At 73.9% G+C, this 92,755-nt stretch carries 78 protein-coding genes; 35 read left to right on the forward strand and 43 right to left on the reverse strand.

The annotated features are described in order from the left end of the window. Positions 1 to 129 precede the first annotated feature (129 nt). Positions 130 to 3,684, reverse strand: coding sequence for a discoidin domain-containing protein (locus ACFWP2_RS29300; RefSeq protein WP_380456889.1), 3,555 nt, complete (start codon positions 3,682 to 3,684; stop codon positions 130 to 132). A 1,309-nt stretch (positions 3,685 to 4,993) separates the two neighbouring features. Here ACFWP2_RS29300 and ACFWP2_RS29305 point away from each other — a divergent pair. Beyond that, entirely contained in the window at positions 4,994 to 5,383 is a 390-nt protein-coding gene (locus ACFWP2_RS29305; RefSeq protein WP_380456891.1) for an SCO5389 family protein, read from the forward strand. 240 nt (positions 5,384 to 5,623) lie between these two features. After that, positions 5,624 to 6,691: an LLM class flavin-dependent oxidoreductase gene (locus ACFWP2_RS29310; protein ID WP_380456893.1), complete on the forward strand. Its 1,068-nt coding sequence runs from the start codon at positions 5,624 to 5,626 to the stop codon at positions 6,689 to 6,691. Positions 6,692 to 6,695: 4 nt separating this feature from the next. Here ACFWP2_RS29310 and ACFWP2_RS29315 read toward each other — a convergent pair whose 3' ends face one another. Continuing rightward, the gene (locus ACFWP2_RS29315) at positions 6,696 to 7,187 is read right to left on the reverse strand and encodes a Uma2 family endonuclease (protein WP_380456895.1); all 492 of its coding nucleotides are present in this window, start codon (positions 7,185 to 7,187) and stop codon (positions 6,696 to 6,698) included. Between the two features lie 113 nt (positions 7,188 to 7,300). Between ACFWP2_RS29315 and ACFWP2_RS29320 the strand changes: the two genes are divergently transcribed. After that, on the forward strand, positions 7,301 to 8,317 hold the full coding sequence (locus ACFWP2_RS29320) for an NADP-dependent oxidoreductase (protein WP_380456897.1): 1,017 nt from the start codon (positions 7,301 to 7,303) through the stop codon (positions 8,315 to 8,317). 56 nt (positions 8,318 to 8,373) lie between these two features. On the opposite strand, the gene ACFWP2_RS29325 is transcribed toward ACFWP2_RS29320, so the two are convergent. The 3 genes from ACFWP2_RS29325 to ACFWP2_RS29335 form a co-directional block, all read right to left on the reverse strand. Continuing rightward, positions 8,374 to 9,822 (reverse strand): WGR domain-containing protein, encoded by a 1,449-nt coding sequence (locus ACFWP2_RS29325; protein ID WP_380456899.1) that lies wholly within the window; start codon positions 9,820 to 9,822, stop codon positions 8,374 to 8,376. A 143-nt stretch (positions 9,823 to 9,965) separates the two neighbouring features. Further along, positions 9,966 to 12,047 (reverse strand): hypothetical protein, encoded by a 2,082-nt coding sequence (locus tag ACFWP2_RS29330; RefSeq protein ID WP_380456901.1) that lies wholly within the window; start codon positions 12,045 to 12,047, stop codon positions 9,966 to 9,968. Positions 12,048 to 12,204: 157 nt separating this feature from the next. Continuing rightward, positions 12,205 to 13,275, reverse strand: coding sequence for a helix-turn-helix transcriptional regulator (locus ACFWP2_RS29335; protein WP_380456903.1), 1,071 nt, complete (start codon positions 13,273 to 13,275; stop codon positions 12,205 to 12,207). 181 nt (positions 13,276 to 13,456) lie between these two features. Here ACFWP2_RS29335 and ACFWP2_RS29340 point away from each other — a divergent pair, with 181 nt between their 5' ends. Both ACFWP2_RS29340 and ACFWP2_RS29345 read left to right on the forward strand, forming a co-directional pair. Then, the gene (locus tag ACFWP2_RS29340; RefSeq protein ID WP_380456905.1) at positions 13,457 to 13,855 is read left to right on the forward strand and encodes a VOC family protein; all 399 of its coding nucleotides are present in this window, start codon (positions 13,457 to 13,459) and stop codon (positions 13,853 to 13,855) included. Positions 13,856 to 13,986: 131 nt separating this feature from the next. After that, a complete protein-coding gene (locus tag ACFWP2_RS29345) occupies positions 13,987 to 14,979 on the forward strand; it encodes an alpha/beta hydrolase (RefSeq protein WP_380456907.1) in 993 nt (330 codons plus the stop codon). Between the two features lie 44 nt (positions 14,980 to 15,023). Here the strand turns inward: ACFWP2_RS29345 and ACFWP2_RS29350 are convergent, their stop codons facing one another. From ACFWP2_RS29350 to ACFWP2_RS29395, 10 genes are all read right to left on the reverse strand, one after another. Beyond that, positions 15,024 to 15,632: a response regulator gene (locus ACFWP2_RS29350; RefSeq protein ID WP_380456909.1), complete on the reverse strand. Its 609-nt coding sequence runs from the start codon at positions 15,630 to 15,632 to the stop codon at positions 15,024 to 15,026. Beyond that, entirely contained in the window at positions 15,629 to 17,008 is a 1,380-nt protein-coding gene (locus ACFWP2_RS29355; protein ID WP_380456911.1) for a histidine kinase, read from the reverse strand. Before ACFWP2_RS29355 ends, ACFWP2_RS29350 begins: the two co-directional genes overlap by 4 nt. Positions 17,009 to 17,024: 16 nt before the next feature. After that, complete coding sequence (locus ACFWP2_RS29360) at positions 17,025 to 17,438, reverse strand: hypothetical protein (RefSeq protein ID WP_380456913.1); 414 nt, start codon at positions 17,436 to 17,438, stop codon at positions 17,025 to 17,027. Between the two features lie 70 nt (positions 17,439 to 17,508). Further along, positions 17,509 to 18,096, reverse strand: coding sequence for a GNAT family N-acetyltransferase (locus ACFWP2_RS29365; protein ID WP_380456915.1), 588 nt, complete (start codon positions 18,094 to 18,096; stop codon positions 17,509 to 17,511). 16 nt (positions 18,097 to 18,112) lie between these two features. Then, positions 18,113 to 19,048: a class I SAM-dependent methyltransferase gene (locus ACFWP2_RS29370; protein WP_380456917.1), complete on the reverse strand. Its 936-nt coding sequence runs from the start codon at positions 19,046 to 19,048 to the stop codon at positions 18,113 to 18,115. 132 nt (positions 19,049 to 19,180) lie between these two features. Next, entirely contained in the window at positions 19,181 to 19,636 is a 456-nt protein-coding gene (locus ACFWP2_RS29375; protein ID WP_380456919.1) for a Pycsar system effector family protein, read from the reverse strand. A 155-nt stretch (positions 19,637 to 19,791) separates the two neighbouring features. Beyond that, on the reverse strand, positions 19,792 to 20,745 hold the full coding sequence (locus tag ACFWP2_RS29380; RefSeq protein ID WP_380456921.1) for a hypothetical protein: 954 nt from the start codon (positions 20,743 to 20,745) through the stop codon (positions 19,792 to 19,794). Continuing rightward, positions 20,729 to 22,894, reverse strand: coding sequence for a hypothetical protein (locus ACFWP2_RS29385; protein WP_380456923.1), 2,166 nt, complete (start codon positions 22,892 to 22,894; stop codon positions 20,729 to 20,731). The genes ACFWP2_RS29380 and ACFWP2_RS29385 overlap by 17 nt, the downstream gene beginning before the upstream one ends. Next, on the reverse strand, positions 22,891 to 23,826 hold the full coding sequence (locus tag ACFWP2_RS29390) for a hypothetical protein (protein ID WP_380456925.1): 936 nt from the start codon (positions 23,824 to 23,826) through the stop codon (positions 22,891 to 22,893). Before ACFWP2_RS29390 ends, ACFWP2_RS29385 begins: the two co-directional genes overlap by 4 nt. A 134-nt stretch (positions 23,827 to 23,960) precedes the next feature. Next, entirely contained in the window at positions 23,961 to 24,653 is a 693-nt protein-coding gene (locus ACFWP2_RS29395) for a Crp/Fnr family transcriptional regulator (RefSeq protein ID WP_380456927.1), read from the reverse strand. A 493-nt stretch (positions 24,654 to 25,146) separates the two neighbouring features. Here ACFWP2_RS29395 and ACFWP2_RS29400 point away from each other — a divergent pair, with 493 nt between their 5' ends. The 5 genes from ACFWP2_RS29400 to ACFWP2_RS29420 all read left to right on the forward strand — a co-directional run bounded on the left by ACFWP2_RS29400 (position 25,147) and on the right by ACFWP2_RS29420 (position 29,947). Continuing rightward, complete coding sequence (locus ACFWP2_RS29400) at positions 25,147 to 26,877, forward strand: ATP-binding protein (RefSeq protein WP_380456930.1); 1,731 nt, start codon at positions 25,147 to 25,149, stop codon at positions 26,875 to 26,877. Next, positions 26,874 to 27,281 carry a roadblock/LC7 domain-containing protein gene (locus ACFWP2_RS29405; protein WP_380456932.1) on the forward strand — a complete coding sequence of 136 codons (408 nt, stop codon included), beginning with the start codon at positions 26,874 to 26,876 and terminating at the stop codon, positions 27,279 to 27,281. Before ACFWP2_RS29400 ends, ACFWP2_RS29405 begins: the two co-directional genes overlap by 4 nt. Positions 27,282 to 27,359: 78 nt before the next feature. Then, a complete protein-coding gene (locus ACFWP2_RS29410; protein ID WP_380456934.1) occupies positions 27,360 to 27,722 on the forward strand; it encodes a DUF742 domain-containing protein in 363 nt (120 codons plus the stop codon). After that, positions 27,703 to 28,320, forward strand: a complete 618-nt coding sequence (locus ACFWP2_RS29415; RefSeq protein WP_380456936.1) for an ATP/GTP-binding protein — start codon at positions 27,703 to 27,705, stop codon at positions 28,318 to 28,320. The genes ACFWP2_RS29410 and ACFWP2_RS29415 overlap by 20 nt, the downstream gene beginning before the upstream one ends. Before the next feature lie 79 nt (positions 28,321 to 28,399). Beyond that, entirely contained in the window at positions 28,400 to 29,947 is a 1,548-nt protein-coding gene (locus tag ACFWP2_RS29420) for a cytochrome P450 (RefSeq protein WP_380456938.1), read from the forward strand. Positions 29,948 to 30,021: 74 nt separating this feature from the next. Here ACFWP2_RS29420 and ACFWP2_RS29425 read toward each other — a convergent pair whose 3' ends face one another. The 3 genes from ACFWP2_RS29425 to ACFWP2_RS29435 form a co-directional block, all read right to left on the reverse strand. Further along, positions 30,022 to 31,653: a purple acid phosphatase family protein gene (locus ACFWP2_RS29425; RefSeq protein ID WP_380456940.1), complete on the reverse strand. Its 1,632-nt coding sequence runs from the start codon at positions 31,651 to 31,653 to the stop codon at positions 30,022 to 30,024. A gap of 93 nt (positions 31,654 to 31,746) precedes the next feature. Continuing rightward, positions 31,747 to 32,685, reverse strand: a complete 939-nt coding sequence (locus tag ACFWP2_RS29430) for an SAM-dependent methyltransferase (protein WP_380456943.1) — start codon at positions 32,683 to 32,685, stop codon at positions 31,747 to 31,749. A gap of 60 nt (positions 32,686 to 32,745) precedes the next feature. Continuing rightward, the gene (locus tag ACFWP2_RS29435; protein WP_380456945.1) at positions 32,746 to 34,098 is read right to left on the reverse strand and encodes an MFS transporter; all 1,353 of its coding nucleotides are present in this window, start codon (positions 34,096 to 34,098) and stop codon (positions 32,746 to 32,748) included. A 157-nt stretch (positions 34,099 to 34,255) separates the two neighbouring features. On the opposite strand from ACFWP2_RS29435, the gene ACFWP2_RS29440 reads away from it, so the two are divergent. After that, entirely contained in the window at positions 34,256 to 35,863 is a 1,608-nt protein-coding gene (locus ACFWP2_RS29440; protein ID WP_380456947.1) for an alpha/beta hydrolase, read from the forward strand. A gap of 73 nt (positions 35,864 to 35,936) precedes the next feature. Here ACFWP2_RS29440 and ACFWP2_RS29445 read toward each other — a convergent pair whose 3' ends face one another. The 3 genes from ACFWP2_RS29445 to ACFWP2_RS29455 form a co-directional block, all read right to left on the reverse strand. Next, positions 35,937 to 36,287 carry a 5-carboxymethyl-2-hydroxymuconate Delta-isomerase gene (locus tag ACFWP2_RS29445; protein WP_380456949.1) on the reverse strand — a complete coding sequence of 117 codons (351 nt, stop codon included), beginning with the start codon at positions 36,285 to 36,287 and terminating at the stop codon, positions 35,937 to 35,939. A 114-nt stretch (positions 36,288 to 36,401) separates the two neighbouring features. Beyond that, the gene (locus ACFWP2_RS29450) at positions 36,402 to 36,794 is read right to left on the reverse strand and encodes a ribonuclease (RefSeq protein ID WP_380456951.1); all 393 of its coding nucleotides are present in this window, start codon (positions 36,792 to 36,794) and stop codon (positions 36,402 to 36,404) included. A gap of 114 nt (positions 36,795 to 36,908) precedes the next feature. Beyond that, the gene (locus ACFWP2_RS29455; protein WP_380456953.1) at positions 36,909 to 37,979 is read right to left on the reverse strand and encodes a phosphatidylinositol-specific phospholipase C domain-containing protein; all 1,071 of its coding nucleotides are present in this window, start codon (positions 37,977 to 37,979) and stop codon (positions 36,909 to 36,911) included. A 384-nt stretch (positions 37,980 to 38,363) separates the two neighbouring features. Here ACFWP2_RS29455 and ACFWP2_RS29460 point away from each other — a divergent pair, with 384 nt between their 5' ends. Further along, complete coding sequence (locus ACFWP2_RS29460; protein WP_380456955.1) at positions 38,364 to 39,008, forward strand: dihydrofolate reductase family protein; 645 nt, start codon at positions 38,364 to 38,366, stop codon at positions 39,006 to 39,008. Between the two features lie 89 nt (positions 39,009 to 39,097). Here the strand turns inward: ACFWP2_RS29460 and ACFWP2_RS29465 are convergent, their stop codons facing one another. Both ACFWP2_RS29465 and ACFWP2_RS29470 read right to left on the reverse strand, forming a co-directional pair. Next, positions 39,098 to 39,976 carry a geranyl diphosphate 2-C-methyltransferase gene (locus tag ACFWP2_RS29465; RefSeq protein WP_380456957.1) on the reverse strand — a complete coding sequence of 293 codons (879 nt, stop codon included), beginning with the start codon at positions 39,974 to 39,976 and terminating at the stop codon, positions 39,098 to 39,100. Between the two features lie 88 nt (positions 39,977 to 40,064). Next, entirely contained in the window at positions 40,065 to 41,366 is a 1,302-nt protein-coding gene (locus ACFWP2_RS29470; RefSeq protein WP_380456959.1) for a family 2 encapsulin nanocompartment cargo protein terpene cyclase, read from the reverse strand. A gap of 613 nt (positions 41,367 to 41,979) precedes the next feature. On the opposite strand from ACFWP2_RS29470, the gene ACFWP2_RS29475 reads away from it, so the two are divergent. Both ACFWP2_RS29475 and ACFWP2_RS29480 read left to right on the forward strand, forming a co-directional pair. Further along, positions 41,980 to 42,750, forward strand: a complete 771-nt coding sequence (locus tag ACFWP2_RS29475) for a uracil-DNA glycosylase family protein (RefSeq protein ID WP_380456961.1) — start codon at positions 41,980 to 41,982, stop codon at positions 42,748 to 42,750. Further along, complete coding sequence (locus tag ACFWP2_RS29480) at positions 42,750 to 44,387, forward strand: hypothetical protein (RefSeq protein WP_380456963.1); 1,638 nt, start codon at positions 42,750 to 42,752, stop codon at positions 44,385 to 44,387. Before ACFWP2_RS29475 ends, ACFWP2_RS29480 begins: the two co-directional genes overlap by 1 nt. Before the next feature lie 121 nt (positions 44,388 to 44,508). On the opposite strand, the gene ACFWP2_RS29485 is transcribed toward ACFWP2_RS29480, so the two are convergent. Further along, complete coding sequence (locus ACFWP2_RS29485; protein ID WP_380456965.1) at positions 44,509 to 44,796, reverse strand: antibiotic biosynthesis monooxygenase; 288 nt, start codon at positions 44,794 to 44,796, stop codon at positions 44,509 to 44,511. 98 nt (positions 44,797 to 44,894) lie between these two features. Here ACFWP2_RS29485 and ACFWP2_RS29490 point away from each other — a divergent pair, with 98 nt between their 5' ends. After that, entirely contained in the window at positions 44,895 to 45,479 is a 585-nt protein-coding gene (locus ACFWP2_RS29490) for a TetR/AcrR family transcriptional regulator (protein WP_380456967.1), read from the forward strand. A 204-nt stretch (positions 45,480 to 45,683) separates the two neighbouring features. Next, complete coding sequence (locus tag ACFWP2_RS29495; protein ID WP_380456969.1) at positions 45,684 to 47,003, forward strand: radical SAM protein; 1,320 nt, start codon at positions 45,684 to 45,686, stop codon at positions 47,001 to 47,003. A gap of 84 nt (positions 47,004 to 47,087) precedes the next feature. Here ACFWP2_RS29495 and ACFWP2_RS29500 read toward each other — a convergent pair whose 3' ends face one another. Both ACFWP2_RS29500 and sph read right to left on the reverse strand, forming a co-directional pair. Next, on the reverse strand, positions 47,088 to 47,906 hold the full coding sequence (locus ACFWP2_RS29500; RefSeq protein ID WP_380456971.1) for a thioesterase family protein: 819 nt from the start codon (positions 47,904 to 47,906) through the stop codon (positions 47,088 to 47,090). A 152-nt stretch (positions 47,907 to 48,058) separates the two neighbouring features. After that, positions 48,059 to 49,036: a sphingomyelin phosphodiesterase gene (gene sph, locus ACFWP2_RS29505; RefSeq protein ID WP_380456973.1), complete on the reverse strand. Its 978-nt coding sequence runs from the start codon at positions 49,034 to 49,036 to the stop codon at positions 48,059 to 48,061. A gap of 316 nt (positions 49,037 to 49,352) precedes the next feature. On the opposite strand from sph, the gene ACFWP2_RS29510 reads away from it, so the two are divergent. Together ACFWP2_RS29510 and ACFWP2_RS29515 are read left to right on the forward strand one after the other, a co-directional pair. After that, positions 49,353 to 50,915 (forward strand): Na+/H+ antiporter, encoded by a 1,563-nt coding sequence (locus tag ACFWP2_RS29510; RefSeq protein WP_380456975.1) that lies wholly within the window; start codon positions 49,353 to 49,355, stop codon positions 50,913 to 50,915. A gap of 96 nt (positions 50,916 to 51,011) precedes the next feature. Continuing rightward, positions 51,012 to 51,722 carry a hypothetical protein gene (locus tag ACFWP2_RS29515; RefSeq protein WP_380456977.1) on the forward strand — a complete coding sequence of 237 codons (711 nt, stop codon included), beginning with the start codon at positions 51,012 to 51,014 and terminating at the stop codon, positions 51,720 to 51,722. Here ACFWP2_RS29515 and ACFWP2_RS29520 read toward each other — a convergent pair. Further along, positions 51,704 to 53,047, reverse strand: coding sequence for a hypothetical protein (locus ACFWP2_RS29520; RefSeq protein WP_380456979.1), 1,344 nt, complete (start codon positions 53,045 to 53,047; stop codon positions 51,704 to 51,706). The two genes, ACFWP2_RS29515 and ACFWP2_RS29520, sit on opposite strands and share 19 nt — an antisense overlap. 459 nt (positions 53,048 to 53,506) lie before the next feature. On the opposite strand from ACFWP2_RS29520, the gene ACFWP2_RS29525 reads away from it, so the two are divergent. After that, entirely contained in the window at positions 53,507 to 53,809 is a 303-nt protein-coding gene (locus ACFWP2_RS29525) for a hypothetical protein (protein ID WP_380456981.1), read from the forward strand. Positions 53,810 to 54,064: 255 nt separating this feature from the next. Here ACFWP2_RS29525 and ACFWP2_RS29530 read toward each other — a convergent pair whose 3' ends face one another. Both ACFWP2_RS29530 and ACFWP2_RS29535 read right to left on the reverse strand, forming a co-directional pair. Further along, positions 54,065 to 54,790 carry a dienelactone hydrolase family protein gene (locus ACFWP2_RS29530; protein ID WP_380456983.1) on the reverse strand — a complete coding sequence of 242 codons (726 nt, stop codon included), beginning with the start codon at positions 54,788 to 54,790 and terminating at the stop codon, positions 54,065 to 54,067. 103 nt (positions 54,791 to 54,893) lie between these two features. Further along, positions 54,894 to 55,649 carry a hypothetical protein gene (locus tag ACFWP2_RS29535; RefSeq protein WP_380456985.1) on the reverse strand — a complete coding sequence of 252 codons (756 nt, stop codon included), beginning with the start codon at positions 55,647 to 55,649 and terminating at the stop codon, positions 54,894 to 54,896. Between the two features lie 437 nt (positions 55,650 to 56,086). Here ACFWP2_RS29535 and ACFWP2_RS29540 point away from each other — a divergent pair, with 437 nt between their 5' ends. Then, positions 56,087 to 57,394: a hypothetical protein gene (locus tag ACFWP2_RS29540; RefSeq protein WP_380456987.1), complete on the forward strand. Its 1,308-nt coding sequence runs from the start codon at positions 56,087 to 56,089 to the stop codon at positions 57,392 to 57,394. A gap of 211 nt (positions 57,395 to 57,605) precedes the next feature. On the opposite strand, the gene ACFWP2_RS29545 is transcribed toward ACFWP2_RS29540, so the two are convergent. From ACFWP2_RS29545 to ACFWP2_RS29570, 6 genes are read right to left on the reverse strand one after another with little or no spacing between them, the layout of a single operon-like run. Continuing rightward, a complete protein-coding gene (locus ACFWP2_RS29545) occupies positions 57,606 to 58,319 on the reverse strand; it encodes a ribonuclease H (RefSeq protein WP_380456989.1) in 714 nt (237 codons plus the stop codon). Positions 58,320 to 58,361: 42 nt separating this feature from the next. Next, the gene (locus ACFWP2_RS29550) at positions 58,362 to 60,554 is read right to left on the reverse strand and encodes a trehalase family glycosidase (protein ID WP_380456991.1); all 2,193 of its coding nucleotides are present in this window, start codon (positions 60,552 to 60,554) and stop codon (positions 58,362 to 58,364) included. Then, positions 60,551 to 62,584, reverse strand: a complete 2,034-nt coding sequence (locus tag ACFWP2_RS29555) for a beta-galactosidase (RefSeq protein WP_380456994.1) — start codon at positions 62,582 to 62,584, stop codon at positions 60,551 to 60,553. The genes ACFWP2_RS29550 and ACFWP2_RS29555 overlap by 4 nt, the downstream gene beginning before the upstream one ends. Then, positions 62,581 to 63,465 (reverse strand): carbohydrate ABC transporter permease, encoded by an 885-nt coding sequence (locus ACFWP2_RS29560; protein WP_380456996.1) that lies wholly within the window; start codon positions 63,463 to 63,465, stop codon positions 62,581 to 62,583. Before ACFWP2_RS29560 ends, ACFWP2_RS29555 begins: the two co-directional genes overlap by 4 nt. After that, complete coding sequence (locus tag ACFWP2_RS29565; RefSeq protein WP_380456999.1) at positions 63,462 to 64,391, reverse strand: carbohydrate ABC transporter permease; 930 nt, start codon at positions 64,389 to 64,391, stop codon at positions 63,462 to 63,464. Before ACFWP2_RS29565 ends, ACFWP2_RS29560 begins: the two co-directional genes overlap by 4 nt. A gap of 11 nt (positions 64,392 to 64,402) precedes the next feature. Continuing rightward, positions 64,403 to 65,782, reverse strand: a complete 1,380-nt coding sequence (locus tag ACFWP2_RS29570; RefSeq protein WP_380457002.1) for an ABC transporter substrate-binding protein — start codon at positions 65,780 to 65,782, stop codon at positions 64,403 to 64,405. A gap of 96 nt (positions 65,783 to 65,878) precedes the next feature. Between ACFWP2_RS29570 and gcvPA the strand changes: the two genes are divergently transcribed. From gcvPA to ACFWP2_RS29600, 6 genes are all read left to right on the forward strand, one after another. Continuing rightward, positions 65,879 to 67,237: an aminomethyl-transferring glycine dehydrogenase subunit GcvPA gene (gene gcvPA / locus ACFWP2_RS29575; protein ID WP_380457004.1), complete on the forward strand. Its 1,359-nt coding sequence runs from the start codon at positions 65,879 to 65,881 to the stop codon at positions 67,235 to 67,237. After that, the gene (gene gcvPB, locus ACFWP2_RS29580; protein WP_380457006.1) at positions 67,234 to 68,832 is read left to right on the forward strand and encodes an aminomethyl-transferring glycine dehydrogenase subunit GcvPB; all 1,599 of its coding nucleotides are present in this window, start codon (positions 67,234 to 67,236) and stop codon (positions 68,830 to 68,832) included. The genes gcvPA and gcvPB overlap by 4 nt, the downstream gene beginning before the upstream one ends. Continuing rightward, the gene (locus ACFWP2_RS29585; protein WP_380457008.1) at positions 68,829 to 70,016 is read left to right on the forward strand and encodes an ATP-NAD kinase family protein; all 1,188 of its coding nucleotides are present in this window, start codon (positions 68,829 to 68,831) and stop codon (positions 70,014 to 70,016) included. The genes gcvPB and ACFWP2_RS29585 overlap by 4 nt, the downstream gene beginning before the upstream one ends. 20 nt (positions 70,017 to 70,036) lie before the next feature. After that, positions 70,037 to 70,783 carry an SDR family NAD(P)-dependent oxidoreductase gene (locus ACFWP2_RS29590; protein ID WP_380457010.1) on the forward strand — a complete coding sequence of 249 codons (747 nt, stop codon included), beginning with the start codon at positions 70,037 to 70,039 and terminating at the stop codon, positions 70,781 to 70,783. Between the two features lie 100 nt (positions 70,784 to 70,883). Further along, positions 70,884 to 71,537: a GntR family transcriptional regulator gene (locus ACFWP2_RS29595; RefSeq protein WP_380457012.1), complete on the forward strand. Its 654-nt coding sequence runs from the start codon at positions 70,884 to 70,886 to the stop codon at positions 71,535 to 71,537. A gap of 163 nt (positions 71,538 to 71,700) precedes the next feature. Next, a complete protein-coding gene (locus ACFWP2_RS29600; protein ID WP_380457014.1) occupies positions 71,701 to 72,432 on the forward strand; it encodes a DUF4937 domain-containing protein in 732 nt (243 codons plus the stop codon). Positions 72,433 to 72,491: 59 nt separating this feature from the next. Here ACFWP2_RS29600 and ACFWP2_RS29605 read toward each other — a convergent pair whose 3' ends face one another. The 3 genes from ACFWP2_RS29605 to ACFWP2_RS29615 form a co-directional block, all read right to left on the reverse strand. Next, on the reverse strand, positions 72,492 to 74,090 hold the full coding sequence (locus ACFWP2_RS29605; protein WP_380457016.1) for a M4 family metallopeptidase: 1,599 nt from the start codon (positions 74,088 to 74,090) through the stop codon (positions 72,492 to 72,494). Positions 74,091 to 74,313: 223 nt separating this feature from the next. Next, positions 74,314 to 75,855: an FAD-dependent monooxygenase gene (locus ACFWP2_RS29610; protein WP_380457018.1), complete on the reverse strand. Its 1,542-nt coding sequence runs from the start codon at positions 75,853 to 75,855 to the stop codon at positions 74,314 to 74,316. Positions 75,856 to 75,920: 65 nt separating this feature from the next. Then, complete coding sequence (locus ACFWP2_RS29615) at positions 75,921 to 76,568, reverse strand: TetR/AcrR family transcriptional regulator (protein WP_380457020.1); 648 nt, start codon at positions 76,566 to 76,568, stop codon at positions 75,921 to 75,923. A 235-nt stretch (positions 76,569 to 76,803) separates the two neighbouring features. Between ACFWP2_RS29615 and ACFWP2_RS29620 the strand changes: the two genes are divergently transcribed. Both ACFWP2_RS29620 and ACFWP2_RS29625 read left to right on the forward strand, forming a co-directional pair. Continuing rightward, positions 76,804 to 77,460, forward strand: a complete 657-nt coding sequence (locus tag ACFWP2_RS29620; protein WP_380457022.1) for a hypothetical protein — start codon at positions 76,804 to 76,806, stop codon at positions 77,458 to 77,460. A gap of 27 nt (positions 77,461 to 77,487) precedes the next feature. Further along, on the forward strand, positions 77,488 to 77,694 hold the full coding sequence (locus tag ACFWP2_RS29625) for a hypothetical protein (protein ID WP_380457024.1): 207 nt from the start codon (positions 77,488 to 77,490) through the stop codon (positions 77,692 to 77,694). A 29-nt stretch (positions 77,695 to 77,723) separates the two neighbouring features. Here the strand turns inward: ACFWP2_RS29625 and ACFWP2_RS29630 are convergent, their stop codons facing one another. The 5 genes from ACFWP2_RS29630 to ACFWP2_RS29650 form a co-directional block, all read right to left on the reverse strand. After that, positions 77,724 to 80,090: a PP2C family protein-serine/threonine phosphatase gene (locus ACFWP2_RS29630; protein WP_380457026.1), complete on the reverse strand. Its 2,367-nt coding sequence runs from the start codon at positions 80,088 to 80,090 to the stop codon at positions 77,724 to 77,726. A 46-nt stretch (positions 80,091 to 80,136) separates the two neighbouring features. Continuing rightward, complete coding sequence (locus tag ACFWP2_RS29635; protein WP_380457028.1) at positions 80,137 to 84,330, reverse strand: HAMP domain-containing protein; 4,194 nt, start codon at positions 84,328 to 84,330, stop codon at positions 80,137 to 80,139. A gap of 191 nt (positions 84,331 to 84,521) precedes the next feature. Then, entirely contained in the window at positions 84,522 to 84,893 is a 372-nt protein-coding gene (locus tag ACFWP2_RS29640; RefSeq protein WP_380457030.1) for an STAS domain-containing protein, read from the reverse strand. Between the two features lie 168 nt (positions 84,894 to 85,061). After that, on the reverse strand, positions 85,062 to 85,580 hold the full coding sequence (locus tag ACFWP2_RS29645) for an ATP-binding protein (RefSeq protein WP_380457032.1): 519 nt from the start codon (positions 85,578 to 85,580) through the stop codon (positions 85,062 to 85,064). Positions 85,581 to 85,591: 11 nt separating this feature from the next. Beyond that, on the reverse strand, positions 85,592 to 86,041 hold the full coding sequence (locus ACFWP2_RS29650) for an STAS domain-containing protein (protein WP_380457034.1): 450 nt from the start codon (positions 86,039 to 86,041) through the stop codon (positions 85,592 to 85,594). A 383-nt stretch (positions 86,042 to 86,424) separates the two neighbouring features. Between ACFWP2_RS29650 and ACFWP2_RS29655 the strand changes: the two genes are divergently transcribed. The 7 genes from ACFWP2_RS29655 (at position 86,425) to ACFWP2_RS29685 (ending at position 92,602) form a co-directional block, all read left to right on the forward strand. After that, entirely contained in the window at positions 86,425 to 87,117 is a 693-nt protein-coding gene (locus tag ACFWP2_RS29655) for a phosphoribosyltransferase (RefSeq protein WP_380457036.1), read from the forward strand. Between the two features lie 132 nt (positions 87,118 to 87,249). Next, positions 87,250 to 87,807, forward strand: a complete 558-nt coding sequence (locus ACFWP2_RS29660; protein ID WP_380457038.1) for a GNAT family N-acetyltransferase — start codon at positions 87,250 to 87,252, stop codon at positions 87,805 to 87,807. 317 nt (positions 87,808 to 88,124) lie between these two features. Continuing rightward, positions 88,125 to 88,553, forward strand: a complete 429-nt coding sequence (locus ACFWP2_RS29665) for a hypothetical protein (protein ID WP_380457040.1) — start codon at positions 88,125 to 88,127, stop codon at positions 88,551 to 88,553. A gap of 122 nt (positions 88,554 to 88,675) precedes the next feature. Then, the gene (locus tag ACFWP2_RS29670) at positions 88,676 to 89,041 is read left to right on the forward strand and encodes a hypothetical protein (RefSeq protein ID WP_380457042.1); all 366 of its coding nucleotides are present in this window, start codon (positions 88,676 to 88,678) and stop codon (positions 89,039 to 89,041) included. Between the two features lie 60 nt (positions 89,042 to 89,101). Continuing rightward, positions 89,102 to 90,193 (forward strand): PLP-dependent cysteine synthase family protein, encoded by a 1,092-nt coding sequence (locus ACFWP2_RS29675; protein WP_380457044.1) that lies wholly within the window; start codon positions 89,102 to 89,104, stop codon positions 90,191 to 90,193. A 50-nt stretch (positions 90,194 to 90,243) separates the two neighbouring features. After that, positions 90,244 to 91,473, forward strand: coding sequence for an MFS transporter (locus ACFWP2_RS29680; protein ID WP_380457048.1), 1,230 nt, complete (start codon positions 90,244 to 90,246; stop codon positions 91,471 to 91,473). Positions 91,474 to 91,702: 229 nt separating this feature from the next. Continuing rightward, positions 91,703 to 92,602 (forward strand): S1 family peptidase, encoded by a 900-nt coding sequence (locus ACFWP2_RS29685; RefSeq protein ID WP_380457046.1) that lies wholly within the window; start codon positions 91,703 to 91,705, stop codon positions 92,600 to 92,602. The last annotated feature ends 153 nt before the right edge of the window (positions 92,603 to 92,755 follow it).

Raw genomic sequence — 92,755 nt, forward strand, 5'->3', positions numbered from 1 at the left:
GGTTGGGGGGGGGGGGGGGGCTGTGAAAATGGGGGGGGGGGGGGCGCGGGGGGGGGGGGGCATGGCCCCCCCCCCCCGCTTCGGTGGCCCGCTCGTCGGCGAGTCCGACCGGTCGGCGGTTACCGCCGGCTACGAGGCACCGGCCGCCGGTGCACCGTAGAGGATCACCTCGGCGATTCCGGCGATGGTCTGCGCGCCGCCACCGCTGGCCTGGGTGACGGCGAAACGGACGTACCGCACGTTCGTGGCTCTGAAGACCTCGGGCAGGACGTACTGGCCGCTGCGGGTCAGGCCGGCGATCGCCGTGGTCCAGGCGGCTCCGTCGGGGGAGGTCTGCAGGTCGTAGGTGTACCAGGTGCTGTCCTTGCCCCAGTGGACCCGTGCGCCGTCCAGGTCGTGGGCCGTGGTCAGCTCCACCGTCAGCGTCTGGGGGAGCGTCGGTGAGGCGGCGCTCCAGCCGGTGCCGAAGGTGGTGTCCCCGTCGAAGGCCTTGTCGGGTTCGAAGCCGGCGGCGTAACTCGACGCCGTGACCGCCCGGATGCGGTCACGGGTGATCTTCGGGCCCGGGTCGGCCGGCGGGACGCCGCCGCTGCCGCCCGGCGGCACGACGCGGAACTCGCGGATGGACGGCCACCAGCTGCCGGCGGAGAGGATGTCGACGCGTATGTAGCGCGCCGTGGCCCGGACGTGGTGGACGACGGAGGCCACCATGGCGGTGTTGTCCGACGCGTCGACGGCGGTGGTCCAGGCGGCGGCGTCGTCCGAGGTCAGGACCCGGTACCGGTAGCTGGTCCGGTCGGTCTCCCAGACGATCTGGAACTGCTCGATGTCGGCCGGCGTCTCGAGGTCGACCTGCCACCAGGCCGGATCCGGGCCGTTGCCGACCCACTTGGTCTCGCCCGCACCGTCCACGGCACCGTCCGGACCGTTGCCGTTCTCCGAGCTGGAGGCGATCGCCGGTCTGAACAGGGCCAGGTTCTGGGCACCCTGGCTCTCCAGGGTCGAGACGTCCTTCCACACGGGGTGGGTGCCGGGCAGCACGTGCGTGCCGGTGTACGGCGCGGTCCGCACGGTGTACTGGCCGCTCTCGAGGCCGGTCGCGGTCGCGGTGAGGGTGACGGAGCCGCTCTCGGTGCCGGCGGCGACGAAGGCGTAGCCGATCCCGCCCTGGACCTTCTGAGTCTGTGCGGCGATCCTCGGGATGCCGGCACCCACCAGGCTCCCGGCGCCGGTCACCCGGAGGGTGATGGTGGTGGAGGAGTCGGCGACCAGGGTGCCGTGCTCGTCGACGACCTTGATGTACACCGGGACGAGGTCGGAACCGTCGGCGACGGGCTGGATGCGGTCGAGCAGCCGTGCGTAGCCGAGCACCGCCTCGGCCTCCCCGGCGGTCAGCGGGCGACCGCGGACCTCGCCCACCCGGTCGACGAGGGAGTCCGCCCGGCCCGGATTCCAGGCGTCCAGCAGCCTCCGCGCGGCCTTCCGGCCCTCCTCCGTGGCATCGCCGAGCAGGGCGGCCAGGAGGCCGGTGAGCGCGTCCGTTCCGCCCGCGTCGTCGACGACGACCTCCAGGTGGTGGGCGGCGCCGGGGGTCCTGACCACGTGCGTCGCGGCGATCGCGCCGTTCACGTGGCCCTCGGCCCGGAGCTCTCCGGCGGCGAACGCCGGCAGCGTGAAGGTGTAGTAGGGGCTGCCGCCCTTGGCCGCCACGTGGGGCGCGGTCGTGGCGTTCTCGGCCCGGGTCCGCTCCCCTACGAGCCGGCCGTTCTGGTACAGCCGGATGCTGTCGGTGTTGCCGAACACCATCACCTCCAGGCTGGAGGAGGCCGTGTAGGAGCTCGCGACGAAGACCGTCGGGCCGCCGTGGCGGGGGTTTCCGGCCGGCTGCATGGCCTTCAGCCACTGGTAGGAGTACTTGGGGTACCGGTCGATGTCGACCACCCCGGACTTCTGGTAGGCGTCGTTGGTTCCGTAGTCCTCGAAGACCCAGAGGAAGTAGCCGCCGATCCGGGGGTGGGCGTCGAGCCCGCCCCAGTCCCAGTAGCCGGTGCCGTCGAGGTAGCGCTGGCGGGTGACCACCTGGCCGACCATCGCGCGCTCGCCGTCGTCCCGGGCCGTCCGGCTGGGGTTCTCCCAGTCGCCCCACTCGCGGGTGAGGAAGGGCACGGCCGGGGCCGGGTCCGAGCCGTCGGTGTTGACGACCTTGTAGTTGACGCCGTACTCGGCGCCCCACGTGCCGTAGTCCGCCGAGGTGAACATCTGGTCGCCCGGCATCTCCGCGTGGGCGACCCTGTTGGCCTCCTTCGCCCACCACTGCGGGGGGTGGGTCTCGTTCAGCGAGGTCTCCCAGAGGACCACCGAGGGCCGGTTGCGGTCCCGCCGGATCATCGTGGCGATGTCGCGGTAGGTCCGGCTGACGAACGTCTGGTCGCCGTTCCAGTACTGCCAGCCGGGCTGACAGGCGACGACGAGCAGGCCGAGTTCGTCGCAGGCGTCGAGGAAGGCCGGGTCGTGGGGGTAGTGCGCGGCGCGTACGGCGTTGAATCCGCCGAGCTTCAGCCGTTGCGCCTCGCGGTACTTCATCGACGCCGGCGCGGCGTCACCGATGTAGGCGTAGTTCTGATGGCAGTTGGCGCCCCGCAGGTACAGGCGCTCGCCGTTGAGGTAGAAGCCGTCCGGTTTGTAGTCGATCCGTCGGATGCCGGTCTGCGTCGTCACCGTGTCGACCGGTCTGGCGTCCACGAAGACCCGGCTGACCAGCCTGTACAGGTGAGGGGAGTCGGGATGCCACAGGTTCGGCCGCGTCACGTTCAGGGTCTGGGTGAAGGTGTTGCCCCCGTTGCCCGGGATTGAGGCGGTGTCGGTGGCATGGGCGACCGCCGTGCCCCGGGCGTCGTAGAGGACCGTGGTGAGCCTGGTCCGGGCGGTGGCGGCCGTCCGGTTCACCACGTGGGTCCTGACCTCGGCCGTCGCTTTCGCCGCGGTGGCCTTCGGGTAGGAGACGAACACTCCGCCCCCGGCGACCAGGTCCTCCTGCAGCGGATCGGAGATGTGGACGGGGTCCGTCACCCGGAGTGTGACGCCGCGGTAGATGCCGCCGTACGTGAGGAATCCCAGCTCGTTGCGTGGCTTGCCGGGCGGGGTGACCGGGTCGTCGAGGTTCGACACCCGGACCGCCAGGACGTTGTCGGCGTCGAGACGGACCTTGTCGGTGATGTCGACGACGAAGCCCATGTAGCCGCCGGCGTGTTCGGCGAGCTTCTCCCCGTTCAGGTAGACGGTGCAGTCGGTCTGCACGCCGTCGAACACCACGTTCAGCCGGCGCCCCCGGTCCTGCGGATCGATCCGGAAGTACCGCCGGTACCAGCCGATGCCCGCGAACACGTCGTAGACCGAGGGCCGCTTGCGCTCCAGCCGCATGGAGTGCGGAAGCGACACCGCGGCCCATTGCGAGTCGTCGAATCCCGGCGCCCCGGCACCCGGGGCGTCCTCACGCCAGAAAGCCCAGTCGGTGTTGAGGTTCAGCACCCGGCGGCCGCCCCCGGCTGACTCGGCGCCGGCGGGACCCGTCACTCCGGCCTGCAAGGCGGTGGCCGGGCCAGCAGGCACCAGGGCAGCGCCCACACCGGCCAGGCCCGCGGCGAGCACGCCGCGTCGTCTCACGCCGCCCGTGTCTTCGATCACGTTCTTCCGCTCCTTCTATTTCCATGCACTGATGCCGGTGGGCGGGACTCTTAGGGGCCCGCCCACCGGGCTCCACGTGGTGCAGGCGACCCTGACGGGCAGCCCATGGCTTGTTCACGGGTGTGGCGCTGGTGGATCACCACAGCGGCGACCGACGGGGTGCCCCGGCGACGCTCCGCCGGGGCGCCGTTGAGCCGTGGACGGTCGAGCCGTTCTGCGGGAGGCACTCCGGTCAAGGCGAGAGCGAGCAGGGTGGCGATGGGACCGCGCCGGCCTGACTGCGAGCCATGGACCCGGCTCGGTGGCGCAGACCCGGCCGTCCGAAGTGAGCGGCGCCACCCATGACCATCAGGCCATTGCTCTCCGCGGCCACCGCGACCCGCACCCAGCAACCATCCTGTCGACCTCGCTGTCGAGGTCGTCAGCCCGGCGGCCTCGGCCAAGTTCGTCAACCTTGTCCTTCGCCACAGCAGCCTCGCCGACGAAGTGCTCCTGGTCGCCCTGCTTCTGCGGGTGGGTCAGCAAGACCTTTTCACTGGCGGGTGCCGCCCGGGTGTCTGCGCCGCCTACGGTCCGGCCGGCGGAGCGGGCGGTAGACCGAGGAGGGGCGGGAGAACCGGCACAGCGGTGGGCAGCAGACAGGCGACGAGGGGGCATGGGCGACTCCAGGGTGGGCGAGCAAGACGGCAAAAGTAAACACAAACAACCACATGCCATCATTTTCAAACGGGGGCGACACAACAAAAGCGCCGGTCCCACCCCGCCGTCAAGAGCCCCAACCCATCGCCCTCAGAAAGATTCATCGATTGAACATCCGGCGCCGGTGAGGTAGCGGACGGACTCCCAGCAGCTCCGCGGCCGACTCGGCCGCCCACCCGAACGCCGCTCCGAGCCACACACACGCCGAACCGCCACACCCGCGCAGGAATTCCGGAGCGGCGTCGAACCACCGCGGCCCGTCGGAACATGTCTGACTCTGTTGACTTATGGTCGACTTTCCTCCATCGCCACCCGCATGGCGGGGCACCCCCCAGGCGCTCGATGCGCTGCCGCGGCGCCGGCCGTGACGATCGCGCTGTTCGTCATCAAGGTCGACCGCCTGCCGGCGCCGCCCGCCGTCAGCCCTTCGGGGAGTGGTGCTTGACAGGGCGTCAGGGTGACCGGGAGAGTCTTTCCTGCAATGGTTTTCATCTTCGATAACCGGTGCGGGTGAGTGCCGCCCGTTCCGCGGGTCACCGCTGCCCCCGTTCACGGGTCACCGCTGGCCGCCACCGGTCGAAGCCCGACGCATCCCCGAAAGAGGACCTCCATGTCGCTCGACGTCTCCCCCGCCCTCCTCGCCCAGGCCCAGCAGGGCCGCGTCGACGAGGCCGACTTCCTCGAGACCGTCCGCGTCTCGCTCCCGTACGCCTACCAGGTCGTGGCCGGGCTCAGCACCGAACTCGCCGCCGGCCAGCAGGAGTTCACCACCGACAACACCACGCCCAGCGACGAGCAGCGCGCCCAGCTGCTGCGCGCGCTCGCCAGCAACGCGATCCGGGGCAGCCTGGAGAGCCACTTCGGGGTGAAGCTCGCCTTCGTCAACTGCCACCGGGTCGGCGCCTTCCGCCCCGGCACCGAGGACGGCGCGGCGTACCGCGAGTTCACCTCGCTGCACAACCAGATCCGCAACCAGAGCCCGGAGCTGCGCAGCTGCTGACGGCTCCCGCGGGCGGGCCGGGCGGGTACCGGTCACGGCCCGGACGCCGGTGGCTCCCACCCTGCGTGTCGGGGTGGGAGCCACCGCACGTGGCGCCGCATTGCCCCGCGTTGCGCCGCGTTGCGGGCCGGTGTCCGGATCCCGCGTCGATCTTGTCGGACGGCGTGGCGGCTGCTTACGTTCGGAACACACCCCCCGACCGGCCCTTCCCGGGCCACCCCTCACCCCGCGGAGCCCACCATGTCGCCGACCCCTCGCCCGCTGCGGAAACTCGGCTTCCTGACCATCGGGCTCTTCGACGAGGCGGACCCCCGCCGGGGCCACGAATCCACCCTCGACCTCATCACCCTCGGCGAGCGGCTCGGCTTCGACAGCGCCTGGCTGCGCCAGCGGCACCTCCAGTACGGCATCTCCTCCCCGCTCGCCGTGCTCGCCGCCGCCACCCAGCGCACCAGCCGCATCCAGCTCGGCACCGCCGTCACCCCGCTCGGCTGGGAGAACCCGCTGCGGCTCGCCGAGGACCTGGCCACCGTGGACGTGCTCTCCGGCGGCCGGCTCAACCCCGGCTTCAGCATCGGCACGCCCACCCACTACGAGCACGTGCGCGGCGCGCTCTACCCGGACACCGGCGAGCAGGAGGACTTCAGCCCCCGCCGCGCCGAACGGCTGCTCGCCCTGGTCCGCGGCGAGGACGCCTCCGACTTCTCCGGCACCGAGGGCATCGAGGTGTACTCCCGCCGCGTCCAGCCGCACTCCCCCGGCCTGGCCTCCCGGCTCTGGTACGGCGCCGGCAGCCTGCGCTCGGCCCGCTGGGCCGGCGAGCAGGGGATCAACCTGCTCACCAGCAGCGTGGTGAAACCGGAGGACGGGGAGGGGCCGTTCGACTTCGCCGCCCTCCAGGCCGCCCAGATCCGCGCCTTCCGCGAGCGCCACCCCGACGGCGAACGCGCCCGGGTCTCCCAGGGGCTGGTGGTCATCCCCACCGACAGCGCCACCCCCGAGCAGCGCGCCAAGTACCAGGCCTACGCCCTCGCCCGCACCCCGCGCACCCTCGCCCCGCAGGGCCCGGCCCGGCTGCTGTTCGCCCCCGACCTGGTCGGCACGACCGAGGAACTCGTCGAACGGCTGCACGCCCACGCCGGCTTCCGCGAGGTGGACGAGGTCGCCTTCGCCCTGCCGTTCACCTTCGAGCACGAGGACTACGTGCAGATCCTCACCGACCTGGCGACCCGCCTCGGCCCCGCCCTCGGCTGGCGCCCGGCCCCGGCCCTGGCCCCCGGCGAGGCCGGCCATCTAGCCGACCGGTAATGATTCAGAACTCGCCGGTGTCCAGGTCGAGTTCGAACGGCTCGGGCAGCCGCACCGGCACCCCGAACGGGTGCGGCCCCTCGACCCGGGTGTACCCGAGCGCACCCGGCTGGGAGAACAACGTGCAGGCCCGCTCCTGCCGGTCGACCAGCAGGTAGAGCGGCGCACCGAACCGGGCGTAGCGGCGGCGCTTCACCGTCCGGTCGGTGTCGGCACTCGAAGGCTCGGTCGCCTCGACGACCAGGAGTGTCCGGTCGGGCGGCAACGCTCCCTCGCCCCGGGCGAGTTCGGCCGGCACGACGGCGAGGTCGGGCAGGTAGCGATCCGTCGTGCCCGGCAGGGCCAGGTCGCCGGAACCGGCGCACAGGCCGTTCGGCCGAAGGGCCGGGGCGAGCTGCTGCCGGAGCAGGTCCATCGTGTTCTGGTGCGCCCAGGAGTGCGCCACCGGAACGGCGACCCCCTCGATGATCTCGGTCTCCACGGTCTCGAACTCCACGGGACGAAGCCTATGCCGCTGCGCAGGGATGTCCCGCTCTGGCCAATTGAACAAGCGCTTGCTTAGAATCGGGCGCGTTCACCGTCGAGCCCGAGCGCCCCGCAGGAGACGTCATGGCCGGAGCCACCGGAGTCAACCGTCAGATCCGCCTTGCCAGTCGGCCGGTCGGGGAGGTGCGCCCGGAGGACTGGGCGCACGGGGAGGAGGCCGTCCCGGAGCCGGGTGACGGGGAGTTCCTCGGGCGGACGCGGTACGTGTCGCTGGATCCGGCGATGCGGGGGTGGCTGGACGACCGGCCGTCGTACCTGCCGCCGGTGGGGCTGGGCGAGGTGATGCGGGCCGGCTCGGTGGTGGAGGTCATCGCGTCGAACCACCCGAAGTTCCGGGTCGGGGACCACGTGGTCGGCGCCTTCGGGGTGCAGGAGTACGCGGTGTCGGACGGGAAGGGCGCGCTCGCGGTCGACCCCGCGCTCGCGCCGCTGTCGACGTACCTGGGCGCCCTCGGGATGCCCGGGATGACGGCGTACTTCGGGCTGCTGGACGTCGGGGCGCTCAAGGAGGGCGAGACCGTCGTCGTCTCCGGCGCCGCCGGGGCGGTCGGCAGCCTGGTGGGCCAGATCGCCAAGGTGAAGGGCTGCCGGGTGGTCGGCATCGCCGGCGGCCCCGAGAAGTGCGCGCTGCTCACCGGGGAGCTGGGCTTCGACGCCGCGATCGACTACCGCGCCGAGGACGTCCGCAAGGCCCTGCGCACCCATGCCCCGGACGGCATCGACGTCTACTTCGACAACGTCGGCGGCCCGGTCCTGGACGCCGCGCTGACCCGACTGGCGATGCACGCCCGGGTGGTGGTCTGCGGCGCCATCAGCCAGTACAACAACGAGGGCGACGTGCAGGGCCCGTCCAACTACCTGTCCCTGCTGGTGCGGCGGGCCCGGATGGAGGGCTTCGTGGTGTTCGACTACGCCCGCCGGTACCCGGAGGCGGCCGCCGAGCTCGCCGGCTGGATCGCGCAGGGCCGGATCAAGGTCAAGGAGCAGGTGGTGGAAGGCACCGTGGACGACTTCCCGGAGACCTTCGGGATGCTCTTCCGGGGCGGGAACACCGGCAAGCTGGTGCTGCGCCTGGCCTGAGCCTCCCGGGGCGGCCGCCACCCCCGTGCGGCCGCCCCGGGACCAGGGCCACCGGGTCAGAGCAGGCGCTTGATCTCACCGCGCGCCCGGTAGAAGCCTCCCGAGGCGGACTCCCGCACCTCGGCGACCAGGTAGCGGGCCCCGGCGATCCGGACGTCCTTGGGGAACTGCACCCGCCACGACGGGTCGTAGCCCTGCGAGACCACCCGCACCCGCAGCCGGGCGCCGTCCTGGACGCACTCGACCTCGATCTCGCCGCCGGTCCGGGCCGTGGCCACCGCGACCGTCTCCAGCGCGGCGCCGGCCAGCACCGGCGCCCGGTCCGCGCCCTTGATCTCGGCGGTCTTCGGCAGCGTGCCCTCCTCGGCCGCCCGCACCGCCTGCTCGCCGGCGTCCAGGCAGGCCAGCGAACCGTCGGTGGTCACCAGGTAGAGCCGGCCGTCGCGGTACTGCATGCTGTACGCCGAGCCGCAGCCGGTGGCGAGCTTCCACAGCCGGGTGCCGTCGGCGGCGAAGCAGTACACCGAGGAGTGGTTGTCCCCGGCGAAGACGTACTCGCCGTCCGGGGAGGCCGCGCAGGAGAAGACGGCGGCGTCGCAGCGGTAGGCGGCCACCTCGGCGCCGTCCGACTTGCGCAGCCGGTGCACCCAGCCGCGCCCGGTGCCGGCGAACACCTCGTCGGCCTCCTGCCAGCCGAACAGCACCTCGCCCTTGGTCGGGGTGTACCACCGCTGGTCGCCGCTGCGGTTGTCGTAGCGGGCGACGCCGCGCGAGTGGCCGTGGTAGACGCCGTCGGCGTCGCAACGCACCATCCAGCCGGCCCGGCCGTCGGCCTGGCGGCGCCACTGGAACTCGTCCTCGTGGTCCACCGTGGTGAGCCCGCCGCGCTCGTCGGCGACGCCGAGCACGCCGTCGTGGATGTCGAGCCAGAAGATGTCCACGTCCTGGGCGATCTCGTACGCCACCCGCGGGACCTTGCCGCCCAGGTCGTACACCTTGCCGTCGTCGCAGCCGGCGTAGATCCACCAGTCGTCCGCGACGATGCACTTGACGCCGTCCGGCAGGCCGTAGCGGGCCGTCACCTCGCCGTCGTGGGTGAGGGTGTAGACGTCGCCGCGCTCGTTGCCGACCCAAGCGTGCTCCTCGCCGACGAAGATCCCGAAGGCGGGCGAGCCGGAGCGGAAGCGCCACAGCAGCGGCGCCTGCCGGGCGGTGGAGCGGCTGCTGACGATCTGCCGCCTGGTCACCGCCCGGCGCTGGCGCACGCCCTGGACGGCCGGGGCGTAGCCCTTGCGGACCTTCTCGCCGATCTTCTTGGCCGCCGACGCGGCCGCCTTCTCCGGGCTCGGGTAGGTCGTCGACTTGCTCTGCCCGGACTCGCCTATCCGCCCGTACCGTACGGTCACCACCTGGCCGGCGAGCCGCACTTCGTAGAACTTGTGCGCGCTCCCCTCGTCCTCGGACAGTTCGAGGTAGGTGACCTGGTCTTCCACGGCGACGGACACGGCGGAGTCCCCTTTCGGGCAACGGAGATGGGGGGTCGGTTCGGGACCGGCCCGCCGACACCTCCAAAGCTACGGCCTGACACTGACAGTCGGCCTGGGTCTTCGGTCCCGTGAGGGGACCTCGGCCGCCAGGGGCGTCCGGCTCAGCGCAGCTCGGCCAGGAGGGCGCGCAGCCGCTCGTCCTCGCGGATGATCTCGTACGCCAGACCGGAGGTGACGATCCGGCCGTCGCGCTCGACCAGGTCGCCGACGTACCGGGCCAGGTCGGTGTCCCTGGCGGCGGCGCCCAGCGCGTGCAGGGCCTCGCAGCCGCCCGTGACGTCGGCGCCCGTCTCCACCGCGTGGAGCGCGGCCCGGGCGAGGCGGCCGAGGTCGACGGTGTCGGGGTCGGCGATGTCGAGCAGGGCGCGGGCGGCGCCGGCGGCGTTCCCGGGATCGCCGAGCAGCGCTTCCAGCCGGGGTATCAGGTCCTGGCCGGCGCCTCCGAGGGAGGCGGCGGCCCGCAGCGCGGCGGTCACCGGCCAGTGGCACCACTGCCGGCTCCCGGCGGTGCGGTCGAGGACGGATGCCAGGATCCGGACGGCCTCCTCGGCGTCGCCGTCGATCTGCCAGACGGCGCGGGCCGTCGCGATGTCGGCGTCCAGCTGCGGGGCGGTCGCCTTCGGGTCCACGCTGACCGCCGCGAGCAGGGCCGGGAGCAGCCCGGCGGCGGCCGGGCCCAGGTCGGCGGCCGCCCGGGCCGCTTCGGCCCGCTCGCGCGGGTCCGCCAGCCGTTCGGTGGTGGCGGCGAGCAGGAGGTCGGGTTCGCCGGTGACGTCGTGGTGGGCGCGGGCCACCTGGAGCGGGCCGGCCGCCGCCCGCAGCGCCTCGGCGGCCCGCCGGCGCACCTCGGGCGGGCCGCCCGCGACGACGGCCGCCACGGCGGACGCGGCGTACGGGAAGCGGGGCAGCACCGCGCACAGCTCGGGCAGGCCGGCGACGGCCCGCGGGCCCCACCGGCGCAGCAGGTGGACCAGGTCGGCGGTCTCGTCGGTGCCGAGCCCGTCGACGGCCAGCCGGGCGCGGACGGCGGCGAGCAACTCCCGGTCGAAGGGGAAGGCCAGGGCCCGCGAGTCACCCGCGGCGTCGCGGGCGCGCGGGCGCCGCTCCAGGGCGCGGGCCAGCAGCGGGGCGGCCTGCCGGGGATCGATCCGGACCAGCGCGGCGAGGGCCTGGTCGGCCGCCGTGTCGTCCGGCCGGCCCGCGAGGTCGAGCAGCACGGGCGCGGCCTCGGCGGCGAGCGGGCCGAGCTTGGCCAGCAGGCTCGCCGCCGTGTCCTGGGCGGCGAGCGGGGCGACGGACGGGATCAGCCGGGCCGGGGCGCAGCGCGAGACCTGGCAGGCGTGGTCGGCCGCCCACAGGGCCTCGGCCCGCACCTCGGGTCGCGGGTCGCGCAGGGCGGCCTCCAGCAGGTCGAGGGCCACCTCGCGGTCGGCCTCGGTGTCGCGTTCCAGCAGGGTGTCGACGGCCGTGTGCAGCAGTTCCTCGTGGTGGATGCTGTAGCGGTCGACGGTGAGTTCGCGGGCGGGCAGCAGACCGAGCACGGCCGCGTGGTGGACGGGCTCCCAGCGCTCCTCGGTCCTCAGGCAGACCAGGACGGCGGCCAGCCGCAGCGGCACCGGGGTCTCCTCGCCGAGCAGCGTCCGGGCTTCCTCGGCGGCCGTGCCCGGGTCCACCCGGCCGAGGGCGACGAGCAGTTCGGCGGCCACGTCCGGATCCTCCTCGGCCGCCCGGCGCTCTCGCAGGGCGCCCGGCGCGGCCGCGCCGTCCCGGGTGTGGCCGACGGCCCAGGCGGCGGCCAGCCGGACGGTCGCGTCCGGGTCGCCCAACAGTGGGAGCAGCAGCGGTAGTTGGGCGGCCACGGCGGTCCGCACCGCGCCCTCCGGGACCTGCCACTCGTCCTCGCTCTCGGCCAGCCCGCCCAGCAGGCACAGCACGTCCGCCGTCCGTCTCCCGGCGGCGGCGATCCGGGCCAGGTAGGGCACGGCGTCCACGCCGGCCGAGTACACGGTGCCCTGGTGGAGGATGCTCCCGTACAGCTCGGAGAGCGCCTCCCCGGCGGCCTCCTCGTCGCCCTCGGCGAGCGCGCGCAGCAGGTCGGGCAGGTCCTCGGCGCTGCCGTAGGCGTGCGAGACGGTGACCCAGGGGTGGTCGTCGAGCCCGGTGAGGGCTGTGGTGAGGTCCATGGCCGCGATCCTGGCAGCCGGGACCGACACCGTGGCGGCGCGCGGGGAGACTCAATGTCAGTGGCCCGCGCTACGCTCCCGGCACCCTGAGGAAACACCTGGGCCCGCTCCCCCGAATTCGCCTACGGGGAGCGGGCCCAGGCCCCGGGACCTGCCCTCAGGCCCGGCGGGCGTGCGAGGCGAGGCGGTCGGCGAGGGCGGTCACCAGGGTGCGCAGTTCCTCGGGGCGTTCGATGACGAAGGGCCGATCGATCGCGGCGAGCACCGGCGGCAGCCAGTCGAGGCGCTCCGCCCGGAGTTCGACGCGTAGCCAGCGCCCGGCGGCCCGGTCGGCGTCCGTCTCGGTCTCTGTCTCCGTCGCGGTCGCCGTCTCCGACTCCGTCTCCGTTGCCCTCCCGGGCCCCGGTCCGGTTTCCTCCAGGGTCGCGACGCTCTCGGGGAGATGACGGCGGATCCCTTCCGGTGTCCCGTGGATCCGCAGCGTCACCTCGTGCCGGTAGTCGGCCGCGGCCAGGGTCGACAGGACGCGCTCGGCCGGGTCGGGCCCGGCCGGTGCGTCGAAGGAGCCGGGCAGGGCCCGCGCGTCCGTGACGCGGTCGAGCCGGAGGGTGCGGTCCTCGCCGATCCCCGCGTCCGCGCCGGTGACGTACCACCGGCCCGCGTGGGCGACGATCCCGTACGGGTGCAGGGTGCGTTCGCTGGGGCGGCCGTTGCGGTCGGTGTACCTGAGCGAGACCGGCCGCCGGTGGCGGACCGCGTCGGCGAGGGTGAGCAGTGCCCCGGTGTCCGGCGGGGCGGCCCCGCCGGGCCGATCCGTGGCGGCACTGGGCCGGCCGGTGAAGGAGAGCGCGTCCAGGAGCGTGTCGAGCCGGCCGGCCAGGTGCCGGGGCAGGACCCGACGGATCTTGGCCGCCGCGGTCTCGCCCGCCGTGCGTTCGGCCGGCGCCAGTCCGGCCCGGGGGCCGGCGAGCAGGCCGAGCAGCACGGCCAGCGCCTCGTCCTCGCCGAGCATCAGCGGGGGCAGGCGGTGCCCGGGGGCGAGCCGGTAGCCGCCGTACCGGCCGCGCACCGACTCCACGGGCACGTCGAGGTCGATGAGGTGGTCGACGTAGCGCCGCACGGTGCGGCCCTCGACGCCGAGCCGGTCGGCGAGTTCGGCCACCGTGCGGGTGCCGCCGGACTGCAGCAGTTCCAGCAGGGTCAGGACGCGGCCGGTGGGTCGGGACATGTCGACAAGCCTAGGGGAAAATAGAGGACCGATTCTGTCCAGTATCCCGCCTAGTCTCCCCGACGTACGAGCGAACGAACGCTTGAGCGCACGGACGCTTGAACGCACGGACGCTTGAACGCACGGACGCTTGAACGCACGGACGCTTGAGCACCCACCCGCACGACAGAGGAGATCTCCCATGGACTTCGTTTCGATCCGCATCATCACCGCCGACGTCGCCCGCCTGGTCGGCTTCTACGAACGGGCCCTGGCCGTCCGGGCGCAGTGGGCCACCGAGGACTTCGCCGAACTCCGGACCCCAGGCGCCACCCTCGCGATCGCCGGCACCCGCACCGTCCCGCTGTTCGCCCCCGGCTCCGCCCGGCCGGCGGCCAATCAGAGCGTGATCACCGAGTTCCTCGTCGACGACGTGGACCGGGTCGCCCACGACCTGGCCGAGTTCGTCACGGACTTCGTCACCGAGCCCACCACGATGCCCTGGGGCAACCGCTCACTGCTGTTCCGCGACCCCGACGGCAACCTCGTCAACTTCTTCACCCCCGTCACCCCGGCGGCCCTCGCGAGGCTCGCCCGCTGACCGGGCACCCGCACGCGGCGTCGGGCACCCGGCACGCATCGTCGGGCGGGGGTCCCGCGCAGCGGCACGGACGGGGGTGGCAGGCTGTGCCGGGAGGGCGCCGACGGGCGCCCCGTGGCAAGGGGGTGCCGATGGTGGGTGGATCCGAGGCTCCGCGGGTGCCGCCGCTGGACCCGCAGGTGCGGGCGGCGGTGGCGGCGGCCGGCAGCGGGGCGCGGCAGGTGCTCCTCCCGGAGCGCCTGGCGGCCTGGCAGGAAGCCGACGCCGCCGCCCGGCCCCGCCCGACGCTGGACCGGTTGCGGGACGGCGGCCGGTTCGAGGTGACGGAGCTGCGCGTGCCGCGGCCCGGCGGCGGGGGCGAGGTCACCCTCGTCAGCGCGAGGCCCGCCGGGGTCCGCGAGGAACTGCCGTTGCTGTACTACCTGCACGGCGGCGGGATGGTGACGGGCAACGCGTGGTCCGTCCTGCCCCGGCTGCTGGACGGCTGGGCGCTGCCGCTCGGGCTGGCGGTCGTGTCCGTCGAGTACCGGCTGGCGCCGCGCACCCGCTTCCCCGGAGCCGTCGAGGACTGCTACGCCGGACTCGTCTGGGCGGCCGGGCACGCGAGCTCGCTGGGTGTGGACGCGCGGCGCGTGGTCATCGGCGGCAAGAGCGCCGGCGGCGGGCTCGCCGCGGCCCTGGCCCTGCTGGCCCGCGACCGCGGCGGTCCGGCCCCGGCCGGTCAACTGCTGCTGAGCCCGATGCTCGACGACCGCGGCGACACCTTCTCCAGCCACCAGATGGCCGGCCACGACACCTGGGACCGCACCTCCAACGCCACCGCCTGGCAGGCCCTGCTCGGCGACCGGTACGGTGCCGCCGACCTCTCGCCGTACGCCGCCCCGGCACGCGCCACCGACCTGTCCGGCCTGCCCGCGGCCTACCTCGACGTGGGCTCCGCCGAGACGTTCCGGGACGAGGCCGTCGCCTACACCGACGCGATCTGGCGGGCGGGCGGACAGGCCGAACTGCACGTCTGGCCCGGCGCGTGCCACGGGTTCGACACCCTCGCCCCGCGGGCCGCCGTCAGCAGGGACGCCCAGGACGCCCGCACCCGCTGGCTGCGGCGCATCCTCCAGGGGTGAAGCCGGTCCACCCGAAGACCGGGAGGACCGGGCGTCCTGTCAGGTCAGAGCCAGCCGCGCTCGTCGGCGGCCCGCAGGGCCTCGGTACGGTTGCGGGTGCCGGTCTTGGCGATGGCCGAGGAGGAGTAGTTGCGGACCGTCCCCTCGGACAGGTAGAGCTTGGCGGCGATCTCGGCCACCCCCGCGCCCGAGCGGGAGGCGTTCAGCACGTCGCGCTCCCGCGCGGTGAGCGGGGAGGCGCCCGCCGCGAGGGTGGCGGCGGCCAGTTCCGGGTCCACCACCCGCTCCCCCGCCGCGACCCGGCGGATCGCGTCGGCCAGCACCTCCGCCGGGGCGTCCTTGACCACGAAGCCGAGCGCGCCCGCCTCCATGGCCCGGCGCAGGTAGCCGGCGCGGCCGAAGGTCGTGAGGATGACGACCCGGCACCACGGCGCCTGCTGGGACAGCACGGCGGCGGCCGCCAGGCCGTCCAGCCCGGGCATCTCGATGTCCAGCAGGGCGACGTCCGGCCGGTGCTCCCTCGCCGCCTCCGCGACCTCGTCCCCACGGCCGACGGCGGCGACCACGGCGAAGTCGTCCTCCAGGTCGAGCAGGGTGCGCAGCGCGGTGCGGACCAGTTCCTGGTCCTCGGCGAGCAGCAGGCGGATCGTCATGTCGTCCCTTCGTGGCCGGAGTCGGGCCGACCGGAGTCGGGACGGCTGCCGGAGTGGTGCCGACCGGAGTCAGGCCGGCTGCCGGACTCAGGTCTGCCGTGGCCCGGACCCCGCGGCGGGACGGTGACCAGCAGCCGCCACCCGCGCGGGTCGAGCGGGCCCGCCTCGACCGTACCGCCCGCTGCGGCGACGCGTTCCCGCAGCCCGGTCAGGCCCTTGCCCGAACCACCGGGTTCGCCGAGAGCACCGGCCCCGTCGTCGCGGATCTCCACCGAGGTCGCGGTGAGCAGCACCGAGCAGCGCTCGGCCCGGGCGTGCCGGACCACGTTGGTGATCCCCTCGCGCAGCACCCAGCCGAACAGCTCCCGTTCCCCCGGCGCGACCGCGTCCGTCGTCGTCGGCAGGTCGGCCACCACCCTGGCGGCGCGCAGCAGTTCGCGGCCGCGGGCGAGTTCGCCGGCCGGCGTCACCTCGCGGTAGCCGCTGACGGCGGCGCGGACGTCGGTCAGCGCCTGCCGGGACAGCGACTCCACCGCGGCCATCTCGGCCACCGCCAGGTCCAGGTCCTTGCCCGCGAGCCGCTGGGCGAGGCGGGACTTGACGGTGATCGCGGTGAGCGAGTGCCCCAGCAGGTCGTGCAGGTCCCGGGCGATCCGGTTGCGCTCGGCCTCCGAGGCGAGCCGCGCCACCTCGGCCCGGGCCGCGACCAGGGCGTCGTTGGTGGCGGCGATCTCGGCGAAGGCGCCGCAGGTGAGCGAGGTGAACAGCAGGGCCAGGGCCTGGAACGCGCCGGGACCGGTGTGCCAGGGACGCACCGCCCAGGGCACCACCAGCGCGGCCAGCGTGCCGGCCGCCACCGCCCGGGCGGCGTGCTCGCGCCACTGGATCGCCACCGCGGAGACGACCACGGTGGCGAGGAAGAAGGCGTCCCCGTGGGCGAACGGCAGCACGGCCAGGAACAGCGCCGTCATCACCGCCAGCAGCGGCGCCGTCCACTGCCGTCGGCCCGCCCCGGGGGCGAGGGCCAGCAGCGCGCAGCAGAGGCAGAAGGCGACGACCACGGCGTATCCGGCGGCCGCGGCGGCCCCGGAGACGGTGTTGCCCACGGCGACGGCGGTGAGCGCGGGGAAGACCATCATCCCGCTGCCCAGCAGGAGGCGCCGCCAGCCGCGGCCCCAGCCCTGGACGGGGCCCGGTGCGCCCGCCGGGCCCGGGGAGGTGGCCGCGCGGTCCACCGCTGCGGGGGCGTGGTCGCGGTCGTGGTCCCGCCCGCGGTCGGGGTCGCGCTCGTTCCCGCGGTCGCGGTCGCGCTCGCGGTCCTGCTCGCCCGTAAGGTCGCGCTCGCGGTCTTCGCTTGTGCGATCGAGGCCGGTCACCCTTGCGTCCCCCTCCTCAGAGCCTGGCGAACAGGCTACGCAGGTGCCGTCCGTTGACCACCGCTGCCACCCCCAGCAGTGCGAGCCCGCAGACGCCCTGCTCCACCTTCATCCACACCGGGAAGGTCCCCGGCAGGGCGATGATCGTGGCGATGGCGACGAGCATGACGGCCGACAGGATCCGCAGCCGCCGGAACGCGCCCCGGGAGCCGTTGGCGGCCCGGACGGTCAGCAGGAGCGTGAGGGCGGCGCTGGCCACGACGATGGTGCCGCGGACCAGCACCGGCGCGTTGACCATCGTGTGGTGGTCACGGAGGGCGACGGCGGCCGCCAGCGTGACGACGCTGAGGCCGAGGTAGGCGAGCACGAGCCGCCGTACGGTGCGGAAGGCCCGACGGGTGTCGGGGTGCTGAAGGTCGGTGGAGGTCATGGCATCCATGCTGGTCGCGGACCTGCGGCAGGGGGCAGTGAGTTCGCGCACCGGCCCACCATGACAATTGTCAGCGCCCCGCCGCCTCCGCCCGGTCCCCGTCCAGCAGGCGCACCATGTGCAGCTTCGCGACCGCCCGTCCGTCGACCACGACGGCCCTCGGCTCCCGCCCCCACACCTCGAAGCCGCAGGCGGTGTAGAGGCGCAGGGCGGGCTCGTTGCCCTCCGAGACGGTCAGCAGCACCTGCCGCAGCCGCCCGTCCTGCCGCGCCATGCGCAGCACCTCCCGCACCAGGGCGCGGCCGATCCCCCGGCCCGCAGCGCTGGGGGCCACCGCCATGCCGTACAGCGTGCCCTTGTGCCGCTCCTGACCGCGCTGCGAGACCTTCAACCCGGCGGTGCCGACCAGCGCGCCGGTGGCGTCGAAGGCACCGATCAGCGTGCCGGGCCCGCGCTCGGCCCCGGCCAGCCGGTGCAGCGTCGCGGACAGCGGCTTGCCGGCCTCCTCGGCGTGGCTGGAGGTGAAGGCGCTCGGCGTCTCGCGCAGCGCCGCCAGCCGGAAGGCCCGGTACGGTTCGGCGTCCGCGACACCCAGGCGGCGCAGCACCGCGGGCCGGGCCGCAGACCGGGCCGCGGACCGGGCTGCGGAAGGCGCCACGGGAGGCCGGCCGTGCTCAGCCGAGGCGGACACGGGTGCACCTCGTCACGTACGGCAGGGCGATCTCCTCACGACCGGCCAGGTCCGGGTGGGTGGCCAGCAGTTGCTCGACGTCGGCCAGCAGGCGCACCCGCTCCTGCTCCGGCAGCGCGATGACATAGCTGCGCGAGGCGACCATGTCGACGATCCCGGCCCGGGTGGTGACGTGCTCCCAGCCGATCTCCAGCCGCTCGGGCGCTCCGAACGGCGCCGGGAGGACCGGCCTGGTGTCGATCCGCGGCGGCTTCGCACGGTGCATCAGCACGCCGAGGGCGGCCGCCCACGGTTCGGACTCGTCCCGGACGTTCCACACCAGTGCGAGGGTGCCGCCGGGGACGAGCACCCGGGCGATCTCCGGCACCGCGACCACCGGGTCGAACCAGTGCCAGGCCTGCGCCACCACCACGGCGTCCACACTGGCGTCCGGCAGCGGGATGCGCTCGGCCGAACCCGCTCGGACGGCCGCCTTCGGCACCGTCGCGGCCAACCGCGCCCGCATCCCCTCGTCGGGCTCGACCGCGACCACGTCCAGGCCCGCGTCGACCAGCAGAGCGGTCGACTTGCCCGTCCCGGCGCCCAGATCGAGCACCCTGCGGGCCTCCCGGGGCACCGCCGAGCCGATCAGCGCCCGCGGATAGCCCGGCCGGCCGTGCTGGTACGCGTCCGCCGCCACCCCGAACGACCGCGCCCGCAGCCGCCCCGCCCATCGCCTGGTCGCGCCCTGCCGCGTCATCCCGCAGGCCCGCCCGATCTCCTCCCAGGTCGCCTCCCGCCCGCGCCGCAGCTCCTCCACCAGCTCCGTCCGCCGCTCCTCCAGCGCCTCGATCACCCCCGACAGCCGCCGCAGGCCCTCCAGCCCGCCCCCACCGGCCACATCCTCCGCCACCCGCTGACCAAGATCGTCCGTGTCCATGGCCCGGCACTGTACGGACCCGCGCCGCAGCCCGTCAACCATCATTGCCCCATTACGCAACACCTGTTGCCCCCGACCGCGCCACCGGCCCCGGCCGTGGTGGTGCGGCCGGGGCCCGTCAGCGGCCCCCCGTCACAGCGGCCCGAGGGTGAGCGCGAACTGGGGCAGCGCCAGCAGGAGCAGGGCCGTACCGGCCTCGATCCAGCGGTACTTCACGCGGATGATCGTGCTGGTGCCGGCCAGCGCCGAGAGCAGCGGGCCCGCCGGGTCGTGCCCGGCCCGCTCGAAGGCTCGACGCAGCCGCTCCGGCCCCGCCCCCGGCGCGATGTGCTCGAAGTACCCCGGCCCGGCCGCACCACCCCGCCGCCCCTTCCGGTGCCGCGGCACCAGCGCGGAGACGAAGCAGCCCACCGCCAACAGGGCACTGGCCACGGCCCCCCACCGCAGGAACGGCACCGTCCAGCCCAGGGAACCGGACCCGGCACCGCCGTCCAGCGGGATGAAGGTGGCCAGCACCGCCCCGGTGAAGGCCAGGAACACGGCGGCCTTGGTGTCGGCCCGGACGAGCTCCGCACTGTTGGCCGCCATCAGCCGCTCCATCGCCGCCAGCGAGGACGGGCTGGACACCGCTGTCGGCGCGGCGGGCCGACGGGACCGTCGGAGGGCCGTCCGACGAGGGCTTCTGGCCACGGAACGCCTGTGCGGCCCACGCCGGACGGGCTCGCCGCGCACGCCTGCCCGGGTCATCGCGGCACCCCGTTCGGCACGGCTCCGGACCAGCCGTTGACGTGGGAGTGGAGCTTGGTGAAGCCCTGCCCCGGGGGCTGCGGCGGAGGCCCGGGGACCTGCCGCCCCAGGGCCACCAAGCGGTCGCGCAGCACCTTGGAGAGCTCCTCCTGTTCCTGCGTCGTCAACTTGCCCAGCATCAGCGCCATCTGGTCCTGCCAGGTGGTCTCGCCCCGGAGCAGCTCGGCGTGGTCGACCACCCAGTCCAGGACGTCGCGCACCTCGTCGGGCTTCCTGGCGAGCCAGAGGGCGGCGAGGGCGACCGGGCCGTCCTGCACCTGGCGCCGGCAGAACGCGTACTCCTCCTTGCTCTTCGCCGTCCAGTCGAAGGGCACGTCCGTCGCGTCGGGCGCTCCGAGACGCAGTTCGCCGCCGCGCTCACGGGCGAGGACGTCCGTGACGCGGTAGCCGAGGCCGAAGTGGGGCAGCACGTACGGCGCCGCGAGGTATTGCACCAGTTCTTCCGGGCCCAGCCTCGCCTGCGCGGCGGCGAACTGGTCGTTGAGTTGGCGCAGGCGGCCCTCCAGGTCCTTGCGCACCGGCAGCCACCCCTGGCCGGTCCGGGTGCGGACGACCTGCGCGGCATCCTGGACCCACCACAGGACGTGGATCTCCACCGATTCCGTGCCGTACGGGGTGCGGAGGCCCACCGCCCGGACACCCGGCCGCTCGTCCAGCTCCACCAGGTACGCCCGGTCGAACCCGCGCAGCCCCAGCCGGGGGACAGCGCCGATCGCCGCCCCCACGCCAGCGGATTCCGGACGGCGCTCACCCAGCTGGTGGTGCATCCCGGCCCGGTCCACCAGGACCAGGGCCCGGTCACGCCGTCCGGACCAACGGTGCCGGAGGATCTCCCGCCAGGGCGCGCGGGTGGCCTGGGTGTAGACGGGCGGGTCAGCGTCGAGGGTCATCGGGTCCTCCGGACACGGGGTCGGTACGGTACGGGTGCGGCTCGCCGTGCCGCCAGGCCTCCAGGGCGCGGTGGGCGATGTCGCGGCCGACCAAGTCGGGGTCGTCGCTGCGATCGATCTCGACCATCAGCCGCAGCTCGCCGGGACGCATGTCCTGAGCGAGCCTCGTGACCAGCGTCTCCACGGCCGCGCGGAGCGGCTCATCCCAGACCGCCCGACGACACCATCCGAGCAGCCTCGTGCACGACCGCTGGAAGAGGCCCTCGTCATTGAGGCAGCGCCGCACGAAGGCCATCAGCGGTTCACCGAACTCGCCTTCACCGAGCAGATGTTGCTGGAACCACGAAGGTTCTCGGAGCAGGTCGAGGAAGGCCGTGTGCGCGAGCTCGGCGTCACGCTTCGACTGGTCCGCCCACTCAACGAGCTTGCGGAACACGGCCGTCTGGTGTCCGCCCGCGAAGAGGCTCCCCAGGGCCCAGCGCACCGTCGCGGCGACGGTGCGCTCGTCCCCGTCCTCCCCGCGGTAGCAGCGGCTCAACAGTGAGAGCGCGAACTCCGGCCGGGCCGCTCCGAAGTCTCCGCCGCAGGCGGCGGCCGCGGTCGACCGAAGTTGCCAGCCGCCCTTGTAACTCCAGCTGTCGAGGCGGTGCTTCACCTCGCCGACGAGGATCGGGTCCTGGGCCGCGATCCCCAGCGCGTACGCGGCGATGCTCTGGCTCTGGGTGTGCTCGGACCTGGCCAACTTGCGGATGTGCAGCAAGGCCTGGCGGCCCCCGCTCCACCCCGTGGCGAGCCCCACCGCGCGGCCCATGGGCTCGGCCAGGTCGGATGCGCTGCCGGGGACCTTGTCGATCCACTCGGTCAGCAGTACCGACACGTCCCCGTACTGCCGCCACACGTGCCGCAGCACCGTCTCCGCCTGCCGGTGTCGTTTGAAGCGGACCGGCTCCACCGTGTAGGTGTAGCTCGACGTCCTCTGTGTCCCGCCGGGTGCGCACTCGGCCCGGACGGCCGCCAGCAGTTCGTCGAGGGAGCGCCGGAGGACGAACCTCGGGTTCGGCCGGGGCGCCTGAGCGTCGCTGTCCCCGTTCGGCCGCAGCACCGCGTCCAGCCGGCCGTCGGCCAGCTTGAGCAACCGGTCGGTCTCATCCCGGATGATCCGGTGGTCGAGGCCCTCCAGGACACTCGTCACCAGCAGGAACGCCAGCGTGTCCGGGTCCTCGCGGAGCTCCTTCAGGAGGTCGGGGACCTCCGTCTCCGCGAGGAAGCTGAGCCGCTGGCCGAGGTCGGCCGGGTCGGGCCCGTCGTCACCGGACCGGCTCACCTCCTCCACGAGTTCGGCGACCTGGGCGGGCATCAGCTCGGGGGCCAGCAGGTCGTCCAGATCGGCTGCCAGCCGGTTCAGAAGCTCCCGACGCCGCCCTTCGTTCGGCACTGCGGCCGCCAGCCGTGCTTCGAAGACAGCGCGCGGCGACGGAGGCGCGTAACGCATCGGGCTGATGTCCAGGTCACGGGCCAGCTGGCGGAGCATTTCCGCGTCGTACGGCAGCATCACCACCATGCGAGCGTCGGCCTTCTCCAGCCGATCACGCAGCTTGGCGATCGCCGTCGGCCCCAGCCTGACCACGGGCGACAGGCCGTGCACCAGGTACCCGCGCGCCTCGCGGTGGGTGGGACGCCAGGACGACAGGTCCGAGTCGCTGTCAAGGGCGCGCAGGGCCATGGTGTTCCCGCTGCTCTCGGACAACAGGTTGAGGGCCGTGGTGCGGCGTCCGGTGCCGGGTTCGCCGGCGAGGAAGAGCAGGCGGGTGTTGAGTGTCCGCAATGCCTCGGGGAAGCAGTCCGGCTTCGCGAACCCGGTCTGAGCGGCCAGGATCTCCATCGCGGAGATGGGTCCGTCCTGCGCCTCCACCCGCTCGCCGCCGCCCGGCGCGGCTCCGCCCGCGCCGTTCTCGACACGCTGGCCCCCGTGCACGGACCCGGTGTTGACGTTGCTGCCCGGTGCGAAGATGAAGTTCGGTCGACCCGCCCCCCAGGCGGCGATCCGGTCCGCCAGATCGCCGTCGAGGTCATCGAGGTCGAAGTCAGGGTCGAAGCCGGCCGAGACGCCGGACGGCCCTTCGATGGCCGGGCGCTCGTCGGGGCTCACCGGTGGTGCCCGTGCTTGTCGCCGTGGATGGTGTCACCGCTCTTGTTGCCCCGGACGAAGTCGCCACCGAAGTCTCCGTAGGAGTCGCCTCCCGCGTTGTTGACGCTCTGACCGCCGTACACCGTTCCGCTGTTCAGGTTGCTGCCGTCCCCTCGCTGCGTCACGACCGTCCTGGGCGCCCCGCGCCCCTCCCTCGGCCGCTCCGCCTTCCGGTCGTCCCGCCCCTCCTGCTCCGCGACGACGGCGTCGCCGAGGATGCGGCGGTCGTACAGGTTCCCGGAGGGCGTGGGCACGTACAGCCACGCCTGCTGGTCGAAGCGCTTGCCCTCGACGGTCGCCGGCACCTCGATGAAGTGGTCGGGGTGGCGCCCGGTGTAGCCGCTCGCCACCGCGTCCTGGTAGCACCGGTCGGACAGGATGGCGGCGACGTGGGTGATGCTCTCGCTGGAGGCGGCCAGCATGGCCTTCACCGGGCGGGAGTCGAGCAGCCGGTGGGTGTCGTTGCGCGGGGTGCCGTTGCCGTCGAACTCGCCGCCCGCGTCGGGGAGCGGGCCGATGTTGAGGCTGACCCGCAGCCGGACGCGCACCGTCCCGGCCGAGTGCACGTTGAGATCCGTGAGCCGCCCCTGGAGGATGTTCAGCCAGGGGTGGATCAGGAAGGGCATCCAGGCCGGGTCGAAGCCGAACACGTACCCGTCACCGGTCGAGTTGGGGAACCGCCGGTCCTGCCAGACCTCGCCCAGCCCGGCCCGCTCGAAGGACTGCTGGAGCACCTGCGCCACGGACCTGCTGATCATGCCGTGCTCGATCGCCGGGTACCCGGTGAAGTCCTTGGCGTCCACGGCGACGATGCCCCGGTACGGCGGGAGGCGCCGGCTGCGACTGTACGGCAGGGCGCTGGCCTCGGGCATCGGCTGGTCGAACTCCGTCATCTCTGCTCCTCGTCGGTTCGGTGCTGACCTTGCGCCATCAAGCTTCGCGACACAGCGTCGCGCCGTGTGCTCACTCAGTGCAGAAGGAGAGTGACGGAGGTCACATCGATGGGCGGGCAGGGGCCGACAGAGCGTCAGCCGTGCAGGGAGGCGACGGCGCGGCGGAGGGCGGGGAGGTCGTCGAGGGCGATGGACTTGCGGCCGGCTTCGACGTGGTGGGCGGCCAGGGCGACCAGGGCCGCGGTGACGGTGTTGCGGGAGACGCCGAGGTGCTGGGCCAGTTCGTCCCGGGTGAGGGCGAGTTCGATCCGGCGGCCGGCGGTCGGTGCGGGGCCCGTGGAGAGGTCGGCCAGGGCGACCAGGGCGGCCGCCAGCCGGGGTACGACGTCGCCGCCGGTGCGGGCCAGGTCGGACTCCCGCAGCCGGCCCATGGCGTAGCGGACCATCACGGGGAACAGCTGGCGCTCGGCGACGAAGCGCAGGAAGGCCGCCTTGGCGACCACCGCGACCGTGCAGTCCGAGATCGCCTGGACACTGGCCGAGCGGACGCCGTCGTCCAGGACGGCGACTTCCCCGAGGAGTTCGCCCGGGCCGCGGAACGCCAGCAGCCGGACGTCCCCGTTGCGTTCCCGGCGGCTGACCTTGGCCACTCCGGCGAGCAGGGCGAGGACGTGGGTGCCCGGCTCGCCCTGGCGCAGCAGGGTGGCGCCGATGGGGTGCCGGCGCTCGAACGCCTCCGCCAGCATGCCCGTCCAGACCGCGTCGCCCATGAGGTGGCGCAGGGTCCGGCCGAGCGGGCCCGGCGCTCGGCTGTCGTGATCGCTCATGCGAGGAGCCTAAGAGCGGTGGCGCTCCGCGCGGCGAGGAATCGGGACCGCACGGTGCGGCTCGCCGGACCCGGCCGCGGATCCCCGTCCGAGTGATTGTCGCGTCCCTGATTGACGGGTTCCACCGCACGTAGCACGAACTCGCCGTGAGGTGGCGGGACTTGGCGCGGAAACCCTTCGCATGAGCGAATCCAGGGCTGGTCGGCGGCGCGCGGGCGGCGGGGCGAGAAGCCTGGTGGGAGGGCGGCCGCCGCTCCGGGTTGCGACTGGTGTGCGAGATGTCGGTGTTGCCCGGATGATTGCGGCAAGTCGGCTGCGGGACGGTATTTTTGACTTTCGGTCAGGATGTCCTGAACTTGGCTATGCTGCACCACCACGCCCGCGGAGCCGGTCCCCTGTCTGTCCCCTTGCTGTTCCGATCGTTTGAGGATGCTGAATGCTTCGAGCTGGATCGTCACTCGCCAGACGGCGCCGAGCGCCCCTGCTCGGCTGGTTGTTGCCGACGGCCGTGATGGCGGCGGCCGTGGCGGTCGCCGCGGCGATGGTGTCCGCGGAGGCCCGGGCCGGGGTGCTGTGGTGCGGGGCGACGGGCACCGTGCTGGTGGCCGTGGTGGCCGCCGAGTCGGCACGCCGCGGGCGGGTGCTCAACGAGTCGCGCGACCGGCACGCCCGGCAGGTCGAGGAGTTCCAACGCCGGCTGGCCGGGCAGGAGGACGAACTGGACCGGCTCGCCCGGGGCGAGATGCGCCGGGTGGTCGCCGGGGCCCGGTACGGGTACTCCTTCGACGTCCTGACCCGCCCGCTGGAGGAGAGCGACGCGCCCGTCTCGCCGAGGTTCCGCCGGTCCCTGATCGCCGTCGCCGAGGCCGTCGCCAAGGCCGTCGACGACGAGGTCAGCCGGCGCGACTCGGCCGAGCGGGCCTTCGTCAACATCGCCCGCCGGGTGCAGGCCATCATCCACCGGCAGGCCAAGGACCTGCGGGAGATGGAGGACCGGCACGGCAACGACCCGGCGGTCTTCGACGACCTGCTGCGCCTGGACCACGGCAACGCCCTGACCGGCCGACTGGCCGACAGCATCGCGGTCCTGTCCGGCGCCCGCCCCGGCCGCCAGTGGACCCGGCCGATCGCGCTCTACAGCGTGCTGCGCGGCGGCATGTCCCGGATCCTGGAGTACCAGCGGGTGGACCTGCACCCGGTGGCGCAGATCTCGGTCACCGGACCGGCCGTCGAACCGCTGATCCACGCCGTCTCCGAACTGCTCGACAACGCCACCCGCTACTCCCCGCCGCACACCCACGTGCACCTGAGCGCCTCCGAGGTGCAGAGCGGGATGGCGATCGAGATCGAGGACGGCGGCCTCGGGCTCACCGACGAGGCCCGGATCCGCGCCGAGCGCTCGATCCGCGAGGCGATGGTCTCCAAGGACTTCGACGACCTCACCGAGTCCCCCCGGCTGGGCTTCGCCATCGTCGGCCGGCTCTGCCAGGCGTACGGCTTCCAGATCTCCCTGCGCCGCTCCGCGTACGGCGGCGTGCGCGCGGTGCTGGTCGTGCCGCAGGAGCTGCTGACCACCGCGCCGCCGACCGGGCGGGCGCACGGCATCGGCGCCTTCGGCGGCCCCCGCCCGCTCCCCGCGAACCCGCCCCGGCACGCGGCCCCGGGCCGCCCCTGGGGCACCCGGACGACCTCGGCCGGCGTCGGGCCGTCCTACGGTTCGACCAACCCGTGGGGGCCTTCCGGCCCGGGCGCCGGGGACGACGAGGTGATCGTGACCGAGTGGACGCCCAACGGCCTGCCGCAGCGCCGGCGGAGCCGGCCGATGATGCCGCGGGGCGGCTTCGGCGGGGCCTCGCGCGCCGCCGCGAAGCCCGCCGGGCCGATGACGCAGCCGGCCGGGCCACTGGCCGGACCGCCGGCCCAGGCGACCCGCCCGGCCAAGGAGCCGAAGCAGCCGGGCCTGTGGCTGGAGGCGTTCATGGAGGGCATCAAGGGAGCCGGGCCGAGCCCGTCCGCTCCGGCGGCTGCCGGGCCCGCCACCGACGGCGGACACACCACGTCCGGCGGCCTCGACACGGACAGCGGACACACCACGTCCGGCGGCCTCACCACGGACCACGGACGCGTCACGGACCACGGATGGACGGGCTCCGGACAGGCGGGTGCCGGACACACCAGCGCCGCAGACACCAGTGAAGAGACGGCAGGGAAAGGCGAGCAGTGACTCCGCACCGCAACAACTTGGACTGGATCCTCAACGACCTCGCGCACAGCGTCCCGTGCGTGCGCCACGTCATCGTGCTGTCCGCCGACGGCCTGCGGATCGCCCAGTACGGCACCGATCCGGACACCGCCGACCGCCTCGCCGCCGCCTGCGCCGGGCTGCAGAGCCTGGCCGGCGCGATCGGCCACGAGTTCCCGCACGGCGACGGCTCGATGCGGCTGGTGGTGATCGAGGTGGACGGCGGCTACTTCTACCTGATGGCGGCCGGCGACCGCGCCTACCTCGCGGTGCTCGCCGACGAGGGCGTGGACGCCGGGCTGGTGAGCCACCAGATGCGCGACCTGGTCGCCCGGATCGGCGAGCACCTGTCCACTCCACCGCGCAACCCCGAGGTGGTGGCGTGAACCGGCCCCCGGCCCGGCCTGCCGCGGCGGGTTCCGGCGGTGGGACGGGCACATGAACGAGCACAGTGAGGCGGTGGCATGACGGCCGAGAAGGGTGGCTGGGACGGCCCCGAGCCCGACCGGCTGTACGTCATCACCCGGGGCCGCAGCGGCCCCTCCGGGCCGGGGGTCTTCGACCTGGTCACCCTGATCGTCTCGCGCGCCGAGGCGACCCCGGCCCACCAGCCGGAGCAAGCCGCCATCCTGCGGCTGTGCCGCTCCCCGCTCTCGGTCGCGGAGGTCTCCGCCTACCTGGAGCTCCCCGTCAGCGTGGTCACCGTCCTGCTGGCGGACCTGCTCGACGACGGGCTGATCGAGGCCCGCAGCTCCGCCGTGCCCGCGGCGGAGCTCCCCGACCGTGCCCTGTTGGAGGCGGTGATCCATGGACTTCAGCGGCTCTGACACGGTGGTCGGGCCGGCCGGCGAGGACCTGCTGCCGGACACCGTCACCACGGCGGTCAAGGTGGTGGTGGTCGGCGGCTTCGGCGTCGGCAAGACGACGCTGGTCGGCGCGGTCAGCGAGATCCGCCCGCTGACCACCGAGGAGACCATGACCCAGGCCGGGGTCGGGGTGGACGACCCGACCGGGGTCGAACAGAAGACCTCCACCACCGTGGCCATGGACTTCGGCCGGATCAGCATCAGCGACCGGCTCGTGCTCTACGTCTTCGGCACCCCCGGCCAGGAGCGGTTCTGGTTCCTCTGGAACGGCCTGTTCGAGGGCGCCCTGGGCGCGGTGGTGCTGGTGGACACCCGCCGGCTGGAGGTCAGCTTCGAGGTGATCGGACGGCTGGAGGAGCGCGGCGTGCCCTTCGTGGTGGCCGTCAACGGCTTTCCGGAGGCGCCGTCCGTCCCGCTCGACGAGCTCCGGGGCGCGCTGGACCTGCCGCCCGAGGTGCCGATCGTCAGCTGCGACGCGCGCAGCCGGGAGTCCAGCCGGGACACCCTGATGACCCTGATGCACTACCTGTACGAGCTGGCCGCACCGTCCACCGGCTGAGCCCGCGGTCCGCCCCCTCCCCCTGGTGGACCGCCCCCGACCGCCCGTCACCGAACCCACCCGCGACCGGAGACCCCTCGTGACCACCCCGTTCCCCGAACCCGCCACCCCCGCAGGCCTCGTGCCGCCCAGCGCCCCGCCGCCCGGCTGCCCGGCCCACGCGGGTGGCGGCATCGCCCCGACCGGCCCCGAGGGCCTGCGCCGCCTGTACGGGCCGGAGGCCGAGAGCGACCCGGCGGGCCTGTACGACAAGCTGCGCGCCGAGCACGGCGAGGTGGCCCCGGTGCTGCTGCACGGCGACCACCGGGCCTGGCTGGTGCTCGGCCACGGCGCCAACATCGCCGCGATGCGCACCCCGTCGCTGTTCTCCCGGGACTCGCGCCGGTGGAACGCCTTCCGCAACAACGAGGTCCCGCCGGACTCCCCGCTGCTGCCGGTGGTCGCCTGGCAGCCGATCTGCGTGTTCGCGGACGGCGACGAGCACCGCCGGCTGCGCGGCGCTCTGCTGGACGGCCTGAACGGCTTCGACCGGCGCGGCATCCGCCGCCACGTCCGCCGCTTCACCACCGACCTGGTCCAGGTGGTCGGGCCGACCGGCCGGGCCGAACTGATCTCCCAGTTCGCCGAGCACCTGCCGATGCTGGTGATGACCAAGCTGCTCGGCATGCCGGACGAGTACGGGCCGCAGCTGGTGACCGCCGCGCGGGACCTGATGAAGGGCACCGAGACGGCGATCGCCAGCAACGAGTACGTGGTCGCCGGTCTGCGCCGGACCATCGCCATCAAGCGCGAGAGCCCCGGCGACGACCTGACCAGCCGCCTGCTGGCGCACCCGGCCGGGCTGACCGAGGACGAGGTGATGGAGCACCTGCGGGTGGTGCTGCTGGCCGCGAACGAGACCACCGTCAACCTAATCGCCGACTCGCTGAAGATGGTGCTCACCGACCCGCGGTTCCGCGCCCACCTCTCCGGTGGCCAGATGACCCTGGGCGAGGCGCTGGACCAGGTGCTCTGGGACTCCCCGCCGATGTCCCTGGTGGCCGGCCGCTGGGCGACCACCGACACCGAGCTCGGCGGTCAGCGGATCTCCGCCGGGGACCTGCTGCTGCTCGGGCTCGCGGCGGGCAACGTCGACCCGGTGGTCCGGCCCGACCTGGCGGCCCCGCTGTACGGCAACCGCTCCCACCTGTCCTTCGGCGCCGGCCCGCACGAGTGCCCCGGACAGGACATCGGGCGGCACGTCGCCGAGGCCGGGATCGACATCCTGCTCACCCTGCTGCCGGACGTCCGGCTCGCGGTGCCCGAGGAGGAGCTGACCTGGAGCTCGGCCTGGATCTCCCGTCATCTGACGGCGCTGCCGGTGGAGTTCACCGCCCGCGACATCGAGCCGGACCCGGTCTCGGTGGCGGAGGCGGAACAGGCGGAGGCCGACCTGGCGAAGGCCGGGGCGCAGCAGGCCCGACAGGACCAGCAGCCCCCACAGGGTGGGGCCGCGAAGCCGGCCCTCCCGGCACCCCGGGGCGCCGAGCGGGCCGAGCAGGCCGGGACCGCCGGGACGGTGGCCCCGGCGGTCCCGGCCCAGCGCCGCGGCTGGTGGGACGTGCTCACCGGCCTGTTCCGCCGCTGAGCCACCCGGCGCTCGGCCACCCGACCGGCTGGGCCACCCGATACCGGGCAGCCCAGCCGTCGATCAGCCGTCGATCAGCTGTCGCGCCCGTCGGTCCGGCGCCGGTACAGGGTGAAGGTGTCCACCGGGGTGAGGTCGCCGTGCGGCCCGTCGAAGGTGTAGTAGGTGACCTTCATGGTGGTCGTGCCGCCGCGCCGGTCGCCCGGGTCGACGTCGAAGGCCGCGAAGCCGTGGGCGTGGGTGCGGTCCTGGACGGCGGCCCAGGGCGCGTCCTCGGTGACCCAGATCGACTCCCGGTACGGCGCGCCCGGCTTCGGGTCCTCCAGTCCGACGACCACCCGGCCCTTGGGCTTCTCGAAGAGGTCGTCCTGGGTGGTGGCGGCGTTGCCGCCGGCGCCGATGATCATGTGGACGGTGCCCCGCCCGGTGTCGACCAGGTCGGTGCGGGTGTCGGTCGGCACCGGGGTGCGGGTGTCGTTGGGCAGGGTGCCGCGGACCGGGTGGGAGCGCTCGTAGTAGTGCTCGTGGCCGCACACCACCAGGTCGACCCCGTAGGCGTCGAACAGCGGGCCCCAGGTCTCCCGGAGGCCGAGGTCGCTGCCGGAGCCGTGCATCGAGCTGGAGATCATCGGGTGGTGCATGCAGACCACGATCCAGTCGATCGCCCGGCTGCTCCGCGCCGCGCGCAACTCCCGCTCCAGCCAGCGCCGTTGGGCGCCACCGGAGTAGCCGCGCAGGTAGACGTCGCCGGAGTTCTGGATGGCCTCGTCGTCGTTGGCGAGGCTGATGAAGCGCACCGAGCCGACGGTGAAGGCGTACCACATGCCCCGGGTCTCCTCGTCGGAGGAGGCCGAGGAGTCGGGGAGCGTGAAGTAGGCCTGGTAGCCGGTCGCGCCGATCGGGCCGTTGCCGCCCTCGTTCTCGTGGTTGCCGACGCAGGGCATCCAGGGCCGCAGCCGGGTGGAGCGGCTGTTGCTGATGAACCAGTCGGCCCAGGTGGCGGTGCGGCTCTGGCCGTGGCGGCCGGCGTAGGAGGAGTAGCAGAGGTCGCCGTTGATGAGGTTGAACAGCGGTCCGACGCGTTCGACGGCGGCGACGATGTCGGCGGAGGCCGCGGTGCCGACCTGGCTGCTCATGAACACCGGGTACTTGCCGAGCGGGGAGGGCATGCCGTCGGGGAAGGTGATCCGGCGGCGGAGGTTGGGCGCGGCCTGGTCGCCGAAGCTGGTGAAGGTGAAGGGGCTGCGGCCGCGCGGGGCGGTGGTGAAGGTGCCGGTCTCGGGGTTGGCCCCGTCGTGGCCGGCGCTGTAGAGGTAGGTGGTGCCCGGGCGCAGGCCGGTGAGCCGCGCGTGGTGGACGTACACCTCGACCTTGTCGATCGAGTCCCGGTACGTGCGGGTCTCGGCCTGGACGACCCGGCCGAGACCGCCGTCCGGTGAGCCGTAGCGCACCTGTGGTCGGCGCACCGACTGCGGGGTGAGCCAGGAGACGGTCATCTCCGTACTGGCGTCGGTGCCGAACTGCAGGTGCAGCCCGGTCACCGAGGCCGCTCCGGTGCGGTGCGGGGTGGCCTGCAGGAGCGGGCCGGCGGGCGCGTCGTCGGCCGGCTGGGCGGCCGCGGGTTGCGCGGCCGCCGTCGAGCCTGCCACGAGGGCGGCACCGGCCGCCGAGGTGCCCTTGAGGATGGACCTGCGTGCAATGGTCATGAAAACTCCGCCTGTCGAGTGGGGGGTTCGACGGGCAGTCACTTTAATGACATGAGCACGTAAAGACGATCGTTTCGACAGAAAGGATTTCGGCTACGCCTTCCGGCCGACTCCCCCGTACACCGCGACCTTGCCCTCACCAGGGGCCGGGACCTCGGCGGGCTCCGGGTGCCATTCGTTGATCAGGACCACGCCCGGGTCGTCCGGTTCCAGCCCGGCGAAGAAGCGTTCGACGCGCTCGCGCGAGCGGAGGTGGAGCGTGATCCCGGCCTCCTCGTACCGGCGGACGGCGGCCGCGCTGCGCTCCGGCGAGACCTCGTCCGTCCCCGCCGAGAGCGCGAGGAAGCTGCCGGCGGGCAGGGCGTCCAGGATCTTGCGGACGGGCGGGTGCGCGGCCTCGTCGGAGAGGAAGTGCACGATGTTGATGAGCGTCAGGGCGACCGGCTCGCGCAGGTCCAGGGTGGCGGCCACCGCCGGGTCGCCCAGGAACCGCTCCGGTTCGCGCAGGTCGCCCTGGACGTAGGCGGTGCGGCCCTCGGGGGCGCTGGTGAGCAGGGCGCGCGAGTGGGCGAGCACGATCGGGTCGTTGTCGACGTAGACCACGCGGCAGGCCGGGTCGACGGCCTGCACGACCTCGTGGAGGTTGGGCGCGGTGGGGATGCCGGTGCCGACGTCCAGGAACTGGCGGACGCCGTGCACCGCGGCGAGCCGGCGGACCATCCGGTGCATCACGGCGCGGGCCGCGGCGGCGTCCGCGCGCACGCCGGGCAGGTCGGCCAGGACGCGGTCGCCGACCTCGCGGTCGGCCGGGAAGTTGGTCTTGCCGCCGAGCAGGTAGTCGTAGACCCGGGCGGAGTGCGCCCGGTCGGTGCGCAGGTCCACCTGCGGCGGCTCCTCGTACCCGGCTTCGGTCAGCCAGCTCTCCGACAGGCGGGCCCCCGACCGGTAGTCGTCGAAGCCCCAGTCGTCCGATGTTCCGGTGTCCCGCCCATTGGTGTCCGGTATGTCCGCACCCGATGCGTCGGTGCCCATGCGTCGCCCTCCCCGTTCAGCGCTGGTCCGGACCACTCAACCACAGCGGATGACTGTCCGTCAGGCGGTTCCCGGTGTCCGCTCGACCGCACCGTCCGCCTGCCGGACGGCCGCGGCGAAGGACGGCACCTTCATCGCCGTCAGCAGCGCGAGGGCCGGCCCGGCCGTGCAGACGGTGACGTATCCGGGGATCAGGCCCAGCATGTGACGGCCGTTCAGCCACTCGGCGAGCAACGGGAAGGTGCCGCCGAAGGCGGCGATGGTGGTGGCGTTGACCACGCCGAGGCCGACCGCCCGCACCTCGGTCGGGAACAGCAGTCCGGTGAAGACGTTGAGCGTGCCGAGCACCGTGGCCACCAGCATCCCCAGCAGCACGGCGACGACCTGGAACGGCAACCATCCCTGGCGCAGCCCGGCGAGCAGGATGCCGACCAGCGGGATCGGCAGGCCGAAGCCGAGCCTGGCGACCGGCATCAGGCCGAAGCGGTCGGCGGCGGCACCGGTGAGCAGCATGGTGACCAGCACCACGCCGAGCACCACGGTCATGAAGGAGGCCGCCTCCTCCTTGCTGATCACATGGTAGGCCGCGGCATACTGCGGCAGGTACGCCAGCGCGAAGTAGTAACCGACCGTCCCGCCAAGGGTGTTGAGGAAGACGGTGAGCACCGCCCAGCGGTGCTCGCGCAGCGTCCGCAGGAACGGGGGGCGGGCGGTGCGCCGCACGCGCTCCCGGGTGCGGCGGAACTCCGCACTCTCCGGCGCCCACCGCCGCACCCAGACGGCGGCCAGTCCGAGCAGCGCGGCGACCACGAAGCCCAGGCGCCAACCACCGTTCTCCAGGCCGGACTTGCCGATGGTGTTGATCAGCAGGGTGAGCACCCCGAAGGAGAGCAGCGAGCCGAGGACGATTCCGCCGTAGGAGATCGAGCTGAACGCGAAGCGGTGCCGGGGCGGGGCCGTCTCGGTCACGTAGGCGGCCACGCTCGGCGCCTCCCCGCCGAAGGCGAGCCCCTGCACCACCCGGGCGACCACGGCCAGCACCGCCGCCCAGACCCCGATGGCCTGCTGACCGGGCACGGCCGCGATGCCCAGGCTGGCGGCGGCGATCACCGCCATGCCGAGGCTCAGCGCGAAGCGCCGCCCCCGGGTGTCGCTGAGCCGCCCGATCAGGTAGGAGCCGACCGGCCGGGCGACGAAGCCGACGGCGAAGGTGACGTAGGCGCCGAGCACTCCGCTGACGCCGTGCTTGCCGTGTCCGAAGAGGTCGGCCGCGAAGTAGGGCGCGAGGACGGCGTAGATGCTCCAGTCGAAGGACTCGACCACCGACCCGACCGTCGCCGCGGCCAACTCCCGTCGCCGGCTCCCGGTTTCCGCCTGCTCACGGAGCGGTGCCACCGCGCTGCTTTCTGTCATGACCTCAGCATGGCACCGTTCGGCGCCCGGCGGAATCACACCTCACCCGGCGCACGACATCACCCCCGACACCCCGCCGAGAGCCCCCGCCACAGAAGTCTGAGAATCCCATGTGACTGATGTGACAGGCAGGTGATATTCCTGTGCCGTGCATTTCATGATCACTCGGAACCCGCGGCGCGCCCTGCCCGCCGCCGTCGCAGCCGTCGCCACCGCCGCCCTGCTGGCCGGTTGCACCAGCGGGAGCGGCACCGCCGCCGCGCCCGCGGCCACCACTGCCGCCGCCGGCACGACGCCGACGGCCACCCCGACGCCCACGCCCACGGTCAAGCCCACCGGCGCCAACGACCCCGCGCTGAAGGCCTTCTACGGTCAGCAGCTCGCCTGGGGCCCCTGCCCGAAGGACCCGCAGAACGAGGAGGACACCTCCGCCCTCCAGTGCGCCACCCTCAAGGTCCCGCTGGACTACAGCGCCCCGGCCACCGGCACCCTGGACGTCGCCGTGGTCCGCAACCCGGCCACCAAGCCCGACCAGCGGATCGGCTCGCTGCTGCTCAACCCCGGCGGCCCGGGCGGCTCCGGCGTCCAGATGGTCACCTACGGCCCCAAGCGCTTCGACGGCCCGCTGCACGACCGCTACGACATCGTCGGCTTCGACCCGCGCGGCACCGACGGCACCAGCCCGCTCAACTGCCTGGACGACCGGGCCCGCGACGGCTGGCTGAGCACCGACCAGCCCGGCGACGACCACGGCAAGCAGCTGGCCGACGCCTGCCAGGCCAAGTACGCCCAGGTCCTGCCGTTCGTCGGCACCCGCAACAGCGCCCGGGACATGGACGTGCTGCGCGCCGCCCTCGGCGACCAGAAGCTCAGCTACCTCGGCATGTCCTACGGCACCTACCTCGGCTCGCTCTACGCCGAGGAGTTCCCGGACCGGGTCGGCCGGCTCGTCCTGGACGGCGCCACCTCCGCCTCCACCTCGCTGATCCAGCACAACATCGAGCAGCAGGCCGGCTTCGAGCGGGCCCTGAAGGCCTTCGCCGCGGACTGCGTCACCAAGGACGCGTGCCCGCTCGGCAAGGACCCCGACCAGGCGATACAGAAGCTCTCGGCGTTCCTCGACGGCCTCAAGGACAAGCCGCTCAAGACGGAGCAGGGCCGCACCCTGACCTCCGCCACGGCCTGGACCGCCGTCCTCAGCCGGCTCTACGGCGGCGAGAAGGCCTGGACCGGCCTGCGCAACTCGCTCGGCTGGGCGATGGTGCGCGGCAAGGGCGACTACCTGCTCGACCTCGCCGACGGCTACACCGGCCGCGACAAGGACGGCCGTTACAGCCCCTCCGCGGACGCCTACACCGCCATCCACTGCGCCGACGGCGCCACCGACGCCCCGGCCGGCGAGCAGCTCCAGGCCGCGCTGGCCGACCTCACCGCCAAGGCCCCGCTGGTCAGCAAGCACGACCCGATGGCCGCGCTGTTCGACCCGGACTGCCGGATCTGGCCGTTCCGCGCCACCGAGAAGCCGCACGTGATCAAGTCCGCCGCCACCACGCCGATCGTGGTCGTCGGCAGCACCGGCGATCCGGCCACCCCGTACGCCTGGGCCGAGAAGCTCACCGCCGAGCTCGGCAACGCCGTCCTGCTCACCCGCGACGGCGAGGGCCACACCGGGTACGGCGCGAGCAAGTGCGTCCGCGCCTCGGTGGACGCGTTCCTGCTGGACGGCACCGTGCCGGCCGCGGGCATCCACTGCCCGACGGACTGACCGCGGGCGTGCCGCCATCGCGGGCGGCGCCGGGCTCACGGGCCCGGCGCCGCCCGCTGCTTTCGGGCCCCGCTCAGCGGCCGGGGTGGTGGACGAACCGGTAGGTGTCCCGGTCGAGTTCGGTGACCTGGACGCCGATGGCGGCGGGCCGGTCGATCCGGGCGCGCAGGGCCGCCAGCACCCGGGCGGTCAGTTCGGCGCGCTGCTCGGCGCTGCGGCCGGCCAGGATCTTCACCTCGACCAGCACCACGGCCGCGCCGCTCGTCCCGTCACCCACGTGGTGGCCGCCGGCGGAGCGGAAGAGGGTCTTGCAGTCCTCCACGGTGGTGTCGATCACCTCGGTGATCGCCTGGTGGACCTCGGCGGCCAGGGCCGCCCGGTCGAAGTCGAGTTCGGCCGAGTGGTCGACCAGGATCTGCGGCACGGGCCCTCCAGGAGTCGTCGCGGGACGCCTCCGACGCTATCGGACACGCTCCGGGGCCCCGGCGCAGGGTGCGGCGCCGGGGCCCCGGAGGTGTCCGGTGGAGCGGTGGCCGGGTCAGCAGCCGAAGTTGATCTTGCGGAAGGTCGCGTAGTGGTCGGCGGTGTAGTAGTCCTCGTGGTACTGCTTGCCGGTGACGATGCGGCGGGCGCCGCGGGTCGGCGAGCCCGGGGTGACCACGGTGTACTCGTGGTAGTAGCCGGTGGACTGCGCGGGCAGCACGCGCTCCCGGTTCTGGAAGACGACGCCGTCCTGGCTGTACGGGAAGGGGCCGCCGGAGGCGATCAGGTCGAGGGTGGTGTGGGCCTGGGAGGGCAGGGCGGACAGGCACACCGAGCCGCTCACCGCGGCCTGCGCCTCGGTGGCGACGGCGATCGGCGCGAGGGTCACCAGGGCGACGGCGGCGGTGGCGGCGACGCGGGTCTTCCACGCGCGTAGAGTTCGGGTCATGACAACCAGGATGGCGACGGCCGGAAGCCATCGGAAGCCCCGTTCCAACTCTTCACCTCCGGTCAACTCGCTGTATCCGCCCACGCCTTGGCCCGGTCAGCCGCCGCCCTCGCCTCAGCCGCGCGGCAGCACCAGCGACTGCACCGCCGGGAGCCTGCGCCAGTCGCTGGAGACGATGCTCGCGTGCGCCTTCGCCAGCTGCTCGGTGCGGGCCCGCGCCTGGTCGGCGGTCGGGTCCGTGCCGCTGATCTCCGGGGCGACCAGGTGGGAGTCCGTCATCACCAGCAGGTAGTGGGCGTTGTCGTACCAGGCGGTGTCGATGGTCCTGACGTAGGTGGAGGCGTCACCGTCGAAGACCACGAACCAGGGCCGGATCGAGGCGTCCGCCCCCGTGTACTGGCCGCGCGGGTCACCGGTGGCGGCCCCGAGCACGGACGGGAACACCTGCGCCTGGCCGATCCGGCCGACCGCCGCCAGGTCGCGCAGGTGCCGGCCCTGCTCGACGTCGGTGTGCAGGGTGTCGAAGGGGTTGCCCAGCTCGACCGTGCCCGGGATCGCGTACAGCAGCACCTTCCCGGCCAGCGCCGAGCGGCTCGGCCAGTTGCCCGCCCGCACCGCCTCGTCGACGTTCGCGTACGAGCCGCCGCCGGGGCGGGCCAGCAGGTCGGCCGGGCGCAGTACGGCGGAGCCGAGGTGCTGGGCGATCAGCGCGTCCAGCTGGTCCGGACCCATCCCGAGGTTGGCCGAGTAGCCCGGCTTGAGCTCCAGCTTGATCACCAGTGGCCCGGCGCCCGGGTGCGCGGCGAGCCAGACCCGGACGTCGTCCAGGCAGCTCTCCAGGTACTGGTCGGTGCTGCCGGCGTAGAGCTGCGCGGGGGTGCTCGCGGCGGTGCAGTTGTTGGAGTTGCCGAACGGGTTGGAGTGGCTGACCTGCCACTTCTTGGTCACGATGTTCGGCCAGAGGTCCAGCTCGATCATCCCGGTGCCGGTGTCCAGCCCCTGGGCGAGGTACGGGAAGGCGGCCGGGTCGTAGGTGTTGTGCAGGCCGACGGTGGTGGCGGAGCCGAACGGCAGGTCGCCCGGCCCGGCCGTGGTGGCGGTCGCCGGGACGGTCGGGATCAGCGCTGCCGCGGCGGCGAGCAGGCCGGCGGCCAGGAATCCGGTCAGGGTGCGGCGTACGGTCATCGGAACGGTCCCCCCAAGTCGTGGGATGCCGGCCGCCCTGCTCCCGGGCAGCCTGACGAAGCATCGCCCGCCCGGGCGTGCTCAGGATGAAGAAGGCACGACAATAGCGTGACGACTGCACCGCTTCTCCCCCGCTCCCCTCCCCTTCCTCCACCCGATCCCCGTCCGCCGCTCCCGTCACCGCTCCCCGGCACTCCCTCCGTCTCACCCGCGGTCTCACCAGCCGTCACGCCCGGCGCTTCCGTCAACGCGCCCACCGCGCCATGCCCGGGGACGGTGACGGTCCGTCAGGGATCGGCCACTCCTGGTTAACGTGGCCGGCGCGCGGGGTGCGGGCGGTCCGCTCCCGAGACACGCGTGCGGCGCAGCGCGGCGGAGGAACCGATGTCCCTGGTCCGGGTCCACAACTTCTCGATCTCCCTGGACGGTTACGGCACGGGCGAGGGCCAGAGCCTCGACGCGCCGTTCGGCCACGCCGCCGACCGGCTGCACCGCTGGTTCTTCGCCACCCGGACGTTCCGGCGGATGCAGGGCAAGGAGGGCGGCGAGACCGGCGTGGACGACGCGCTGGCCCGCACCTGGGGCGACGGCATCGGCGCGGAGATCATGGGCCGCCACAAGTTCGGCCCGCAGCGCGGCCCCTGGCAGGACGAGGACTGGCGGGGCTGGTGGGGGCCGAACCCGCCGTTCCACACCCCGGTCTTCGTGCTCACCCACCACCCGCGCCCCTCGCTGGAGATGGACGGCGGGACGGTCTTCCACTTCGTCGACGCCTCCCCCGAGGAGGCGCTGCGCCGGGCCCGGGAGGCGGCCGGCGGACTGGACGTGCGGATCGGCGGCGGCCCGAGCACCGTCCGGGCCTTCCTGGAGGCCGATCTGATCGACCACCTGCACGTGGTCGTGGTGCCGGTGCTGCTCGGCCGGGGGGAGCCGCTCTGGACCGGGCTCGAAGGGCTGGAACAGCGCTTCCGCACCGAGGCGGTGTCCAGTCCGAGCGGCGTCACCCACCTCACCTTCACCCGGCCGTAGCCGGCCCCGGAACGGACGACGGCGGCTCGGAGCCACCGGATCCGAGCCACCGGACCGGAGCCACCGGCTACCGGACCCGAGCCACCGGATCAGACCCGGTCGGCCGCGATCAGCACGTACTGGAAGGAGCCGTCCTTGTAGGACTCGATGAACGCCTCCTCGATGCCGGTCACCAGCGAGGTGGTGGCGCGCAGCTCCCAGTAGGGCAGGGTGTCCGGGGTCAGGTCGATGACGGCCTGCGGCACCAGGCGGTTGTCGGCCATCGCCCGCAGGTACTCGCGGCGGGAGTGGATGTTGCACTCGAAGTGGGCGTTGATCTGCGAGACCCACTTCGACGGCTGGCCGTAGCGCGGGTTCCAGCAGCCCGTGATGGTCACGTACCGGCCGCCGACGCTCAGCACCCGGGAGTGCTCGGCGAACAGGTCGTGCAGGTCCACGTACATGCTGGACTCGTTGTTCCAGGAGCCCGCGACCGAGCCGGTCTCGATCGGCATGTTCAGCATGTTGGCGACCCGGGAGCGGACGAACCCGCCGATGCCCAGCTCGGCGGCGCGCTTGTTGCCGAAGTCGGCCTGCTGGGTGGAGAGGGTCAGGCCCTCGACCTTGCAGCCGAAGCGCTGGTGGGCCATCACCATCGAGCCGCCGCGGCCGCAGCCGGCGTCGACCAGGGTGTGGTCGGCGCGGATGTCGCCGAGGTGGTCGAGCAGCACGTCGGCCTGGGCGGACTCCAGGCGGTGCAGCTCGGCGATCACCTTCTTCTCCCGCTCGCTGTCGGCCGGGTCGCCGATCGCGGCCTGGTCGATCTCACCGATCCCGTAGTGGTGGTGGTAGAGGCCGTCGACGTCACCCAGGCGGAGGTTGACCGGACGGGCCTCGTGGTCCCAGTAGCGTGCGATGTCGCCCTGGTACGGGGTCGCCGGGCCGGGGATGGTGTTGCCGGGGGTGGTGATGTCGTCGGTCACGGACATGGGTCAGCTCCTCGTGGATGGTCAAGGGGTCGGTCGTCAAAGGGGATTCACTGCCGCTGGGAGGCGGCGCCACCGAGTGGGGGTGGGGTCACCAGAAATCGGGCAGCGTGTAGCGGTAGGTGTTGGTCTGGTGCCAGTAGTGGTTGCCGTCGACCCACGCGGCCACGCCGCGCAGGAACCGTACGAGGGTCGGCACCGGGCAGGACACGGCCAGGGCCGCCGCCTCGGCCTCGAAGGCCAGCATCAGCTCGTTGTGGACCTCGACCGCCTTCAGGTAGCCCTCCTTGCGGGAGACGCCCTCGCGCTCGGAGATCACCACCGGCAGGTTCAGGTGCAGTCCGGGGCTGTCCAGCTCCTTCATGTACGAGTACAGGTCGTTGACGATGGTGGTCGCGTTGGAGGCCAGTGCGATCACCCGCTGCATCGCGGGCAGCGCGTGCAGCTCGGCGGGCAGCTCGTAGCCGCCGACGGTGTCCGTGATCGTCGGGCAGGGGCGGAAGTTGTTGAACTGGCGCATGGCCAGGTACTCCCACACCTCCGGGACGTGGTCCGCCTGGTCCCAGGCGGCCTCGGCCAGGTACCCGAGGTGCAGCCGCGCCATGTCGTGCCGGAACCGGTCCGACTGGGACGGCGTGGCGGCCCGGGTGAAGTACTCCATCGCGGAGTGGTAGGCCCGCCGGGGCGGGTCCGAGGAGAGCGAGGCTTCCCAGGCCGGGTGGTACTCCGACGTGGTGTGCACCGGGTCGAGCGCGGTGTGGGCGAGCAGCAGGCGGCTGCCCAGGCCGATCGGCGAACCGCCGAGGTCCTCGCAGTAGATGTCGTCCACCGCGTTCTCGGCCACCATCAGGCGGGCCGCGAGCATCAGGTGGTCGACGCTCGGCGCGTCCGGGTGGCAGGCCACCATGTAGCGCCCGGTGGAGAAGCCGTCGAAGTCCTTCTCCCACTCCGGCGGGTAGAGCTCGATCTCCTCCATCGCCCAGACCTTGAGCGACGCGCTGAGCGCCTCCACCCGCACCGGGTCGGGCTCGGCGATCGGGTGGTGGTACAGGCCGGGGATGGGGTCGCCGGCCTTGGGCTTGCCACCGCTCGGCGCCTCGGCCGCCGCACCACCGGCCGTCGGCGGCACGGCTGCCGGGGGCACGGCGGCCGGGACGGGCAGAACGGGGACGGACGGCGCCTGGAACCCCGGTGTCTCGGGCACCGAGACCTCGGGCGCCGGCACCTCGGGCACGACGGTCGCGGGCACCGCAGTCTCCGCTGCCGGGACCTCGGGCGTCGCGACCGCGGGCTCCGCGATCTCGGGCGCCGGGACCTGCGGCCGGAAGTGCAGCCCGGAGGTGCCCAGTCCGCTGGGCCCGCTCAGGATCCGGTCGATCGCCGGGGAGCTCATGGGCCCACCGCCGGGGCGGTGACGGGCCCGGATGGAGTGTCCGGTCTGGCACGCAGGGGCATGGAGCCTCCTCTGAGGGGATCGCACAATATGACGGGACGTCATCTCACCCGCCGTGAACGGGAACTCCGGCCGCAGGCGCCGTCTCGCTCGGTTCCCAACCGTAGGCGCGAAGGCGCGTTCCGCATCGCAACGGACGATCTTCATCACCCGATAGGGTGAACGTTCAGGCTGACCGCGTTTGGACAAGCCGCAGTCGTGCATCACGCCGCCCCGCAACCCGGCGCCCCGGGTCGGGAACCGACCTCCCGGCACCGCCGACCGACGCGTCAACCCGGTGAGATCCACCCGTGTCCCGCACCGGCGGATCGCGGCGCGCCGGTCGGGGCCGGGGCTGTTCGAATGCGAAACGCGACGGCGGCCCGGTCCGGGCGGCCCTCCCGACGGCACCGTTTTGCGCCGGCCCGGGCGGTGTGGTGCATTGGGAGGGACACCGGAACGGCCGACACGCCCCGGCGGGCAGTCGGCGGCTGGGCCCCCGCCGAGCACGGGAGCCGCCACCCTCCGTAGGCGTTGGCGCCCGGGTGGCCAGCGGTGAGTGAGGTGATGGCCGATGGCCGAGTTCGACCGGGGGCCGACGGACGCCTTCGCGGAACTGTGCGCGCGGGTGCCCGATCCGCCCGACGAGACGGCGTTCTGGTTCGACTGGGGGCCGGTCTTCCACCGGGGGCGGCTCGACGGTTCGGCCCGGGTGCTGGTCGTCGCCTCCGATCCCGGCCCGACCGAGCGGATCGCCGGGCGCACCCTCGTCGGCAACGCCGGGCAGCGGGTGCAGGGCTTCCTCGCCAAGCTGGGCCTGACCAGGTCCTACGTCTGCCTCAACGCGTGGGCCTACGCGGTCCACCCGTCGCGGGCCGAGGCGATGAAGGAGCGGCTCGGCGACCCGGCGCAGGCGCAGTGGCGCAACGAGTTCTACAGCGCGGCGACCGGACCGGCGCTGCAAGCCGTCGTCGCGATGGGGTTCATGGCGCAGGAGGCGGTGCGGCTGTGGACCGACCGGCCGCAGCAGACCGTGCTGGTGCGGGTCCCCCACCCGTCGAGCCGCGACCCGGTGGCCCTGCTCGACGGCTGGCGCGCGGCGATCACCACGCTGCGCGCGGTCGTCGCGCCGGACGACGACGGTGACAACACCGGCCCCGACTACGGCACCGAGTTCGCGGAGAGCGACTACCGCCCGATCCCTCGGCGCGACCTGCCCTTCGGCGCACCGGCGTTCCTGGGGGACGACGCCTGGGTGCGGGCCCAGGGCGGCCAGGAGCCGAACTCCGTCACCCGCCCGTCCCCGGACGACGGGCACACCCTGGTCTGGAAGGCGCCGGGCTGATGGCACTCGTCCTGCGCGGCACCGTCGTCACCTTCGACGAGGAGCACCGGATCCTCGACCCGGGCGCGGTGTACGTCGGTGACGACGGCCGCCTCGGCGCGGTGCAGCCGGCCGGGCAGCCACCGCCCGCCGGGTTCGCCGCCGCACCGGCCGTGGACCTGACCGGCACGGGCGCGCTGGTCCTGCCCGGCCTGGTCGACCTCCACAGCCACCTGCAGTACAACACCCTGCCGCTCTGGGAGGCGGTCGGCGTCCCCTACCCGCACCACGACCGCTGGGTGGACGAGAAGCGCCCACCGGACTACTCGACGTCCGTCACCTGGCCCGCCAAGGTGCTCGGCACCGCCGCCCCCGAGGCACTGCTCGCCTACATCGAGGTCAAGGCGCTGGTCGGCGGCTCCACCTCCCTCCAGGGCGCGCCGCGCTCGACCCGCCCGATCGACGGGGGGCTGGTGCGGATCGTCGACCTGGAGAAGCTTCCGGCCGGCCACGACATGGTGCTGACCGCCGCGCTCCAGAAGACCGCCGACGAACTGCGCGACCAGACGGCGGGCCTGCTCAACGGCACCCGGGTGCTGATCTACCACGTCGCGGAGGGACGGCACGTCACGGAGCCGGACCCGACGAAGCCGGTGTCGCACGTCCACATCGAGTTCGATCACCTCGCTCCCTGCCTCAAGCCGGGCCTGATCTGCGTGCACGGCACCGCGCTGACCCCCGCCGAGTTCGCCGCCTGGCAGCAGGGCGTGACGGCGGTCAACCCGGCCGAGCGGGGCACCGTGGTGTGGTCGCCGTTCTCCAACCACTGGCTCTACCACGAGACGACGGACGTGGTGGCGGCCACCGCTCAGGGACTGCGGATCGCGCTCGGCTCCGACTGGTCGCCGTCCGGGACCAAGCACGTGCTCGGTGAGCTCAAGGTCGCCGACGGCATCAACCACCACGAGCTCGGCGACCACTTCGACGACCGCGGCCTGTGCGACATGGTCACCGCGAACCCCGGCGACGCGCTCGCCACCGCCTGGGGGCCGCAGGTGGGGCGCCTGGCGGCGGGCAGCCTGGCCGACCTGCTCGTGCTGGAACGCCACGAGCCCGGCGAGGACGTGTACCGCAACCTGGTCGACGCGACCGAACGGCACGTCCTCCTGGTGGTCGCCCGCGGCGTGCCGCGCTACGGGACCGGGCCGCTGATGACCGCCGCCGGGGCGACGGACACCGACGCGATCGAGCCGGTGGCCGGGCTCCGGCGCCGGGTTGCCGTGCGGCGGACCGGCGGAACCACCGGAGCCGACGGGGCGGGTGCGACCGGCGCCGGCGCCACGCTGGACTGGCCCGCCGTCAAGCGGGCACTGGAGAAGGTCCGCCGGGACCCGCAGGCCGCCTGGCGCGACGCCCAGGAGGGGCTCGTGGCCTGGGGCGCACCGCTGGCCGACCCCGACGCGCCGCTCGCCCTCTTCGGCGACATGCCCGAGGGCGAGGAGGTGGCCCTCGCCGGCACCGACGACGTCCCGGCCGGCCTGGTCATCCCGGAGCTCGACGCACTGACCCACGACGAGGCCTTCTTCGCCGCCGTGGACCGCACCGGCATACCGGAGCTCCAACGGCTGAGGAAGTACTACGAAGAAGGACCGGCATGAGGCGGGAACGGCCATGAGGCGGGAACGGCCATGAGGCGGGAACGACCATGAGCCCCCGGGTCACCGCACCGGCCCGGACGCTGCCGGACCCACTCCGGCGACGACACCCTCCCGGCCTCCGTCACCGCGACAGCAGGGTGTGGACCAGTCGGGGCCTGACCTCGCGCTCGTCGAACACGACCGCCTCGGCCGCCTCGCGGAGCACGGCGGCGAACGCCCTTTCGAACGCCTGCCGGGACGCGAACTCGCCGGTGGTGACGACGGCGTCGCCCTCGGGGGTGACCCAGACCTCGGCGCGCAGGAATCCGGGCTGCGGGAGCAGCACCGCGCGGACCCGGTGACAGCGGCCGACGAACTCCTCGACGTGCTCGGGCCTCGGGTAGTGGTACGCGACGAAACCGAACGACATGACGGTGCCCTCCAGGAATTGTACGATTGCGTATAACGGCAGGTTAGATCCGATGTACGGCTCCGTACAACGGACTGGATGGTGAGGTGGGTCACCCCATGGGCGCGTTGCGCACACCGCGCGAGAAGTGGGTCGAGGAAGGCCTGCGGACGCTGGCCTCGGGCGGCGTGGACGCCGTCCGCGTCGAGGCCCTGGCCAAGTCCCTCGGCGTGACCAAGGGCGGGTTCTACGGCTACTTCGCCGACCGCGACGCGCTGTTGACGGAGATGCTGGACACCTGGGAGCACGAGGCCACCGACGACGTCCTCGACCGGATCGCGCACGAGGACGGAGACACCCGGGACAAGGCCCGCCTGGCCGGGCGGCTCACCTTCTCCGAGCGCCTGCGCCCGATCGATCTGGCCGTCCGTGACTGGGCCCGCCGCGACCGGGCCGTGGCCGAGCGCCTGCGCCGCGTGGACAACACGCGCATGGCCCTGCTGCGCGAGGCGATCGGCACCGTCTGCACCGACCCCGACGAGATCGAGGCCCGCAGCCTGCTGGCCTTCTGCATGGCCATCGGCAACCACTTCCTCGCCGCCGACCACCCCGGCCGTACCCGCGCCGAGGTCCTCGACCGCGCCGGCGACCTCATCCTCGACCGCCCGCCCGCGGCCGCGGAACCGGATCGCCCGCACCGGTGAGGCCCCGGGTCCGAGCGCCGAAGCCACCTCACCACGGGCCCCGGGTGTTCCGGCCGTCCCGCCCCGGCCTGCGGACGGAGACGCGATCCGGTCCGCACCACGGCCCGCTCGATCAGCTCCGGGCCCGGTGCACGACCGCGTGCGTGAGGGGGACCAGAATGGGCGGGGCGCCGTGAGCACGGGGCCAGGAAGGAAGACCAGCGCATGGAGAGCCAGGCCCGCAGCCGCACCGCACTCGTCGAGCAGCTCATGGAGCGCTATCCCGACGTGCCCCGGGAGGCGGTGATCAAGGAGGACCTGCTGCGCGGCGGCATGGCCTTCGACGAGTCGGCCCTCAGCGGCAGCGTCGACGGGGGCGGCGAGGTCAAGCCGAAGTCGTACTTCATCTTCTCCTTCGACCACCGCACCCTGCCCGAGCTGGGCGCCGCCGCGCTCAACCGGCCGCCGGAGGAGATCGTGCTGACCGGCGGGCCGTACGGGCTGCGCCGCACGGTGGTGTCGGTGCGGGTGAACCCGGACTCGCCCTACCGGGTCGGCGCGGGCGAGGACGGCACGCTCGGCCTCTACCTGGACGGCGCGCGGATCGCCGATGTCGGCCTGCCGCCGATGCCGGACTACTACCGGCACACGCTGGCCAACGGGAAGTCGGTGATGGAGGTCGCGCCGACCATCCAGTGGGGCTACCTGATCTACCTCACGGTGTTCCGGGTGTGCCAGTACTTCGGCGCCAAGGAGGAGTGCCAGTACTGCGACATCAACCACAACTGGCGCCAGCACAAGGCCGCCGGCCGCCCGTACACCGGGGTCAAGCCGGTCGAGGAGGTGCTGGAGGCGCTGGCGCTGATCGATCAGCACGACACCGCCCGCGCCTCCCAGGCGTACACCCTCACCGGCGGGGCGATCACCTCGCACGTCGGCGGCCGGGACGAGGCCGACTTCTACGGGCAGTACGCCAAGGCCATCGAGGAGCGCTTCCCCGGCCGCTGGATCGGCAAGGTGGTGGCCCAGGCGCTGCCGCGCGAGGACGTCCAGCGCTTCCACGACTACGGCGTACGGATCTACCACCCCAACTTCGAGGTGTGGGACAAGCGGCTGTTCGAGCTCTACTGCCCCGGCAAGGAGCGCTACGTCGGCCGGGACGAGTGGCACCGCCGGATCCTCGACTCCACCGAGGTGTTCGGCCCGGAGAACGTGATCCCCAACTTCGTCGCGGGCGTGGAGATGGCCGAGCCCTTCGGCTTCACCACCGTGGACGAGGCGATCGCCTCCACCGAGGAGGGACTGCGCTTCTTCATGTCCCACGGCGTGGTGCCGCGCTTCACCACCTGGTGCCCCGAGCCCACCACCCCGCTCGGCAAGGCCAACCCGCAGGGCGCGCCGCTGGAGTACCACATCCGGCTGCTGCAGACCTACCGGGCCACCCTGGAGGAGTTCGGCCTCTCCTCCCCGCCCGGCTACGGCCCGGCGGGCCCGGGCAAGGCGGTCTTCTCGGTGAGCTCCTTCATGGACTCGTTGCAGGGCTGAGCACGGCCCGCCCCGACGGCGCCGCCGCCCGCCTTCCGGGCGGCGGCGCCGGGTCCGTCGGCGTCCTCGGCTCGGTAGGCCCGGTCAGCTCCCGGGCAGCGGGCGGACGGTGAGGATCTGCTCGGCCCGGCCGAGCGGGCCGTGGACGTCGTGCAGCACGGTGCTGGTGACGCCGTGCCCGGCCGGGCCGAAGCTGACGCTCGTGTCCAGGCCGGTCCAGCGGCCCTCGGGGCGGCGGTGGAAGTGGATCGTCAGGTCGGTGTTGGGGAACATCCACGCGGTGGGGTCCTGTCGCACCGCGATGCCGTTGGCGGTGTCCACCAGCGTGACGAAGGAGGCGTGCGGGCCGCTGGGCTCCCCCGCGACCAGCTCGACCGGGCTGGAGATCCAGGCGGCGGCGCGGCCGGGGGCGGTCTTCCGGCGGCGGACGTCGATCGAGGCGATGTAGCCGCCGCCCCACAGTTCGGCCATCGCCCAGGGCTCGAACTCCTCCGGCCCGGGCAGCGGCTCGTCGTGGGTGCCGGCGACGGCGGTGGTGTCCAGTTGGGCGAGGAACCAGGCGCGGGCCCGGACCACGGCGCGCCCGCCGATCACCACGGTGGCCTCGACCAGCTCGATGGTGCGCCCGGGGCGGACGGTCTCCACCGTGATCTCGAACTCGTCGAGGGCGATCAGGCCGAGTATGTCGTAGCTGATCCGGGCCAGCGCCAGGCCGTCGGCGGCGCGGCCGGCCTGCTGCCGGTCGGCCCGGTGGCGGTCGATGGCGTGCACGATCAGGCCGCCGAGCGGGCTGAAGTGCTGCTCGTCGGGGTGCCAGGCGCCCTGCGCCTGCACGGTGGGCTTGTAGCTGTGCTCGCCGGTGCGCTGGTAGTAGCTGTCGGGCGCGGCGGTGGGGGTGGTCACGTGCGCTTCTCCTCGGGCCGGATCGCTGACTGCCGGTCGGGCGCCGCCGTGGTACGGCGGCGCCCGAGCTCGGCGTTCAGGATCGTAAGGGGCCGAACCGCGTGCGCGGCGTCATGGGTGACGCATCCCACACCCCCGGGGGATCCGGACCGTCAGTGCGCGGCGAGCGGGTAGTGGTCGGAGAGGTCGGTGTAGGTGTAGCTCTTGCCCCAACTGCTCACCGTCCAGGGCGCGCTGTGCACCCGGACCACCTGGTTGGTGTACTGCTGCGGGCGGGCGTGGTCGGCCCGGTAGAGGACGTAGTCGAGGTCCTCCTTGGGCTCGCCCGGGTAGCGGTAGGCGGCGACGGAGTTGTCGACGGTGTCGAAGGAGTAGGGCCAGCCGGTGCGGGCGGAGGCCGGGGCGAGGTTGCCGTTGGTCAGCAGCGCCTGGTACTCGGAGCCGTGCGAGTCGATGTTGAGGTCGCCCGCGACCAGGACCGGCTCGTCGGCGGGGATCCGCTTGGCGTCCAGGAAGGAGCGCATCGCGGTGAGCTGCTTGGCCCGGATGTCCGCGGCCTGGCCGCCGGCGCAGCCCGAGTCGGTGGACTGGAGGTGGGTGCCGACCACGTGGGTGCGGCGGCCGTCGACGTCCAGCACCGCGTAGACGAAGCCCTTGTTGGAGAACCAGTCCGAGCCGCAGGCGTCCTTGAAGACGTACTGCTCCTTGCGCAGGATCGGCCACTTGCTGAGCAGGGTGACGCCGCCGTCCTCGGGGGTGGTGGAGCTGTAGCTGCCGGAGGTGGCGTCCCAGCCGCTGGTGGAGCGGCCGACCACCGGCGTGTGGTACGGGTAGGCGGCCGAGGCCTTGGCGGTCAGCGCGTCGGAGGCCGGGTTGTCGAAGGCCTCCTCCAGCACGACCACGTCGTGGCCCTGGAAGAAGTCCGCCGAGGCGATGGCCTGCGCCCGGTACTGCTGGCCCCAGTTGGGGTAGAGCGAGGTGCTCATCAGGAACGTGTTGTACGTCAGCACGTCGAGCGGGGGCGCGGTCGCGGGGGCGGTCTCGGCCGAGGCCGGGACGGCGCCGAGCACGGCGAGGACGGTGGCGGCGGCGCCGGCGGCGAGGGCGCGGCGGACGGACGACAGGGGCATCGGGCCTCCGTGGGGGCGTTGTCGTGGACCCGTCGGGTCAAGGGATGTTGTGTATCCAACTTGGCTGTCGGCACGGGCCGCAAGACATCGGGCGAGCATTCGGTGAACTCGTCGGTAACACCGTCGTCGACGCCGTCGGCGACGCCGCCGGCAAGACCGTCGCGAGGGCCTGACGGGCGGTCACCGCACCCGATCCCGACCGACACCCTGCCGAAGTGCGCAAACAGGCCGATAAGATGACCGGCGGTGTGCCGGGAAGTCTGGTCGGCTCGGGGGACGACGCGGCGATCCGTGCCGCGACGACCCCGCTGTCGCGATGGGTCCTGAGCAGATGCACGCCGTGGGGATCGTTCTCGTCCTGGTCGTCCTGGCCACCGGTGTGGCCACCTTCGCCCGGCGATGGCGGGTGCCCGCGCCCTCGCTGCTGGTCCTGGCCGGAATCACCGTCGCCCTCGTCCCCGGAGTGCCCGCGCTGCACGTGCCGCCGCAGGTGATCGGCATGGTGGTGCTGCCGCCGCTGCTGCACTCCTCCGCCGAGGAGCTCTCGCTGCGCGACCTGCGCGCGGTGTGGCGACCGGTCACCGTCCTCTCCTTCGGGCTGGTCTTCGCCTCCGCCGCCGCGGTCGGCTTCGCCGCCGTCACCGTCGCCGGGCTGCCGCCCGCGATGGCCTTCGTGCTCGGCGCCGTGCTCTCCAGCACCGACCCGGTGGCCGTCACCGCGCTCGGCCGCCGCCTCGCCCTGCCCGGCCGGGTCCAGGTGCTGGTCCAGGCGGAGAGCCTGTTCAACGACGCGACCTCGCTGGTGCTGTTCAAGGTCGCGGTCGGGATAGCCGTCGCCGTCGGCGGCACCGTCGACCTCCCCGCCGCCGTCGGCCAACTGCTGCTGCTCGGCGGGGGCGGCAGCCTGGTCGGCGCCACCGTCGCCGCGCTGGTCGGGCTGCTGCGCCGGCGCACCACCGACCCGGTGCTGGAGACGGTGATCGCCCTGGTCACCCCGTACGCGGCGTACGTCCTGGCGGAGTCCGCGCACACCTCGGGCGTCACCTCGGTGGTGGTCGCCGGGGTCCTGCTCGGCCGCTCCGGGCACCGGCTCACCGACGCGCACATCCGGCTCCAGCTGCACGCCGTGTCCGCGGTGGTGGTGTTCCTGCTGGAGAGCGTGGTGTTCGCGATCGTCGGCCTGGAACTGCCCGCCCTGGTCCGCGACCTGCCGGCCGGCACCGGCTGGTGGCCGCTCCAGGCGCTCGCGCTGGCGGCGGTACTGATCGCCGTCCGGGTGCTCTGGACGCTGCCGCTGACCCGCACCGTCAAGCCCAGCCGGGGACGGCTCTCCTGGCGGGTCGCCGGGGTGGTCACCTGGGCCGGCACCAGGGGCGTGATGCCGCTGGCCGCCGCGCTGTCGATCCCGCTGCTCGACCACGCCGGCGGACCGCTCACCGGGCGGCCGCTCGTCCTGGTCCTCACCACCTCCGTCGTGGTGCTCACCCTCGTCGTCCAGGGCCTCACCCTCGCCGCCGTGGTCCACCGCTCCGGCCTCGCCCTGGAGCCCGAGCACACCGCCCGCGAGGAGGACGACGCCCGGGACGAACTCAACCGCGCCGCGCTCGACCACGTCGAGGGCCTGGCCGAGCTGGAGGCCGTCCCCGACACCGCCGTCGACCGGGTCCGCCGCGGCCTCACCGCCCGCCTCGACCGCACCCCCGAGACCCCCGACGGCAGCACCGCCGACGCCGCCTACCGCCAGCTGCGCCACGAGGTGATCGCGGTGCAGAACGACCGGCTGCACCGGCTCTACGAGGAGCACCGGATCAGCGACACCACCCTGCGGGTGCTGCAGCGCGACCTCGACCTGGAGCAGGCCGCGCTCGGACGGAACTGACTTCGTGCGCACGGGGTTCCGCCGCGGCGTTCCGGGTGTCCGGAGCAGCCGTCACACTGTCGCCAGCACGGAACCGCATCACCGAACGGGGAGACCATGACCGGCGGGAAGAACAGGAAGAAGCGGAAGAGGCCGCTCGCCGAGGGGGTGGTCCCGCGCCCGAAGCGGGTCCGCCGGCGCCCGGAGCCGCAGCTCTCACCGAAGGCGGTCCGCCGGACGGCGTGGCTGACCGGGCTGCTCACCCCGGTGCTGATGGTCGGGTTGGCAGCGCTCGGCAGCAACCCGGACTACCAGCCGGTCTGCGGAATCCTGGCGTTCACGGTGCTCTCGGCGGGCGTCATCGCGCTCGGCTTCGTCCGGCCCCGCGGCTGGATCATCTGGCCGGCCGTCCTGTTCGGCGTGCTGCTGCTGGCCCTGCCGACGACGGGCATCCGCGCCCAGATCATGGCGCAGCGCGGGGTGGAGACCGCGGTGGTGATCACCGCGGCCCACAGCGCGAAGGACCGGAGCGGCACCGTGAGCTGGACCTGCGACATCCGCCGCGCCGACGGGCAGCCGCTCCCGCACGCCAGGGTCGGCGGATACGGCTGCTCGGGCACCTACGACGTGGGCGACACCGAGAACGTGCTGGTCGACCCGGCGGGCTGGGCCCCGCCCGTCCCGCTCGACGAGGACCTCGGCTTCCGCCGCACCGGCGTCCACGTCACCGCCGCGCTGGCCGTCCTGTGGGGCCTTCTCGTCCTGGTCGCGGCGCGCCGCACCCTGCGGGAGCCGGGCGGGGCGGCCGGTCAGCGGGGCGGCAGGTAGCGCGCCAGGACGTCGGCGCGCGTGCCGTCCAGGGCGCCGTACAGCAGCGTCGCGCCGAGCGCGTCCACGGCGGGGGCGAAGGACGGGCCGACGCCCTCGACGACCCGCTCGATCCGGCCGGTCCGCAGGTCCCGGCGGAAGAGGTCGGGGGCGGCGTCGGTGTCCTCGGGCACCAGGCCGGCGGCGTCCGAGGCGAAGTAGACCCAGCGGTCGTCCGCCGTGATGACGGCCGGCTGGGTGCCCGCCGGGGCCACCTCCGTCACCGTGCCCGTGCGCAGATCGCGGGCGTAGAGCGCGACCCGGGTCGCGCCCTGGTCCGGCTGGAACACCCGGAACAGCGCGTACCGCCCGTCCGGGCTCAGCCGGCCCTGGCGCGCGGCGTCGCGCAGGGCGCCGCTCTGGTCGATGCTCGCGCCCTCGATCCGGCCGGTGCGGGCGTCGTAGACGTAGAGCGGGAACAGCTGCCGGGTGGGCGGCGGCTTCGGGGTCGCCCCGGCGAGCGGGGCGGCCGGGGCGGCCGGGGCGGCCGGGGTGGCCGGGGCGGCCGGGGTCGCCAGCGGGAGGTTGGCCGCCTTCGAGCGGAAGGCGACGGTCCGCCCGTCGGCGCTGAGCGAGGGCTCCACCGAGCCGCCGTCGGCGGGGGCGCCGCCCCGCCCGGCGGTGACCAGGCGGGTGGTGCCGGTCCGGCGGTCCGTCAGGTAGATGTTGGCGGTACCCGCCCGCGCCCCGGGGGCGAGGTCGGCGCGGTCCGAGGAGTAGGCGACGTACCGGCCGTCGGCACTGATCGCGGGGCTGACGGAGTTCCCGGCGCCGGTGCCGGCGGTGACCAGCTCGGTCCGGCCGGTGCCGCGGTCGCGGACGTAGACGTCGGTACGCCCGCTGTCGTGCCCGGGAACGGCGTTGACGGCGTCACTGCTGAAGGCGACGTACCGGCCGTCGGCGCTGATCGCCGCCTGGCCGCTGGAGCCGTTCAGCTGGGCGCCGTCGTCGGCGAGGCTGACCCGCTCGGTCCGCCGCGTCCACAGGTCTCGGACGAAGACGTCGTAGAGGCGGTTGGTGTCGTCGGGCACCAGGTTCGAGGCCAGCGAGGTGAACAGGGCGTAGCGGCCGTCGGCGCTCAGCCCGAGCGGCTCGGACCAGTCGTCGGCGGGCGTGCCGTCGGGGCTCACGTTCACCCGCACCGGGTCGGCGCCCGTCACCACGAACGCGGGCGCGGCACCGGCGGCGGACGCAGGCGTGGCCCGGGCGTGCGCCGCCGGTGCCCCGGCGCCCGCCAGCAGCGTCGCCGCCAGCGCACAGACCACCCGTACCGTCGTCGTCTTCATGGGCTCCCCTCCCCTTCGCTGCGGCCGAGCCAACCCTTCGGCGTGGCCACGGTCAACCCAGCCGCCGCGACATGGGCACGATTTCGCCAACTCCCGCACACAGCAGGCGCGCACCGCCCGCACGGGTCGCCCGGGGACGGCCCGCCGCACGCGGGCGGCGAGAGTCCCGCGAGCCCGGGAACGACCTTTTGCGAGTCCTTTGCCAGGCACCGGCCCGGTCGGAGGGTCCGACCCCGCGCGAGGCCCTCCACGGGACCGCTGCCGACCCCGCGGGGGGCAGCCGCGTCGACCCGCGGGCAGTCGCGCGCGGACGCCTCGAACCGGCGCCATCCGCGCTAAACCCGGACCAAGCCGGGCATCTCACCCGAGGCTGCTCCGCACGGGGGCAGTTCCCGCGCCGTCAGGCCCGCGCCCGTCGACGAGCGCGCGGACGACGGCAGTCGAGCGAGAGGCAGAACGATGAGCCTGATCCAGACCGGAAAGCTGCAGTTGAACTCCACCCACCCCTCGGAGCTGACCGGCGGCGCCACGTCGACCTTCACCCAGGTCACCTTCCCCACGCCCTTCCCCGACGACACGGCGGTGATCGTCGTCCCGTTCGTCCAGACCTTCAACGGCCCCGACACCCCGGGCCTGCGGATCGCCGACGTCACCACCGCCGGCTTCAAGATCCGCTTCAACGAGCTCGTGGGCTCCGGCCGGGCGCTGTCCGACGGGCCGCACACCTCCGAGACCATCGGCTGGATCGCCGCCACCGTGTAGCCCCGGACTCCCCGTGGTCCCGCGCCGGCCGCCTTCCACGGTGCCGAACTCGGCGGCCTCAGCCGCTTCCGGGCTGGCGCCCGGCCCGGGAATCCAGCCGAGCCCCGGACCGTGACGGCGGCGACGCCGTCACCGCGACCGTGGGGCTCCCGGCGAGCAGGTCGTCGGGGCTTCGGACGAACGACCAGGACCGGCGGTGCGGGGTCGGCGGTGACAGGTGACTCCCGGCACACGCCGCGGGGCGCGGTTGGAGTATCAGTCCTCCACGGGCAGGCACTCGGCGAGCAGGCCGAGGATGTCGTGCCAGGCCCGCCGGGCGTGGAGCGGGTGGTGAGCGACGCCGGGGAGCACGGCATGGCTGACCGTCGGGTGGTGGAAGGCGTGCTCGGCCCCGCCGTAGACCACGAGGCGCCAGTCGACGCCCGCGGCCTGCATCTCGGCGGTGAAGGCCTCCCATCGCTCGGCGGGCATGATCGGGTCCTCCGACCCGACCCCGGCCCACACCGGGCAGCGGATGAGCGCCGCCTCGCCCGGTCGGCCGGTGGTGAATCCGTTGACCGTCCCGATCGCCCGCAAGTTGACGCCGGCGCGCCCGAGCTCCACCGCGATGGCGCCCCCGGTGCCGTAGCCGATGGCGGCGATCCGGTCCGGGTCGGTCCGCGGTTCGGCGCGCAGCACGTCGAGGGCCGCCTGGCCGATGTCCCGCATCCGGTCGGGGTCGGCGAGCAGCGGCATGACGCGCGCCAGCATCTCCTGCGGGTCGGTGAACCAGTGGCCGCCGTGGAGGTCGAAGGCCAGGGCCACGTAGCCCAGTTCGGCGAGGGCGTCGGCCCTGCGGCGCATGACGTCGCTCAGGCCCGGCCCCTCGGGCCCGATCAGGACCGCGGGCCGGGGCCCGGCGCCGGCGGGCAGCGCGAGGTGCCCGATCATCGTCATTCCGTCGGCCGGGTACTCGACCGTACGCGTGGTGACCGTTGTCATGGGATCGGACTGTAGTGAGGATCGAGCCCCGGGCGGGCCGGACTTCGCCGTCGGCAGAGGCCCCGGCGCGGGCACCGCGGGCACCGGCCGGCGCCCCCGGGCGCTACCGCGGCCGGCTGCCGGTGAGCCGCTGCCAGCGGTCCCGTTCCGCGTCCAGCTCACGGCGGGCCTGCGGAATGCGCGCGTCCGACTTCTGGCGGGCCACCAGTTCGGCGAGCTGCCGGCGGGCCTCCTCCTGCGCGGCCGTGTCCGCCTGCGCCTCGCGCAGTTCGGCTTCGGCCCCGGGCACGAGCGCCTGGCGTTCGACCGCGGCCGCCTTGGCGTCGGCGACGGCGTTGAACACCTCGACGACGAACTTCCGCACCTCGGCCTCGGCCGTCTCCTCCAGTGCGACGGTCACCATCTGCTGACGGCCGGTCGGGAGCGAGACGTAGACGTGGCCCTCCTCGCGCGAGTACTCGTCGCGGAGTGAGACCTCGTGCAGCGGGTACTCCGCGGTGCGCCCCTGCGCCGTCACCTCCAGCGCCTGGTCGTACAGCCGCAGGCCCTCCCCGAGCGAGGAGCGCAGATCGCCTCGGTCCGGGGAGCGGAGCCGGTCGAGGTGCGCCCGGGCCCGGTCGACCCGGTCCTGGTGCGCCTGTTCGGCCGCGGCGATCCCGGCACGGGCCCGGTCCCGTTCGCGCCCGGCATCGCGCTCCAGTGCGCGGAGCCGGCCCCGGGCGGCGTCCAGGTCCCGGCGGTTGTCGGCGTACTCCGCGGTGAAGGCGTACCGCCATCCCCCGGGGTAGCGCAGCATCAGCCAGAGCACCCCGCCGGCGACCGCCAGCACGACCACCACGATCCAGCCCACAGGCCCCATCGATCCCCTCCCGCAGAGCCGACGGCCCGGCATCCACTCCAGCGGGTCCGGACCGAGCCGATGGTACGAACGGCGACCGGCTCGCGTGCGGGAAATCCGGGAATTGCCCCGCCGTCCCGCCGACGGAGGTCCTCGCCGGCCCGCCCGGGGCGGCCAGCGGGCGGCCAGCGGGCGGCCAGCGGGAGGGAAGCGGGAGGGAAGCGACCGCGCGACGGGCTTCCGGAGGGAAGTTTTACGGCTTTTGGTCAAGTTTTTGGCCGAAGTGGTTAAAGTCCCGGCCAAAAAAGCGGATGCCCACTTGCCGATAATGTGATCACATGTGCAGGCGCTGTGACGTTGCACGTCGCAGGGGAGGGACCGGTCCGCTCCACCGAGCGGGCCCGATCAACAGGAGTCGTACCATCAACACCGCCATCCGCAAGGCCGCCCGCGGGGCGATGCCCGTCGCCGTCACCGCCTCCGTGCTCGCCACCGGCCTCACCGCCTGCGGCACCGTCGAGCAGCTGTCCGCCGCGCAGAAGGTGTCGAAGGCCTTCGACAAGGTCAGTGACGGCAAGTCGGCCGGGTTCACCCTCTCCATCGACGCCACCCCCGAGCAGGTCGCCGCGTTCGCCAACTCCGGCGACCACAAGGGTGCCAGCGGCCTCGTCGGCTCCACCCGGGGCGGCAGGAACGACATGGACGAGAAGACCGCCAAGGCGATCTCCGGCCTCTCGATCTCGGTCGCGATCTCCGCCGACAAGCCGCTCAAGGAGACCGAGGCCTTCAAGAACGCCGGCCAGGCGGGCACGAACACCGATCTGACGCTCGACAAGTCGCTGCGCGTCTCGTACCTGCTCGCCGACCGCAGCGGCACCGCGCTGCTGGAGTACCGCCAGGTCGACGCCACGGGGTACCTGCACGCCGACGCCAAGGGCCTGATGAAGCTGGCCGGCGAGGACCCGTCCACGGTGGACGAGCTCCGCGCGGACCTGCCGCCGGAGATGAAGCCGGTCGGGGACGTGCTGGCCGGAAAGTGGGTGTCCTTCGACCTCCAGGCGCTCGCCGAACAGGCGAAGGAATCCGACGGCAAGAAGGGCGCTCCGGGCGCCGCACCGACCACCGACCCGGAGCTCGGCAAGCAGCTCCTCAACTCGATCAAGGACGTGCTCGGCCGCACCGTCACGTACGAGGACAAGGGCAAGAAGGACGGCACCGAGCACCTCTGGGTCAGCGCCCCGGCCCGCCAGCTGGTGGACGAGATGTACAAGGCCGTCAAGCCGCTGTCCGCCAAGTTCCCCAAGCAGCTGGGCGAGTTCCCGGACAAGGCCCCGAGCGACGTGCCGGACCGCCGGATCGGCGTCGACCTCTACCTGAAGAACGGCGCCTTCTCCTCCGCCACCTTCGACCTCGCCCAGCTGGCCGAGAAGGTCGAGCCGGGCGTCAACTTCCCGGTGAAGCTCGCCTTCAACCAGGCGGCCCCGAACGTCCAGGTGCCGGGTGACGCGGTCAAGCTGACCAACGAGCAGCTGGAGGACGCGGTGCTCGCCCTGGCTGCCGGGGACGCCGGGGAGGGCCTCGACCCCGAGGACCTCGGTGGCCCCGGTGACCTCCTCCCGATCGCCCCGCCGCTGACCGACGCCCAGCTCAAGGAGCTCGCCGGGCTCGGCGTCACGGAGACCGAGGCGCGCGCCTTCAACAAGGCGGGCCTGACCTTCGAGGACATCAAGGAGATCGCCCAGGAGGCCACCCCGCCCAAGGCCTGACCTCCACCCGGGACCGGCCGACCGCCACCCAACCGTGGGGCGGTGCCCCGGTTTCGGGGTGCGTCGCCGGGCCCGGCGCCCGCCCCCCCCACGGCCCCCCCCCCCCCCGGCCCCGGCCCCCCCCACCCCGCGGGGGGGCCGGGTCCCGCGTTTCCGGTCTCCGTCCCGGGCCCGGGCCCGGGCGTGGGCGTGGGCGTGGGCGTTCCCGCCGTCAGGCGTGGGCGGCGGCGCAGTCAGGGTGCCCCCAGGAGCTGCCGACCTTGGTGATCTTGTCGCCCTTGGCGTACGGGCGGCTGCACGGGCAGGTGCCGGGGAAGCGGGCGTTCAGGGTGCGCGAGCCGCCGCCGCGCTTGGCCGCACCGCCGCCGGCCGCGGAGGAGGAGCCGGACGCGGCGGGCCGGGCGGTGCGCGCCCTGGGCGCCTTGGTGGCGGCGGCCGGGTCGGGGACCGGCAGGTCGGCGGCGGTACCGGAGGCGTCCTGCTGGGTGCGGGCGGCGTCGCTGGCGGCCTTGTCGGCGATGGCGTTCAGCGGGTCGCCGTCCACCTGGTGGGCCGGCACGTAGACGAAGGTGACGTCCCGGCCCTCCAGCAGGGCGTCGATCGCCTGGATCAGCTCCTGGTTGGCGACCGGCTTGCCGGCCGCCGTCTTCCAGCCGTTGCGCTTCCAGCCCTTCAGCCACTTGGTCACCGAGTCGCGGGTGTAGGTGCTGTCCAGCCGCACCTCCAGCGGCACCGCCGGGTCCGTCGCGGCCAGCAGCTGCCGCAGCGCCGTCAGCTCGCCCACGTTGTTGGTGCTGTGCCCGAGCGCGCCGGCCTGCCAGCGCTGGGGCGCCCCGGTGGCGTCCGCGACCACGTAGGCCCAGCCCGCCGGACCGGGGTTGCCCTTGGCTGCTCCGTCACACGCTGCAATGACTCGTTCGACCATGCCCCGATCATGCCTGGTCGGACGGCCCGGAGCCAAAGTCGCTCAGGTGCGCAGCAGGAGCAGCAGCAGCGCCGCCGACCAGCTGAAGTTGGTCGAACTGTGCCCCTCCCCCGTCAGCGGGTCGTAGTTCTCCCGCACCGGGCCGTCCCCGGCCAGCCCGGCGCCGGTGGCCAGCAGCCGCTCGACCGTGCGGCGGGCGTCCTGCTCCCAGCCGTACCGGCGCAGGCCCTCGACGGCGAAGTAGGTCTGGTCGAGCCAGGCCAGGCCGCGCCAGTAGCCGGCCGGGTCGAAGGACGGCGAGCTGCGGGCCACGGTGGGGAACGGCATCGCGGTGCCGAACTCCGCCGGGTCGAGCAGCAGCCGGCGGACGGTACGGGCCTGGGCGGCGGTGGCGGTGCCGGACCAGAGCGGGATGGCGCCCTCGATGCCGCGGCCGCGGGCGGTGAGCCGGGCGCCGGTGGCCAGGTCGGTGTCGTGGAACCAGCCGCCGGCCGGGTCGTACATGGTGTCCCGCACGGCGGTGTCGATCCGGTCGGCGCGGGCGCGCAGCCGTTCGGCGGCGGGCCGGTCGCCCAGTTCGGCGGCGATCGACGCCAGGTGGCGGTGGTCGGCGGCCAGGTAGGCGTTGAGGTCCACCGAGCGCTGGTCGAGCGACCAGCCGAGCAGCGTCCCGTTCGCGTCCCGGTTGGGGACGACAGCGGCGGCGTCGAAGCGCGGGGCGTTGTCCATGCCGGACTCCCAGGCCGCCGCCTCCCGGCAGTCCTCCGCGCTCGCGTTGGACGGGTCCACGGTGGCGCCGTACTCGCACAGGCCTTCGCCGAGGTGGTCCCGGGTGCGGAACCACCAGTCCTGGTAGGCGGTGAGCTTGGGCAGCATCTCCCGCAGGAAGGCGCGGTCGCCGCTGCGCCGGTAGACCTCCCAGACGGCCCAGGCGGCCAGCGGGGGCTTGGAGTTGCGCTCGTTCCAGTTGCCGCCCCCGGTGCTCGGGTCGTTGTAGAAGACGCAGTCGGGGACCATGCCGGCGTCCTGCGGGCGCCCGGCGGAGCCGGCAGGGACCTGGTGGTCGAAGACCGCCCGGATCTGGTCGGCGGCCAGGGCGGGGGCGAAGGCGGCGGTGCCGACGGCCTGCTTCCAGGTGTCCCAGGCCCAGACCCCGCTGAACCACTTGTAGGAGAGCGTGGGGGTGACGGCGTCGTGCCGGATCCTTCCGGCCGGGCTGCGCCAGTTGGTGACCAGGGTCTGCACGCACTTGACGGCGGTGCGCCGGCGGGCGGCGGGGACGCCCTCGGTGGCGCGAGTGACGTAGCCGTGCCAGCGGGCGGTGGCCTCGGCGGCCGCCCGCTCCGGGGCGCGGAGCGCGTCGTCGGCCTCCTTCGCCGCCCGGGCGTACTCGGCCGCGGTGAAGGTGTAGCTCTCGGTCCAGTCCAGGCTGCGGCTCTCCCCCGGCGCCAGCCGCAGCGGCTCGGCGAGTTCGGTGCGGTGGCCGTCGCCGTCGGCGCTCAGCGCGACCCGCACGGGCCGCGCGTGGCGGACGGCGAAGCACTCGGTACCGTCGGTGAGGTAGTCCCAGGTCTGCCGGACCTCGGCGAAGCGCACCTCCACGCCGCGTTCGGCGGCGACGAGCTTCGGCGCGTCGCGCTGCGGGCCGGTGGCGGGGCGCAGCAGCCGGCCGGTCCAGGCGGCGGCCAGGGTCCGTGGGGCCGGGCCGGTGTTGGTGAGGCGGGCCCGGAGCAGCGCGGTGCGGTTGCCGGCGAAGCGCAGTTCGAGGGTGAGGGTGAGGCCGCCGCCGAGGTCGTGGGTCAGCCGCAACAGGCCGGGCAGCGAGGTGCCGCGCGCGGGGGCGCCGGCGGTGAGGTCCAGCGGGCGGCCCTGTTCGGTGAGCTGGAGGCGGGTCAGGCCGTCGCTGAGCCACCAGGGGTACTCCTGGGCGAGGTACAGCGGGCCGGTGAAGCCGCCGGGCCGGTCGGCCGGGCGGGGCAGGGCGTAGGCGTGCCAGGCGCCGAGGTCGGCGAAGACGGTGATCGGGTTGTTGCCGCGGGCGTCGCCGGGGTAGGCCTGGGTCGGGGTGCCGTGCAGGTCGAGGACGTCGGCGTAGCGCTCGTCCGGCCGTGCGTCCGGGGCAGGGGCGTCCGCGCCGGGGCTGTCCGCGTGGGCGGCCGGGGCGGCGGTGAGGGTGCCGGCCGCGGCGAGGGCGGCGGAGCCGGCCAGGAAGTGGCGGCGGGTCAGCGGGTTCATGCGCGCTCCTGGGCGGCGGGGAGGCGGAGGACGGCGGCGCCGAGCGGCGCGAGGGTGACGGCTCCGGCGGCCTCGGCACCGGTGAGCAGGTCGGTGCCGGGTGTGGGCAGCGGGACGCGGCGCTCGTCCCGGGCGTGGTTGAGCAGGAAGAGGTAGCCGGTGCCGTCGGCGGCGTGCCGGCGGGTGGCCTCGACGCCCTCGGGCAGGCCGGGCAGCTCGGCGCCCACCCCGGCTTCGGCGAGTGCCAGGTCGAGCACCGGGCCGAGGTCGGCGCCGAGGTGGCAGCTCAGGTACCAGGCGCTGCCGGCGCCCAGGCGGTTGCGGGTGACGGCCGGGAGGCCGGCCAGCTCGCCGGAGGCGTAGTGGGCGACGGCCTCGGCGGTCTCGGTCTCGATCCACTCGCTCCAGCGTTCGGCCCGCAGCCCGGTGCCGTCCGGGGCGAGGGCGAGGGTGGTGGTCGCGCCGTCCGGGATCGGCCAGTGCTCGTCCACCACGATGCCGAGCAGGTCGCGCAGCGGCCCGGGGTGGCCGCCGGGGTGGATGTGGTCGTGCCGGTCGGCGATGCCGCTGAACGGACCGCAGACCAGCCGCCCGCCGCCCCGCACGTGGGCCGTGAGCCGGTCCGCGGTGGCGGTGTCGAGCAGGTACAGGTTGGGGGCGAGCACCAGCGGGTAGCTGTCGAGTCCGGCGGTGGGCGGGACGAAGTCGACGGTGACGCCGCGCTCGTACAGCGCCGCGTACCAGGGGCGGAGCAGGTCGAGCCAGCGCATCCGGGCGGAGGGGTGGTCGTCCAGCTCCAGTGCCCACCAGCTGTCCCAGTCGAGCGGGACGGCCACCTGCCCGCGCAGCCGGGTGCCGGCGATCTCACCGAGGCGTCGCAGGTCGGCGCCGAGGCGGAGGGTCTCCTGCCAGCCGCGCGCGGCGGTGCCCCGGTGCGGGAGCATCGCGCTGTGGAACTTCTCGGCTCCGGCCACCGAGGCGCGCCACTGGAAGTGCAGCACGCCGTCGGCGCCGCGGGCCAGCGCCTGGAGCGACCATAGGCGGTGGAGGTCGGGGGGTTTGGGTACGTTGACCGGCCGCCAGCTGACCGCGGAGGGTGCCTGTTCCATCAGCAGCCAGGGGCGGCCGCCCTTGAGCGAGCGCATCAGGTCGTAGTTCATCGCGGCGGTGACGTGGGCGCGCGGGTCGGCCGGGTCGGGGTAGGCGTCGTCGGAGACGAAGTCCTCGTGCCGGGCCCACTCCCAGTAGTCCAGGGCCTTGAGCATCGACATGAAGTTGGTGGTGACCGGGACGCCTGGCGAGACCTCGTCCAGGACGGCCTTCTCGGCCCGGTGCAGGGCGAGCAGCGCGTCCGAGCAGAACCGGCGCCAGTCCAGCAGCTGGGTGGGGTTGACCGGGCCGGGCGCGGTGCGCGGCGGCTCGATCTGCTCGAAGGAGCTGTAGTGCTGTGACCAGAAGGCGGTGCCCCAGGAGCGGTTCAACTCCTGGATGTCGCCGTGCCGTTCGCGCAGCCAGCGGCGGAAGTCGGCGGCCGAGGCGGGGCAGAAGCACTCCTGGACGTGGTCGCCGTACTCGTTGTGGATGTGCCACACGGCGAGGGCGGGGTGGTGGCGGTAGCGCTCGGCGAGTGCGCGGGTGAGCCGGACGGCGGCGTCCCGGTAGGCGGGCGAGGAGGGGCAGTAGTGCTGGCGCGAGCCGAACTCCAGCCGTACGCCGTCCGCGGTGACGGGCAGCAGCTCGGGGTGGGCGCGGACCAGCCAGGCGGGCGGGGAGGCGGTGGCGGTGGCCAGGTCGACGGCGACGCCGTGCCGGTGGACGAGGTCGAGCAGGCGGTCCAGCCAGCCGAAGTCCCAGCTGTGGGCGTCGGGTTGGAGCCGGGCCCAGGAGAACACGCCGACGGTGACCAGGTTGACCCCGGCCTCGGCCATCAGTTTCACGTCCTCGGCCCACACCTGCTCGGGCCACTGCTCGGGGTTCCAGTCCCCGCCGTACAGCAGGCCGGGCACCCGGGTGAGACGGTCCATCGTCATCCTTTCAGGGCTCCGCCCAGCAGGCCGGCCACGAACTGGCGCTGGAAGAGCAGGAAGAGCACCATCAGCGGGAGCGTGGCCAGGAAGGAGCCGAGCATCAGGCCGGAGTAGTCGACGTGGGTCAGCCCGGTCAGCGTGTTGAGCGCGACCGGCACGGTGTACCTGTCCTCGGTGTTGAGCATCAGCAGCGGCCAGATGAAGCTGTTCCACTGGCCCATGAAGGTGAAGATCACCAGCGCGCCCAGCTGGGGCCGCACGCAGGGCAGGACGACCCGGTAGAAGGTGCGCAGCTCGCCGGAGCCGTCGATCCGGGCCGACTCCAGCAGTTCGTCGGGGAAGTCCAGGAAGCCCTGGCGCATCAGCAGGATGCCGAAGGAGTTGGCCAGGAAGGGCACGATCACGGCCTGGTAGCTGTCGATCCAGCCGAGGCTGGCCATCATCTGGAACAGCGGGACGAGCAGCACCTGCAGGGGGATCATCATGGTCGCCAGCACCAGGCCGAGCAGCAGCCCGCGGCCGCGGAAGCGGTACTTGGCCAGCCCGTAGCCGCACATCGCGGACAGCAGCGAGCTGAGCAGGGTGTAGACGACGGCGATCCCGAGGCTGTTGAGCAGCACCCGGCCGAAGCCGATGGTCTCCTGGAGGTGCACCAGGTTGCGCAGCAGGTCGCCGCCGGGCAGGAACGGCGGTGGGGAGTGGAACAGTTCGGAGCTGCTGTGGGTGCTGGCGATCAGCATCCAGGCGAAGGGCACCAGGCTGAGCACGGCGCCGAGGACGAGGGCGGCGAGGACGGCGGTGCGGCCGATCCGGGCGGGCAGCGGGGTGCGGCCGCGCCGGGCCGGTGCGGCGGGCGGCACGGTGGGCGGCACGGTGGCGGTCATCGGCGGCGTTCCCTTCCGTAGAGCCGGAACTGGAGCAGCGAGACCGCCGCGATGATCAGCACGACCACCCAGGCGATGGCGGCCGCGTAGCCGAAGTCGAGCTGCTGGAAGCCGACCTTGTAGAGGTAGACCACCGGGGTGAGCGTCGCGTCGCCGGGGCCGCCGCGGGTCAGCACGTAGTTCTCGTCGAAGAGTTGGAGGGTGCCGATGGTGGAGGTGATGACGCAGAACAGCACCACCGGGCGCAGCTGCGGCAGGATCACGCCGGTGTAGGTGCGCACGGGGCCGGCGCCGTCGAGGGCGGCGGCCTCGTACTGGTCGCGGCCGATGGCGTGCAGTCCGGCGAGCAGGATCACCGCGTTGTAGCCGGTCCACCGCCAGGTGACCGATCCGATCAGCGATATCCGGGCCCAGGTGGGCGAGTTGAGCCAGTCGACCGGGCCGAGGCCGAGTGCCTGGAGGAGCTGGTTGGCGAGGCCGCCGTCGGTGCGCAGCAGGACCTGGAAGACCACGGCGTAGGCGACCAGGGTGGTGATCGCGGGCAGGAAGAACACCGCCCGCCAGCCGGACCGGAAGCGCAGCCAGGACTGGTTGAGCAGGACGGCGAGCACCAGGGCGAGGCCGATCATCACGGGCACCTGGACGGCGAGGATCAGGCCGGTGTTGACCAGGGAGTGCAGGAAGGCGGGGTCGTGCAGCAGCCGCCGGTACTGGTCCAGGCCGACCCAGACGTCGACGCCGTCGCGGCGGGCGGTGAGGCTCTGGTAGAGGCTGGCGCCGAGCGGGTAGGCGAAGAAGGCGACGAAGAGTGCGGTCGTGGGCCCGGCGAACAGCCAGGCGGCGGTGCGTGGGAGGCGCCGGCGGCGGGTGGGGGCGGCCCGGGTCGGGGCCGCGGTTTCGCGCAGGGTCACCGGTGGACTGGTCATCGGGCCCGCCCCTACGCGACCGCTGGGCGGCCGGTCGCGGTGGCGATCTGGCGGGCGGCGGAGCGCAGCACGGTGCCCGGGTCGGCGCCGTTGTGCAGCACCTGGTTGACGGCGGTGGTGACGATGTCGGCGGCCTTGGAGTCGTCGGCGGTGAAGTCGACGGTGGGGATGGAGCGGGTGAGCCCGGCGAACAGCCGCATGGCGGGCTGGCCGCCGTAGTAGGGGGCGGGCTGCTGGAAGTACGGGTCGTCCAGGGCGGGGAGGAAGGCGGGGAAGAGTCCTTCGTGCTGCATCATCGAGGTCTGGTTGGCCTTGTCGGCGAGCAGGAAGGAGAGGAACGCCCAGGCCGTCTCCGGGTTGCGGCTCTGCGCGGTGACGCACAGGGTGGAGCCGCCGCTGTTGGAGGTGCGGGTGCCGCCGGGGGTGAAGGCGGGCAGCGGGACGACGCCGAACTTGCCGCTGAGGTCGGCCATGTCGCCGGTGAGGGTGCCGTCCCACCAGGCGGCGGTGGGCGCGGTGGCGGCCTTGCCGTCGTGGGTTCCGGAGACGAATCCGTCCCAGCCGTTCTCGAAGTCCACCAGGTCGCGGTCGACGAGCTGTTTCAGCAGGGTGAGGGCGCGTTCGGCGGCCGGGGTGGCGACGGCCACCTTGCCGTCGACGAACCAGCGCTGGCCCTGCTGTTGGAGCAGCATGGCGAACGTGCTGTCCTGTTTGGCGTCCAGGATGAGCAGTTTCCTGCCGGTGGCGGCCTTGAGGGCGGTGCCGGCGGTGAGGTAGTCGTCCCAGGTGGTGAGGGTCGCCGGGTCGATGCCGGCCTGCTGGAACAGGTCGCGCCGGTAGAACAGGGCGCACGGGCCGCTGTCCCAGGGCAGGGCGAGGACCCGGCCCTTGGCGTCCGTCACGGTGCGCCAGGAGGCCTCCGGGTACTGGGACTTGAGGGTGGCGGCGCGGCTGGTGAGGTCGACCAGGGCGTTGGGGAAGTTGCCGATGTAGGTGGGGAGTCTGTGGCCCTCGACGGTGAGGATGTCGGGCAGTCCGCTGCCGGCCCCGAGTCCGACGGTGATCTTGTCGTAGGCGTTGTCGTACCCGATGTCCACCACTTCGACGGTCGTTCCGGGGTGGGCCTGTTCGAAGACCCTGCCGAGCCGCTGCATGGCCTTGGCGGCGACGTCCCAGGACCAGATGGTCACCTTGCCGGAGAGGGTGGCGCCCGGGCTGCCGGTCAGCTGCTTGGCGCTGGTGCCGCCGGCGCCGCCGGTCGCGCAGCCGGTGGCGCCGGCCAACAGCAGCGCGCCGCCCGCGAGGATCTGGCGCCGCGACGGAGCCGAGGTGAATCCGCCGTGGCCGTAGGGGAGTTGAGGATTTTTTCCGTGCCGGGTTGGTGCGGACATCTTGCCTCCCGACTGGTGAATGCCGAATGCTGTATACAGAACTCAGCATTCACAACCCCGTCAAGGCTTGTGACTGAAATCGCGGAAGGTGCCGGCATGAGCCCACGCGTCCCCCGAACCCACCCGTACATCCCCAACTCCGCCCCGCAGGTGAGAAAAGCGATGCTGGCGGCGATCGGCGCCCAGGACGTCGAGGAGTTCTACGCCGACATCCCCGCGGCCCTGCGGCTGGACCGCCCGCTGCGACTGCCCGAACCGCTCGGCTCCGAAGCCCGGCTGGTCGCCCACATGGAGGAGCTGCTCTCCCGCAACACCGCCGTCCCGCCGGGCCGCAGCTTCCTCGGCGCCGGCTGCTACCGCCACCACGTGCCCGCCGTGGTGGACGAGATCGTCAACCGCAGCGAGTTCCTCACCGCCTACGCGGGCGAGCCGTACGAGGACCACGGCCGCTTCCAGGCGCTGTGGGAGTACCAGTCCCTGATGGCCGAGCTGCTCTCCGTCGAGGTCGTCAACGTGCCGACGTACGACGGGTTCCAGGCCGCCGCGACCGCACTGCGGATGGCCGGACGGGCCACCGGGCGGCGCCGGCTGGTGCTGGTCGGCGCGATCGATCCGGACCGGCTCTCCCGGATCCACGACTACGTCCGGGGCGTCCACGAGCTGGTGCCCGTCCCGGCCGAGCCCGCCGCCGTCCGGGCGGCGCTGGCCGAGGGCGACGCGGCCGCCGTCTACGCCCAACTCACCGACCACGACGGCCGGGTGGACACGGATCTGCCGCAGTATATCGAACTCGCCCACCAGGCCGGGGCGTTGGCCGTGGCCCACGTCAACCCGCTCAGCCTCGGCGTGCTCACCCCGCCCGCCGAACTCGGCGCCGACCTCACCTGCGGCGACCTCCAGCCGCTCGGCATCCACCCCAGCTACGGCGGCGGCAACGCGGGCTTCATCGGCAGCCCGGACGACGAGCGCCTGGTCGCCGAGTACCCGAGCCGACTGTTCGGCCTCGCCCCCACCGACGTCCCCGGCGAGTACGGCTTCGGCGACGTCGCGTACGAGCGCACCTCCTTCGCGCTGCGCGAGGAGGGCAAGGAGTGGGTGGGCACCGCCGCCGCCCTGCACGGCATCGCCGCCGGGGTCTACCTCGCACTGATGGGCCCGCACGGCATGCGGGAGATCGGCGCGACGATCCTCGCCAACACCGCCTACGCCCGCCGGCGCCTCGCCCGCGTCCCCGGCGTGGAACTGGCCGACCCCCGGGCCGTGCACTTCGCCGACTTCACCGTCCGCTACACCGGCGAGCGCACCGCCGCCGAGATCGCCGAGGCGCTGCTCGCCCGCGGCCTGCACGGCGGCACCCCGGCCGGGGCCGACGAGGGCCGCTACTGCGTGACCGAGCTGCACACCCGGGCCGACATCGACCGCCTCGCCGACGCGCTCGAGGAGACCGTCAAATGACGAACCATCAGAACAGTTCCGCCGTGGACCCGCGGATCTCCCCCAAACCCGCCCTGCGCCGCTTCCACCAGGCCCGCTGGGACGAGAAGCTGATCTTCGAGCTGGGCACCCCCGGCGAACGCGGCGTCCTGCCCCCGCTGCCCGAGCCCGCCGTCACCGCCGCCGTCGGCGACCCGGCCGAGCTGCTGCCCGCCGCGCTGCGCCGCGGCACACCGCCCGCCCTGCCCGAACTCGGCCAGCAGCAGGTGCTCCGGCACTACCTGCGGCTCTCCCAGGAGAACCTCGGCGCCGACCTCAACGTGGACGTCGGCCAGGGCACCTGCACCATGAAGTACAGCCCCAAGGTCAACGACACCTTCGTCCGCGACCCCCGGATCGCCGCCCTGCACCCCGCGCAGGACGCCTCCACCGTCCAGGGCGTCCTCGAACTCGTCCACCGGCTGGAGCAGTTGCTCAAGGAGATCTCCGGCATGGACCGGGTCAGCCTCCAGCCCGGCGCGGGCTCGGCGGCGATCTGGACCAACGTCTCGGTGATCCGCGCCCACCACGCCGCACGCGGCGAGCTCGAGCAGCGCGACGAGATCATCACCACCGCCTTCTCCCACCCCTCCAACGCCGCCTGCGCCAAGACCGCGGGCTTCCGGGTGATCACCCTGCACCCGGACGCCGACGGCTACCCCGACATCGAGGCGCTGCGCGCCGCCGTCGGCCCGCGCACCGCCGCGCTGCTCATCACCAACCCCGAGGACACCGGCATCTACAACCCCCGGATCGCCGAGTTCGTCCGGATCGTCCACGAGGCCGGCGGCCTGTGCGCCTACGACCAGGCCAACGCCAACGGCATCCTCGGCATCACCCGGGCCCGCGAAGCCGGCTTCGACCTGTGCCACTTCAACCTGCACAAGACCTTCTCCACCCCGCACGCCTGCGGCGGCCCCGCGGCCGGCGCCTGCGGCGTCACCGCCGAGCTGGCCCCCCACCTGCCGCGCCCCACCGTCGAGTTCGACGGAGAGCGGTACGTCCTGGACGACGACCGGCCGGACTCGATCGGCAAGATCCGCCCCTACCTGGGCGTCGTGCCGAACCTGGTGCGCGCCTACGCCTGGATCACGGCGCTGGGCGCCGAGGGGCTGCGCGAGGCCGCCGAGACCGCCGTGCTCAACAACAACTACCTGCTGCACCGGGTGCGGCGGATCCCCGGCGTCTCCGTCCCGTACGCCGAGGGACGCCCCCGGGTCGAACAGGTCCGCTACAGCTGGCAGCAGCTCAACGAGGACACCGGCCTGCACAGCGAGGACCTCGGCTACCGCGCCGCCGACTTCGGCACCCACTACTGGACCAGCCACCACCCCTACGTCGTCCCCGAGCCGATGACGCTGGAGCCCACCGAGTCCTACTCGCGTGCCGACCTGGACGAGTACGCGGCGATCCTCGCCGAGGTCGCCCGCGAGGCGTACGAGGACCCGGAGACCGTCCGCACCGCGCCGCACCGCTCCACCGTGCACCGGATCCGGCACGAGCCGCTGGACGATCCGGCGGTCTGGGCCGTCAGCTGGCGCGCCTACCGCCGCAAGGTCCTCGGCGAGCAGCCGTGACCTCCGCCCCGAGCGCCCGGATCGGGCTCGTGGTCAACCCGGTCGCCGGCCTCGGCGGCCGGGTCGGCCTCAAGGGCAGCGACGGCGCCGAGGTCCAGCGGCGGGCCCTGGCGCTCGGGGCCCGGCCGCAGGCCGTCGCCCGGGCCGAACTGACACTTCGTCACCTTCCTTCGGATGTCGAGCTGATCACCGCCGAAGGCCCGATGGGCGCCGCCTCGGCACAGGCCGCCGGACGGGCCGCGCGGGTCGTCCACCGGCCCGCCGGGGCGGCCACCACCGCCGCCGACACCCGGGCGGCGGTGCGCGCCCTGGCCGCGGCCGGCGCCGGACTGCTGCTGTTCTGCGGCGGCGACGGCACCGCCCGCGACGTGCTGGACGCGCTCGGGCCCGAGCCCCGGCTGCCCGTGCTCGGCATCCCGGCCGGGGTCAAGATGCACTCCGCCGTGTTCGCCGTCCACCCCCGGGCCGCCGCCGAGGTCGCGGCGGCCTGGGCGGCCGGCCGGGGCGTGCGCCTGGAACACGCCGAGGTGGTGGACCGGGACGAGGCCGCGCTGCGGGCCGGCCGGGTCTCCGCCCGGCTGTACGGCCGGCTCACCGTGCCGGTGCTGCCCGCCCGGGTGCAACAGCGCAAGACCGGCAGCTCCGGGCCCGACCCGGGGACGCCGGCCGGCATCGCCGCCGAGGTCGCCGAACGGGTCGGCCCCGGCGGGCTGCTGCTCCTCGGGCCCGGCTCCACCACCTACGCGGTGGCGGGCGCGCTCGGCGCACCCGGCGCCAGCCTGACCGGCGTCGACCTGCTGCGGCTCGGCCCGGGCGGCTCCGGCGGCCCCGGCTCTTCCGTCGGCCATGCTGCCGACCACGCCACCACCGCCCGGATCCTGGTCCGCGACGCCCGGGCCGACCAGCTGCGCGCCCTGCCCTCCACCCCCCACATCGCCCTCTCCCCCATCGGCGGCCAGGGCTTCCTGCTCGGCCGCGGCAACCAGCAGCTCACCCCCGAACTGCTGCGCAGCGCGGGCCGGGAGAGGCTGCTGGTGCTCGCCACCGAAGCGAAGCTCGCCGCCCTGGCGGGGCGCCCCCTGCTGCTGGACACCGGCGACCCCGACCTGGACGACGCCCTCGCCGGCCACGTCCGGGTGATCACCGGCCGCCGCTCCGGCGCCGTGTACCGCCTCTCCGCCTGACCCCTGTAGAGGAGTTCCCCATGATCGACCTGCACGGCAAGCGCGCGATCGTCACCGGCGCCGCCTCCGGCATCGGCCGGGCCACCGCCGCACTGCTCGCCGAACTCGGCGCGGCCGTCGTCCTCGCCGACCTCGACGCCGAGCGCGGCGAACGGGCCGCCAAGGAGATCGGCGGCACCTTCGTCCACTGCGACGTCTCCCGGCGCGCCGACTGCGAGCGCGCCGTGCGTACCGCCGTCGAGCAACACGGCGGCGTGGACGTGCTGTTCAACAACGCCGGCATCATCCGCCGCTCCACCGTCACCGAGATCAGCGACGACGACTGGGACCTGGTGATGGCCGTCAACGTCCGCTCGATCATGCTGCTCAGCGGACTCGTGGTACCGCTGATGGCCGCGAACGGCGGCGGCAGCATCGTCAACACCGGATCCGGCTGGGGCATCAAGGGCGGCGGCCGGGCCGTCTCCTACTGCGCCTCCAAGGGCGCCGTGGTCAACATGACCCGGGCGATGGCCATCGACCACGGGCCGGACAACATCCGGGTCAACTGCGTCTGCCCGGGCGACACCGACACCGGCATGCTCGCCGAGGAGGCCCGCCAACTCGGCGAGAACCCGGACGCCTTCTACACCGACGCCGCCGACCGTCCGCTCGGCCGGATCGGCCGGCCCCGGGACATCGCCCAGACCGTCGCCTTCCTGGCCAGCGACGCCGCCGCCTTCGTCAGCGGGGCCGTCATCGCCGTCGACGGCGCCGGCACCGCCTGACGCCCGCACACCGTACGGCACCGCACTCCCGTACGGCGGCCGGGCGATGGCACGCGTCGCCCGGCCGGTACGCTACGGACCGAGGAAGAAGGGAAGCCCGATGGCGATCGAGCGGCGGCCGCTGCGCGAGCAGGTGAAGGACGAACTCCTGGAGCAGCTCGGCCGCGGCCGGTTCACCCCCGGCGAGTCGATCAACGAGGTCCAGCTCGCCGAGGAACTGGGCGTCAGCCGAACCCCCCTGCGCGAGGCCCTGATCAGCCTGGAACGCGAGGGCATCATCACCAGCGCGCGCGGCAAGGGCTTCCGCTTCGCCCCCACCGGCAAACAGGAGTTCCTCGACCTCACCGCGATCGTGATCGCCCTGGAGTCGCTGGCCCTGCGCACCTCCGACCCGGCCCACCTGACCGAGATCGCCCCCAGGCTGCTCGCCGAGGCCCGCGCCTTCTCCGCCCCCCAGGCCCCGCACGGCACGATAGAACGCTACGACGACGCCTGGCACGCCCTGCTGCTCTCCGGCTGCGCCAACGCCCGGCTGCGCGAGATGATCGACTCGCTGAAGCTCACCCTGCACCGCTACGAGCGGGTGGTGGTCGGCGACCACGAGATCCTGGAACGCGCCGCCGAGGAGCACGAGCGGATCGCCCAGTGCCTGCTGGAGGGCGACGTCGAACAGGCCGTCACCGCGCTGGAGGCCAACTGGACCAGCGGCATGGAGCGCATCCTCGACCGCCTGCCCCCGGTCCCCGCGATCTGAGCCGCCCGGGGCTCGCGGGGACGGGAGGCGCGGGAAGCCGACGGCTTCCGGAGAACCATGAAGATCCCGCAGATGGAGTCGACCGCTTGGGTCCTGCGTCCGACACCTCTCCGACCAACGGCCGATTGCCCCTCGGCCTCCGTCCTGGCTCATGATGGCCCTCATGTGGGGCAAGTGGATCGACTGCCGGGTACGGCCCGGAGCACGTGAGGCGTTCGCCGCCGGGCAGCGCCGCTGGTCGGCGATCTCCGACCAGCCGGGGCTGATCGGCCAGACCGGCGGCTGGGCAGCCGGCGGCGACCGGGCCCTCCTGCTCGCGCTGTGGAGCGACGAGCCCGCGTACGCCCGGTTCCTGCGCGAGCGCCACGACCGGGCCGCCGCCGACACCTCCCAGCAGGGCAGCTACACCGCGATCGAGGTCGCCGACGGCCCGGTCGTCCTCACCATGCCGGGCGCGGCCCCCTCCCTCCCCGCCGCCCTCGCCCGGGCCACCCTCCTGCGCGCCGCCGACTGCCGGCTCCACCCCGGCCGCGCCGGCCACTTCCTCGACGTCCAACGCGAGGTCTGGGCCCCGGGCATGGCAGCGGCCGACGGCATGCTCGGCGGCACCGTCACCCGCCTCGCCCCCGACCGCCACCTCGTCACCACCCTCTGGACCACCCCCGCCGCCCACCACGCCTACACCACCCACCACCTCCCGGCCCTCCTCGCCCGCGCCGGCGTCCCCACCGACGTCCGGACGCTGACGGGGCACCTGCTCCCCCTCGAACCGTCCTGGCGGGTCCGGGGGAACCGCGGCCCGCTGGTCCTTCGACAGCGCTCGCCGAGTGAGCCGCGCGAACCGGAGCCGTTGCCGCCGCCACGACGAAGGACGGGGCCTCAGCCCGAGAGCTGAGGCCCCGTCACAATGAGCCACCGTCGCGGTGAGCACGTCGCGGTGCCGGTCGGAGACGCCTAGTTGACGCTGACGGCGCTCCAGGCCGCGGCGACCGCGTTGTACTCGGTACTGCCGGAGCCGTACAGGTCGCGGGCCGCGTTCAGCGAGGCGGTGCGGGCGCCCTTGTAGTTGGTGGTGGAGGTCATGTAGACGGTCAGCGCCCGGTACCAGATCCTGGCGACCTTCTGGTTGCCGATGCCGGCCACGGTGGACTTGTCGCAGGTGGGGCTGTTGTAGGTGACGCCGTTGATGGTCTTGCTGCCGCTGCCCTCGCTGGCGAGGTAGAACCAGTGGTTGCCGACGCCCGAGGAGTAGTGCACGTCGAGGCTGCCGACGCCGCTGCTCCAGCAGTCCGCCGACCTGCCGTCCAGCGAGGGCTTGTCGAAGCGGCGCAGCCACGGCGGGGTGGACTGGTCGCTGAACAGGTAGTCGGGGGTGTCGATGGGGTTGTTGGCGTACCACTCGACCATGGTGCCGAAGATGTCGCTGGTGGACTCGTTGAGGCCGCCGGACTCACCGCTGTAGATCAGCTTGGCGGTGGCGCCGGTGACGCCGTGGGTCATCTCGTGCCCCATGGTGTCGAGGTCGACCTGCTCGGGGTCGGTGGTGCCGTCGCCGTCCCCCGTCTTCATGCAGAAGCAGCTGTCGGTCCACGTGGCGTTGTCCCACTTGGTGCCGACGTGGACGAAGACGGTGGCGGCCTTGCCGTCGTTCCTGATGCCGTTGCGGCTGTGGACGTTCTTGTAGTAGTCCCACGTCCAGGCGGTGTTGGCGTGGGCGTCGACGGCGGCGGTGGCGCGGTTGGTGGAGAACTTCTTCCCGTCGCCCCAGACGTTGGTGGTGCTGGTGAACGGGGTGCCGGAGCTCGCGTTGACGGAGCCGGCGGCGACGTTGTTGGCGTCCTTGGTGATGTGGCCGCGCACCGGGTCGGTGAGGGTGTAGCCGCCGCTGATCGGGGTGGTGTCGATGGTGATCTTGCCGGTGTACTCGGAGTTGCCGACGCCCGAGGCCTGGTAGTCGGCGTCGTAGTCCCCGATCGGGTCGTCGGTGATGGCGTCGGTGACGACGACCCGTCCGGCGGGCTGGCCGTGGTCGCCGCTGCCCTCGACGGTGGTGCGCCAGGCCAGGCGGGGCGTGCCGTCCGCGGCCCAGATGACGAGTTCGGGGGTGCTGACGGCGTCCTGGATGCCGGGGACGGCGGAGAGCGCGTTGGCGGCACTGGTCTGGGCGGGCACCACGGGGACGGTGGACTTCACCGTCGGGTCGTGACCGGCCGCACGGGTGGAGTCCCTGAACCGGCCGCGGGCGTCCTGGTGGACGACCAGGTCGCCGCCGACCACCGGCAGGCCCTGGTAGGTGCGGTCGAAGCGCACGTGCGAGGCGCCGTCGGCGTCGAGGACGACGTCCCTGGGCACGAGGTCCTGGCTCGGACCGAAGCCGAACTCCTCCGCGTTGTGGGCGACGTTGGCGCGGGCCTGGGCGATCGCGGTGTCCCGCGTACCGGGGGCGGCGGAGGTGGCGGCCGCGGTGGTCGGGATCGCGAGGGCGGCGAGGGCGGCGACGACCGCCACGGCCACCGCCGCGAGGGGGCGGCGGGAGAGGGGGGTGGTGCTCACTCTGACTCCAGGGGTGGTAGCGGTGCGGTGAGAGAGCTACCACCGAGAGTGACGACGATTCGTCAGTTCTGGCCAGAGGAACGGACATACCGTTGCCAAGTCGTATCCTCGTGTCCAAAGTGATGGAACGTCACAAACCAACCCATGCTTTCCCCGCGACGATCGAACGCCGCCCCTGCGTCGCCGGGCTCCGGAGAGGCCGGCGACGCGCGGCGTCTGCCGCTCAGGCCGTGAACCAGCGCTCGACGGCCCCCCGCAGTTCGGCCAGCTCGTCCAGGCCCGGGCCGGGCGAGCCGCAGGCCCAGGCCACATAGCCGTCGGGGCGGACCAGGAGCCCGGTGAGGTCGGCCGGACCACCCTTCGCGGTGACGACTTCGACGGTGTCCTGGCCCCGCGCGAGCACGGCCGCCAGTGACCGCTCCTCGGTCAGGTCGATCAGCAACGGGCTGGCGGTGCGGGCGAGTTCGGCGATCCTGATCCTTCCCGCACCGGTGGTCAGCTCCAGCTCCGGCGCGAAGTAGCCGACCGCGGGGTGGGGATCGGCGATGCCCATGTCGTAGCGCACGTCGGTGCCCGCGGTGAGGTCGGCGAGGTGCCGGACGACCTCCTTGCGGGTGAGCAGCTCGGTGAAGAGTTCGCGCAGGGCGGTCGTGTCGCTTCCCGGTGCGGTGAGCGCGGACTGCGCCTCGGCGTTGAGCACCATGCGGCGCGCGGCCTGGCGGCGCTCGGTGTCGTAGCTGTCGAGCAGGCCGGGCGGGGCGGTGTCGCGCAGTGCGGCGGCGAGCTTCCAGCCGAGGTTGGCGGCGTCCTGCAGGCCGAGGTTCAGCCCGGGGCCGCCGCCGGAGGTGTAGACGTGGGCGGCGTCGCCGACCAGGAAGACCCGGCGGTCGCGGAACCGGTCGGCGACCCGGGTGTTGCCGCCGTTCAACCGCCGCAGCACGTGCGGGCCCGTGCCGTCCGGCGGGCCGAGCGGCAGGTCGACGCCGAGGACCCGGCGGATGCTCGCCTCCATCTCGGCCAGGGTCATCGGCTCGTCCGTCACGGCCTGGTCCCACTCGGTGGTGCTGACCAGTGGCGGTTGGCCCGGGAACGGCGCGTAGGAGAAGCCGCCCCGCTCGGTGCGGTGGGGCAGGAAGGGCAGGACGGGGCCGTGGCCGGGGACAGTGAGGGCGCCGCCGGCGGGGTCGACCCAGTCGGCCGGGACGGTGGCGTGGGCGGTGCGGTTGGTGCGCCGGTCGTAGCTGACCCCGGGGAACCCGATCCCGCTCCGCTTGCGGATCACGCTGCGCGCGCCGTCCGCGCCGACCACGTAGCGGGCCCGCAGCCGCTGGTCGCCGTCGGGTCCGGTGACGTCGAGGGTGACGGCCTCCTCGTCCTGGGCTACGGCGTCGACCCGGTGCCCGCGCCGCAGGTCGACGCCGAGTTCGCGGGCGCGTTCCTCCAGCACCTGGACGATGCGGTGCTGCGGGGCGGCCAGGCCGTGGACCGGGCTGGCGTCCAGCAGACCGAGGTCCAAGCCCATGGCGGCGAACATGAAGTAGGCGGAGTTCGGCTGCGGGGGCTCCGCGCTGCCGCTGAGCGGCTCGTAGAGGCCACGGTGGTCGGCGAGGCGCACCACCTGCCCGAGCAGGCCGTTGGCCTTGGGTTCGGTGCCGGGTTGCGGGAGCTGCTCCAGCACGGTCGGGCGGATGCCGGCCAGGCTCAGTTCGCAGGCCAGCATCAGGCCGTTCGGGCCGCCTCCCACGATGATCACGTCGGCTGTCACGGTCACGTCTCCTTGGTCCGAACGGGAAGGGGTGGCACCGAAAGCGAGTCGATCGCCCGTTCCGGCTACGGGACGGGCAGGCCGGCGGCGAGCTGCTCGAAGACCTGGGCCAGGACCGCGCCGAGCGGCACGGGTTCGTCGGCGCGCAGGCTCTGTTCGACGGCCACCGCGTTCGCGGCCCCGACCACGGCCGCGACCAGCTTCGGGTAGACGTCGCGGTCGGCGTCGGTCCCGGTGCGCCGCGCGACGGCCTTGGCCAGCTCCTGCTGGGCGGCGGCGTTGGCCTTGACGATCTCGCCGGCCAGCGCGGGTTCGGCCAGCATCAGCCGCACCCCCTCACGCCAACGGTCGCCCTGCGAAGCGGAGCCGCCCGCCCCGGAGGTGTCCGGCGGCGCGAACCGGCCCAGGACGGCGTGGAGCAGCGCGTCCCACAGCGGTTCGTCGGCCGGACGGGCGAGCAGGTCGTCGGCGACCCGGAGCATCCGCTCCAGGTGACTGGCCGCGATCGCCTCGGCCTTGCTCGCGAAGTAGTTGCGGAAGGTTCGGACCGAGACGTCGGCCTCGGCGGCGATCCGATCGACCGTCACCGCGTCCCAGCCGTGCAGGACGCAGAGCCGGATCGCCGCCTGGCTGAGCGCGACCCGGGTCTCCCGCTTCTTGCGCTCGCGGAGTCCGGGCTGCCCGGTCGTACGGGGCTCACTTTCTGGTGCCATGCGAGCAGCGTAGGCGAGAACTTGCCGACACGGCAATGTTTCTGATCCGGCAATGTTTCCGAATCGGCAAGTTTTTGCTCGACGGAGCAGGAGAAGGGCCGCGCCCCGTACGAGACGCGGGCACCGACCGACGCGAGGACCGCGCCGGGACCGTCATCCGCCCCGGCCTCGCGGGACGACGTGTCCGAGGCAGAGCCTAGGCTCCTCGTCACCTACGAGTTCCGAGGAAGACCTGATGTTCGACGACGACTACGAGTACCTGCCCGCGCTGACCACGGCCCTGGCCGATCCGTCCGAGGGGAAGTGGACGATCGACGGCTGGGGCTGGCGGATCGAGCGGATCGGCCTGATCCAGGGGTCCGCCGGCCACGGCACGATCTACGACCCGCTGGGGCCGGAGGGGTCGGGCTTTCCGATGCGGCCCGGCGGCACGCCGGTCTACCTGGTCTCCCGCGAGGACGCGCCCGGGCAGCCGGTGGCGGCTCTGGTGCACCCCGGCGACACCGTCCCGGTGAGCACGGAGGACTGGGGCGACCGGGTGGCGACCCCCTCCGGCCTGGCCGTGCTGCACGCCGACCCCAGCACCACCTGGATCGAACCGTCCACCCCGATGCTCAAGCGCGCCTGGGCCGCCCTGCACGCGCGCGCCGCCGGGGGCGACGGCTGGCGGCTGGAGAACCTCCGCGAGATGCTCCAGCGCGCCTCGATCGACCCGGCCGACTGGCCGGTGGAGCCGGTCGAGGGCGACTTCGCCGACGACTGGCTGATGATCCCGGACGAGGCCGGCACCGGCACGGTGCTGGGCATCCTGGCGGACCCGGACGGGTCGAACACGACCGCGTGCCTGGACGCCGAGGGCAACACGGTGGCGGCCCTGCTCACCTTCGAGTAGTGGCCCGCGGGCGGCGTCGTCACCGGCGTGCAGCGGAGCACCGCGCCCGCGCTGCCGGCCCGGGTCATGGCGGCCGTCACCGTCTGCGCGCTGGGCGTCCTCCCGGTCTCGGTGATCGCGGCCGGCGCGGCGGTGGACGCGTTCGGGAGTCAGGACGTGTTCGCCGCGGCCGGGCTGTGCCTGACGGGCGCGTTCGGCTACGCGCTGACCGGGCGTGAGATCCGCGAACTGTGACATGGGCGCTCAGCGCACCAGGGCCCGGCCTACTCGGTCTGGACGGCGATCAGGCAGGTGTCGTCGTCGGTGTCGGCGGGGCTGAGCTCCAGCAGCCGGTCCAGGTACTGCTCCAGGTCCGGGCCGGGGGCGCCGGCCGCCCGGAGCAGCTGCTCCACCGACTCCTCCACCGGGCGGTCCCGGCGTTCGACCAGCCCGTCGGTGTAGAGCAGCAGGACGTCGCCGGGGTCGAGCCGGGCGGTGCGCTCCTCGTACTCGGCGTCGTCCAGCGCGCCGAGCAGCACGCCGTGCGGCAGCGGCAGCACCTGGGCGCCGTCCGCGCCGAGCCGGATCGGCGGCAGGTGGCCGGCCCGGGCCCAGCACAGCTCGCCGCCGACCGGGTCCACCAGCACGCAGACGGCCGTCGCGGTGACCTGGCCCGGTTCGCGCAGGGCGACGGTGTTGGCCCACGCCAGCAGCCGGCCCGGGCCGGCCCCGGTGACGGCGAGGCCGCGCAGCGCGTGCCGCAGCGCGACCATCCCGGTGGCCGCGCCGACGCCGTGCCCGGCCACGTCCCCGACCGCGAGCAGCACCCGCCGGTCGGGCAGCACCAGCACGTCGTACCAGTCGCCGCCGACCCGGTCGCGCTGGGCGGCGGGCCGGTAGCGGACGGCGGCGTGCAGGCCGGTGACGGCGAGCGGCGGCGGGGCGGCGGGCAGGATCGCCTGCTGCAGCCGCAGTGCCAGCTGCGCCCGCTCGGCCGACTCCTGCTCGCTGTCGGCCAGCCGCTCCCGCGTGGCGCCGAGCGCGACCTCCGTCCAGTGCTGGGCGGAGACGTCGTGGTAGGCGCCGCGGACGGCGACCAGCCGGCCGGTCTCGTCCACCACCGGCTCGGCGATCACCCGGGTGAAGCGGTGGGTGCCGTCCGGGCGGTCCAGCCGGACCACCGCGGAGGCGGTGCGGTGGTGGTGCCGGACGGTGTCCAGCAGGCGCCGGATCGCCGGCCGGTCGTCCGGGTGGGTGTGCCGGACGAGGCGCTCCAGCGGTACGGGCGGGGCGTCCGGCGGCAGCCCGTACAGCTCGCGCAGCCCGTCGCTCCAGCGGATCCCGCCCTCGGCGGGGCGCTCCTCGAACCCGGCCACCCGGGCCAGCCGCTGGGCCTGGCGCAGCAGGGCGACCTGCTCGTCCTCCTCCCGCTCGTCGTCCAGCTGCCAGCAGAGCAGCACCCGGGACCCGAGCGGGACGACCGAGAGCAGGACGGCCACCGGGACGGCGGGCCCGTGCTCGCGGAAGGCCAGCCGGACCCGCTCGGGGGTCGACGGCATGCCCGTCTCGTACGCGCGCAGCAGCCGGTCGAGCAGCCCGGCGGCGCAGGCGACCGGGTAGGTCTCCAGCAGCGAGGCGCCCTCCAGCGCCTCCCGGGGGCGGCCGAGCGGGTCGCGGAACCGGGCGTTGACCCGCAGCACCGTGAAGTCGGCGATCCGCTCGGCCCGCACGGCGGGGGCCAGCAGCAGTGCGGGGGTGAGCAGGCCGTCCAGGAGGGCGTCGGCCTGCTCGGGGGCCACGGGCTCCGGGGGCGGGCCGAGCAGGGTCGTGCAGAGGTCGGCGAGGGCGTACAGCACCCGGCGCTGGGCCGGGCCGAGCACCGGCGCGGAGTCCGGTCCGGTGGCCGGCCAGAGGAGCTCCAGTGCTCCCCTGCGGCGGCGCCGGTCGAGCAGCGGGACGACCGCCCGGGCGCCGGGGCCGCCCGGCGAGGGCCCGTCCGCCCCCGGCTCGCCGGGCCACAGCTCGGCTCCCCCGCCGACGGCCAGCTGCGCCGGGGTGGGGACGCCGGGCGGCACCCGGGACCAGCCGGCCGTTTCCTCGGCGGAGAGCCCGGCGTGCGCGGCGAGGGCGAGCGCGCCGCCGGGCAGCCGCTGCCAGACGGCCACGGCGCGGACGCCGAGCGCCGCCGCGGCCTGGTCCAGCACGGCCCCGGCGGCGTGCTCCAGGTCGGTCGCGGCGGCGAGTGCGGGCGCGACGGGAAGGCCGGCCTCGGGAGGCTCGGCGGCGGGGCGTCCGAATCCCGACGGTCCGGGCCCGGCTCGCGTGCCCGGTTCCGGTTCCTGGCCCGGCTCCGGTTCCGGCAGCCCCGCGATGTCCGCCGCCAGTGCGAGCACCGGTACGCCCGACTCCCGGGCCAGCCGGGCGAGGTGAGCGGCGGCCTCGGCGACCGGCAGGCCGAGCCGCTCGGCCAGGATGCCGGTGGCGAGGTCGACGGCGGCCCTGGTCCGCGCCTCGGCGTGCGCCCGGGCGGCGGCCGCCTGGAGGCGGCGGACGGTCTCGGCCAGGGCCCGGGCGGTGCGCTCCGCGGCCTCCTGCGCCGCGGCCTCCTGCGCCGCGGAGTCCCGTGCGGAGGAGTCCCGCGCGGACGTCATGTCGCACCCCGGGGCCGGGCCGCGGTTCCCCCGCGCCGAAGAGCCGTCATGACGCGTCCAGCCAGTCCCGCATCCGCTCCAGCAGCCGGCCGGTGTCGACCGGTTTGGTGATGTGGTCGTCGGCCCCGGCGGCCAGGCTGCGGTCCCGGTCGCCGGGCATGGCCTTGGCGGTGACGACGACGACCGGCAGCCGCTCGAAGCGCGCGTCGGCGCGGATCTCCGCGATGGCGGCGTAGCCGTCCATGCCCGGCATCATGACGTCCATCAGCACCAGGTCGGTCTCCGGGTGGGCGTGCAGCAGGTCGAGGCCGGCGCGGCCGTCGGCGGCGTGCAGGATGTTCAGCCCGTGCCGTTCCAGGGCGGCGGTGAGCGCGAAGACGTTGCGGATGTCGTCGTCGACGATCAGCACGGTCCGCCCGGTGAGCGGTCCCGCCCCGGCCGGGGGCGGGTCGGTCTCCTCGGTCTCCCCCACCGCCCGGGGGCTCCCGCCGCCGAGCGCCCGGATCACCCGCACCCGCAGCTCGTCCAACCCGCCGACCCGCTCCACGCCCTCGGGGGCCGCGCCGCCGCCCCCGTACCCGAGCACCGGCGTACCGCTCGCCGCGAGCTGCCCGAGCGGCGGGGCGAGGTCCGCGGCGCCGACCAGGTCCAGCAGCACGCACCCGTACGGCCCGCCGGTGAGCGCGGCCCGCAGCCCGGGCTCGTCACCCACCGCCTCGACCCGTGCCGCCCTCGCCGGTCCGCGCTCATCCTCGCCCTCGCCCTCGCCCTCGTCCTCGCCCGGGCCGCCCGACGCCGCGACACCCGACGCCGCGCCGCCCGGCGAGGCCTCCAGCGCCCCGACGGCCGCCCGGGCGAGCTGGGTGAGCAGTCCCGGCGGGTCGGGCTCCACCACCAGGACGCGCGGCTCGGCCCCGCCCTCCGCCGCCACCGTGCGCCCGCTCAACGGCAGGTAGAGCGTGAACCGGCTGCCCTGCCCCGCCGAGGAGCGGACGGTGATGATGCCGCCGAGCAACCGGGCGAGCTCCCGGCTGATCGACAGGCCGAGGCCCGTTCCGCCGTAGCGTCGCGCGGTGGAGCCGTCGGCCTGCTGGAAGGCCCCGAAGATGGTGTCCAGGTGGGCCGGGTCGATGCCGATCCCGGTGTCGTCGACGTGGAACGCCACCGCGGCCGGTGTCCGCCCGAGCCCGGGCGGCAGCCCGTCCCCCTCGACGCGCTCGATCCGCAGCTCGACCCGGCCGACGTCGGTGAACTTGACGGCGTTGGAGAGCAGGTTGCGCAGCACCTGGCGCAGCCGCGCCTGGTCGGTGGCGATCCGTTCCGGCACGGCCCGGTCGACGGACACCTCGAAGGCGAGCCCCTTCTGGTCGGCCAGCGGCCGGAAGGCGGACTCCACGTACTCCAGCAGTTCGCGCACCGCGAAGGGCTCGATGGCCAGGTCCACCTTCCCGGCCTCCACCTTGGAGAGGTCCAGGATGTCGTTGATCAGCTGGAGCAGGTCGGTGCCGGCCGAGTGGATGACGCCCGCGAACTCGACCTGCTTGGGGGTGAGGTTGCCGCCGCTGTTCTCGGCGAGCAGCTGGGCGAGGATGAGCAGGCTGTTCAGCGGGGTGCGCAGCTCGTGGCTCATGTTGGCCAGGAACTCCGACTTGTACATCGAGGTGCGGGTCAACTCCTGTGCCCGCTCCTCTAGTTCCTGGCGGCCCTGCTCGATCTCCAGGTTCTTCGCCTCGATGTCCCGGTTGCGCTGGGCGAGCAACGCGGCCTTCTCCTCCAACTCGGCGTTGGAGCGCCGAAGTTCCTCCTGCCCGTCCTGCAACTCCTCGGACCTGGCTTGGAGTTCGGCGGTGAGACGCTGCGACTCGCCGAGCAGTTCGTCGGTGCGGGCGTTGGCCAGCAGGTTGCCGAGGTTGACCCCGCAGGCCTCGGCGAACTGGGCCAGGAAGTCGTGGTGGGCCTGGGTGAACGGGTGGACGGAGGCGAACTCCAGCACGCCGATCAGCCACTCCTCCAGGGCGATCGGCAGGATGACCACGGAGCGGGCGTCGGCGCTGCCCGCTCCGGAGGAGACGGTGGCGTAACCGGGCGGCAGTTCGTCCACGGTGACCGTTCGCCGGGTCCGGGCGGCCTGGCCGACCAGGGACTCCCCCAGCCGCAGCCGCCGCCGCTCCCCGGTCGGGCGGCCGTAGGCGCTGATCAGGGCCAGTTCGGTGCCCTCCGCGCCCTCCTCGGCGAGGAAGAAGGCGCCGTACTGGGCGCCGACCAGCGGGGTCACCTCGTCGGTGATCATCTCGGCGACGGCGCGGATGTCCCGCCGGCCCTGGATGGCGGCGGAGAACCGGGCCAGGTTGGTCTTGAGCCAGTCCTGTTCCTGGTTGGCCAGGGTGGTCTCGCGCAGCGATCCGACCATCGCGTTGATGTTGTCCTTGAGGTCGGCGACCTCCCCGGAGGCGTCCACGCTGATCGAGCGGGTCAGGTCTCCGGCCGCGACGGCGCTGGTGACCTCGGCGATGGCGCGGACCTGCCGGGTGAGGTTGCCGGCCAGCTCGTTGACGTTCTCGGTGAGCCGCTTCCAGGTGCCGGAGACGCCCTCCACCCGGGCCTGCCCGCCGAGCCGGCCCTCACTGCCGACCTCCCGGGCCACCCTGGTCACCTCGGCGGCGAACGAGGACAGCTGGTCCACCATCGTGTTGACGGTGGTCTTGAGCTCCAGGATCTCCCCGCGCGCGTCCACGTCGATCTTGCGGGTCAGGTCGCCCTCGGCGACGGCGGTGGTGACCTGGGCGATGTTGCGCACCTGGCTGGTCAGGTTGTGCGCCATGAAGTTGACGTTGTCGGTGAGGGCCTTCCACGTCCCGGCGACGTTGGGCACCCGGGCCTGGCCGCCCAGGATGCCCTCGGTGCCGACCTCCCGGGCGACCCTGGTGACCTCGTCGGCGAAGGCGGACAGGGTGTCCACCATGGTGTTGATGGCGTCGGCGAGGGCCGCGACCTCGCCCTGGGACTCCACGGTGATCTTCCGGGACAGGTCGCCGCGCGCCACCGCGGTCGCCACCTCGGACATCGAGCGGACCTGGGCGGTCAGGTTGGAGGCCATCACGTTGACGTTGTCGGTGAGGTCCTTCCACGTCCCGGAGACTCCCCGGACGGTGGCCTGGCCGCCCAGGTTCCCGGCGGTGCCGACCTCCCGGGCGACCCTGGTGACCTCGTCCGCGAAGGAGGACAGCTGGTCCACCATCGTGTTGATGGTCTCCTTCAGCTCCAGGATCTCGCCGCGCGCGTCGACCCGGATCTTCTGGGTCAGGTCCCCCTCCGCGACGGCCGTGGTCACCTCGGCGATCGCACGGACCTGGGCGGTGAGGTTGTCGGCCATGACGTTGACGGACTCGGTGAGGCCCCGCCAGGTGCCGGAGACGTCGCGGACGTCCGCCTGCCCGCCGAGCCGGCCCTCGGTGCCCACCTCCCGGGCCACCCTGGTCACCTCGGCGGCGAACGAGGACAGCTGGTCCACCATCGTGTTGATGGTCGTCTTGAGCTCCAGGATCTCCCCGCGGGCGGCGACCGAGATCTTCTGGGTCAGGTCCCCCTCGGCCACGGCGGTCGCCACCTGGGCGATGTTGCGCACCTGCCAGGTCAGGTTCCCGGCCATCGCGTTCACCGAGTCGGTCAGGTCGCGCCACGTCCCGGCGACGCCCGGCACCTGGGCCTGCCCGCCGAGCCGGCCCTCGGTGCCGACCTCCCGGGCGACCCTGGTCACCTCGTCCGCGAACGAGGACAGGGTGTCCACCATGGTGTTGACGGTGCTCTTGAGCTCCAGGATCTCCCCGCGCGCGTCCACCTCGATCTTCTGGGTGAGGTCTCCGCGCGCCACCGCCGTGGTGACCTGGGCGATGTTGCGCACCTGCCAGGTCAGGTTGCCCGCCATCGCGTTCACCGCGTCGGTCAGCTCCAGCCAGGTCCCGGTCGCGTCCGGCACCTGCGCCTGTCCGCCGAGCCGCCCGTCGGTGCCGACCTCCCGGGCCACCCTGGTCACCTCCGAGGTCACCCGGGCCAGCTGGTCGGCCATGCCGTTGAAGACCTCGGCGATCTCCCCCAGCACCCCGGGCCGGTCCGGGGCGAGCCGGGTGCGGAAGTCCCCGTCGCGCACGGCCGTCAGCCCGGCGAGCAGCTGCCGCAGCGCCTGCTCGGCCGGGTCGGCCGGGTCGGCCGCGGGGGCTCCGGCCACCGGCTGCTCGTCCATCCGCCCACCGTCCGGATCGCTCGCACGGCCGGGGTGCGCCGTCCGGCCACCTCGGACCCGGGGGCGACAGGCCTGCCGCCCTGCTCCCACTGTGCCACCGCGGGCCGGGGGCGACACTCGGGGAGGACGGCCCCTGGGCTGGGCGTGCCGCCGGCCTGTCCTCGGGGCGGGTCCGCGCGGGGCCCGCGGCCTCAGCCCGGTACGACCTCCCGGATCGGGAAGGCGTCGGTGGCGCCGGTGAGTTCGAGCATCCGCAGGATCAGCGGCCGGGGCCGGGCCAGCTCGATCCGGCTGCCGTCCACCGCCGCCCGGGCCTTGGCCCGCAGCAGCGCGTTGAGCCCGGTGGAGTCGCAGAACTCCAGCCCGGCGCAGTCCACCACGACCACGCCGGCCGGCTCGACGAGGGCCCGGTCGAGCGCGTCCCGCAGGTCGGCGCTCGAGTCGAGGTCCAGCTCGCCGAACAGCACCAGCACGGCGCCCAGGGCCCACGGCCGGGTCTCGATGGTGAGCCCCTCCGCCCGGTCGACGGCCGGGCTCCCGGACTTCGACGGCCGCTGCATCATGGCTGCTCGCTCCTCTGGCCCCGTCCGGGCCCGGCCAGCCCGCTCGCTCGCTCGCTCCGGACGCTGCACCGGCCGACCGCCGGTGCTCTCGACCAGGCGCCTGTCCGCTGCGGCGCGGCGGAAACCCCTCCGGGGCGTGGAAGGACGCGGGGCACGGAAGGACGCGGGTCAGCCCCCGTCCGCCCGCAGCGGCTCCCCGGCCCCGCCGCCGCCCGCCGCGGCTCCGTCCGCCCCGGCCGCCGTCAGGACCGGCGGGCGCGACACCTCCAGCCAGACCAGCTTCCCGCCGTCCTCGGGCCGGGAGCCCCAGGCGGCGGCGAGCCGGTCCACCACCCGTAGCCCGTGCCCGCCCGGGCGCCCCGCGGCGGCGGACGGGCGCAGCCGCGGCGGAACGGGGCTGGCGTCCGCGACCTCGACCCGCAGCCGGGCGCCGTCCCAGCGGAGCCGCAGCTCGCGCGGGCCACCGGGGGCGTGCAGACAGGCGTTGGTGACCAGCTCGGAGACCATCAGCAGGACGTCCTCGGCCGCGGCCCGCCGGTCCTCGTCGACGGCCGGCAGCCAGTGCCAGGACACCAGCGCCCGCCGGCTGAAGTCGCGGCTGCGCTGCACCGCGCCGGCGCTGCCCTCCAGCACCAGGCGCCTGGTCTGCTCCCGGCCTGGCGGCCCACCGTTCCCGGGGCGGTCCACGGCCTGCCTCCTCAGCTCGGTCCGGACGGCGTGACGGGCCCGGCGGGGCCCTCGCCGGAAGCCGCCAGGGCCGTGCGCAGGTCGGGGTGGACGCGCAGCACGGTGTCGGCCCCGGTGACCGCGAACAGCCGGGCCACCAGCGGGCCGGCGCCCGCCAGCTCCAGCCGCAGGCCGGCCGTCCGCGCGTCCAGCCGGGCGCGCAGCAGGACGTTCAGCCCGGTCGAGTCGCAGAACCGCAGGCCGGCGAGGTCGACCACGATCCGCTCGATGCCGTCGGCCGAGGGCGGCCGGGCGAGTGCGGCGCGCAGTTCGTCCGCGCTGTCGTGGTCCAGTTCCCCGGCGACCGTGACGATCCGGACCGGCCCCCGGTCGCCCACCGTGACGTGCAGAGCGGCGGGGTCGGGACCGCCGGGTCCGGTCCGGCCCACGGGCTCCTGGGGTTGCTCGGGTGGCCCTGCCATGGCTCGCTCCCGGTCCGGTGGGGACGGCGGGGCGCCGTCCCGGCCATCATCGCGCGCGCCGTACCGGGCCGCGCGGACGGTCGTGCCCGCGTGCGACCCGGGTACGGGCGGGAGCGCCGTCCGTCGGCCGTCCATGTCCGTACGCCTGCCCGAACCCGGCGGCGGCACACCCCGCCGGGGCCGCCGGGCCCGGATCACCTCCGAATCGCGGCCCGGGCGTTAGAGGCCGCCGCAACGGGGAAGCAGCACAGGTGGCGGGGCCGCAGGCCGCCCGCCGGTTCGCACCACCCCGGCCCGGCCGGGGCGCTCGAACGCGTGACGGACCCGCGTGACGAACCCATGTGAAGAACCGCGTGGAGAACGTGGAGAACAAGGACAGACCCGTGAGATTCCTCGACCGCAGCACCGCCGGACACCAGCTGGCCCGCAGGCTCCTCCCGCTGCTGGCCGGGCGGGCCGAGAGCGGGGTCGTGGTGCTCGGGCTCGCCCCCGGCGGGCTGCCGGTGGCCGCCGAGGTCGCCGAGGCCCTGGACGCCCCGCTCGACGCCACGGTGGTCCGGCCGCTGGCCGTGCCCGGCCACGACCGCCCGGTCGGCGCCATCGCCGACGGCGACCCGCCGCTGCTCGACCGGTACACCCTGGAGAGCCTCGGCGTCACCGCGGCCGAGCTGGGCGCGAGCGTCAAACGGGAACGGGTCGAGCTCCACCGCCGCGAGGCGCTCTACCGCCCGGGCCGCAGCCGGCTGCCGCTGGACGGGCGCACCGCCGTCTTGGTCTCCGACGGCCTGACCGACGCCCTCACCGCCCGGGCCGCCATCCACGCCCTCGCCGCCGACCACCCGGCGCGGCTGATCCTCGCGGCACCGGTCTGCGACGCCCGGATCGCGGCCGACCTGCGCCGGGACGTGGACGCCGTGGTCTGCCTCCACCTGCCCCGCTACGCCCACGCCGCCGGGCCCTGGTACGGCGAGTTCCACGAGGTCACCGACCGCGAGGCGGCCGTCCTGCTGCAGCGGCGCACCCCGGCGGGCCAGCCCCGGGTCGGCCACGCACCGGGGCGCGGCGCCCGGAGCTGAGGCGCGTACGGAACTGCGGGGCGCCCGGCCCCTGCCTCCCGCCCGCCACCACCACCGCCCACCACCACCGCCCGCTGCCGCCGCCGCCAAAAGCCGTTGCCGGGCGAGGGGTGGAGGGACCATCCTCCCGTCATGAACCATCCACAGCACGTCATCGCCCTGGACGGACTCACCCTGCGCCGCTTCGACGCGGAGTCGGACCTGCCCGAGTTCTTCGCGGTCATCGAGGAGTCGCTGGAGCACCTGCGGCCCTGGATGCCCTGGGTGGCCGAGCACAGCCGGGACAAGACCGCCGAGTTCCTCGCCGGCCGCGCGGAACTCTGGGAGAGCGGACGGGACTTCAGCTACGCGATCGTGCTCGACGGCGCCATCGTGGGCACCTGCGGGCTGTTCCTACGCGAGGACACCCCGGCCGACGTCCGCGAGATCGGCTACTGGCTGCACCCCGCCGCGACCGGACGCGGGCTGGTCACCCGGGCCGTTCGGGCCGTGGCCGAGGAGGCCTTCCGCCTCCCCGGCGTGGAGGGCGTCGAGATCGTGCACGACCCCGCCAACCGGGCCAGCGGCGCCGTCCCGGCCCGTCTCGGCTTCACCGAGCACCTCCGCCGCCCCGCCGAAGCCCTCGCCCCGGCCGAAACCGGTGAGGAGCTGGTGTGGCGGCTCACCCGGGAGCAGGTCCGGAGCCCGTGAGCCCGGCGGCCCGCAGCCAGGGGGGATGCGTGCGGACCGCCGGGTGCGCCGGCCGGACGGGACGATCCGGCGGCGCGTGGGGAGCGGACGCGGTCGGAGCCTTCCGGCTCCGCGCGGAGTGCCCCATCTCGAACTCCGCGATCCCGCCGTGGACCTCACCCACGGCATCGTGCGTTCACTCCCTCGCCCAGGAGACCCTCCCCGCTCTCCCCGATAACACTTTCTTCAGATCTCATCCCCGAGCGGCTGATTGACTGTTCATCACATGGCCTGAGACGCGCTATTGGCGGAGCGGGAAGCCGGGTTAGGATCACGACATGGTCACCGCCCGGTCGCCGTTGCGTACACGGCGCGCCCGCCCCCGAGGGGTGGCGGCGCGACTGTTCTGGCTGGGCGCGCTGCTGGTGGCCGTGTTCGCCTCCCACGGGTTCGGCGCGGAGACCGGCGCCGGGCACACCGATCCGATCCGGATCGTCTGGTCCGCGCCGGAGGGCCCGCACACCGCGCACTCCCCGCAGCCCGCGCACCACCAGGAGCACGACGAGGACGCCGACCACCCCGGCGGCGACTGCCTGTCCGGCAAGCCCGAGGACGGACCGGGCGCCGAGGCCGCCTGGCCCGCCGTCGCCGTCCGCCCCGACCTCGGCGAACAGGTCCCGGCCCCGGGCCCGGCAGGCCCTGCGACCGGGAGTACCGAGGCCAGAACACCCGAACTCCCGCACCGGATGGCCCAGCTGAGGGTCTAGACCGGCCCGGGCCGCGCCCCGCCACGCCCGCCCACGCGGTGCGGACCGGCGCGCGCCGCCCGCGTCCGTCCCCGCCGTCGCCGATCCGCTGCCGCCCTCGTGCGGCCGCGCGGAGTCCCGTCATGCCCATCCGGCTCCTGGCCGCGCTGCTGCTCGGCCTGTTCTCCCTGCTGCCCGCCGGCTGCCCGCAGCAGCACTTCGACGCCCATCCGCTCCGCGCCACCCCGGTCACCGCCCCGGCCGAGCCGAGCGACGCCCCCGCCGACCCCGCCGACGCCCTGGAACGGCACTGCGTGACCGGGGAGGCCGTCGCGCCCGCGCAGCGGTCCGTCCGGTCGACGGCCCTGCCCGCGCCGTGCCCGGTCGCCGCCCCCGCCGGTGACCGGGCCGAGCCGGCCGCCCGGCGCCCCACGGCTTCCGACGTGCGCTCCGCTGGTACGCCCGGGCCGAGAGGCCTGCTCCTGGCCACCGGTCGGTGGCGGATATAGCGGCTCGGCGTCCGTCCGAGCCGCCGAATCCTCCGCCAACCTCCCGACAGGAGAACAGACATGACGTCCCTCACCCATCGCACCGACGACCACGCGGCCCTCAGCGGCCTGGTCGGTAACACCCCGGTCCTGCGGATCGGCGAGCCGCTCGCCCCGGCGGGACGCGGCTTCTGGGCCAAGCTGGAGGGCTTCAACCCCGGCGGCATCAAGGACCGCCCGGCCCTGCACATGGTCCAACGGGCCCGGGCCCGCGGCGAGTTGCGCCCGGGCGGCCGGATCGTCGAGTCCACCAGCGGCACGCTGGGACTGGGCCTCGCGCTGGCCGGCATGGTGTACCGGCACCCGGTCACGCTGGTCACCGACCCGGGGCTGGAGCCGGCCATGACCAGGCTGCTCACCGCCTACGGCGCCGAGGTGGAGGCGGTCGCCAGCCCGCACCCGCAGGGCGGCTGGCAGCAGGCCCGGCGCGACCGGGTGACCGAGCTGCTCGCCCGCCACCCCGGCTCGTGGTGCCCCGACCAGTACAACAACCCCGACAACACCACCGCCTACACCCCGCTGGCGCTCGAACTCGCCTCCCAGCTCGGCCACCTGGACGTCCTGGTGTGCAGCGTCGGCACCGGCGGTCACTCGGCCGGCACCTCCCGGGTGCTGCGCCAGCTCTACCCGGGCCTGCGGGTGGTCGGGGTCGACACCATCGGCTCCACGATCTTCGGCCAGCCCGCCCGCACCCGGCTGATGCGCGGCCTCGGCTCCAGCATCTACCCGCGCAACGTCGCCTACGGCACCTTCGACGAGGTCCACTGGGTCGCCCCGGCCGAGGCCGTCTGGACCTGCCGCCGGCTGGCCGCCTCGCACTACGCCACCGGTGGCTGGAGCGTCGGCGCGGTCGCCCTGGTGGCCGGCTGGCTGGCCCGCACCCAGCCCGCCGGCACCCGGATCGCCGCGATCTTCCCGGACGGGCCGCAGCGCTACCTCGGCACCGTCTACGACGACGAGTACGGCGCCGCGCACGACCTGCTCGACCGCCCACCGGCGGACGCCCCGGACGAACTCGCCCGGCCGGACGAGCGGGAGGTCACCCGCTGGACGCGCTGCGCCAAGGTGGTCGACCCGCTGACCTTCGCGAGCGCCTCCGGCGGTGCCGAGTGAGGGAGCTGACCGCCCAGTTCCGCGGCCACGAGCGCAGCGTCCGGCTGCTGATGGTCAACCAGTTCACCATCAACCTGGGCTTCTACATGCTGATGCCCTACCTGGCCGCCCATCTGTCCGGCGGTCTCGGCCTGGCCGGCTGGACGGTCGGGCTGGTGCTCGGGGTGCGCAACTTCACCCAGCAGGGGATGTTCCTGGTCGGCGGCACGCTGGCCGACCGGTTCGGCTACAAGCCGCTGATCGTGGCGGGCTGCCTGCTGCGCACCGCGGGCTTCGCCGCGCTCGGCCTCTCCTCCTCGCTGGCCGCCCTGGTCGCGGCCTCGGCGGCCACCGGGCTGGCCGGGGCGCTGTTCAACCCGGCCGTCCGGGCCTACCTGGCGCGGGACGCGGGCGAGCAGCGGGTGGCCGCGTTCGCGCTGTTCAACGTCTTCTACCAGGCGGGCATCCTGCTCGGCCCGCTGGTCGGCATGGCGCTGACCGCGGTGGACTTCCGCACCACCTGCCTGGTCGCGGCCGGGGTGTTCGCGGTGCTCAGCGCGGTGCAGATCCGTTCGCTGCCGGCCCGCCGGGGCGCCGAGCCCGCCGGGGGCCCGGAGCGCACGGGTGTCCTCGGGCAGTGGCGCGGGGTGCTGGCCAACCGCCCGTTCCTGCTCTTCGCGGGCGCGATGACCGGCTCGTACGTGCTGTCCTTCCAGGTGTACCTGGCGCTGCCGCTGGAGGTCCGCAGGCTGGGCGGCGACGGCACCGGCGGAACGGCCGCCACGGCGCTGCTGTTCGTGGTGTCCGGGCTCGGCACGATCCTGCTCCAGACCAGGGTCACCGCCTGGTGCCGGGCCCGGATCGCGCCGGGCACCGCCCTGGTCGCGGGGGTGGCCGTGATGGGCGCGGCCTTCCTGCCGCTGCTCGCCGCCTCGGCCCTGCCCGTCCCCGGGGCGGGCCCCGGACGCTGGGCGCTCGCCGCCGGGCCGCCCGCGCTGGCCGCGTTCCTGCTGGCGCTGGGCACGATGCTGGCCTACCCGTTCGAGATGGACACCGTGGTCCGGCTCTCCGGGGACCGCCTGGTCGCCACCCACTACGGGCTCTACAACACCGTCTGCGGGATCGGCATCACGCTGGGGAACCTGTTGACCGGCGCCGCCCTGGACGCCGCCCGCGCGGCCGGGCTCGCCGCGCTCCCCTGGCTGGCGCTGTGCGCCCTCGGGGTGCTCTGCGCGCTCTCGCTGCACGCCCTCCACCGCGGCCGGCGCCTGGCCGGGCCCGAACCGGTGCCCGCCCTGTAGGAGCCGCCGAACGGCGGATCCGCGGGATCACCCCCGAGCCCGCGGGTCCGCCGACACCCCATCAGGAAGCTTGTACCGAACAGTCCGTTTCCTCATACTTCCGGTCAGCGCCTGTCAGGAGCTGATCATCCGTCGTGCTTCCGGAGAGCACCGGCCGGGGTCCGCCCACCGCCTGACCGCGTTCCACGGCCCCAACCCTCAGGGCCGTCACCCCCTCAGGAGGAGATCGGTGAGGATCAAGCGCACCACGCCCCGCACCGGCACCACGCCCCGCACCGGAACCACCCGCCGCTTCCGTCTGCTCGCCGCGGCCCTCGGCCTGCTGACCGCCACCGCGGTCGCCGCGCCGGGCGCCGCCGCCGCTCCCACCCGCGCCGAGCCGGAACAGCTCCTGGCGATCAGCGACGCCATCCTGGACGCCGAGGTCGACGGCACCGCCTGGTACGTCGACGAGGCCGCCGGACGCGTCGTGGTGACCGCCGACAGCACCGTCTCCCCGGCCGCGCTCGCCAGGCTGATGCGCGCCGCCGGCCCCGACGCGTCCACCCTCGACGTCCACCGCGTCCCCGGCGTCTTCACCCCGCTGCTCGCCGCCGGCGACGCCATCTACGGCGGCGAGTACCGCTGCTCGCTCGGCTTCAACGTGGTGAGCGGCAGCACCTACTACTTCCTCACCGCCGGGCACTGCGGCAACGTCGCCCCCGACTGGTACACCGACGCCGCCCACAGCACCCGGATCGGCCCGACCATCAGCTCGACCTTCCCCAACCACGACTACGCGCTCGTCCGCTACGACAACAGCGCGCTCAGCCACCCGGGCGGTTTCAGCTCCGCCCCGAACGCCGTCGTCGGCGAGTCGGTGAAGCGCACCGGTTCGACCACCGGCACCCACGGCGGCACCGTCACCGCGCTCAACGTCACCGTGCGCTACTCCGACGGCAGCACGGTGCGCGGCCTGATCCAGACCAACGTCTGCGCCGAGCCCGGCGACTCGGGCGGCCCGCTGTACGACGGCGCCAAGGCCCTCGGCCTCACCTCCGGCGGCAGCGGCGACTGCACCAGCGGCGGCACGACCTTCTACCAGCCGGTCAACGCGGCGCTCTCCGCGTACCAGGTCAGCGTGTACTGACCCCGGCCGACCCGGTCGAACCCCACCGACCTGACCGGACCAGCCGTTCGAGCCGTGGGCCCCCCCCCCCCGCGCCCGGGCCCCCCGGCCGCTGACCGGCGCCGACGTCACCACCCCCAACCCGACGCACCACACCCACCCCCCGAACAACAC

The sequence above is a fragment of the Kitasatospora sp. NPDC058444 genome, assembly GCF_042721415.1.
Taxonomy (GTDB): domain Bacteria; phylum Actinomycetota; class Actinomycetes; order Streptomycetales; family Streptomycetaceae; genus Kitasatospora.

Coding starts and splice junctions, on each gene's coding strand:
- ACFWP2_RS29305 (WP_380456891.1), top strand. CDS start 4,994: ATGTCGCTCGACGTCTCCCCCGCCCTCCTCGCCCAGGCCCAGCAGGGC.
- ACFWP2_RS29310 (WP_380456893.1), top strand. CDS start 5,624: ATGTCGCCGACCCCTCGCCCGCTGCGGAAACTCGGCTTCCTGACCATC.
- ACFWP2_RS29320 (WP_380456897.1), top strand. CDS start 7,301: ATGGCCGGAGCCACCGGAGTCAACCGTCAGATCCGCCTTGCCAGTCGG.
- ACFWP2_RS29330 (WP_380456901.1), bottom strand. CDS start 12,047: ATGGACCTCACCACAGCCCTCACCGGGCTCGACGACCACCCCTGGGTC.
- ACFWP2_RS29335 (WP_380456903.1), bottom strand. CDS start 13,275: ATGTCCCGACCCACCGGCCGCGTCCTGACCCTGCTGGAACTGCTGCAG.
- ACFWP2_RS29340 (WP_380456905.1), top strand. CDS start 13,457: ATGGACTTCGTTTCGATCCGCATCATCACCGCCGACGTCGCCCGCCTG.
- ACFWP2_RS29345 (WP_380456907.1), top strand. CDS start 13,987: ATGGTGGGTGGATCCGAGGCTCCGCGGGTGCCGCCGCTGGACCCGCAG.
- ACFWP2_RS29350 (WP_380456909.1), bottom strand. CDS start 15,632: ATGACGATCCGCCTGCTGCTCGCCGAGGACCAGGAACTGGTCCGCACC.
- ACFWP2_RS29360 (WP_380456913.1), bottom strand. CDS start 17,438: ATGACCTCCACCGACCTTCAGCACCCCGACACCCGTCGGGCCTTCCGC.
- ACFWP2_RS29370 (WP_380456917.1), bottom strand. CDS start 19,048: ATGGACACGGACGATCTTGGTCAGCGGGTGGCGGAGGATGTGGCCGGT.
- ACFWP2_RS29375 (WP_380456919.1), bottom strand. CDS start 19,636: ATGGCGGCCAACAGTGCGGAGCTCGTCCGGGCCGACACCAAGGCCGCC.
- ACFWP2_RS29380 (WP_380456921.1), bottom strand. CDS start 20,745: ATGACCCTCGACGCTGACCCGCCCGTCTACACCCAGGCCACCCGCGCG.
- ACFWP2_RS29390 (WP_380456925.1), bottom strand. CDS start 23,826: ATGACGGAGTTCGACCAGCCGATGCCCGAGGCCAGCGCCCTGCCGTAC.
- ACFWP2_RS29395 (WP_380456927.1), bottom strand. CDS start 24,653: ATGAGCGATCACGACAGCCGAGCGCCGGGCCCGCTCGGCCGGACCCTG.
- ACFWP2_RS29410 (WP_380456934.1), top strand. CDS start 27,360: ATGACGGCCGAGAAGGGTGGCTGGGACGGCCCCGAGCCCGACCGGCTG.
- ACFWP2_RS29415 (WP_380456936.1), top strand. CDS start 27,703: ATGGACTTCAGCGGCTCTGACACGGTGGTCGGGCCGGCCGGCGAGGAC.
- ACFWP2_RS29425 (WP_380456940.1), bottom strand. CDS start 31,653: ATGACCATTGCACGCAGGTCCATCCTCAAGGGCACCTCGGCGGCCGGT.
- ACFWP2_RS29430 (WP_380456943.1), bottom strand. CDS start 32,685: ATGGGCACCGACGCATCGGGTGCGGACATACCGGACACCAATGGGCGG.
- ACFWP2_RS29435 (WP_380456945.1), bottom strand. CDS start 34,098: ATGACAGAAAGCAGCGCGGTGGCACCGCTCCGTGAGCAGGCGGAAACC.
- ACFWP2_RS29440 (WP_380456947.1), top strand. CDS start 34,256: ATGATCACTCGGAACCCGCGGCGCGCCCTGCCCGCCGCCGTCGCAGCC.
- ACFWP2_RS29450 (WP_380456951.1), bottom strand. CDS start 36,794: ATGACCCGAACTCTACGCGCGTGGAAGACCCGCGTCGCCGCCACCGCC.
- ACFWP2_RS29455 (WP_380456953.1), bottom strand. CDS start 37,979: ATGACCGTACGCCGCACCCTGACCGGATTCCTGGCCGCCGGCCTGCTC.
- ACFWP2_RS29460 (WP_380456955.1), top strand. CDS start 38,364: ATGTCCCTGGTCCGGGTCCACAACTTCTCGATCTCCCTGGACGGTTAC.
- ACFWP2_RS29465 (WP_380456957.1), bottom strand. CDS start 39,976: ATGTCCGTGACCGACGACATCACCACCCCCGGCAACACCATCCCCGGC.
- ACFWP2_RS29470 (WP_380456959.1), bottom strand. CDS start 41,366: ATGAGCTCCCCGGCGATCGACCGGATCCTGAGCGGGCCCAGCGGACTG.
- ACFWP2_RS29475 (WP_380456961.1), top strand. CDS start 41,980: ATGGCCGAGTTCGACCGGGGGCCGACGGACGCCTTCGCGGAACTGTGC.
- ACFWP2_RS29480 (WP_380456963.1), top strand. CDS start 42,750: ATGGCACTCGTCCTGCGCGGCACCGTCGTCACCTTCGACGAGGAGCAC.
- ACFWP2_RS29485 (WP_380456965.1), bottom strand. CDS start 44,796: ATGTCGTTCGGTTTCGTCGCGTACCACTACCCGAGGCCCGAGCACGTC.
- ACFWP2_RS29490 (WP_380456967.1), top strand. CDS start 44,895: ATGGGCGCGTTGCGCACACCGCGCGAGAAGTGGGTCGAGGAAGGCCTG.
- ACFWP2_RS29495 (WP_380456969.1), top strand. CDS start 45,684: ATGGAGAGCCAGGCCCGCAGCCGCACCGCACTCGTCGAGCAGCTCATG.
- sph (WP_380456973.1), bottom strand. CDS start 49,036: ATGCCCCTGTCGTCCGTCCGCCGCGCCCTCGCCGCCGGCGCCGCCGCC.
- ACFWP2_RS29510 (WP_380456975.1), top strand. CDS start 49,353: ATGGGTCCTGAGCAGATGCACGCCGTGGGGATCGTTCTCGTCCTGGTC.
- ACFWP2_RS29515 (WP_380456977.1), top strand. CDS start 51,012: ATGACCGGCGGGAAGAACAGGAAGAAGCGGAAGAGGCCGCTCGCCGAG.
- ACFWP2_RS29520 (WP_380456979.1), bottom strand. CDS start 53,047: ATGAAGACGACGACGGTACGGGTGGTCTGTGCGCTGGCGGCGACGCTG.
- ACFWP2_RS29525 (WP_380456981.1), top strand. CDS start 53,507: ATGAGCCTGATCCAGACCGGAAAGCTGCAGTTGAACTCCACCCACCCC.
- ACFWP2_RS29530 (WP_380456983.1), bottom strand. CDS start 54,790: ATGACAACGGTCACCACGCGTACGGTCGAGTACCCGGCCGACGGAATG.
- ACFWP2_RS29535 (WP_380456985.1), bottom strand. CDS start 55,649: ATGGGGCCTGTGGGCTGGATCGTGGTGGTCGTGCTGGCGGTCGCCGGC.
- ACFWP2_RS29540 (WP_380456987.1), top strand. CDS start 56,087: ATGCCCGTCGCCGTCACCGCCTCCGTGCTCGCCACCGGCCTCACCGCC.
- ACFWP2_RS29545 (WP_380456989.1), bottom strand. CDS start 58,319: ATGGTCGAACGAGTCATTGCAGCGTGTGACGGAGCAGCCAAGGGCAAC.
- ACFWP2_RS29550 (WP_380456991.1), bottom strand. CDS start 60,554: ATGAACCCGCTGACCCGCCGCCACTTCCTGGCCGGCTCCGCCGCCCTC.
- ACFWP2_RS29555 (WP_380456994.1), bottom strand. CDS start 62,584: ATGACGATGGACCGTCTCACCCGGGTGCCCGGCCTGCTGTACGGCGGG.
- ACFWP2_RS29560 (WP_380456996.1), bottom strand. CDS start 63,465: ATGACCGCCACCGTGCCGCCCACCGTGCCGCCCGCCGCACCGGCCCGG.
- ACFWP2_RS29565 (WP_380456999.1), bottom strand. CDS start 64,391: ATGACCAGTCCACCGGTGACCCTGCGCGAAACCGCGGCCCCGACCCGG.
- ACFWP2_RS29570 (WP_380457002.1), bottom strand. CDS start 65,782: ATGTCCGCACCAACCCGGCACGGAAAAAATCCTCAACTCCCCTACGGC.
- gcvPA (WP_380457004.1), top strand. CDS start 65,879: ATGAGCCCACGCGTCCCCCGAACCCACCCGTACATCCCCAACTCCGCC.
- gcvPB (WP_380457006.1), top strand. CDS start 67,234: ATGACGAACCATCAGAACAGTTCCGCCGTGGACCCGCGGATCTCCCCC.
- ACFWP2_RS29590 (WP_380457010.1), top strand. CDS start 70,037: ATGATCGACCTGCACGGCAAGCGCGCGATCGTCACCGGCGCCGCCTCC.
- ACFWP2_RS29595 (WP_380457012.1), top strand. CDS start 70,884: ATGGCGATCGAGCGGCGGCCGCTGCGCGAGCAGGTGAAGGACGAACTC.
- ACFWP2_RS29600 (WP_380457014.1), top strand. CDS start 71,701: ATGTGGGGCAAGTGGATCGACTGCCGGGTACGGCCCGGAGCACGTGAG.
- ACFWP2_RS29615 (WP_380457020.1), bottom strand. CDS start 76,568: ATGGCACCAGAAAGTGAGCCCCGTACGACCGGGCAGCCCGGACTCCGC.
- ACFWP2_RS29620 (WP_380457022.1), top strand. CDS start 76,804: ATGTTCGACGACGACTACGAGTACCTGCCCGCGCTGACCACGGCCCTG.
- ACFWP2_RS29630 (WP_380457026.1), bottom strand. CDS start 80,090: ATGACGTCCGCGCGGGACTCCTCCGCACGGGACTCCGCGGCGCAGGAG.
- ACFWP2_RS29635 (WP_380457028.1), bottom strand. CDS start 84,330: ATGGACGAGCAGCCGGTGGCCGGAGCCCCCGCGGCCGACCCGGCCGAC.
- ACFWP2_RS29640 (WP_380457030.1), bottom strand. CDS start 84,893: ATGATGCAGCGGCCGTCGAAGTCCGGGAGCCCGGCCGTCGACCGGGCG.
- ACFWP2_RS29650 (WP_380457034.1), bottom strand. CDS start 86,041: ATGGCAGGGCCACCCGAGCAACCCCAGGAGCCCGTGGGCCGGACCGGA.
- ACFWP2_RS29660 (WP_380457038.1), top strand. CDS start 87,250: ATGAACCATCCACAGCACGTCATCGCCCTGGACGGACTCACCCTGCGC.
- ACFWP2_RS29665 (WP_380457040.1), top strand. CDS start 88,125: ATGGTCACCGCCCGGTCGCCGTTGCGTACACGGCGCGCCCGCCCCCGA.
- ACFWP2_RS29670 (WP_380457042.1), top strand. CDS start 88,676: ATGCCCATCCGGCTCCTGGCCGCGCTGCTGCTCGGCCTGTTCTCCCTG.
- ACFWP2_RS29675 (WP_380457044.1), top strand. CDS start 89,102: ATGACGTCCCTCACCCATCGCACCGACGACCACGCGGCCCTCAGCGGC.
- ACFWP2_RS29680 (WP_380457048.1), top strand. CDS start 90,244: ATGGTCAACCAGTTCACCATCAACCTGGGCTTCTACATGCTGATGCCC.